Annotated in this window: 89 protein-coding genes, 5 tRNA genes, 2 pseudogenes, 1 riboswitch and 1 other annotated feature (1 of these 98 running past the window's edge); of the genes and pseudogenes, 44 read left to right on the plus strand and 52 right to left on the minus strand. The window is 53.3% G+C overall.

Annotation, left to right across the window (positions count from 1 at the left end):
- The 3 genes from dgcQ to AOY24_RS06220 all read right to left on the minus strand — a co-directional run.
- Positions 1–114 carry the 5' end (the start) of a cellulose biosynthesis regulator diguanylate cyclase DgcQ gene (gene dgcQ, locus AOY24_RS06210; RefSeq protein ID WP_043000279.1) on the minus strand. Its footprint begins 1,581 nt before the window's first position, so only the first 114 of its 1,695 coding nucleotides appear in the window; the start codon lies at positions 112–114; the stop codon falls past the left edge of the window.
- Positions 115–232: 118 nt separating this feature from the next.
- Positions 233–415: a YodC family protein gene (locus AOY24_RS06215; protein ID WP_043000278.1), complete on the minus strand. Its 183-nt coding sequence runs from the start codon at positions 413–415 to the stop codon at positions 233–235.
- A 75-nt stretch (positions 416–490) separates the two neighbouring features.
- A complete protein-coding gene (locus AOY24_RS06220; protein WP_150547135.1) occupies positions 491–1,408 on the minus strand; it encodes a DUF808 domain-containing protein in 918 nt (305 codons plus the stop codon).
- A 171-nt stretch (positions 1,409–1,579) separates the two neighbouring features.
- Between AOY24_RS06220 and yedA the strand changes: the two genes are divergently transcribed.
- Positions 1,580–2,500, plus strand: coding sequence for a drug/metabolite exporter YedA (yedA, locus tag AOY24_RS06225; protein WP_054176317.1), 921 nt, complete (start codon positions 1,580–1,582; stop codon positions 2,498–2,500).
- Here yedA and AOY24_RS06230 read toward each other — a convergent pair.
- The 4 genes from AOY24_RS06230 to drpB are packed head-to-tail and all read right to left on the minus strand — an operon-like array spanning position 2,492 to position 5,444.
- Entirely contained in the window at positions 2,492–2,959 is a 468-nt protein-coding gene (locus AOY24_RS06230; protein ID WP_054176318.1) for a very short patch repair endonuclease, read from the minus strand. The genes yedA and AOY24_RS06230 overlap by 9 nt on opposite strands.
- Positions 2,940–4,373 carry a DNA cytosine methyltransferase gene (locus tag AOY24_RS06235; RefSeq protein WP_044266920.1) on the minus strand — a complete coding sequence of 478 codons (1,434 nt, stop codon included), beginning with the start codon at positions 4,371–4,373 and terminating at the stop codon, positions 2,940–2,942. The genes AOY24_RS06230 and AOY24_RS06235 overlap by 20 nt, the downstream gene beginning before the upstream one ends.
- Before the next feature lie 50 nt (positions 4,374–4,423).
- Positions 4,424–5,122 (minus strand): phosphohydrolase, encoded by a 699-nt coding sequence (locus AOY24_RS06240; RefSeq protein ID WP_054176319.1) that lies wholly within the window; start codon positions 5,120–5,122, stop codon positions 4,424–4,426.
- 52 nt (positions 5,123–5,174) lie between these two features.
- The gene (gene drpB, locus AOY24_RS06245) at positions 5,175–5,444 is read right to left on the minus strand and encodes a cell division protein DrpB (protein ID WP_043000272.1); all 270 of its coding nucleotides are present in this window, start codon (positions 5,442–5,444) and stop codon (positions 5,175–5,177) included.
- Between the two features lie 648 nt (positions 5,445–6,092).
- On the opposite strand from drpB, the gene ompC reads away from it, so the two are divergent.
- Positions 6,093–7,274: a porin OmpC gene (gene ompC / locus AOY24_RS06250; RefSeq protein ID WP_043000271.1), complete on the plus strand. Its 1,182-nt coding sequence runs from the start codon at positions 6,093–6,095 to the stop codon at positions 7,272–7,274.
- Positions 7,275–7,327: 53 nt separating this feature from the next.
- On the opposite strand, the gene AOY24_RS06255 is transcribed toward ompC, so the two are convergent.
- Positions 7,328–7,690, minus strand: a complete 363-nt coding sequence (locus AOY24_RS06255; RefSeq protein ID WP_043000270.1) for a helix-turn-helix domain-containing protein — start codon at positions 7,688–7,690, stop codon at positions 7,328–7,330.
- A gap of 101 nt (positions 7,691–7,791) precedes the next feature.
- Here AOY24_RS06255 and AOY24_RS06260 point away from each other — a divergent pair, with 101 nt between their 5' ends.
- On the plus strand, positions 7,792–8,541 hold the full coding sequence (locus AOY24_RS06260; protein WP_054176320.1) for an SDR family oxidoreductase: 750 nt from the start codon (positions 7,792–7,794) through the stop codon (positions 8,539–8,541).
- Positions 8,542–8,686: 145 nt separating this feature from the next.
- On the opposite strand, the gene AOY24_RS06265 is transcribed toward AOY24_RS06260, so the two are convergent.
- A tRNA-Ser gene (locus AOY24_RS06265) sits at positions 8,687–8,776 on the minus strand.
- 93 nt (positions 8,777–8,869) lie between these two features.
- On the opposite strand from AOY24_RS06265, the gene mtfA reads away from it, so the two are divergent.
- Together mtfA and AOY24_RS06275 are read left to right on the plus strand one after the other, a co-directional pair.
- Positions 8,870–9,667 carry a DgsA anti-repressor MtfA gene (gene mtfA / locus AOY24_RS06270; RefSeq protein ID WP_043000268.1) on the plus strand — a complete coding sequence of 266 codons (798 nt, stop codon included), beginning with the start codon at positions 8,870–8,872 and terminating at the stop codon, positions 9,665–9,667.
- 100 nt (positions 9,668–9,767) lie between these two features.
- Positions 9,768–9,843: transfer RNA gene (locus tag AOY24_RS06275), tRNA-Asn, on the plus strand.
- Positions 9,844–9,879: 36 nt separating this feature from the next.
- Here the strand turns inward: AOY24_RS06275 and cbl are convergent.
- Complete coding sequence (gene cbl / locus AOY24_RS06280; protein ID WP_043001894.1) at positions 9,880–10,830, minus strand: HTH-type transcriptional regulator Cbl; 951 nt, start codon at positions 10,828–10,830, stop codon at positions 9,880–9,882.
- 101 nt (positions 10,831–10,931) lie between these two features.
- Positions 10,932–11,849: a nitrogen assimilation transcriptional regulator NAC gene (gene nac, locus AOY24_RS06285; protein ID WP_044266804.1), complete on the minus strand. Its 918-nt coding sequence runs from the start codon at positions 11,847–11,849 to the stop codon at positions 10,932–10,934.
- Positions 11,850–12,176: 327 nt separating this feature from the next.
- Between nac and AOY24_RS06290 the strand changes: the two genes are divergently transcribed.
- The 3 genes from AOY24_RS06290 (at position 12,177) to AOY24_RS06300 (ending at position 15,347) form a co-directional block, all read left to right on the plus strand.
- Positions 12,177–12,252: transfer RNA gene (locus tag AOY24_RS06290), tRNA-Asn, on the plus strand.
- A gap of 208 nt (positions 12,253–12,460) precedes the next feature.
- A complete protein-coding gene (gene shiA, locus AOY24_RS06295) occupies positions 12,461–13,777 on the plus strand; it encodes a shikimate transporter (protein WP_044257580.1) in 1,317 nt (438 codons plus the stop codon).
- Between the two features lie 115 nt (positions 13,778–13,892).
- Positions 13,893–15,347, plus strand: coding sequence for an AMP nucleosidase (locus tag AOY24_RS06300; protein WP_054176321.1), 1,455 nt, complete (start codon positions 13,893–13,895; stop codon positions 15,345–15,347).
- Positions 15,348–15,401: 54 nt separating this feature from the next.
- Here AOY24_RS06300 and AOY24_RS06305 read toward each other — a convergent pair.
- A tRNA-Asn gene (locus tag AOY24_RS06305) sits at positions 15,402–15,477 on the minus strand.
- Positions 15,478–15,483: 6 nt separating this feature from the next.
- Between AOY24_RS06305 and AOY24_RS25620 the strand changes: the two genes are divergently transcribed.
- The 5 genes and pseudogenes from AOY24_RS25620 to AOY24_RS06325 all read left to right on the plus strand — a co-directional run bounded on the left by AOY24_RS25620 (position 15,484) and on the right by AOY24_RS06325 (position 20,445).
- On the plus strand, positions 15,484–15,636 hold the full coding sequence (locus tag AOY24_RS25620; RefSeq protein ID WP_220132970.1) for a DUF5951 family protein: 153 nt from the start codon (positions 15,484–15,486) through the stop codon (positions 15,634–15,636).
- A gap of 1 nt (position 15,637) precedes the next feature.
- Positions 15,638–17,125, plus strand: a complete 1,488-nt coding sequence (locus AOY24_RS06310) for an EmmdR/YeeO family multidrug/toxin efflux MATE transporter (protein ID WP_044266802.1) — start codon at positions 15,638–15,640, stop codon at positions 17,123–17,125.
- A gap of 99 nt (positions 17,126–17,224) precedes the next feature.
- Positions 17,225–17,300: transfer RNA gene (locus AOY24_RS06315), tRNA-Asn, on the plus strand.
- Between the two features lie 167 nt (positions 17,301–17,467).
- A pseudogene (locus AOY24_RS25340) lies at positions 17,468–18,624 on the plus strand (tyrosine-type recombinase/integrase); the annotation flags it as partial.
- A gap of 1,137 nt (positions 18,625–19,761) precedes the next feature.
- Positions 19,762–20,445: a PIN domain-containing protein gene (locus tag AOY24_RS06325; protein ID WP_051642326.1), complete on the plus strand. Its 684-nt coding sequence runs from the start codon at positions 19,762–19,764 to the stop codon at positions 20,443–20,445.
- Between the two features lie 79 nt (positions 20,446–20,524).
- Here AOY24_RS06325 and AOY24_RS06330 read toward each other — a convergent pair.
- From AOY24_RS06330 to pduF, 24 genes and pseudogenes are all read right to left on the minus strand, one after another.
- A pseudogene (locus tag AOY24_RS06330) lies at positions 20,525–20,965 on the minus strand (hypothetical protein); the annotation flags it as partial.
- Between the two features lie 433 nt (positions 20,966–21,398).
- Positions 21,399–22,331, minus strand: coding sequence for a L,D-transpeptidase (ldtA, locus tag AOY24_RS06335; RefSeq protein WP_090049505.1), 933 nt, complete (start codon positions 22,329–22,331; stop codon positions 21,399–21,401).
- A gap of 119 nt (positions 22,332–22,450) precedes the next feature.
- Positions 22,451–23,515, minus strand: coding sequence for a nicotinate-nucleotide--dimethylbenzimidazole phosphoribosyltransferase (gene cobT, locus AOY24_RS06340; RefSeq protein WP_043000260.1), 1,065 nt, complete (start codon positions 23,513–23,515; stop codon positions 22,451–22,453).
- 25 nt (positions 23,516–23,540) lie between these two features.
- Positions 23,541–24,284, minus strand: coding sequence for an adenosylcobinamide-GDP ribazoletransferase (cobS, locus tag AOY24_RS06345; RefSeq protein ID WP_044257577.1), 744 nt, complete (start codon positions 24,282–24,284; stop codon positions 23,541–23,543).
- Positions 24,281–24,826, minus strand: a complete 546-nt coding sequence (gene cobU / locus AOY24_RS06350; protein ID WP_054176322.1) for a bifunctional adenosylcobinamide kinase/adenosylcobinamide-phosphate guanylyltransferase — start codon at positions 24,824–24,826, stop codon at positions 24,281–24,283. Before cobU ends, cobS begins: the two co-directional genes overlap by 4 nt.
- Positions 24,823–26,343 (minus strand): cobyric acid synthase, encoded by a 1,521-nt coding sequence (locus AOY24_RS06355; protein WP_054176323.1) that lies wholly within the window; start codon positions 26,341–26,343, stop codon positions 24,823–24,825. The genes cobU and AOY24_RS06355 overlap by 4 nt, the downstream gene beginning before the upstream one ends.
- Positions 26,340–27,155: an energy-coupling factor ABC transporter ATP-binding protein gene (locus AOY24_RS06360; protein ID WP_054176324.1), complete on the minus strand. Its 816-nt coding sequence runs from the start codon at positions 27,153–27,155 to the stop codon at positions 26,340–26,342. Before AOY24_RS06360 ends, AOY24_RS06355 begins: the two co-directional genes overlap by 4 nt.
- An 8-nt stretch (positions 27,156–27,163) precedes the next feature.
- Positions 27,164–27,841, minus strand: coding sequence for an energy-coupling factor ABC transporter transmembrane protein (locus AOY24_RS06365; RefSeq protein ID WP_043000255.1), 678 nt, complete (start codon positions 27,839–27,841; stop codon positions 27,164–27,166).
- Entirely contained in the window at positions 27,828–28,109 is a 282-nt protein-coding gene (locus tag AOY24_RS06370) for an energy-coupling factor ABC transporter substrate-binding protein (RefSeq protein WP_043000254.1), read from the minus strand. Before AOY24_RS06370 ends, AOY24_RS06365 begins: the two co-directional genes overlap by 14 nt.
- Position 28,110: 1 nt before the next feature.
- The gene (gene cbiM, locus AOY24_RS06375; RefSeq protein WP_042318216.1) at positions 28,111–28,848 is read right to left on the minus strand and encodes a cobalt ECF transporter S component CbiM; all 738 of its coding nucleotides are present in this window, start codon (positions 28,846–28,848) and stop codon (positions 28,111–28,113) included.
- Positions 28,845–29,558 (minus strand): cobalt-factor II C(20)-methyltransferase, encoded by a 714-nt coding sequence (locus AOY24_RS06380; protein ID WP_043000252.1) that lies wholly within the window; start codon positions 29,556–29,558, stop codon positions 28,845–28,847. Before AOY24_RS06380 ends, cbiM begins: the two co-directional genes overlap by 4 nt.
- Positions 29,555–30,349 carry a sirohydrochlorin cobaltochelatase gene (locus tag AOY24_RS06385; protein WP_043000251.1) on the minus strand — a complete coding sequence of 265 codons (795 nt, stop codon included), beginning with the start codon at positions 30,347–30,349 and terminating at the stop codon, positions 29,555–29,557. Before AOY24_RS06385 ends, AOY24_RS06380 begins: the two co-directional genes overlap by 4 nt.
- Before the next feature lie 11 nt (positions 30,350–30,360).
- Positions 30,361–31,146, minus strand: a complete 786-nt coding sequence (locus tag AOY24_RS06390) for a cobalt-precorrin-6A reductase (RefSeq protein WP_044266784.1) — start codon at positions 31,144–31,146, stop codon at positions 30,361–30,363.
- Positions 31,143–31,868 (minus strand): precorrin-3B C(17)-methyltransferase, encoded by a 726-nt coding sequence (locus AOY24_RS06395; protein WP_042318211.1) that lies wholly within the window; start codon positions 31,866–31,868, stop codon positions 31,143–31,145. Before AOY24_RS06395 ends, AOY24_RS06390 begins: the two co-directional genes overlap by 4 nt.
- Positions 31,868–32,923 carry a cobalt-precorrin 5A hydrolase gene (gene cbiG / locus AOY24_RS06400; protein WP_044326738.1) on the minus strand — a complete coding sequence of 352 codons (1,056 nt, stop codon included), beginning with the start codon at positions 32,921–32,923 and terminating at the stop codon, positions 31,868–31,870. Before cbiG ends, AOY24_RS06395 begins: the two co-directional genes overlap by 1 nt.
- Complete coding sequence (locus tag AOY24_RS06405) at positions 32,904–33,677, minus strand: cobalt-precorrin-4 methyltransferase (RefSeq protein ID WP_043000247.1); 774 nt, start codon at positions 33,675–33,677, stop codon at positions 32,904–32,906. The genes cbiG and AOY24_RS06405 overlap by 20 nt, the downstream gene beginning before the upstream one ends.
- Positions 33,670–34,239, minus strand: a complete 570-nt coding sequence (locus tag AOY24_RS06410) for a decarboxylating cobalt-precorrin-6B (C(15))-methyltransferase (RefSeq protein WP_054176325.1) — start codon at positions 34,237–34,239, stop codon at positions 33,670–33,672. The genes AOY24_RS06405 and AOY24_RS06410 overlap by 8 nt, the downstream gene beginning before the upstream one ends.
- Complete coding sequence (locus tag AOY24_RS06415; protein ID WP_043000245.1) at positions 34,229–34,834, minus strand: cobalt-precorrin-7 (C(5))-methyltransferase; 606 nt, start codon at positions 34,832–34,834, stop codon at positions 34,229–34,231. Before AOY24_RS06415 ends, AOY24_RS06410 begins: the two co-directional genes overlap by 11 nt.
- Entirely contained in the window at positions 34,828–35,967 is a 1,140-nt protein-coding gene (gene cbiD, locus AOY24_RS06420; RefSeq protein WP_043000244.1) for a cobalt-precorrin-5B (C(1))-methyltransferase CbiD, read from the minus strand. Before cbiD ends, AOY24_RS06415 begins: the two co-directional genes overlap by 7 nt.
- On the minus strand, positions 35,964–36,596 hold the full coding sequence (locus AOY24_RS06425; RefSeq protein ID WP_043000243.1) for a cobalt-precorrin-8 methylmutase: 633 nt from the start codon (positions 36,594–36,596) through the stop codon (positions 35,964–35,966). The genes cbiD and AOY24_RS06425 overlap by 4 nt, the downstream gene beginning before the upstream one ends.
- A gap of 12 nt (positions 36,597–36,608) precedes the next feature.
- On the minus strand, positions 36,609–37,568 hold the full coding sequence (gene cbiB, locus AOY24_RS06430; RefSeq protein ID WP_043000242.1) for an adenosylcobinamide-phosphate synthase CbiB: 960 nt from the start codon (positions 37,566–37,568) through the stop codon (positions 36,609–36,611).
- Positions 37,565–38,944 carry a cobyrinate a,c-diamide synthase gene (locus AOY24_RS06435; protein WP_054176326.1) on the minus strand — a complete coding sequence of 460 codons (1,380 nt, stop codon included), beginning with the start codon at positions 38,942–38,944 and terminating at the stop codon, positions 37,565–37,567. The genes cbiB and AOY24_RS06435 overlap by 4 nt, the downstream gene beginning before the upstream one ends.
- 88 nt (positions 38,945–39,032) lie before the next feature.
- Positions 39,033–39,208, minus strand: a riboswitch (cobalamin riboswitch).
- Positions 39,209–39,510: 302 nt separating this feature from the next.
- Complete coding sequence (pocR, locus tag AOY24_RS06440; RefSeq protein WP_043000240.1) at positions 39,511–40,428, minus strand: regulatory protein PocR; 918 nt, start codon at positions 40,426–40,428, stop codon at positions 39,511–39,513.
- A 207-nt stretch (positions 40,429–40,635) separates the two neighbouring features.
- The gene (gene pduF / locus AOY24_RS06445; RefSeq protein ID WP_054176327.1) at positions 40,636–41,445 is read right to left on the minus strand and encodes a propanediol diffusion facilitator PduF; all 810 of its coding nucleotides are present in this window, start codon (positions 41,443–41,445) and stop codon (positions 40,636–40,638) included.
- Positions 41,446–41,966: 521 nt separating this feature from the next.
- Here pduF and pduA point away from each other — a divergent pair.
- From pduA to AOY24_RS06550, 21 genes are all read left to right on the plus strand, one after another.
- Positions 41,967–42,251: a propanediol utilization microcompartment protein PduA gene (gene pduA / locus AOY24_RS06450; RefSeq protein WP_012906330.1), complete on the plus strand. Its 285-nt coding sequence runs from the start codon at positions 41,967–41,969 to the stop codon at positions 42,249–42,251.
- Positions 42,248–43,060, plus strand: a complete 813-nt coding sequence (gene pduB / locus AOY24_RS06455) for a propanediol utilization microcompartment protein PduB (RefSeq protein ID WP_054176328.1) — start codon at positions 42,248–42,250, stop codon at positions 43,058–43,060. The genes pduA and pduB overlap by 4 nt, the downstream gene beginning before the upstream one ends.
- 18 nt (positions 43,061–43,078) lie before the next feature.
- Entirely contained in the window at positions 43,079–44,743 is a 1,665-nt protein-coding gene (pduC, locus tag AOY24_RS06460) for a propanediol dehydratase large subunit PduC (RefSeq protein WP_042318193.1), read from the plus strand.
- A 10-nt stretch (positions 44,744–44,753) separates the two neighbouring features.
- Complete coding sequence (gene pduD / locus AOY24_RS06465) at positions 44,754–45,422, plus strand: propanediol dehydratase medium subunit PduD (protein ID WP_043000237.1); 669 nt, start codon at positions 44,754–44,756, stop codon at positions 45,420–45,422.
- 13 nt (positions 45,423–45,435) lie between these two features.
- A complete protein-coding gene (gene pduE, locus AOY24_RS06470; RefSeq protein WP_043000236.1) occupies positions 45,436–45,957 on the plus strand; it encodes a propanediol dehydratase small subunit PduE in 522 nt (173 codons plus the stop codon).
- A gap of 9 nt (positions 45,958–45,966) precedes the next feature.
- Complete coding sequence (locus tag AOY24_RS06475) at positions 45,967–47,799, plus strand: diol dehydratase reactivase subunit alpha (RefSeq protein WP_054176329.1); 1,833 nt, start codon at positions 45,967–45,969, stop codon at positions 47,797–47,799.
- Positions 47,789–48,139, plus strand: a complete 351-nt coding sequence (locus AOY24_RS06480; RefSeq protein WP_043000234.1) for a glycerol dehydratase reactivase beta/small subunit family protein — start codon at positions 47,789–47,791, stop codon at positions 48,137–48,139. Before AOY24_RS06475 ends, AOY24_RS06480 begins: the two co-directional genes overlap by 11 nt.
- Before the next feature lie 19 nt (positions 48,140–48,158).
- On the plus strand, positions 48,159–48,434 hold the full coding sequence (pduJ, locus tag AOY24_RS06485) for a propanediol utilization microcompartment protein PduJ (RefSeq protein ID WP_042318188.1): 276 nt from the start codon (positions 48,159–48,161) through the stop codon (positions 48,432–48,434).
- Positions 48,435–48,457: 23 nt separating this feature from the next.
- Positions 48,458–48,949 carry a BMC domain-containing protein gene (locus AOY24_RS06490; RefSeq protein ID WP_044257567.1) on the plus strand — a complete coding sequence of 164 codons (492 nt, stop codon included), beginning with the start codon at positions 48,458–48,460 and terminating at the stop codon, positions 48,947–48,949.
- Positions 48,950–48,954: 5 nt separating this feature from the next.
- On the plus strand, positions 48,955–49,587 hold the full coding sequence (locus tag AOY24_RS06495; RefSeq protein WP_043000232.1) for a phosphate propanoyltransferase: 633 nt from the start codon (positions 48,955–48,957) through the stop codon (positions 49,585–49,587).
- Entirely contained in the window at positions 49,584–50,075 is a 492-nt protein-coding gene (gene pduM / locus AOY24_RS06500) for a microcompartment protein PduM (protein WP_054176330.1), read from the plus strand. The genes AOY24_RS06495 and pduM overlap by 4 nt, the downstream gene beginning before the upstream one ends.
- A 3-nt stretch (positions 50,076–50,078) precedes the next feature.
- The gene (pduN, locus tag AOY24_RS06505; protein WP_012906340.1) at positions 50,079–50,354 is read left to right on the plus strand and encodes a propanediol utilization microcompartment protein PduN; all 276 of its coding nucleotides are present in this window, start codon (positions 50,079–50,081) and stop codon (positions 50,352–50,354) included.
- A gap of 9 nt (positions 50,355–50,363) precedes the next feature.
- Positions 50,364–51,371, plus strand: a complete 1,008-nt coding sequence (gene pduO, locus AOY24_RS06510) for a two-domain cob(I)yrinic acid a,c-diamide adenosyltransferase PduO (protein WP_054176331.1) — start codon at positions 50,364–50,366, stop codon at positions 51,369–51,371.
- The gene (pduP, locus tag AOY24_RS06515) at positions 51,368–52,753 is read left to right on the plus strand and encodes a CoA-acylating propionaldehyde dehydrogenase PduP (RefSeq protein WP_044267059.1); all 1,386 of its coding nucleotides are present in this window, start codon (positions 51,368–51,370) and stop codon (positions 52,751–52,753) included. Before pduO ends, pduP begins: the two co-directional genes overlap by 4 nt.
- 10 nt (positions 52,754–52,763) lie before the next feature.
- Positions 52,764–53,876: a 1-propanol dehydrogenase PduQ gene (locus AOY24_RS06520; RefSeq protein WP_054176332.1), complete on the plus strand. Its 1,113-nt coding sequence runs from the start codon at positions 52,764–52,766 to the stop codon at positions 53,874–53,876.
- Positions 53,873–55,228, plus strand: coding sequence for a 4Fe-4S dicluster domain-containing protein (locus tag AOY24_RS06525; protein WP_054176333.1), 1,356 nt, complete (start codon positions 53,873–53,875; stop codon positions 55,226–55,228). The genes AOY24_RS06520 and AOY24_RS06525 overlap by 4 nt, the downstream gene beginning before the upstream one ends.
- A gap of 2 nt (positions 55,229–55,230) precedes the next feature.
- On the plus strand, positions 55,231–55,785 hold the full coding sequence (gene pduT / locus AOY24_RS06530; protein WP_043000226.1) for a propanediol utilization microcompartment protein PduT: 555 nt from the start codon (positions 55,231–55,233) through the stop codon (positions 55,783–55,785).
- On the plus strand, positions 55,785–56,135 hold the full coding sequence (gene pduU / locus AOY24_RS06535; RefSeq protein WP_042318179.1) for a propanediol utilization microcompartment protein PduU: 351 nt from the start codon (positions 55,785–55,787) through the stop codon (positions 56,133–56,135). The genes pduT and pduU overlap by 1 nt, the downstream gene beginning before the upstream one ends.
- A 4-nt stretch (positions 56,136–56,139) precedes the next feature.
- Positions 56,140–56,592 (plus strand): EutP/PduV family microcompartment system protein, encoded by a 453-nt coding sequence (pduV, locus tag AOY24_RS06540; protein ID WP_044257562.1) that lies wholly within the window; start codon positions 56,140–56,142, stop codon positions 56,590–56,592.
- Positions 56,577–57,791: an acetate/propionate family kinase gene (locus AOY24_RS06545; protein ID WP_054176334.1), complete on the plus strand. Its 1,215-nt coding sequence runs from the start codon at positions 56,577–56,579 to the stop codon at positions 57,789–57,791. The genes pduV and AOY24_RS06545 overlap by 16 nt, the downstream gene beginning before the upstream one ends.
- A 91-nt stretch (positions 57,792–57,882) precedes the next feature.
- Positions 57,883–58,749, plus strand: coding sequence for an L-threonine kinase (locus AOY24_RS06550; RefSeq protein ID WP_043000223.1), 867 nt, complete (start codon positions 57,883–57,885; stop codon positions 58,747–58,749).
- A gap of 35 nt (positions 58,750–58,784) precedes the next feature.
- Here the strand turns inward: AOY24_RS06550 and AOY24_RS06555 are convergent, their stop codons facing one another.
- From AOY24_RS06555 to dacD, 4 genes are all read right to left on the minus strand, one after another.
- On the minus strand, positions 58,785–59,120 hold the full coding sequence (locus tag AOY24_RS06555) for a DUF496 family protein (protein ID WP_042318175.1): 336 nt from the start codon (positions 59,118–59,120) through the stop codon (positions 58,785–58,787).
- A gap of 160 nt (positions 59,121–59,280) precedes the next feature.
- Positions 59,281–60,339, minus strand: a complete 1,059-nt coding sequence (locus AOY24_RS06560) for an FUSC family protein (protein WP_044327340.1) — start codon at positions 60,337–60,339, stop codon at positions 59,281–59,283.
- 125 nt (positions 60,340–60,464) lie between these two features.
- Positions 60,465–60,938: a DNA gyrase inhibitor SbmC gene (sbmC, locus tag AOY24_RS06565; RefSeq protein ID WP_043000221.1), complete on the minus strand. Its 474-nt coding sequence runs from the start codon at positions 60,936–60,938 to the stop codon at positions 60,465–60,467.
- A gap of 121 nt (positions 60,939–61,059) precedes the next feature.
- Positions 61,060–62,232: a serine-type D-Ala-D-Ala carboxypeptidase DacD gene (gene dacD / locus AOY24_RS06570; RefSeq protein ID WP_054176335.1), complete on the minus strand. Its 1,173-nt coding sequence runs from the start codon at positions 62,230–62,232 to the stop codon at positions 61,060–61,062.
- A gap of 240 nt (positions 62,233–62,472) precedes the next feature.
- Between dacD and sbcB the strand changes: the two genes are divergently transcribed.
- On the plus strand, positions 62,473–63,897 hold the full coding sequence (gene sbcB, locus AOY24_RS06575) for an exodeoxyribonuclease I (protein ID WP_043000219.1): 1,425 nt from the start codon (positions 62,473–62,475) through the stop codon (positions 63,895–63,897).
- A 35-nt stretch (positions 63,898–63,932) separates the two neighbouring features.
- Here sbcB and tsuB read toward each other — a convergent pair whose 3' ends face one another.
- From tsuB to AOY24_RS06600, 6 genes are all read right to left on the minus strand, one after another.
- Positions 63,933–64,160 carry a thiosulfate utilization sulfurtransferase TsuB/YeeD gene (gene tsuB / locus AOY24_RS06580; RefSeq protein WP_054176336.1) on the minus strand — a complete coding sequence of 76 codons (228 nt, stop codon included), beginning with the start codon at positions 64,158–64,160 and terminating at the stop codon, positions 63,933–63,935.
- Between the two features lie 15 nt (positions 64,161–64,175).
- On the minus strand, positions 64,176–65,234 hold the full coding sequence (gene tsuA / locus AOY24_RS06585) for a thiosulfate utilization transporter TsuA/YeeE (protein WP_054176355.1): 1,059 nt from the start codon (positions 65,232–65,234) through the stop codon (positions 64,176–64,178).
- A gap of 202 nt (positions 65,235–65,436) precedes the next feature.
- Positions 65,437–66,798: an APC family permease gene (locus tag AOY24_RS06590; RefSeq protein WP_044258725.1), complete on the minus strand. Its 1,362-nt coding sequence runs from the start codon at positions 66,796–66,798 to the stop codon at positions 65,437–65,439.
- Positions 66,788–66,850, minus strand: coding sequence for a membrane protein YoeI (yoeI, locus tag AOY24_RS24795; RefSeq protein ID WP_099433339.1), 63 nt, complete (start codon positions 66,848–66,850; stop codon positions 66,788–66,790). The genes AOY24_RS06590 and yoeI overlap by 11 nt, the downstream gene beginning before the upstream one ends.
- A gap of 216 nt (positions 66,851–67,066) precedes the next feature.
- On the minus strand, positions 67,067–67,996 hold the full coding sequence (locus AOY24_RS06595; protein ID WP_054176337.1) for a LysR family transcriptional regulator: 930 nt from the start codon (positions 67,994–67,996) through the stop codon (positions 67,067–67,069).
- A 46-nt stretch (positions 67,997–68,042) separates the two neighbouring features.
- A complete protein-coding gene (locus AOY24_RS06600) occupies positions 68,043–68,867 on the minus strand; it encodes an SDR family oxidoreductase (protein WP_043000216.1) in 825 nt (274 codons plus the stop codon).
- 162 nt (positions 68,868–69,029) lie between these two features.
- Here AOY24_RS06600 and hisL point away from each other — a divergent pair, with 162 nt between their 5' ends.
- The 9 genes from hisL (at position 69,030) to hisIE (ending at position 76,265) form a co-directional block, all read left to right on the plus strand.
- Entirely contained in the window at positions 69,030–69,080 is a 51-nt protein-coding gene (gene hisL, locus AOY24_RS24800) for a his operon leader peptide (RefSeq protein WP_001364200.1), read from the plus strand.
- Positions 69,056–69,179: a sequence feature (His leader region), on the plus strand. It overlaps the preceding gene by 25 nt.
- A gap of 46 nt (positions 69,180–69,225) precedes the next feature.
- Positions 69,226–70,125 carry an ATP phosphoribosyltransferase gene (gene hisG, locus AOY24_RS06605; protein ID WP_043000214.1) on the plus strand — a complete coding sequence of 300 codons (900 nt, stop codon included), beginning with the start codon at positions 69,226–69,228 and terminating at the stop codon, positions 70,123–70,125.
- Between the two features lie 5 nt (positions 70,126–70,130).
- The gene (gene hisD, locus AOY24_RS06610; RefSeq protein WP_054176356.1) at positions 70,131–71,435 is read left to right on the plus strand and encodes a histidinol dehydrogenase; all 1,305 of its coding nucleotides are present in this window, start codon (positions 70,131–70,133) and stop codon (positions 71,433–71,435) included.
- Positions 71,432–72,511, plus strand: a complete 1,080-nt coding sequence (gene hisC, locus AOY24_RS06615; RefSeq protein WP_044267042.1) for a histidinol-phosphate transaminase — start codon at positions 71,432–71,434, stop codon at positions 72,509–72,511. The genes hisD and hisC overlap by 4 nt, the downstream gene beginning before the upstream one ends.
- Positions 72,508–73,575, plus strand: a complete 1,068-nt coding sequence (hisB, locus tag AOY24_RS06620) for a bifunctional histidinol-phosphatase/imidazoleglycerol-phosphate dehydratase HisB (RefSeq protein WP_043000212.1) — start codon at positions 72,508–72,510, stop codon at positions 73,573–73,575. Before hisC ends, hisB begins: the two co-directional genes overlap by 4 nt.
- Positions 73,575–74,165 (plus strand): imidazole glycerol phosphate synthase subunit HisH, encoded by a 591-nt coding sequence (gene hisH / locus AOY24_RS06625; RefSeq protein ID WP_054176338.1) that lies wholly within the window; start codon positions 73,575–73,577, stop codon positions 74,163–74,165. Before hisB ends, hisH begins: the two co-directional genes overlap by 1 nt.
- Entirely contained in the window at positions 74,165–74,902 is a 738-nt protein-coding gene (gene hisA / locus AOY24_RS06630) for a 1-(5-phosphoribosyl)-5-[(5-phosphoribosylamino)methylideneamino]imidazole-4-carboxamide isomerase (RefSeq protein WP_054176339.1), read from the plus strand. Before hisH ends, hisA begins: the two co-directional genes overlap by 1 nt.
- Complete coding sequence (hisF, locus tag AOY24_RS06635) at positions 74,884–75,660, plus strand: imidazole glycerol phosphate synthase subunit HisF (RefSeq protein WP_043000209.1); 777 nt, start codon at positions 74,884–74,886, stop codon at positions 75,658–75,660. Before hisA ends, hisF begins: the two co-directional genes overlap by 19 nt.
- Positions 75,654–76,265 carry a bifunctional phosphoribosyl-AMP cyclohydrolase/phosphoribosyl-ATP diphosphatase HisIE gene (gene hisIE, locus AOY24_RS06640; protein WP_044258716.1) on the plus strand — a complete coding sequence of 204 codons (612 nt, stop codon included), beginning with the start codon at positions 75,654–75,656 and terminating at the stop codon, positions 76,263–76,265. Before hisF ends, hisIE begins: the two co-directional genes overlap by 7 nt.
- 61 nt (positions 76,266–76,326) lie before the next feature.
- Here the strand turns inward: hisIE and wzzB are convergent, their stop codons facing one another.
- From wzzB to AOY24_RS06670, 6 genes are all read right to left on the minus strand, one after another.
- Positions 76,327–77,310 (minus strand): LPS O-antigen chain length determinant protein WzzB, encoded by a 984-nt coding sequence (gene wzzB, locus AOY24_RS06645; protein ID WP_054176357.1) that lies wholly within the window; start codon positions 77,308–77,310, stop codon positions 76,327–76,329.
- Between the two features lie 143 nt (positions 77,311–77,453).
- Positions 77,454–78,620: a UDP-glucose 6-dehydrogenase gene (gene ugd, locus AOY24_RS06650; RefSeq protein ID WP_054176340.1), complete on the minus strand. Its 1,167-nt coding sequence runs from the start codon at positions 78,618–78,620 to the stop codon at positions 77,454–77,456.
- A 236-nt stretch (positions 78,621–78,856) separates the two neighbouring features.
- Positions 78,857–80,263: an NADP-dependent phosphogluconate dehydrogenase gene (gene gndA, locus AOY24_RS06655; RefSeq protein WP_042318138.1), complete on the minus strand. Its 1,407-nt coding sequence runs from the start codon at positions 80,261–80,263 to the stop codon at positions 78,857–78,859.
- A 127-nt stretch (positions 80,264–80,390) separates the two neighbouring features.
- Positions 80,391–81,209 (minus strand): glycosyltransferase, encoded by an 819-nt coding sequence (locus tag AOY24_RS06660; RefSeq protein ID WP_054176341.1) that lies wholly within the window; start codon positions 81,207–81,209, stop codon positions 80,391–80,393.
- A gap of 49 nt (positions 81,210–81,258) precedes the next feature.
- Complete coding sequence (locus AOY24_RS06665) at positions 81,259–82,143, minus strand: glycosyltransferase family 2 protein (RefSeq protein ID WP_054176342.1); 885 nt, start codon at positions 82,141–82,143, stop codon at positions 81,259–81,261.
- Positions 82,131–83,056 (minus strand): hypothetical protein (locus AOY24_RS06670; RefSeq protein ID WP_054176343.1); only part of this gene is annotated, 926 nt, incomplete at its 5' end. The genes AOY24_RS06670 and AOY24_RS06665, both read right to left, overlap by 13 nt.

An 83,056-nucleotide genomic window follows, 5' to 3' on the forward strand; every position in this document is an offset into this window, starting at 1 on the left:
AGTCGAAAAAAACATGACAATCAGAAAGCAGAGATTCACGACGTGGCCAGGGCCGAGTCGCCGCGCCAACGTTTTCAGCCAGCCCCCGTTTTCCATCGTTGCTTCGTGCGGCACTCTGCCCACTCCCTACTCGCTGTTGCTTTCCTAATCCTGGCATAACGCAGTACGTTACGTATTGTTGCCGTCACGCATTTTTTAAGAAAACGCCCGACATCCGCCGGGCGTTTTGTCATCAGGCTTCATCACACCGTCTACAGGTAGCGCCAGCGACGAGTTCATACTCATGGAATGCCTCTCGCTTGACGCCAAACCCATCATACCACCGACACTCCACCATACCGCTGGAATAGCCGGTGACAATCATACGCGGACCGCCCTCTTTCACAGTCACTTCCTCACTGACCAAAAAAACCATGTTACCTCCTGTATCCAGTGAACGTTTTCACCTTAGACGAGGATGTCCGGTTTTGCCTCATTCTGAGGAAGACTTTTAGTGCGCAACCCCGCGCATTCTGGCAACGGCTTTCACCAGCAGCACAACGATGGCACCGATGATAAACCCCAATACCAGATTCAGCAGCGTCGGTAAAATCAACGCCACCACAGCATTTTGCTGCTGGGCAAACTGTTCAATGGCATGATGCAACGGCGCAATACCGTGTACCACAATTCCCCCGCCCACCAGGAACATGGCCAGCGTACCCACCACCGACAGTGATTTCATCAGCCACGGCGCGACAACCAGCAGCCCTTTCCCTAATGTCTGCACCAGCACGCTGGTTTTTTCTGCCAGCCAGTACCCCATATCATCCAGCTTAACGATGAGACCAACCAGGCCATAAACGCCAATGGTCACCACCAGCGCGATGCCTGACAAAACCAGCACCTGGTTGAGCAACGGCGCCTCGGCCACAATCCCGAGCGTAATCGCCACGATCTCTGCTGAAAGAATAAAGTCGGTTCGCACTGCGCCTTTGATTTTATCTTTCTCAAACGCCAGCGGATCCTGCGCCGCCAGCGCTTCCAGCCGCCGCTGTCGCTCAGCCGGATCTTCTTTGTGTTTTCGCGATTCGAAGGTGTGCAGGACTTTCTCCACGCCCTCAAAACAGAGGAAGGCGCCGCCAATCATCAACAACGGCGTAATCGCCCAGGGAATAAAGGCGCTGATGAGCAGCGCCAGCGGCACCAGGATCACTTTGTTAACCAGCGAGCCTTTCGCAACGCTCCAGACCACCGGCAACTCGCGGTTTGCTCTTACCCCCGTCACCTGCTGCGCGTTAAGCGACAGGTCATCCCCCAGTACACCAGCGGTTTTCTTCGCGGCCAGTTTGCCCATCATCGAGATGTCATCCAACAGCGTGGCGATATCATCGAGTAAGGTCAGTAAGCTACTTCCTGCCAAAATTATTCCCTCATTTTTTTATTCTTGAAGCGTTAAGTATGGAGTAAAACACGCGAGGCCGAAACTGGTGTTATTCGTCAACATTTTTTTAACAAGACGCATGAATTATATCGCTCGCCAGCCTGATAGTTTTCGCGTTTACTATGTCGCTTGTTAGCGTTTTTCACGTGAGGGATTATGCGTTTCAGGCAGTTGTTACCGCTTTTCAGCGCGCTGTTCGCGCTGTATATCATCTGGGGTTCCACCTATTTCGTCATCCGTATCGGTGTGGAAAGTTGGCCGCCGCTGATGATGGCTGGCGTGCGCTTTCTCGCCGCCGGGGGACTGTTAACCGCCTTTTTACTACTGCGCGGCCATAAACTGCCGCCGCTTCGTCCTCTGCTTAACGCGGCGCTGATTGGTATTTTACTGCTGGCCGTCGGCAACGGTCTGGTTACCCTGGCGGAGCATCAAAACGTCCCTTCCGGGATCGCGGCGGTCGTGGTGGCGACGGTGCCGCTATTCACTCTGTGCTTTAGCCATTTCTTTGGCATTAAAACCCGCAGGCTCGAATGGCTGGGGATTGCGATTGGGCTGGCGGGGATCGTGATGCTCAACAGCGGTGGTAATCTGAGCGGCAATCCGTGGGGGGCGATATTAATTCTGATCGGTTCGATCAGTTGGGCGTTTGGCTCCGTCTACGGTTCGCGTATTACGCTACCGGTGGGGATGATGGCCGGCGCAATAGAGATGCTCGCCGCCGGGATCGTACTGATGTGTGCCTCACTGCTCAGCGGTGAAAAACTGACCGCGCTGCCGTCGCTGTCAGGCTTGCTGGCGGTCGGCTACCTGGCGTTGTTTGGTTCCATCATTGCCATCAATGCCTATATGTATTTGATCCGTAACGTCAGCCCCGCGCTGGCAACCAGTTATGCCTATGTGAATCCGGTCGTTGCGGTGTTACTGGGGACGGGACTGGGAGGTGAACGTCTGGCGCCGATTGAATGGCTGGCGCTGGGGGTCATTGTCTTTGCGGTCGTTCTGGTCACGTTGGGGAAATACCTTTTCCCGGCCAAACCGATGCCTGACGCGATGGAAAACAAAAAAACGTTACAGTAAATGCATCCCCTGAGTGTCGATCTGCGCGGGCGCGCCGCCGCCGCAGATCCACTCTTCAAGACGTTCTGACAGCGCAGCGTCGCTAAGCTTTTCCCGTCCGCGTAGCGCACATTCCCAGACGATCAGCACCCGCCAGCCCAGTTCCTGTAAATTCTGGATATCGCGGCGATCGCGCGCCACGTTTTTACCAATCTTATCCAGCCAGAAATCGGTGCGCGTCGCGGGCACTTTGAACAGATAACAGTGATGATGGTGCCAGAAACAGCCGTGGGTAAAAATGACGCAGCGATACTCATCCACCACAAAATCAGGACGACCGGGTAGTGAAGCATCCTGAACGCGATAGTCGAGCCCCTGCTCCATCAGCAGCCCAGCCAGTCGTTTTTCGATAGCCGTATCGCGGGTTGCAATGGCCCGCATGTTTTTACTGCGCGTTGCCTTATCGTGAACGTCCGCCATGAGCGCTCTCTTGCTGCCGTAACGCGACCGCCGCATTAATGTTCTCTTCCAGCAATTTCGCCACGGCGGCGAACGCGGGCACGACCACCGAGTTTCCAAACTGGCGATAGGCCTGGGTGTCAGAAACAGGGATACGGAACTGGTATCCCTGCGGCGACTCGAAGCCCATTAGTCGTGCGCACTCTCTCGGCGTCAAGCGACGTGGACGATGCTGTTGATTTTGCGGATCGTCGAAATTCACTTCCCCGGTGGCGAAATCCCAACCGCGGTCGATCAGAATTTCAGCACCATCTTTGTAATAGCGCGCGGAAAGCGTTCGCGTCACGCTATTCGGATTCGCGGGATCGACCATGCCGTAGCCAAAACCGTTACCTTTCGCCTGATGTTTTTTCGCGTAGCGGTAGAGATATTTCCACAGTACAGGCGTCAACACATATTTGGCTTCAACCACTGGTTCCAGTAATTCCGCCAGCGTCGTCCGCCGCGGCGGGTAACGCGTGCTGATGTTACGCAGGGTAAAATCGCGCTTCAGGTTCAGATCGCGACGAAACCCGACCAGCACGATGCGTTCCCGGTGCTGCGGCAAAAAATGTTTGCCGTCGATGATTTTCGGATCGTCCGGGCCATTATCCTCTGCATCGGCAACGTCGTAACCCAGAGCGTCCAGCGTCTGCATAATAATGCGGAACGTTTTGCCCTGATCGTGGCTCTTCAGGTTTTTCACGTTTTCCAGAACAAAAATCGGTGGACGGCGGGCATCGATGATTCGCACAACGTCAAAGAACAGTGTTCCCTGAGTATCGCAGGCAAAACCGTGGGCGCGTCCCAGCGCATTTTTCTTCGACACCCCGGCAAGGGAAAACGGCTGGCACGGAAAGCCTGCCAGCAGAACATCATGTTGCGGCACATGCTGACGAATATGGTCCGCCGCCTGACTGTCGCTGACGCCTTCGCGATGGCTGAGCGTGATGTCGCGAATGTCTTCATTAAAGTGGTGGCTGGCCGGGTCGCAGTAATAGTTAGCTTTATAGGTACGCACCGCATGTTTGTTCCACTCGCTGGTAAACACACACTGCCCGCCTATCGCCTCAAATCCGCGACGGATACCGCCAATACCGGCAAAGAGATCGATAAAGCGGAAGGCATAGTGCGGATGGTGCGCTGGCGGCGTGGGCAACAGGGTACGCAAAAACCCCGACTCTCGTTCGCTTAATCGGTGCCAGGCGGAGGCATTCGCCACTACGCGCTTTAAAATGGCCGGACTCCAGTGGTTCTCGCCGATTCCATTCAGGTGAGCCACCAGCGTTTTAACATCATAAATTTCCAACAATTTCGCCAATAACGCCTGCGCAACGTCTGCATTGCTGTCTGTTGCGGGAACCAGCGAACCTGTTACTGAAAGATTTTGCTGCATATCGTTAACCGACCAAAAAAGAGTGGCGTCAGGTTAACATAAAATTGGCCTCACGAGTGGCTGGGACTAAACGTGCGGATCACCGCCGGATCGACAGATTCGTACTCCCCTTTTAGCTCCGCGCTCAGTTTTGCCATGTAGTTCACCAGGAAGCCGGCATTATGCCGGGCCAGTTCCCGGCCACGCTCGGTTTGCATGGTGTCGGGCAACGCCAGTAATTTGGTCTGGAAGTGATCAAGGGCAAACTGTTTATCGTTGAGCGCTCGCCGCTCGGCGAAGGGGTCTTCGCCATCAAAAAGCGCCACGCCTAACGCGCCGGAAACGGCAAAAACACGCGCCAACCCAATCGCGCCCAGCGCTTCAAGCCTGTCGGCATCCTGAACAATTTTCGCTTCCAGAGTGAGGGGGGCAATATTTGCGCTAAAACTGTGGGCTTCAATCGCATGGCAAACCGAGGCCAGTTGCGACTCGGGGAAAGCGGGAAAATCACGGATGAGGATACGGCGGGTTTCTGCCGCCGCCAGGACCGACGAGCGATAACGATCCGGATGATTTTTGGCAAGGCTGACAATGTCATGAAAATAACACGCGGTCAGCACGACCAGCTCATCGACCGTCTGTCCCTCCATCAACTGTCGGGATGTCGCCCAGACGCGGCGGAAGTGAAAAATATCATGCGCGGCGTCCTGCCGGGTGTGATGATGGCATAGCCATGCTTCAAATTGTGATTGCCAGTGCTGAAGATCCACAGTGCCTCCCGTACGTTAAGAAAGGCTACAGTAGCAAGTTTCTCCGGCAGCTTCACGTTGGCTGACGACGCGGGCGCGTATACCAGGCGATGCCGCCAAGAATCAGCCCCACCAGCCCAAGTACCAGAAACCCCAGCAAAGCCCCCATCCATTTTCCGCTGGTTGAGCCAAGCGAACTTTCAAATCCGGCAACCGGAATTGACTGGATGTGGCTGATCACCCAGGCATAACGAAGCATGGCCCAGACAAAATAGACGCAGAAAGCGTAAAACACCCACAATGCTAGTTTACCGCCCAGACTCCGCGTTGCTTTTTCTTCCATACTGCTCAAAGGAAACTCCATTTTTGTGACGTAACTCGAAAGATTTTTTTTGCTCTTTTTTGTGATTATAGTCACATTTTTCTGTTCTGTGCGTCACAATATAGCCACGAATCATTGATTTTGCAGATGTATTGATCCAGGGCAATTTTAGTTATGTCACAAAACACTCTGTTATTTCCGTTTATTTTCAAAAATATCCAGACTCCTGTTTATTTACTCATATCATAAACAAATAAAACGCCAACCCATCAATCTGGTTTTTGTTTTATATTAATCATGGCACTATAAACGTGTTATTAGCCTTTTTATCATTTAATCATTTTTTTATAACCGGCATTTATGCCGGTTTTTTTTAATTATCACATTCGGCAAATGGGTACGATTGTCATCTGGAAAACATCCAAGTCATCAATATCAAAACAAAAAAGCATAAATACTTGATATTAAACCATAAAGATAATGAATTTGTTTTATATTTATCATACAATATGAATTATAAATACCCACATTGAAACATTTAGAAATATTTAAAATACAATTGTTACATGTTATTTTTAAAATAAAATGAACTCCTGGAATAGTATCCAGACGTGCTCTTCTGGAAAGCAGCACTTATTCATGAAGATTATTATCATAAGGGAATACATAATGAAAAGAAAAGTATTGGCAATGCTCGTTCCAGCATTATTGATTGCTGGCGCAGCCCATTCTGCTGAAGTCTATAATAAAGACGGCAATAAACTGGACCTCTATGGGAAAGTGGATGGACTGCACTACTTCTCAGACAACACTGACAGTGATGGCGACATGTCCTATGTGCGTCTGGGCTTCAAGGGTGAAACCCAGATCATGGATCAACTGACTGGTTACGGTCAGTGGGAATATAACATTAACGCAAGCGGCACCGAAGGTGACAAAGGCGATTCCGCAACGCGTCTGGGCTTCGCGGGTTTAGGTTTCGGTCAGAATGGTACCTTCGACTATGGTCGTAACTACGGTGTGGTTTATGACGTCGAAGCGTGGACTGATATGCTGCCGGAATTTGGTGGTGACTCCTACACCCAGACCGACGTCTATATGCTGGGTCGTACTAACGGCGTAGCCACCTACCGTAACAAAGGCTTTTTTGGTCAGGTTGATGGCCTGAACTTCGCGCTGCAGTATCAGGGCAACAATGAAGGCGCAAGTTTTGGCCAGGAAGGCTCAGGCAATAGCACATATCGTAAACTGGCCCAGGAAAACGGCGACGGTTTCGGTATGTCCACCTCTTATGACTTTGACTTCGGTTTAAGCCTGGGTGCAGCCTATTCTTCATCTGACCGCACGGATGATCAGGTTTCTCGTGGATATGGCGATCGTTCTCGTGCCAACAACTACGCCGGTGGTGAAACAGCTGAAGCCTGGACCATTGGCGCGAAATATGACGCGAACAATATCTATCTGGCCACAATGTATGCCGAAACTCGCAACATGACCTATTACGGCGGCGGTAAAGGTGAAACCAATGGCGGTATTGCCAACCAGACCAAAAACTTTGAAGCGGTTGCACAGTACCAGTTCGATTTCGGTCTGCGCCCTTCTATCGCCTACCTGGTATCTAAAGGGAAGGAACTGGGTGGTCAGGATCATGATGGTGATGGTAACCCACGCTACACCGACAAAGATCTGGTGAAATATGTTGATGTAGGTATGACTTACTACTTCAACAAAAACATGTCCACCTACGTTGATTACAAAATCAACCTGCTGGATAACGATGACCACTTCTATGCAGACAATGGCATCGCGACCGATGACATCGTTGCTGTGGGCTTAGTGTATCAGTTCTAATCGCCAGAATAATTCCAGGCCCGCTTCCGGCGGGCTTTTTTGTGCCTGAAATGTCACTCAGTATTGAGCTTGTCACCATTTTCCCGCATCCAGTCAGCCAGAGGCGCCAGTGCACCATGCATGGTCAATCCCAATGGCGTTATCTGATACTCAACGCGCGGTGGAATTTCCGGATAAACTGTACGTGACACCAGTCCGCGTAACTCAAATAAACGCAGCTGTTTTGTCAGCTCTTTTTGCGTAATGGGGGCTGCAGCCCGCAATAACTCGCCGAAACGCACCGGGGCATTCAGTACGATCAGACGGTATAAAATCGGTATTGCCCACTTTCCGGAGACCAGACTGACGAAGCGAGTCATCGGACAGGGTTGATGCTGAACATTTTTCTCCGTTACACCGTCGGCTGATTCCGCCATAGCACACCTCTTGCCTCTTTAGTATCCATTTGGTACCTGGTTTCCTTTAGATACTAACGTTTCTATAGTGCATTCTCCAGAGACAATTCAGGAGAAGTAAAATGGGTCGCTTAACAGGTAAATATACGCTCATTACAGGCGGGACCAGTGGTATTGGTCTGGCAACTGCGCAGGAGTTTATTGCTGAAGGCGCGCATGTCGCTGTCACAGGGCGCAATCCCGACACGCTCGCTCAAGCCCAACGCATTCTGGGTGACAGCGCATGGGTGATTGCCACCGATGCCGGGGATATTCAGGCACAAAAAGGGCTGGCAGAAACCCTCGCTTCGCGTTGGCCGGGGCTGGATGCCATTTTCGTCAATGCGGGTGACGTCACGCACGGACTGATCGAAGAGTGGGATGAGGCAAAGTGGGACCGCCTGATGCAAATCAATCTAAAGGGGCCTTTCTTTTTGCTGCAGGCACTGCTGCCACTTCTGAGTAATCCCTCTTCCGTGATCCTTTGCGGCTCGGTCAGCGCGCATATTGGTCTGCCAACCAGCAGCGTTTACGCCGCCAGTAAGGCCGGATTATTATCGCTCGCACGCACACTGTCGGCAGAACTCTTACCCCGGGGAATACGCGTTAATGGCTTAAGCCCAGGCCCAGTTTCCACACCCGCGCTCAATAAGCTGGGACTTAGTGAAGAAGCGCAGCGCACGCTGCAAAGTGACATTGCCAGCCTGGTGCCTCTGGGACGCATGGGTACGCCAACGGAACTGGCGAAGGCCGCGCTCTATCTGGCATCTGATGAGTCGGGTTATACCGTAGGTACGGAACTACTGGTAGATGGTGGAACCGGCAATCTGTGATTCCAGGCTTCCTGGCTGTTCGTGATCGTCATTGAAAATGTGACGAACATAATGGCGCTGAAGGGAACTTCGGCGTTATATCTCTGTTCGTTTTACTCAACGGGACGTGCGTCACTGACAACAGGAAGGGTAAGTGCTTGAATAGTGGCGGAGAGAGGGGGATTTGAACCCCCGGTAGAGTTGCCCCTACTCCGGTTTTCGAGACCGGTCCGTTCAGCCGCTCCGGCATCTCTCCGTTTTGATGGTTGCCATCATGCCAGGTAATTTGGCATTTTAACAGACCCTGTCCCTTCAATTTTGTTCAAGTGACGAGTTTGCGAGCAAATCGATGATTAAGTGGCCCTGGAAAGCACAAGACACCGCACAAAATGAGTCTGCTCAGTGGGAGGAAGCCCTTGCAATCCCCCTGCTTGTGACCCTGACCGCGCAAGAACAAGCCAGACTCATTGCGCTGGCAGAGCGATTCCTGCAACAAAAAAGGCTGGTCGCCCTTCAGGGTTTCGAACTCGACTCGCTGAAAAGCGCGCGCATCGCCCTGCTTTTCTGTCTGCCGGTTCTGGAACTGGGTATCGAATGGCTGGATGGCTTCCATGAGGTGCTGATCTACCCTGCGCCCTTTGTCGTCGATGACGAATGGGAAGATGATATTGGTCTGGTCCACAACCAGCGCGTTGTTCAGTCCGGACAAAGCTGGCAGCAAGGACCAATCATCCTGAACTGGCTGGATATTCAGGACTCCTTCGACGCCTCCGGGTTTAACCTGATTATTCATGAAGTTGCCCATAAGCTGGACATGCGTAATGGCGATCGCGCCAGCGGCATCCCGCTGATTCCTCTGCGGGAAGTCGCCAGTTGGGAGCATGACCTGCACGCCGCAATGAACAATATTCAGGATGAAATTGATCTGGTGGGTGAAACGGCATCGAGCATTGATGCCTATGCGGCGAGCGATCCGGCGGAATGTTTTGCGGTCCTGTCAGAATATTTCTTCAGCGCCCCGGAACTCTTTGCGCCACGGTTCCCCGCGCTGTGGCAACGTTTCTGCCAGTTCTATCAGCAGGACCCTCTGCAACGCCTTCGTGATAACGAAGACGATGACCCATTTGACCCTGCGCAGGTTCACTGATCCTCCATTTTGGGGATTAATTAACCACTTGAAAAAGCGTGCTAATTTTACTGTTGACACGCCGTAGCGAGGTCAGTATTATGCGCCTCGTTCAAACGATTCCTCTGTAGTTCAGTCGGTAGAACGGCGGACTGTTAATCCGTATGTCACTGGTTCGAGTCCAGTCAGAGGAGCCAAATTTAAAAAGCCCGCTTTTTAGCGGGCTTTTTGCTTTATATCTGATAATCAATCGCCACGTCATCAGGCTCCATCACCTGCCGCTTGATATCCTCCACGGACAATCCCGCATTACACAGTTCGATAAATCGCCAGACGTAGTTGCGCTGGAGTTGCCCGCGCTTCAGTCCTAGCCAGACAGTATTGGCGTCAAACAGATGCCGGGTATCCAGTCGCGTCAGCGCCCCCTCTTCCTGTTCACCGCTGGACTGTTCCGCCACCAGACCAATCCCCAGTCCTAACGCGACATAGGTTTTAATCACATCGGAATCCTGCGCGCTGAGAACAATATCCGGCAGCAGACCTTTACGTGCAAAAGCTTCATCAATGCGGGAACGCCCGGTGATCCCTTGCCGATAAGTGATCAGCGGCCAGTGGGCAATCGACTCCAGCGTAAGCGGCGAAACCAGGGTCAATGGATGATTATTCGGCACTAACAGGCTGTGATGCCAGCGAAACCAGGGGAAAGCAACCAAAAGAGGATCGTTGCTCAGCCGTTCACTGGCAATACCAATATCCGCCCCGCCATTTTGTAATAACGTCTCTATTTCCTGCGGCGTTCCCTGAATTAATTCCAGACGAACTTCCGGGAATAATTCGCGGAAGGCTTTGATCACCCCCGGCAGACTGTATCGCGCTTGCGTATGCGTCGTGGCGATAGTTAACACGCCCGAGGTGTCATTAGTGAACAAATCCGCCAGTCGGCGTACGTTACTGGCTTCATTTAAAATGCGCTCGGCGATAACCAATAACGCCTTACCTGGCTCGGTCATGCCAAGCAGACGCTTGCCCCGACGGATAAATATCTCGATCCCAAGCTCATCTTCTAACTCGCGAATATGCCGACTCACCCCTGACTGTGAGGTAAAGAGCATATTGGCGACTTCCGTCAGGTTGTAATCCTGACGGGCTGCCTCACGGATAATTTTTAGCTGCTGGAAATTCACTTGTTGCTCCGGATACATCAGACATGCCGCTATTGTTAAAGTCAGATGTCCGGCATAACAAATAATAAAAACCTGCATCTTATTCCGTCATGGAATAACGTCTAGCTGACCAACTGCAACTCGCGGTTATCCAGTGCCGGACTGCTCACCAGCGACATCAGGATCTCTTTCACCGCCTGTGCCTGCGGTGACAAACTCCCTCTTGCTGACATATTCAGCGACAGCGACAGATTCATCGACGGCGAAGTAATGCGCGCCATCCAGCCATTTGCCGCACCACACAGAGAACGCGCGGCGGATTCCGGTAGCACCGTCACGCCCATGCCGCTGGCAATCGCGGCGGTCAGCGTGGCTATCGACTCAATCTCGCCGATGACTTTCGCCGTTAAACGCCGCAGTGAGAAGGCTTCATCAACCCGCAACCGGACTGCGCTGTAGTCACGAGGGAGAAAAAGATTCATCTGTGCAACAGCGGTAAGGTCTACGCTCTGCCCCGGGCAATCGCGGGTACCAACAAGGAAGAGGTCTTCTTTGAGCAGAGGTTGGCTGGTAATGCCTGCCTGTGGAGAACGCTCGTAGAGCACCGCCATATCCAGGTGACCACTCAATAATTTATCGTTCAGTACGGCCCCACTGTTTTCATGCAGATACACCAGTACCTCGGGCAGTTCTGCGCGCACCGCCTGTAGCAGCGGCATGGTGACCGACGACGCAGCAGTGCCCGGTGCAAGACCGATCGACACCTGTCCCGTTAAGGTTTGCCCAACATTACAGACAGCTAACTGCGCCTGTTCACACTGACGAAGGATCGTTCGCGCATGGGTGTAGAGAATTTTTCCCGCTTCAGTCGGCGTCACCCCCCGTTTGGTGCGAATGAGCAATTGCTGATTGAGCTCGCCTTCCAGAGTGGCAACCTGCTGACTCAGCGCGGGCTGTGCGATATGCAATACTTCAGCGGCCTGTGTCAGGCTACCAATATCGACAATTTTCACGAAATATTTCAATCGTCTGAAGTTCATTTTGCCTCCTGTCCGGAATGCCAGAACCCATGCTGGCAGTGATGTCAGGAGAGAATTGCAAGATGCTTGCCAGTTTCGGATAAGAGGAGGAATTGGTGTTAAATCGCCGTAAAATAAGCATTTATGATTGTTATCGGTAATATCGATTCTCGTCAGCGGTTTCCGATCTGCCCCATCCGGGGTAGACACGCACCAGAATGGGGCAAAGCCCACCGGAGACCGAAAGTTCACCGCTTTGCTGGTTTTGTCAGCAAACAGACGCACAATCGCATTTCCCCCTTTGACAACCCCAATCGTCGTCGCTAATATGCGCCTCGTTCACACGATTCCTCTGTAGTTCAGTCGGTAGAACGGCGGACTGTTAATCCGTATGTCACTGGTTCGAGTCCAGTCAGAGGAGCCAAATTTTGAAGAGCCCGCTTTTTAGCGGGCTTTTTGCTTTTTCGGACGCCATATCCGCTTCATTTTCCTGTTCTGCCCTTTGTGGATTAAAAATCGTTTTCTCTTCCTGTCTGTCGCGGTAGTCTCATAACAACCACTTATAGGTTGGCCGCAATGTGTGTGACTCTTATTCCCATACTAATAATAAAATCAGTACAGACAGGATTACTATGGATTCCACCCTCATCTCCACCCCCTCCGTAGAGGAAACCCCATCGCTTAATCGCGCCAGACGTGCCGCGCTGGGCAGCTTTGCCGGTGCCGTCGTCGACTGGTACGATTTTCTGCTTTATGGCATTACCGCCGCACTGGTCTTTAACCGTGAGTTTTTCCCGCAGGTCAGCCCGGCAATGGGTACGCTTGCCGCATTTGCCACCTTTGGTGTCGGTTTCCTGTTCCGTCCGCTGGGCGGCGTGATCTTCGGCCACTTCGGCGATCGCTTAGGCCGTAAGCGGATGCTGATGCTCACCGTCTGGATGATGGGTATTGCCACAGCATTGATTGGCATTCTTCCTTCATTCGCCGCTATTGGTTGGTGGGCGCCGGTACTGTTAGTACTGCTGCGCGCGATTCAGGGATTTGCGGTCGGCGGTGAATGGGGCGGTGCCGCATTACTCTCCGTAGAAAGCGCGCCAGAAAACAAAAAAGCGTTCTATAGCAGCGGTGTACAAGTGGGCTACGGCGTCGGTCTGCTGCTTTCCACAGGTCTTGTGTCATTGATCAGTTATCTGACGACCGACGAGCAGTTCCTGAGCTGGGGCTGGCGTATTCCGTTCCTGTTCAGCATCGTCCTGGTGCTTGGTGCGTTATGGGTGCGAAACGGGATGGAAGAGTCAGCAGAATTTGAACAGCAGAAACAGCAGGCGCCTGAAGAGAAAAAGCGCCTGCCGGTGATGGAAGCGCTCGTACGCCATCCGGGTGCCTTTTTAAAGATTATTGCACTCCGTCTGTGCGAACTGCTGACTATGTACATCGTTACCGCATTCGCCCTGAATTACTCGACGCAAAACCTCGGCCTGCCGCGTGAGCTCTTTCTGAATATCGGCCTGTTGGTCGGTGGGTTAAGCTGCCTGACCATCCCCTGCTTTGCCTGGCTGGCAGACCGCTTTGGCCGTCGGCGCGTCTATATTACCGGTGCGTTGATTGGCACACTAAGCGCATTTCCGTTCTTTATGGCTCTCGAATCACAGTCGATTTTCTGGATTGTGTTCTTCTCGATCATGCTTGCTAACATTGCTCATGACATGGTGGTCTGTGTGCAGCAACCGATGTTCACCGGCATGTTCGGTGCAGGATATCGCTACAGTGGGGCTGGCGTGGGTTATCAGGTTGCCAGCGTGGTGGGCGGCGGATTCACCCCCTTCATCGCCGCGGCGCTGGTTACCTTCTCCGGTGGCGACTGGCACAGCGTGGCTATATACCTGCTGGCAGGCTGCCTGATTTCGGCCGCCACCGCATTGCTGATGAAAGATAAGCAACACGCCTGAGTTCTCTGCGAGGGCCATTCGGCTCTCGCCTTTTCTCTAAAACTCTGACTTTTGTTTCACATTCCGGTGACATACTATCGGGTGAGCAGTACACCTGTAGAACAAGGAGACACAGATGAAGAGTAAGGGCTCCAGCCTGACGCCTGCACAAGCGCTGGAAAAACTTGATGCACTCTACGAGCAGTCGGTTCAGGCGCTACGCAGTGCCATTGGCAAGTACATTGAAACGGGGGAACTTCCCGATTTCACCGCCCGGAGTAAAGGTCTTTTTGTTTATCCATCGCTTTCTGTTACCTGGGATGGCAATGCCACCAATCCCCCGAAAACCCGTGCTTATGGGCGTTTTACTCATGCAGGTTGCTATACCACGACCATCACTCGTCCGGGACTGTTCCGCCCCTATCTGGAAGAACAGCTCACGCTGTTGTATCAGGACTACGACGCGCAGATCACCGTCGAGCCATCACAGCATGAGATCCCCTATCCGTACGTGATTGACGGTTCTGAGCTCACACTTGACCGCTCAATGAGCGCTGGGCTAACCCGCCATTTCCCAACCACCGAACTGGCGCAAATTGGTGATGAAACCGCAGATGGCATCTATCATCCCGTCGAGTATTCTCCCCTGTCGCACTTTGACGCACGACGGGTCGATTTCTCACTCGCCCGGTTACGTCACTATACCGGCACGCCGGTGGAACATTTTCAGCCGTTCGTGTTGTTCACCAACTACACCCGCTATGTGGATGAGTTTGTGCGCTGGGGATGCAGTCAAATTCTCGATCCGGACAGCCCATATATTGCGCTTTCCTGCGCCGGAGGCATCTGGATCACCGCTGAGACGGAAGCGCCCGAAGAAGCCATTTCCGATCTGGCCTGGAAGAAACACCAGATGCCCGCCTGGCATCTGATCACTGCCGACGGTCAGGGGATCACGCTGGTAAATATTGGCGTAGGCCCGTCTAACGCCAAAACAATTTGCGACCATCTGGCGGTTCTGCGCCCTGATGTCTGGTTGATGATTGGTCACTGCGGCGGCCTGCGTGAAAGCCAGGCGATTGGCGATTATGTGCTTGCCCATGCCTATCTGCGAGATGATCAGGTGCTGGATGCGGTACTGCCGCCGGATATCCCGATTCCTAGCATTGCAGAGGTACAGCGCGCCCTGTATGACGCGACGAAGATGGTCAGCGGCATGCCCGGTGAAGAAGTCAAACAGCGTCTGCGTACCGGAACGGTGGTGACCACTTCCGATCGCAACTGGGAATTGCGCTACTCCGCCTCAGCGCTACGTTTTAACCTGAGTCGCGCCGTGGCAATTGATATGGAAAGCGCCACCATCGCCGCACAGGGTTACCGATTCCGAGTGCCCTATGGCACCTTGTTGTGCGTTTCGGATAAACCGCTGCACGGTGAGATCAAACTGCCCGGTCAGGCAAACCGTTTCTACGAGGGGGCCATTTCCGAACACCTGCAGATTGGTATTCGCGCCATTGACCTGCTGCGTGCTGAAGGCGACCGTCTGCACTCCCGCAAACTGCGCACCTTCAACGAGCCACCATTCCGTTAAGAAGAACCAGAGGCAGAAAGCAAAAAGCCCGCTAAAAAGCGGGCTTCTTAAATTTGGCTCCTCTGACTGGACTCGAACCAGTGACATACGGATTAACAGTCCGCCGTTCTACCGACTGAACTACAGAGGAATCGTTGTGGAGGCTTATCTTAGCGGCGAAAAATCTTTTGTCAAACCCCATTTCAGACATGCACGGTTAATTGGCGCTTCTCTCAACAATTTGTTGCAATTGCGGAGATTTAATCGGCAAAAAACTTTGCAGCTTTTCCGTTTCTCCCTCATCATTTGAAATGAGGTTTCAACTTTCTTCTCTAAGGTCCATTTTGAACGTCTCCGCTGCCCTACGTCAGGCCGTCACCCGCACGCCCTGGTATGCCAAACGCAAGAGCTATAAGGTACTTTTCTGGCGCGAAATTACCCCACTTGCTGTGCCTATTTTTCTGGAGAATACCTGCGTTTTGCTGATGGGCGTACTCAGTACGTTTCTGGTCAGTTGGTTGGGTAAAGAAGCGATGGCGGGCGTCGGTCTCGCTGACAGCTTCAACATGGTAATTATGGCTTTTTTTGCCGCTATCGATCTGGGGACGACGGTGGTGGTGGCCTTTAGCCTCGGTAAACGTGACCGCCGACGCGCCCGTGCTGCGGCCCGGCAATCTCTGGTGATTATGACGCTGTTTGCCGTGATCCTGGCGGCGGTGATTCATTACTTTGGCGCGCAGATTATCAATGTAGTGGCAGGCGAAGCGACAGCGGAAGTGAAGGCGCTGGCGCTGACTTACCTGGAATTAACGGTCCTTAGTTATCCTGCCGCAGCGATTGCTCTGATTGGTAGTGGCGCGTTGCGCGGCGCGGGCAATACGAAAATTCCGCTGCTGATAAATGGTGGGATGAATATCCTTAATATCATTATCAGTAGCATCCTGATTTACGGAGTTTTTTCCTGGCAAGGGCTCGGCTTTGTCGGCGCAGGACTGGGCCTGACTATTTCGCGCTATATTGGCGCGGTTGCCATTATCTGGGTGCTGATGATTGGCTTTAACCCGGCGCTGCGCATTCCGCTGAAAAGTTATTTTAAACCGCTGAACTTCGCCATTATCTGGGAAGTGATGGGGATTGGTATCCCGGCCAGCATTGAATCGGTACTGTTCAACGGCGGCAAGTTATTAACGCAGATGTTTGTCGCCGGGATGGGCACCAGCGTCATTGCCGGTAATTTCATCGCATTCTCCATTGCCGCGCTAATTAACCTACCAGGAAACGCGCTGGGGTCGGCATCCACCATTATTACCGGAAGACGTCTTGGAAACGGACAGATTGCCCAGGCAGAGATTCAGTTACGCCACGTGTTCTGGCTTTCCACGATTGGCCTGACCGCCATCGCCTGGCTGAGCGCGCCGTTTGCCGGGCTGATGGCCTCGTTTTACACCCGCGATCAGGAGGTAAAAGACGTGGTTGTCATCCTGATTTGGCTCAACGCGGCGTTTATGCCGATCTGGGCTGCATCCTGGGTTTTACCTTCAGGGTTTAAAGGCGCGCGCGATGCACGTTTTGCCATGTGGGTATCGATGCTGGGAATGTGGGGCTGTCGAGTGGTTGCTGGTTATACGCTGGGGATTGTACTTGGCTGGGGTGTTGTCGGGGTCTGGATGGGAATGTTCTTCGACTGGGCGGTACGTGCAGCGCTGTTTTACTGGCGTATGGTTAGCGGACGTTGGCTATGGAAATACCCGCGCCCGGAACATCAAAAGCTGACAAAATCACCCGTTGCGTCTGAATAAACAACGAAATGAGGAATATTTCGACAAACGATCGCGATGGTGCATTCAGGCTTTGACAACGGCAGTGGGCGTCGCTAATATGCGCCCCGTTCACACGATTCCTCTGTAGTTCAGTCGGTAGAACGGCGGACTGTTAATCCGTATGTCACTGGTTCGAGTCCAGTCAGAGGAGCCAGATTAGGGGAAGCAGACGTTCACTGACGTCTGCTTTCTGCATTTATATCAACTGGTTATCCCCTTCTTCAGGTTCACCCTCGTTCACTAAAAACAACTCGAAGCTATACCCTTTTGCTGGTAAAGCTGGTTCGATTTGCGTTTTACCAGCACGCGGAGGGAACCGTCATGTCACTTACTGATACTAAAGTAAAAATGCCAGACCATGGGAAAAGGTCGTCAAGCTCACTGATGGATTTGGTCTCTACCTTCTCGTGCATCCCAACGGTTCGAAATACTGGCAGTTAGGCTACCGCTTTAATGGCAAACAGAAGGTGCTTTCCATTGGGGTTTACCCTGCTGTATCGCTTGCCGATGCCAGACAACGCCGTGACGAGGCTAAGAGGCTGTTAGCTCAGGGGATTGACCCGAACGCTAAAAAACAGGCTGATAAAAAAGTCCTTCCGGAGAAACGGGATAAAACCCGTTCGTTCCGTGTTGTCGCCAAAAGCTGGTTTACCACCAAAACAAAATGGTCAGAAGATTATGCCGACACCGTATGGAAACGGCTGGAAACCTATGTCTTCCCGGATATTCGTGACAGCAACATTTCAGATCTGGATACGGGTGACCTGCTTGTGCCAGTCAAAAAAGCGGAAACAGTTGGCTACCTTGAAATTGCCATGCGGATTAAACAATACATCACCGCGGTCCTGCGTCATGCTGTCCAGCAAAAGCTTATGCGTCATAATCCCGCCTATGATATGGAAGGCGCTGTTCAGAGTCCGAGACTGAACACAGCCCTGCACTGGAGCTGGAGGAGAGCCCGCTACTGCTTGAACGTATTGATGCCTACAAAGGGTGTGGACTGACTACACTGGCGATTAAACTCAATCTGCTTATCTTCATTCGTTCCAGCGAACTTCGTTTCGCTCGGTGATCGGAAATCGACTTCAACAGTAAGTTATGGGTGATCCCCGAACAGCGGGAAGCGATTGAAAACGTCAAGCACTCGACTCGTGGGGCTAAAATGAAACGTCAGCACTTCGTTCCCCTTTGTAGGCAGGCTCTTAAGATACTGAAAGCGCCAGCTTACCTATGAAGAAGGTAACGATGCCGGATTAATTTCTACTGGATGTTATGACTCATTCAAACCCATGAGTGAAAACACCATCAACAAGGCGCTGCGTAAAATGGGCTATGACGCCGCGCAGGACATCTGCGGTCATGGTTTTCGCACACTGGCATGTAGCGCCTTAATTGAGTCTGGTCTATGGTCAGAAGATGCTGTAGAACTTCAAATGAGCCACAAGGAAAGCAACAGCGTTCGTGCTGCCTATACCCATTATTTGTATTTTATAATTGATTCGTCTCCAGATTATTGCTCCAAGACATCACTATACCGACCGCTGCTATTCTGTAATCGTCAAGTTTGAAACCATGATCTTACACGCATAATGTGATGTGGAAATCATTCTAAATGCGGGTTTGGCTACACCTCCATGTCGTTAACATAGATTTCTAGTTTTATTACGTTGGAATATCATGATATGTGATGAAATCAGTGGAGATCACGCAGATTGTTTTATGATAAATGCTACGCATTAATCTGTTATATTTATACCTTTAATTACCCACTTATCACATTAACTGAAAAAATGGGCAATCTATTATTCATATATTCAAAGTGTTGTTGGAAGAATATCCATAAATCCAGAATTGCCAGTTGAGACACGAAGCACTTTAGTTTCTCCAGCTTTAGTTCTGGTTTCCCGTTCTACTCTTGGTGGATTCAATCCACATAGCCCTGCACCATCTAACGATGCACCTACAATCCAATCCCCTTCATCAAGTTGAAAACTTGCCTTTTCATAAGGATTTAATTTTGCAACAATTTGTCCATTAATAAATATTGAAGCATAGCATCCTGATGCCTAACATACCTTTATCTCTAATTACCACCAAAGTAGAAGGTGCTGCTTGTTGATATTTAAAGACTCTTGATTGCGGTGCTGTTGGAGCATCATATACTGAAACAGGCTGCGTTTGGCATGCTGTAAGAAGAACTGAAGATATCAACGCTAAAGTAATCACTTTAAAATTCATAATAATAAAACCCTTGTTAAATATGTAAAACAACGATAACATCGCATAATTACTTTGACATTCAGAATACAATTAAAATACTAAACATCGAAATCAACTTACCATAATAAATTAATAGAAAAAAGTTTATTCTTATCGATATTTCTCTTAACACTTGATCTCATGTCAATATTTATTCACATAAATGTTCATATCGCCCCATTCATAACTTTTACAAATAAAACACACAATTGAAGGTTACCGATCTCGCTTAACTATTATGTTCACGCATGCTATGATGTTTACACTGATATTGAGTATGCATGTTTGGAAAGAGCATGTCTGATTCGGTTTAACGTTTCATACCAAAAGCTACTGCTAGCCATGGGTGGAGGGATATGAGCAATTTTATTCAGGGAAAAGAAATAACTTATGTGATGGTTGACTATGAAAACGTTCAGCCATCTATTAGTCATTTTATTACACACCCCCAAACACATTTTATTATTTTCGTGGGTCATCAGCAGGACAAGATCCATTACGAAATCGTGTCCATGTTACAATCCATTGGGAATCGAGCTGAATATGTGAAAATTCATGGGACTGGTTCAAATGCACTAGATCTTCACATCGCATTTTTTGTAGGGAAAATAATACAGAATAATTCAATGGCTTCTTTTATCATCATTTCTAATGATAAAGGATACGACCCTTTAATTAGTTATCTCAAAAGCATTGGTACTAAAATTGTACGATATTCTATACAGGACATATCTAAAAATGATAAGCCTTATATAAATTCTGTGCTATCCATGCTATCAGATAGCCATTCCACTGAATCAGCTACGACTGCAATAAAACGTGAAAATCATATCACTCGCGTTATCAATGCACTTTCTGCTATGAAAAATAATAAACCAAAAAATCGCACCGGTCTGGGAGGAGTGGTAAAAAGTACAAGGCGCGATGGAGAAATTAATAAAGATGAGATCGACAAAATAGTTAATGTTTTAATTGATCGTGGCATAGTTAATCCAGATGGTAAGCAATTTACGTATCACCTTGATAAGCGTATAAAATAAGAAGCAAATAATTGCGCAAACATGCCCCAGCTCTGACCTTCTACGGAGCAATAGGGGCATTTAACTATCCAGCATCCTTTTAGTTAGCTTTCCAACCATTACTGGTTTTAACAAGATTTATTGCGCCATGAGCTGGTTCATTCATACCTTTGACACCAGCAAACGCTTTTTTATCCACCCAGCTCGGAACGTCAACCAGCTTCCATGTATACGACACGCGAACTACTTTCTGACCGCCTTGACCCGGTTCCGTCCATTCCTTGTTCTCGTCAACGGCACGACGACCTACACAAGCACCATCTGTTGTGCTCCAGACTTTAGCTTTTACTCCTTCATCTGTGATCCCTAATACGTTCGAATCATAGCCCTGAGCAAAGACCATCATTCCCTGCTCAACAAATCCATCGAGGATCACTGAATTCGTTCCTGTGCCAGTCGAATCAAGCCGTGGCTTGGCAAGACGGATGGGGAAGCTGGTATTATTGTTATCCAGCGAGAAGCTGTATCTGGTCTGCCCGATTCACTCTTTTTGTCTTTCTTTTCCCTAATAATGTTGATGTTCATTACATTGACGTTAACGCATCCGGCAGCATAGAGAAAGGGAATAAAGATGGCTGGCTATCTCAGCATTGGTCATAACGTATTCTTCTGCCCTTACTTATCTTTCCGGGAGGAAACATATCGGGCAATAGCGGTAATCTGTTGAATAAACGAGATAAAATTTGTAGCAGCACAGGAAAATCGTTCAGTGAGGCGTGTTGTCATAACCAATTGATAGTAATTGACTTTATAGTGATACAGCATTAAAAATGCTGGTAAAAATAGACACCATTTTTTGAAAGCCACTAACAGCAGGAGCTACAGATGAAGTTCGAGTCCAGTCAGAGGAGCCAGATTTAAGAAGCCCGCTTTTTAGCGGGCTTTTTGCTTTTCAGAACACCATTCCGGCGTCATTAAATGCGGGTTTGTCCGTGGCTGATGTTGACGGGCATCCCCGAACGGCGTTCGAGCGCTTCGCTGACACGGTTCGTATCCACACCCTCAGCGCTCATAAAGCTACGCATCACAGGTGTGATCGGCAGCGGGACTTTTCTGTCAGATTCATATTCCGCGCGGTTGCGGGACAGTGGTTCATGCACTTCTATCCAGCGGCTACCGTCAGGTTCCGTCGTGGTTTTCACCGGCTGATCGATAATCTGCACGCGGGTGCCGACGGGCACGTTCTGGAAAAGATGTTCGATATCATCATTGCGTAAACGAATGCAGCCCTGGCTCACGCGCAGACCAATGCCGAAATTTGCGTTGGTGCCATGAATAGCGTACAGCTTGCCGATATAGATGGCGTACAGCCCCATCGGGTTATCCGGCCCCGCAGGAACGAAGGCGGGCAGGCTTTCTCCTCTGCTTGCGTATTCACGGCGGGTATTCGCCGTCGGCGTCCAGCTCGGCGCCTCTTGCTTACGCTCGACTCTCGTCACCCAGTTACGCGGCGTTTCTCGTCCTGCCTGGCCAATACCAATCGGGAAAATCTCAACCGTGTTGCTGCCGTTTGGATAGTAGTAAAGACGCATCTCCGCCACGTTCACAACAATGCCCTGACGAACGGTAGCAGGCAGAATGATTTGCTGCGGCACAATCAGCGTTGAACCCGACTTCGGAAGGAACACATCCACATCCGGATTCGCTTCCAGCATATTACTCAGCCCCTGCCCATACTGAGCGGCAAATGCTTCAAGCGGTTGCGTATTCTTGTCGGGAACGGTAATCGTCAGCGGATTTCCAACCAAACGACTTCCTTCAGGTGGCAGTGGATAGCTGACAGCCAGCGCGCTCTGGCTTGCAAGCAGCATAAATAATGAACAAAACAATTTTACACGAGGCAACATTTCCCTTTCCTCAGTCGCGGCAGATGTGGGCAAATTATAGCGTTTTTAAAGGCGATTAACCTCTTCTCTCACGCTGACCAGCAAACTGCGCGGTTTACCGGCCAGGCAAGGTCACTTTATTACGCTTCTTTGCCATCCGGCAGCACGATATTGCTGGCCGCCAGTTCTCCCATGTTGCTGTACATCGCGCAGGCCGCTTCCACAATCGGCATCGCCAGTGCAGCACCGCTCCCCTCCCCCAGGCGCATTCCCATGTTGAGATAAGGTTCGAGCTCCAGGTGCTCCAGCGCAATCCGTGCGCCCTTTTCGGCGGAGAAATGTGATGGGATCAGATACGGTTTGATCTCCGGCGCAATCTGACAGGCGGCCAGCGCAGCGGAATAGGACAGGAAGCCATCCAGCAACACCGGTAAACCGCAGGACGCGGCGCCCAGGATAACTCCCGCCATGCCCACCAGGTCAAATCCACCGACTTTCGCCAACACATCCACTCCATCATGCGGATTGGGCTGGTTGACGGCAATCGCCCGGCGAACCACCTCCACTTTATTGCCTACACGGGAAAGCGGCAGGTTAGCGCCAATTCCCACCACCGCTTCAGCCTCACTGCCTGTCAGGACGCTAACAATCGCCGCAGCAGGCGTGGTATTCGCCATCCCCAACTCGCCAACGCCAAACAGCGTCACGCCGCGCTGCGCCTGTTCGCGTGTGTAGCGAATGACTTCCAGCAGTAGCTCTTCCGCCTGCGTACGGCTCATGGCTGGGCCAGTGGCGATGTTTCCACACCCACGTGCGACGCGCATGTTCACTACGCCGGGGATGAGTTCAGCATCAATCCCCACGTCGATCACATGAACCTTTGCACCGGCATGAGCGGCAAGCACACAAACGCCCGTCGTGCCGCGCGTCATATTTGCCGCCTGAATGGCGGTCACCACTTTAGGCGAAACGGCAACCCCTTCATCCCAGACACCGTGATCGGCGCACATCACCAGTATCGCTTTTTCACCGACACGCGGTACACCGTGTAGACCTGGCATACCGGCCAGCTGTACCGCCAGCGCCTCCAGCCGACCCAGGCTACCGGGCGGTTTAAGCAGGCCATCAATATGCTGTTGCGCGCGTGTCATCGCGCCACGGTCTGGCGGCGGAATTTCGCGGAGTAAAGAGGTTAACGTTTGCATATGCGTTCTCATTGTGTTGGCTGACTCACAGCAGAGCCAGCAGGAATATCAACTCGCCAAGTTCTATTGCCGCACCCAGCGTATCGCCGGTTTGCCCACCCAACGTCCGTTTTAACAGTTGTCCCAGCAGGAAGACAGACACCATCGTCACGACCAGTGCCGCCACCCCCTGCATTCCAGGCAACAGAACCGCCGCCAGAATCGCGGCCAGACCAAGGGTAAAACAGGTTTGCGTCCCGGTGACATGACCGATAAACACGTTGCCTAATCCCTCTTCACGGGCGTAGCGGTGGCGATACATCAACAACACGGCTGTCCCACGCCCAACGGCACAGGCGGCTGCCAGCGCGGCCAGAACAGGAGTGCCGCGTAGCGACAGTTCACTGATCACCAGCACTTTCGCCAGCAAGACAAAAATGAGCGCCAGACCGCCGTGCGTTCCCAGTCGGCTGTCGCGCATAATCTCCAGCATACGTTCGCGGCTGCGGGCGGAGAAAACGCCATCGCAGGTATCAGCCAGACCGTCGAGGTGAAAGCCCCCGGTCATCAGCGCCAGCGCTAACACGGTAAAGAGCGCCGCCAGTGGTGCGCCGCACCAGGGCTGAAAGAGCATAAACACCAGCCCACTCAACGCACCGAGTAGCAGACCGATGAGCGGGAAAGTCACAATACCTCGAGAATACTGATCGAATTCCAGTCCCTGCGACCAGCGACCCGGAACGGGCAAACGCGTAATAAAAGAGAGCATTGCCCAGAACAACTTACTCATTTAATTTTGACTCCAATACCAGATACCACCAGCCAGACCTCATCCGCCGCTGCCGCCAGACGCTGATTCACACGCCCGGCGATATCCCGAAAGTGCCGCGCCAGACGGTTTTCCGGCACGATCCCCATCCCGACTTCGTTGGTCACTAGCACCACCCTGGCCGGACATCGCTGACAGGCCGCGATCAGCGTCTGGATCTCCGCCTCAATCGCCGTTTCCAGCGCGGCGTAATCCCAGCTATCGGGGTCACTGTCGTCGCCCAAAGCAAACAGCAGGTTAGTGACCATGGTGGTGATGCACTCCAGTAGAATTGCTTCATCCGGCGCGTTCTCTGCGCTAATCAATTCATCAAGATGCTGCCAGCGCTCGGCGGTACGCCAGTGCGCTGGACGTCCATCCCGATGATGCTGAATGCGCGCTGCCATCTCGTCATCAAAAATCTGCGATGTCGCGATGTACAGCACCTGCTGGAAATCAGCGATCAGGGCTTCGGCATGACGACTCTTACCGCTGCGGGCGCCGCCAGTGACCAGAATCATCATACTGACTCCCGATGTTGCTGCATGATGGTATAAATTTTCTCAATATCGATGTGTTGCCGCATCGCATCCGCCAGCAGATCAAACTGCTGCGATTTATATTGCGCGTATTGGAAGGTGGGATCCAGGGGAGTCAGCCCCTTACGCACGCGCAGGCCATTGACCAGCGCTCGCGTAAAATCATCACTGTCGAACAAGCCATGCAGATAAGTCCCAAACGCTCGTCCGTCGGCGGTGACGGCACCATCCGCGACGTTTTCGCCGTGCTTCTGCAGTTGCATCACCGACTGGCAATCGCCGTTCAGCGTCGTTTCGCCCATGTGAATTTCATAGCCGCGCACTGGCAACCCGGACGCCGCAGACAACCAGTCCGGCAGTGTCGACGACATCGTCGCCGTTACCTGGGTTGTGGTTTTCCGCTGGGCAAAATGCGTTACCGTATCGAGCAGCCCCAGACCCGGTAGCGTTCCCAGCCCTGACTCGACCTCATCGATAATGGTCTCGCCCAACATCTGGTAGCCACCACAGATCCCGACAATGGGGATGTTTTGTTGGTGCGCCTGCAAAACCGCGTGGGCCATGCCGCTTTCACGTAGCCACACCAGATCGCCGAGCGTATTTTTACTGCCCGGCAGGATCACCAGGTCAACGTCCGCCAGTTCTTGCGGATGACGCACATAGCGCACGCGCACATCGGGCTGCGCGGCCAGCGCGTTAAAATCGGTGAAATTGGAGATATGCGGGATCTGCACCACGGCAATGTTGATGTCGCGTTTTTCCGTGCGCAGGTATTTCCCTTTTTGCAGCGCCACGCCATCTTCATCTTCGAGATCGACATCCAGCCACGGCATCACGCCCAGCACGGGAACGCCGGTCAGGCTTTCAATCTGCTCAATACCGGGATTAAGCAACGCCACATCACCACGAAACTTATTGATGATCACCCCTTTCACCCGCGCACGCTCGTGTTCATGCAGCAGCGCCAGCGTACCGTAGATTGAGGCAAACACCCCGCCGCGATCGATATCGGCGACCAGGATCACCGGGCATTGCGCCATCTCGGCCATCCCCATATTGACGATGTCGCGGTCACGCAGGTTGATCTCCGCCGGACTACCCGCCCCTTCCAGCACCAGTACATCAAACTCCTGCGCCAGACTGGTGTAAACGGAAAGGATCTGCTCGCGCAGACGCGGCTTGTATTCGTGATAGCTGACCGCATCCATATCGGTCGCCACCTGTCCCATCAGCACCACCTGCGCCTTGCGATCGCTGGTCGGTTTCAACAGCACCGGATTCATGCGGACATCTGGCACAATGCCCGCCGCTTCGGCCTGGAAAATCTGCGCGCGGCCCATCTCTTTCCCCTCCGGCGTGATGCCGGAGTTGAGCGCCATATTCTGCGACTTAAACGGTGCGGTCCGCCGACCATCCTGATAAAAAATGCGGCACAGTCCCGCCACCAGAACACTCTTGCCGACGTCAGACGCCGTTCCCTGCAACATAATGGCCTGCGTCATGACGCCTCCTTGATTGCGCGTTGTCGCATACAACGGAAAAATTCATCTTCGGTTTTGCACAGCGGCATACCTAGCTCTGCGTGCAGTTTCACCAACCAGGGTTGCGTTAACCCGGCCTCTTCAATCAGTTCTGTACGGGCAAAAACCTCACCCGGCTCACCGTGCGCCAGCACTTCGCCATGACGTAAAACGTAGACGGCATTGCTGACTTCATAAATCAGATCAATATCATGGCTGGAGATCACCACGTGATTTCCCTGCGTCACAATCCGTTTGATGATGTCGATCATCTGGCTACGTCCTGAAGGATCAAGCCCCGCCGTGGGTTCATCCAGTAACAGGTATTTTGCCCGTAGCACCAGCGCACCGGCGATGGCCACCCGCTTCTTTTGTCCGTGGCTTAAGCACTGAATCGGCTGCTGGCGAAAATGTTGCGCATCTACCAGGGTGAGCGCCTCGTCGACTCGTCGGGCAATTTCTCCCTCCTCCACGCCAAGATTGCGCAGGCTGAAGGCGATATCGCTGTCAATATCGGTGTAGAAAATTTGCTGATCGGGATCCTGAAATACCGTTGCCACCTGCTGGCGCAAGGCCAGCAGGCCGCGCTTGCTGTAGTCCAGCGGTTTTCCCTGCCACAATACCGCGCCCTGTTGCGGTCGCAGTAATCCGCTCAGATTCATAAATAGGGTGGATTTCCCACAGCCGTTGGCTCCCACCAGTCCGGTGACGGCATGCTGTGAAAAATCCAGCGTCAGCCCTTTAAGTACCTGCGCATCCTGATAACGAAACCAGAGTTCGGTGGTGGCAAGCATGCTTTTCCTTACAGGTGAAAATCGCCCTGATACAATTTGATATCTAACGTCGCCGCCATTTGCTGATAGCGAATCAGCACCCGGGTAAACAAAACGCCCACCAGCATCGCCAGCGAGCGATAGCCAATCGGCAGACTACGATAGCCAAAACGCAGCGTCTGCGCGCGATGAATCGCCATCGCTTCATCTAACAGAATAAAAATAAAGCGCCAGGTCAGCAGGATCTGTTCCGTCAGCAGACGCGGTATCCGCGCCCGTTTGAGCAGTAAAATCAGCTGCGGAAACGGCAGGTTAAGCACCAGCCAGAACGTGGCGGCCAGCGCGGCCAGACTCCGCCAGAACGTCTCGTTCGCGGTGTGCAGCCCAGACGCCGTGACCCCCAGCCAGTAACTGCCAAGCGGAAAACTGACCAACAGCGTTTGTGGGTCGCGGCTGACGCTGAACAGAATCGTCACCACCCCCACCACCAGAAAACCAAACGGCAGCGCCATCCAGCGACACCAACGGCGCAGGGAGATGCGCAGCAGCCAGCAGGTCAGCCCGGCAATCAGCGCCAGCTCGATACCCTGCCCCCAGGCGGGCAGGGTAAACGCCAGAGTCATCAGCAGCAGCCAGAACAGGAACTTACGCTCTGGTGCGACGTGAAACCAGCGGCTCTGATAGCTCAGTCGATCAAGCCCGGTCATCACGGCGTTGTCTGCCTTTGGTGTAGCCCAGAATATAGAAAATCACCGCCGCGCCAAGCGAGCCTTGCAACGTAAACAACAGGCTTTCAATTTCTCCGCTCGCCGGTTCATACAGCGGCTGGAACCACGGCTCATAATGCGGAGCAACCACCTGAATCTGGCTTTCCGCTTCACCGTCCGAGCCACCGTATTCACCACCGTGATTGATAAAGAACGGCAACACGACCAAAGCAATCACCATGGCTAACAATATCAGCGTCTTTTTCATGTTAATGTCCTTGCGCGGTTATCAGTTGCCGTTTCGTCAGCTGGTCGTAGATCATCACGGTCAGCAAGCCTTCGGCGATAGCAATCGGGATCTGCGTCAGGCAGAAAATCCCCATAAACTTGACGACAGACCCTGTCGCACCCGCTTCGGGATCCGGGAAGGCCACGCCAAGCTGTACAGATGTCACAAAGTAAGTCACCAGATCCGCCAGCATGGCGCAGAGGAAGACGCCAACATCACGACGGATCCCGGCGCGACAGGCCATCTTCCACACCATATAGCCGACAACCGGGCCAATCACCGCCATCGACATGCCGTTAGCGCCCAGGGTGGTCAAGCCACCGTGCGCCAGCAGCAGCGCCTGGAACAGCAGTACGATAGCGCCGAGAACCGCCACCACGCCCGGACCAAACAGGATCACCGCCAGCCCGACGCCTGTCGGATGTGAGCAGCTACCGGTAACCGACGGGATCTTCAGTGCCGACAGCACAAAAATAAACGCCCCGCACAGCGCCAGTAGCACTTTCTGATGGCTGTCATCCATCACGATATGTCGCAGGCGCACCAGTCCGTACCACAGGCACGGTAAAAACAGCAACCACCAGGCCAGCGCCCACATCGGCGGTAAAAATCCCTCCATGATGTGCATGGCGAACGCCTGCTCCGGCACAATCATCAGCAATAGCGCCGCAGCCAGACCACTGAATGACAGCTGTTTCAGCTGTTGTTCGAGTTTCATTCTGCATACTCCCACTGTTTGTTGACCAGGATGGTCGAGAAATAAGGCAACGGCTGATCGTCGCTGACCTCGTTGAGATGCCGCCAGCACTGCTCTCCAGGGAGCGTGGCCTCGGACATCATCAGTGCACAATCCAGTAATCCGGCCTGATCCAGCAGCGCTTTAATCCGCGCAAAGCGACCATAGACCTTCATCAGTACCAGACTGTCGTGTTGACGTAGCGCCTGGGCGATCTCCGCTTCCGGTGCGGTACAGGAGATCACCGCCAGCGACTGCTGTTCCATCGCCAGCGGCGTTTTGGATCGGGCGGCAATGGCGGCAAACGACGTCACGCCAGGCACGATCTCCAGCCAGTCAGGACACCCGATGCGCTGTAGTAAAAAGACCCAGGTGCTGAACAACATGGCGTCACCCAGGGTGATAAATCCCACCTGTTTGCCTGCCTCCACTTCCTTAACCAACGCTGCGGTCACTTCATCCCAGACCGCCTCTTTTTCCGCGCTGTCTGCGCTCATGGGGAAATGGCAGCAACGAATTTCTGTGTTCGTGCCGATGTACTCCCGCACGATGGAAAGCGCGAGGCTGTCGCCACCCTTACGTCCCGCCGGGGCATAGAGAATATCCAGTGAACCCAGAATACGTGAGGCGCGAACGGTAATCAGATCGGCTGCTCCCGGGCCGGTGCTCAGGGCGTACAGTTTGCCGCTCATGCCGCTTCCTCCATCGCCACGCTCAGCGCTTGTTGCAAATGCGCGACGAACATCGCCCGCACCGCCGGATTTTCGCCAAGACCGCTCAGCCACGGCGTTGCCGTGATCCCCGCCGCCGTAAACAGCGTTTTCCACGAATCATCGTCGTCCGAAGCCATATCATTGATGGCGTGATCCCCTGCCACCAGCATCAGCGGCATCAGATGGACGGCTTTGACCCCCTCTTTGCTCAGGCTCTCAATCAGAATATCGACTTCCGGATAGCTCTCCACCGCGCCGACGCGCGCCGGGAAGCCCTGCGCCATCATCATGTGGTCGAGGCAGGCATAAGCGGCAAACGCGTGATGGCTGGCGCCGTGGCCCATGAATACCACTTTCTCATTGGCGGCGGGGACAGGCATCTGCTGTTTCAGGGCGAGCATTAACTGCGCGTAATCGTCATGGCTGCTCAACAGCGGCACGCCCAGCGTCAGGCGGGCAAACAGCGGACGCAGAGTCTGCACTTCACGGACAATTTTTTCATATTCGTCGCCGTTAATGATGTGCAGCGACTGAATCGCCACATCCTGATATCCCTGATCAGCAAGCTTTTGCAGCGCCTGCAGCGGGGTATCTATCTCAATACCATCACGCTGTTTGAGCTTGCGAATAATCATTCCAGAGGTAAAGGCACGGAACAGGGTGCGGTCAGGACAGCTGGCGGCCAGATCGCGCTCGCAGGCCACAATGTTCTTCTCGCAGGTATCGTGATAGCTGGTGCCAAAGCTAACCACCAGAAGCGCTTTTTTCATTTTCTGATTCCTTAAGCAGCGGCCAGCCAGCGCGCCAAACGTTGCGCAAATGCGGCCTGACTTTCCAGTAACTCATCTCCCGTCACCAGCGGCGCCGGGCGGGTAATCACGATGCAGGGAATACCTGCATCCAGACAGGGTTGAACCTTTTCCTGATAACCGCCCTCTGCGCCAGAAGCCTTGGTTATCACGACGTCAGCCTGACACTGACGATAAAACGCAGCGTTAAATTCAGCGCTGAACGGCCCGCACAGCGCGAACGTCTCGCCTACGCCAAAGCCCAGATCGGCGCACTGTTGAATCACCTCGGGGACGGGCAACACGCGGGCGAGCAGCGTTTTTTCCGGTAAACCTGTGCGCCATATCGCCAGATCTTTACTCCCGGTAGTCAGCAGTACGCGCTCGCCAAAACGTCGTGCAACGTCACACGCCTCGGCAATGCTCTGTACAGTGAAGAGCAGCGGATGCGTCAGTTCACTAAGCTGTTCCGGGCGCTGGTAGCGGCTCAGCAGCACGCCAGCCCGTTCGCAGGCGCACAGAATATTGCGGCTCACCACTTCGGCATACGGGTGCGAAGCATCGATCACCCATCGCGTTCCGTTCTCCTTCAGCCAGTTCACCATTTCATCCTGCTCGAGCCGACCACAGCGCACCTGCCCCTTGATATCGCCAGCCAGTTGTTTCCCGGTCGGCGTCGCCACCGACAGGGTGTAGGCCACATTAGCGGCATCCAGTTGCTGGCACAGCGCACGGGCATCGCTGGTGCCGCCCATGACCAGAACCTCACCAAAACTCACAGCACGTAACCTCGTGGCGTGATCATCAGACCGTCCTGCACATAAGTCGCTTTGTTACCGACGATCACCAGACTGGTCATATCCACCGGTTCAAAATCCATCTCGCCCAGCGTAGTCAGCCATTTCTCCTGCTTTTTACGCCCGGCGGATTTCACCACTCCCACCGGCGTTTGCCCGCTTTTACTGGCGGAAAGCAGTTCAAATGCGCGCGCCAGATGTCCCTCACGGCCCCGGCTGCGCGGGTTGTAGAAGCAGATGACGAAGTCCGCTTCTCCGGCGGCGATAATACGTTTTTCGATAACCGGCCACGGCGTAAGTAAATCGCTTAAACTGATGTGACAAAAATCGTGCATCAGCGGTGCGCCGAGCAGCGACGCCGCCGCGATACTGGCAGTCATCCCCGGGATCAGGCGCACTTCAACGTCCAGTTTCTGTTTGCTGACCAGCTCCAGCACCAGCCCCGCCATGCCGTAAATACCGGCGTCACCGCTGCTGATCAGCGCCACGTTGTGTCCGGCCTGCGCCAGTTCAATCGCCGCATGGCAGCGCTCGATCTCTTTGCACATGCCGGTTTTGATCACCTGCTTGTCACCGGTAAACGCTTTGACGAGGTGAGTGTAGGTTTTGTAACCCACAATAATTTCTGCCGCCTGCAGGGCCTCAACGGCTTCCATGGTCATCATGGCCTGTGAGCCGGGGCCGATTCCGATTACGGTTAACATCAGTGTGAAACTCCCAAAGTGATAGTGACGCCCTGCTCACGCAAGGTTTCGCCGGTCAATTGCCCATGACTCAGCAGCCATGCTGCCGGACCCGAGACGCTTCCGACGCCGACCGTCTGGCGAACAAACGGCGAAGCCGGAAAGTGATGTTCATGCTCACGCAGCGCGTCAGCGGTAAAGGTTTCAAACGGCACACGCCAGCAGGAGGCAAGTTGGATCAGCCCCTCTTCGTCTTTCTTGAGCGACACGCTGCCGATGGCTTTCAGCGCCAGCGGATCAAAGCGCTGCGCTTCAAGCTGACGCGCCAGCAGCGCAGCCAGTAGTGGGAACGGCGTATCGCGACGACAGCCAATGCCAGCGACCACCCGTTGTGGCACCAGTTTCCAGTGTTGAACCGGAATATCCGGCAATTCGTTACGTAACGTGACGCACACCAGCGCATCCAGTTCAGGCAACTGCTGGAGATCGGTAACGGTAATGAACCCACGGCGATCGCAGTGGCGGACGTCTTCATCCAGTTCTTCATCCCACCACAGTCCCACGCGCTGGTTGCTCACCAGCATCTGATTCACCGCTTTTACTGCGGTGCGAAAGTCGGTCATACGGGCGTTGAGCTGAAACGCGAGGGTGTCCAGTGCCGCCATCTCATTGACATCGGTGGCAGTGGTAATCACCGGATCGGCGCCCAGCATGCCGGCGAGATAACGGGTCAGCGCGTTCGCGCCGCCCGCATGGCCGGAAAGCAGGCTGATCACATGCTGGCCGCGCTCGTCGATCACCACCACCGCCGGATCGCTGAACTTGTCATTCACCAGCGGGGCCAGCACGCGCACCGCGATGCCGGTCGCCCCGATAAAAATCAGCGCGGAATAGTTCGAAAACGCGTCGCGCGCGGCGTGGGCGAACCCGCCGTCGAACGGTAAGAAACCGTCCTCCAGCAATTTTTCACTGGTAAAACAGGTCAGCGGTAACATCGCTGCCAGCCGTTTAGCCAGCATTACACCGCCGGGCGTCAGGCAAAACAGCGCGATTGATTCAGGCTTTACGGTATTCATGGCTAAAGTCCGCGGCATAGAGTCTGGAGTAGTGATACTCATCTCCGAGGAAATTCCCGACCAGGATGAGCGCCGTTTTGCGGATCCCGGCGTCGCGCACTTTATCGGCGATATCCGCCAGCGTGCCACGCACAGTTTGACTTTCCGGCCAGGTCGCTTTGTAGATCACGGCCACCGGTGTGGTCGCCGGGTAACCGCCCTCAATCAACCGTTCCGCAACCCGGTTGATACGCTGGACGGAGAGATAAATTGCCATTGAGGTCTGGTGGCTGGCGAACGATTCCAGTTGTTCACGTTCTGGCACCGGCGTGCGACCTTCGAGTCGCGTAATAATCAGGCTTTGCGAGACTTCCGGCACGGTGTACTCAACCCCCAGCTCCGCCGCCGCGCCGAGGAAAGCGCTGACCCCCGGCACCACCTGCCAGGGGATACCACGTTTGGTCAGCTCTTCCCCCTGTTCGCGCACCGAGCCATACAGCGACACGTCGCCGGTTTGCAGGCGCACTACCGTTTTTCCGGCCTTCACCCCCTCTTCCATCAGGGTGAGGATTTGCTCAAGGTGCAGTTCCGCACTGTCGTGGCACTCCGCGCCCTCCGGGCAATACTCCAGCAGTTCGGTGTTGATCAGCGATCCGGCGTAAATCACCACCTGCGCCTGTTGCAACAGCCGGTAACCCTTAAGCGTAATCAGCTCCCGATCACCCGGACCTGCGCCGACAAACCACACACAACGGGGATCAAATGTCTCAGACATGGCGTTCTTCCTTCTGGCAGGCGATGACAAAAACGGGATTGTTCGGTTTGAAATAGTGACCCGCGCCCAGCGTGGTCAGCGACGAAATCTGCATTTGCAGGCAGTCCACGTCCTGCACACCGCGCTGTTGCAGATGTGCCAGCGCGGTGTTGAGGTTTTCCTGTAGGATGAAGGTCATCACCAGGCGTCCGCCAGCGTGCAACTGGCGCATAGACCAGTCGATCAGTTCTGTAAGATGTCCCCCACTGCCACCCATAAAGACGGCATCGGCTTTCTCGGTCATCATCATTGGCGCTTCACCCGGCAGAATATCGATATTCGCGCAGGCGAAATGCTGACGGTTTTCGTCGAGTAAACGCAGCGCCGCCGGATTGCGCTCAATAGCCGTAATGTGTAGCGACGGAAACTGTAGCGCGGCTTCGATGGACACACTGCCGGTTCCGGCCCCGATATCAATCAGGTGACTGGCCCGGTGCAGTTCAAGTTTTGCGAGAGCGAGCGCACGTACCGCTTCTTTGGTCATCGGCACCTTCTCACCGCGCAGGAAAAGCTCATCTTTCATCAAGGATCACCACTGCATTCATCTCATATTCGGCATGGACCTCGCTGACGCGCAGCCAGTGGATCCGTTCGTTTTCCATCGCCAGGTTTTCACCAATCACCATCCAGCGATCGCCCTTTCCTCGTGCAACCAGTTGTGCAGCAATGTCACGCGGCCCGCACTGACCGTCGGTGACCATTGCCACCTTGTTATGCTGCGCCAGCGTATCGAAACAGACGCTGCGCCCGTGGCTACTGGTGAGCCACATGTCATTCATGTCGATTCCCGACTGCGCGCACAGATACTGCACCGCGCTGATACCTGGAATGATGCGTACCTGCGCAACGCCAAAATGCGCCACCATCCGCGTACCGATGCCGTAAAACAGCGGATCGCCAGAAGCCAGAACCACCACCCGCTTATCCTGATGCGCCGCAATCCATGCCAGCAGTTCGGGAATGTTGGCGCCCAGCGCAAACTGCTCGCCGCGAAAGTCCGGGAACTGCTGCAAATGGCGCTTACCGCCGACCAGCACATCGGCCTCATCAACCGCCGCGCGCGCCGCCGGCGTCATCAGGTGCAGACCGGCTGGCCCCATCCCCACGACCGTCAGCATTGCATCTCCCGGGCGATAGCGTCGACGGGGCGGTTGCTACCCAGAACCTGGTTATCAAACGAAAACATGATCGCGTCGCAGGTCGGCGGGGTTTTGGTAAAGCGCAGCATCTGCATCACGCGCTGACAGATGCGTTCAGCAAGATGGTTGTAGAGGTGCTGAAAGCCGAACGCGTCGATGTGCTCCATTGCCGCTTCAGTGGTGTCGCAATCGCTTACCAGCGTCAGCAACTCCCGCGGCGCGCCGAGCAGCGCCAGATGCGCCACCAGCGTTTCCATTCGCGCATCGGCTATGTGGCTGTGGGTATGGAAGATCCCGGCAGCAATTTTGATCAATTTCCCAGGATGACCGACGAGCACGACCTGGCGAAATCCCAGCCGCACCGCCTCTTCAATCATGTAGCCGACAAAGTTGCTCATGGTGACCACCACGTTGGTATCGATGCCCATCTGTTCGCGGACGAAACGCTCACCATGATTACCCGGCACCAGAACTACCCGCTCCAGTCCGGCGGCACGTTTGATTTCCAGCTCCAGCGATAACGACCGCTTCCAGCTCTCTTCGGACATGGGGGTCACAATACCGGTGGTGCCAATAATGGAAATTCCGCCAAGAATACCGAGACGCGAGTTGTAGGTTTTTTGCGCTCGTTCTTCGCCTTCCGGGGCAAATATTTCGATTTCCGCCCCGCGTACCGGGCCTATCGCCTCACGCACGGCGGACTCAATGGTGTGACGCGGGGTGCGATTAATTGCCGCGCTGCCGACAGGCAGACCAATCCCCTTGCGGGTGACGGTGCCGACGCCTTCGCCCCCGGACAGGACAATTTCACCGCTGTCATTCAGCGTGACGCGGGCGAAAATCAACATCCCGTGGGTGGCGTCGACATCATCGCCACCATCTTTACGGATCGCGGCAATGGCCTGCTGTCCTTCAATGTGTGGAGATTCCACGTTCAGACACAGAGTGACGCCGGAAGGTGTGACAATCGATACCTGATGGATCAGATGCTGACGCAACACCATCAGCGCGGCGACTTTTGCCGCCGCCGTGGCGCACGATCCAGTGGTATAACCTTTGCGCAGCGCTTTGCCGTTATGCCAGACGGGCGCGTCGAAAGACTGATCGCTCATCGCGCCCCCTGCATGTAATACAGCATGGCGTTCACGATCGCCGCCGCAACGTTACTGCCGCCTTTGCGTCCGAGGGCGGCAATGGCGGGCAACTGGCTGTGCGTCAGCGCCTCTTTGGATTCCGCCGCGCCGACAAATCCCACCGGCACGCCGACGACGCCGCTTACCGCTACATCTTTTTCCAACAGGCGAAACAGCGCAGTGGGCGCGTTGCCAAAGACAAACACTTTTTCGCCTTCTTCCGTCACGGCAATGTCGACAGCCGCCATTGAACGAGTGATACCCTGCGCTTTCGCTTGCGCTACCACGCGCGGATCGCTGATATAGCAGCGACACTCGCCCCCCGTCTTCGCCAGCAGGGTTTTATTGATCCCCGACAGCGCCATGGTGGTGTCGGTATAGATAACCGATGGGCGACTTAGCGCTGCACAAAGTTGTTCCAGCGCATCATCCGAAAACCAGAGAATATCCAGCCAGTCGAAGTCAGCGGTGGTATGAATCACCCGTTTGATGATGGCTTCATGTAGCGGACTGGCAAACTGGTACTCCGGGCGCGTTTCATGAATGATCTCGCCAATGATGTCAAAACTTTTGGCTTCAATCGCCTGGGGTTGCTGGATGTATTGCATTGTCATTTATCCTCAGGCCACACCCACTACCAGCCAGCGCGTCACAAGGAACAGCACCAGAGCCAGCGTTGAGGCAACCCACATCAGTCGAATCGTTTGGGAAATGTCATCTATGGAAATAGTGCGCTGCGCGTCGCCGATCCACGGTTTTTCAACGCGCTCGCCAAAGTAATCATTCGGGCCGCCCAGTCGAATGCCCAACGCACCGGCAACGGAAGCCTCCGCCCAGGCACAGTTCGGGCTGCTGTGGTTATAGCGATCCCGCCAGCCCACACAGAGCGCCCGGGCGCCGTCACGACGGCACAACACCGCTGCCGCGCTCAGCAGCAGCCAGCTCAGCCGTGCAGGAATGTAGTTCGCGACGTCGTCCAGGCGAGCGCTGACCATGCCAATCGCCCGGTATTTTTCGTGTTTATAACCCACCATGGAATCCAGGGTATTCACCGCTTTGTAGGCCATCGCCATCGGCGCGCCGCCAATTAAAAGGAAGAACAGCGGCGCGATAATGCCGTCAACCGTATTCTCCGCCACGGTTTCCACGACCGCCCGGTTGATCTGTTCTGGCTGAAGTTGCGATGTGTCGCGCCCCACAATCCACGAGAGCTTTTCGCGGCTTTGTGCAAGGTTACCTTCGCGCAGCGGGCGCTCAACCTCTTGCGCCGCCGTTGCCAGACAGCGCCCCGCCAGCACGGTGAAAATCATCCAGACTTCAACGACCCAACCGAGCCATGGATGAATCCACGCCGCCAGGTGTAACACGCCCCAGGCAACCGCCCACGTCAAGCCGACAACCACCAGCCACATCACCCCACCACCAATGCGTAACGCCCGGTCGCTGTGGCAGTAGCGGCGAATAATCCGCTGCACGGCAGTGATCAGATTGCCTATCCAGCGCACCGGATGCGGCCAGTCTGGTGGGTCGCCAATCACGACATCGAGAAGCCAGGCCACACACCATGCCAGTAGCGTCATAACGCCTCCCGCGCGGCATTCAGCCAGTGATTAAGCATTAATGGACGCTGAGCAAAGTGAACGTGCAGGTAGCTGGCGAAGGTGTTGCCCGTTCGCCAGCCACCGGACCACGCCTGCACCGTCTGACCGTCACGGACTTTACGGCAAGCCAGCACAGCGGGGGTTTCAGGGGAAAAATCGGAGTAATGGAATTCATGACCGCGCAGCACATCGCCTTCCGCGGCCAGCAGCGTGGGCTGCAAAGCCTGCGCTTCACAATAGCCAAAGCGGGTTAGCCGTTTACCCATTTTGCTGCGACCGGGAAGGATATCGGCCATGCGATGCTCAACCCCGTCGGCATCTTCCAGCAGGCTGCCGAGGTACATTAATCCGCCGCATTCGGCATAAATGGCGACACCGCGCTGATGCGCCTCGCGCAGGCTTGTCAGCATAGTAGTATTGGCCGCCAGCGCGGACGCGTGCAGTTCCGGATAACCGCCGCCCAGCCAGACCATTTGACAATCGGGTAATTCGCGATCGTGGAGCGGGCTGAAGCGCACAATGTTGACGCCGGTACGCGCCAGCAGCGCCACGTTATCGGGATAATAAAAATTAAAGGCCTCATCATCAGCCATCGCCAGCGTCAGTCCTTCTCCGGCGTTGGGCGCAGGACGTTCAGGCCATTCGCCTGGCGGCAATGCCTGAAGGTGGCTTAACGCCAGCAACCGATCGATATCCAGTGTACTTTCCAGCCGGGCGGCGAAATCCTGCCACGATTGTTGATTGACGACGGACTCACGCGCGGTCACCAATCCCAGATGCCGTTCGGGTAGCGCGACGCCGTCAACGCGCGGGACGTAACCCAGCACCGGCACAGCGCAGTAGTGCTCGATAGCGGTTTTCAGCAACTGGAAATGGGACTCACTGTTGACGCGGTTAACGATGACGCCGGCAATGTTCAGCGTCGGGTCGAAATGCTGGAAGCCCATCACCGTGGCGGCAATGGAAGTAGAAACGGCTTTCCCGTCAACCAGCAGAATGACCGGACAGCCCAACTGCTTGGCCATCGCGGCGGTACTGCAATAATCAGGATCTGTACCGTAACCGTCGTACAGCCCCATAACCCCTTCGATCACTGCAATATCTGCATCCTGCATCTGTTCGCGGAACAGCGCATTAAGCACCGGCTCGGGGAGCATGAAACTGTCGAGATTACGGGAGGCGGTACCGCTGATGGCCGTATGCCAGGCGGTATCCAGGTAATCAGGGCCGACTTTGCAGGGCTGGACGCGTAAACCACGTTGTTTCATCACGTTCAGCAAGCTCAGCGTCACTGTGGTTTTACCACAGCCGCTACCGGTACCTGCCAGAACAAACGCGTACTGCTTTGCCGCCATGACCCTGATCCTGTTCAGGGTGGTAGGGATGTACTGACACCCAGTCTTCCGACTGTACGCATCTGAGCAACCCACTTCCCACCGAAGTTGTTGGTAGTATCCGACAGGCTGGTCTTCTGGCTTAGCGTCGTCCTCGCCCGTCCTTCCCAATCTTGCGATCAGTGGTCTTCACGGGGTTGTCAGCATCACAGCAGCGGGGGCTGCGGGGGATTTTCACCCCCTTCCCAGACACAAATGTGTCAAACCTGTCGGCTTAAATGATGAACAGAATGAATTCTCCTCATCACAACAATACTTTTCGTTACTTATTCGTTACGCATTTTTTATCAACAAAAAACGCCGCAATAAAACGATTCTGAATGAAATGTCGTGCAAGAGAATAATGAAACCTCTTAACAATGACACTGTATCTCATCACAGAAATAAAAACTGGTGAAGTTTATTCCGTTAAGAGCGATATTTTATTGCGCTATGACAATTTATTGCTGTACTAAAAACACTTAACCATTATAAATGACCGGATTACGCGGGAATATCAAAAATCGGCAATAGCAAAATATTGCTATTTATGCCGATTCAGCAGGCAAGTTTTCATTTATTTTTTGCCGATAGGCCTGCGGCGTAACCTGATAAGTCTGACGGAACACTTTGCAAAAATAGCTGGTTTGCGAAAAACCTAAATTGCGGGCAATACTGGCAATGCTCCAGTCACTGTGACAAAGCAGCTCTCTGGCACTGGCCATGCGCTGTTGATTGACCCACGCGTTAAAACCAATGCCCTGATATTTTTTGAACAGTTTGCTGAAGTAGTACGGGCTCAGGTAAACATGCGAGGCCACATCTTCAAGGCGAAGATCGTCTGACAAGTGGGCATCAATATAGCGCAACGCCTTTTTCATTTTGCTGTCATGAGGGCTGGCGGCGCGGGTCGGGCGTGAAGGCTCAGCAGGTTGCGTGCTGTCTTTGATCACCACGAAATTGAGTTGCTTCTTGAGGCAGTTTTCAACAATGAGTTTGAGCAGATCCGCCGAGGCCATCACGCGAGAATAGTCCATTTCCGGGACATTACTGAACTCATTGAGCAGTTCAGGATCGGCCTGCCAGCGATCGTCAACCTTCATGATATCGAGCAGATCGGCGCCATCATCGTTACGTAAACGCACCTGGCCGCACAGAACGAATCCAACAAGATGGCCTGCGATCACGAGAGGAATAGAGAAATCAGTAAGCCCGGCATGGCAGCGATAGATACAGGGTTGATCCGATTTTGACGCTTCCAGTCCCCCACAGCGATCGCTCATACGACACCGGGTACTGTGTTGCGGATGCTGACGCATCAGTTGGCAAAAAGGTGTGAAATTAAACAGCTCAGAAATCTCATCACCGTGAATATTGACAACCACAACAGCCAGGCTGGTCGCTTGCGCAAAATCCTGTGCGATTTTATTAATGAGTTCTGAGTTCAGGGTGCTCGCAGAAATCATGATAAAATCCCTCAGTTAATCCATTGTTATAATGAAAACATAAATTTTACATTTACTTCTTATCATCCCCATCCTTGTATGTAAATGACAGAAAGTACAAGGGACAATAACAAAAGTCTCCCTGGGTGGGGAGACTTTTTAGTCAGTTCGTGAAAGCAGATCACGAAAAAGAAATTAAAGACGTGATATTAGCCACGCCAGCCAAAATTACGCGTCCGTCTCTTCGATTTTACACGTATTACAGGGCAAATTTTTACCGATAAGGTACTTATAGATAGCCGCGCCCGCACACGCACCAATCAATGGCGCAATAATCGGCACAATAAAGTACGGAATATCGCGTCCACCAGTCATCGCAATATCTCCCCAACCTGCCATCCAGGCGAACAGCTTAGGACCAAAATCACGCGCCGGGTTCATGGCAAAGCCGGTTAACGGGCCTGTGGACGCACCAATTACCGCCACCAGAATACCGATCAGCAGTGGCGCCAGTGCCCCTTTAGGCACACCGTTACCATCGTCGGTCAGCGCCATAATCAGCCCCATCAGGATTGAGGTGATGACGATTTCGACCCCTGCCGCCTGCCACACGCTTAGCGCAGCCGCCGGATAGGTACTGAAAATACTGGCCAGATAGAGGCTATCTGCGCTGCCGCGAACCATGTTGTGGGCAGTTTCATACTCAATAAATAAATTGCCGTAAAGCAGATAAGCCAGCACCGCACCGCCAAACGCTCCCGCGACCTGCGCGATGATGTAAGGCAGAACTTTGCGTCCCGGGAAGCAGGCAAATAACCAGAGTGCGACTGTGATGGCCGGGTTCAGATGCGCTCCGGAAATTCCCGCCGTCAGATAAACCGCAAGCGAAATACCCAGACCCCAAATAATACAAATTTCCCAGAGACCCAGACTGGCGCCTGCGACTTTCAGTGCGCTAAGGCAGCCGATACCAAAAAACAAAAACAATCCGGTACCCAAAAACTCGGCAATGCATTGCGCTTTCAGTGAATCATTCATTGTGACACCTTCTTAGAAGCGTTCGTGTCCTTACCAGCGGACCCTTGCTGGTCGTAGAGTACAACGGCACTACTATAGGAAGAGGCCGCTGAAAATTGTTGGCAAACTGCGCATTCTCAGACCTGGAAAAATCGTGTTGTTATAGCAATTTCTTGCCATCTATTTATTCAAAGGCAGCGTGTAGAGTGCCTGAATGTAATTAACCAGGACGATTCGTGATAGCAAAAATTGGTTATTTGAAGATTTTCCTTTTCCAATCAATGTCACAAATTGGATTTTCCGCATAGCAAATTAAATTAACCCTGTCACCCTCCAAAATGTAAATATGGAATAGCAAAAGCCAAAATATCACATTAATAAAAAATAATAAAACCAATAAAAACAAATAGATAAAATACAACAAAGCAAGTTTGTCACATTCACAGCCCACTAATTTTTCACCCAGACTTTCAAGTCAGCCATTCTTTTTCCTCGCTTCTTTTTATAGTCATGAATATCGGGACAACCCAGGCGAGGTCTTTATGCAACAAGAAGCATTAGGAATGGTAGAAACCAAAGGCTTAACTGCAGCCATAGAGGCCGCAGATGCAATGGTGAAGTCAGCCAATGTCATGTTGGTCGGCTACGAAAAAATTGGCTCAGGGCTGGTAACCGTCATCGTTCGCGGTGATGTCGGTGCCGTAAAAGCGGCGACCGATGCTGGCGCTGCTGCTGCGCGCAACGTGGGAGAAGTGAAAGCCGTACACGTGATTCCACGCCCTCATACCGATGTTGAAAAAATCTTACCGAAGGGAATTAACCCATGAGCAGCAATGAACTGGTTGAACAGATCATGGCGCAGGTCATTGCCCGTGTGGCAACGCCTGATCAAGCGGGTATCCCTGATAAAACCCATCCAAAACGAGAGACGGCTATGGCAGAGAAGAGCTGCAGTTTAACGGAATTTGTTGGCACCGCGATTGGCGACACCATAGGTCTGGTGATTGCAAACGTAGACAGTGCCCTGTTGGAAGCAATGAAGCTTGAGAAGCGCTATCGCTCCATTGGCATCCTGGGCGCGCGTACCGGCGCGGGTCCGCACATTATGGCGGCAGACGAAGCGGTCAAAGCCACCAATACCGAAGTGGTAAGCATTGAACTCCCTCGCGATACCAAAGGCGGCGCGGGTCACGGTTCTCTCATTATTATCGGCGGTAACGACGTTTCCGACGTTAAGCGCGGAATTGAAGTGGCGCTGAAAGAACTCGATCGCACCTTTGGTGATGTGTATGGCAACGAAGCCGGACACATCGAACTGCAGTACACCGCTCGCGCCAGTTACGCGCTGGAAAAAGCGTTTGGTGCGCCGGTTGGCCGTGCCTGCGGCGTGATTGTGGGTGCTCCGGCTTCCGTCGGCGTGTTAATGGCAGATACTGCCCTGAAAGCCGCGAACGTTGAAGTTGTGGCCTACAGCTCTCCGGCACATGGCACCAGCTTCAGTAACGAAGCGATCCTGGTGATCTCCGGCGATTCTGGCGCAGTGCGTCAGGCGGTTATCTCAGCGCGAGAAATCGGTAAAACCGTTCTTGCGACCCTCGGTGCTGAACCGAAAAACGATCGCCCGTCCTATATCTGAACTCCGTGAGGCTCATTCATGAGATCGAAAAGATTTGAAGCACTGGCGAAACGCCCTGTCAATCAGGACGGATTCGTTAAGGAGTGGATCGAAGAAGGCTTCATTGCGATGGAAAGCCCGAACGATCCCAAGCCGTCGATTAAAATCGTTAACGGCGCCGTCACCGAACTCGATGGCAAATCGGTCAGCCAGTTTGACCTGATTGACCACTTCATTGCCCGTTACGGCATCAACCTGGCACGCGCAGAAGAAGTGATGGCGATGGACTCCGTAAAACTCGCTAACATGCTGTGCGATCCTAACGTAAAACGTCGCGACATTGTGCCACTGACCACGGCGATGACCCCGGCAAAAATTGTCGAAGTGGTTTCGCACATGAACGTGGTTGAGATGATGATGGCGATGCAAAAGATGCGCGCGCGTCGCACGCCATCCCAACAGGCACACGTCACCAACGTCAAAGATAACCCGGTACAGATTGCAGCCGACGCCGCAGAAGGTGCATGGCGCGGATTTGATGAGCAGGAGACCACAGTAGCTGTGGCGCGTTATGCCCCGTTCAACGCCATTGCGCTGCTCGTCGGTTCCCAGGTGGGCCGCCCCGGCGTGTTAACCCAGTGTTCACTGGAAGAGGCAACCGAACTGAAGCTCGGTATGCTGGGACACACCTGCTACGCCGAAACCATTTCCGTCTACGGTACCGAACCGGTCTTTACTGACGGCGACGACACGCCGTGGTCAAAAGGTTTCCTCGCCTCTTCTTACGCTTCGCGTGGGTTGAAAATGCGCTTCACTTCCGGTTCAGGTTCTGAAGTACAGATGGGTTATGCCGAGGGCAAATCCATGCTGTATCTCGAAGCGCGCTGCATTTACATCACCAAAGCGGCAGGCGTACAGGGTCTGCAAAACGGCTCCGTAAGCTGCATCGGCGTTCCGTCCGCAGTGCCATCAGGAATTCGTGCGGTACTGGCAGAAAACCTGATCTGTTCCTCGCTGGATCTGGAATGCGCCTCCAGTAACGACCAGACCTTTACCCACTCCGATATGCGTCGTACCGCGCGTCTGCTGATGCAGTTCCTGCCGGGGACAGACTTTATCTCTTCCGGTTATTCCGCCGTGCCGAACTACGACAACATGTTCGCGGGCTCCAACGAAGATGCGGAAGACTTTGATGACTACAACGTTATCCAGCGCGACCTGAAAGTGGACGGTGGTCTGCGTCCGGTACGTGAAGAAGACGTTATCGCCATTCGTAACAAAGCAGCGCGCGCTCTGCAGGCGGTTTTCGCTGGCATGGGGCTGCCGCCCATTACGGATGAAGAAGTTGAAGCCGCAACCTACGCCCACGGTTCGAAAGATATGCCTGAACGTAACATCGTTGAGGACATCAAGTTTGCGCAGGAAATCATCAATAAGAACCGCAACGGTCTGGAAGTGGTGAAAGCGCTGGCTCAGGGCGGCTTTACCGATGTCGCGCAGGACATGCTCAACATCCAGAAGGCCAAGTTAACCGGGGACTATCTGCATACCTCCGCCATCATCGTCGGCGATGGACAAGTGCTCTCTGCCGTCAATGACGTCAACGATTATGCCGGTCCGGCAACAGGTTATCGCCTGCAAGGCGAACGCTGGGAAGAAATTAAAAACATCCCTGGCGCACTTGATCCCAACGAGCTTGGCTAAGGGGTGAACAATGGAAATTAATGAAAAATTGCTGCGCCAGATTATCGAAGACGTGCTGTCCGAAATGCAGACCAGCGATAAGCCCGTCTCATTTCGTGCACCGGGAACGTCAACCGCGCCTGCTGCACCGGCCGGTGACAGTTTCCTGACGGAAATTGGCGAGGCGAAACAGGGCACACAACAGGACGAAGTGATTATTGCGGTCGGCCCGGCGTTTGGTCTCTCTCAGACCGTTAACATCGTCGGTCTGCCGCATAAAAACATTCTGCGCGAAGTGATTGCCGGGATTGAAGAGGAAGGTATTAAAGCGCGTGTAATTCGCTGCTTTAAATCATCCGACGTGGCCTTCGTTGCCGTTGAGGGTAACCGTCTGAGTGGTTCCGGCATCTCTATCGGCATCCAGTCAAAAGGCACGACGGTCATCCATCAACAGGGACTGCCGCCGCTGTCCAACCTGGAGCTGTTCCCGCAGGCTCCGCTGCTGACGCTGGAAACCTATCGCCAGATTGGTAAAAACGCCGCGCGTTATGCCAAGCGTGAATCACCGCAGCCGGTCCCGACGCTGAACGACCAGATGGCGCGCCCGAAATATCAGGCTAAATCCGCCATCTTGCACATTAAAGAGACGAAGTACGTCGTGACGGGCAAAAACCCGCAGGAACTGCGCGTGGCGCTTTAATAAGGATCCCTTTATGAATACCGATGCAATTGAATCGATGGTTCGGGATGTGTTGAGCCGCATGAACAGCCTGCAGGGCGACACATCTGCCCCGGCAGCAGCTTCGGGCACTACGACCCAGACCGCCAAAGTGACCGACTATCCGCTCGCCAGTAAGCACCCTGAGTGGGTTAAAACGGCCACCAACAAAACGCTGGATGAGTTCACCCTCGAAAACGTTCTGAGCAACAAAGTGACCGCGCAGGATATGCGTATCACACCGGAAACGCTGCGCATTCAGGCGGCTATTGCCAAAGATGCCGGACGTGACCGCCTGGCGATGAACTTTGAGCGCGCCGCAGAACTGACGGCGGTGCCGGACGATCGCATTCTCGAGATCTATAACGCCCTGCGTCCTTATCGTTCAACGAAAGAAGAACTGCTCGCGATCGCGGACGATCTTGAAAACCGCTATCAGGCCAAAATCTGCGCCGCGTTTGTTCGTGAAGCGGCGGTGTTGTACGTCGAGCGTAAGAAGCTGAAAGGCGACGACTAAGGAAAGGTCATGAGATATATAGCTGGCATTGATATCGGCAACTCATCCACAGAAGTCGCGCTGGCGACGCTGGATGACACTGGCGCGCTCACCATTACCGGTAGCGCGCTGGCAGAAACCACCGGGATAAAAGGCACATTGCGTAATGTGTTTGGGATTCAGGAGGCGCTTACGCTTGCGGCTAACCGTGCAGGCATCAATGTCAGCGATATCTCGCTTATCCGTATCAACGAAGCCACCCCGGTGATTGGTGATGTCGCGATGGAAACCATCACGGAAACCATCATCACCGAATCCACCATGATCGGTCATAACCCGAAAACACCGGGCGGCGTCGGTCTGGGGGTGGGGATCACTATCACGCCGGAAGAGTTACTCACCCGACCGGCGGATACCCCGTTAATTCTGGTGGTGTCATCTGCTTTCGATTTCGCTGATGTCGCCACCATGATTAATGCCTCTGTCCGTGCCGGTTACCAGTTAACCGGTGTCATTTTGCAACAGGACGATGGCGTTCTGGTCAGTAACCGACTGGAAAAACCCCTGCCCATCGTTGACGAAGTGCTGTACATCGACCGTATCCCGCTCGGAATGCTGGCCGCCATTGAGGTCGCCGTGCCCGGTAAAGTCATCGAAACGCTGTCAAATCCTTATGGCATCGCGACGGTGTTTAATCTCAATGCGGACGAGACCAAAAACATTGTCCCGATGGCGCGAGCGCTGATTGGCAACCGTTCCGCCGTGGTGGTGAAAACCCCGTCAGGCGATGTTAAAGCGCGCGCCATTCCTGCCGGAAACATTGAACTGCAGTCCCAAGGGCGCACGCTACGCGTTGATGTCGCGGCAGGCGCCGATGCCATTATGAAAGCAGTTGGCGAATGCCCGAAACTGGACAACGTTACCGGTGAAGCGGGCACCAATATTGGCGGTATGCTGGAACACGTTCGCCAGACAATGGCTGAACTGACCAATAAACCAAGCAACGAAATTTTTATCCAGGATTTACTGGCCGTAGATACCTCCGTTCCGGTCAGTGTCACCGGTGGACTGGCCGGTGAGTTTTCTCTTGAGCAGGCTGTCGGTATCGCCTCGATGGTGAAATCAGACCGTCTGCAGATGGCAATGATCGCCAGCGAAATCAAAGAAAAGCTGAACGTGGATGTACAGGTTGGCGGTGCAGAAGCCGAAGCGGCAATTCTGGGCGCGCTCACCACGCCAGGTACCACGCGTCCGCTGGCGATTCTGGACTTAGGTGCGGGCTCGACCGACGCCTCCATTATCAATCCCAAAGGCGAAATTATCGCCACCCACCTCGCCGGGGCTGGCGACATGGTTACCATGATCATCGCCCGGGAGCTGGGACTTGATGACCGCTATCTGGCGGAAGAGATCAAAAAGCATCCGTTAGCCAAAGTCGAAAGCCTTTTCCATCTGCGCCACGAAGACGGTAGCGTTCAATTCTTCCCGACGCCACTTCCCCCTGCGGTGTTTGCCCGCGTCTGTGTGGTCAAGCCGGATGAACTGGTGCCCCTGCCCGGCGATCTCGCGCTGGAGAAAGTTCGCGCCATTCGCCGCAGCGCCAAAGAGCGCGTGTTTGTCACCAACGCCCTGCGCGCACTGCGACAGGTTAGCCCGACGGGCAATATCCGCGATATTCCGTTTGTCGTTCTGGTCGGTGGCTCCTCGCTGGACTTTGAAGTGCCGCAACTGGTGACGGACGCCCTGGCGCATTATCGCCTGGTGGCCGGACGCGGAAACATTCGCGGCACCGAAGGCCCGCGAAACGCGGTTGCGACGGGGCTCATCCTCTCCTGGCATAAGGAGTTTGCCCATGGACAGTAGCGTCACCACGCCTGCCATTGTGATTTCGACCATCGGCGACTGCCTTTCAGTCTGGAAAGAGGTGCTGCTCGGCATTGAAGAAGAAGGCATTCCGTTTGTGATCCAAAACCAGGCGGCGGGAGAAGTCGTTCAGAGCGCATGGCAGGCGGCCCGCCAGTCTCCGCTGCTGGTCGGCATCGCCTGCAATGAAGAAACCCTGGTCGTGCACTACAAGAATTTACCCACTTCAGCGCCGCTTTTTACGCTGACGTATCGCCAAAACAGCCTTGACCGGCGAAGTACTGGAAACAACGCGGCAAGGTTAGTCAAAGGGATCCCCTTCCGGGATCTCAATGCTTAATCCACAGGAGAATTGCAGTATGAATAACGCACTGGGTCTGGTTGAAACAAAAGGGTTGGTCGGCGCGATTGAAGCCGCAGATGCCATGGTGAAATCCGCCAACGTGCAACTGGTCGGTTACGAAAAAATCGGCTCCGGCCTGGTGACCGTCATGGTTCGCGGTGACGTCGGCGCCGTTAAAGCCGCCGTTGATGCAGGCTGTGCGGCAGCAAGCGTCGTGGGTGAGGTGAAATCCAGCCACGTTATCCCGCGTCCGCACAGCGACGTTGAGGCTATTTTACCGAAATCGGCCTGAGCATTATCGAAAAGGAGCACAGCGTGAAGCAATCACTGGGATTACTCGAAGTTAGTGGTCTGGCATTAGCCATCTGTTGCGCAGATGCCATGGCGAAAGCGGCTTCCATCACGCTGGTTGGCCTTGAAAAAACCAACGGTTCAGGCTGGACGGTGATCAAGATCACCGGTGATGTGGCATCAGTACAGTCTGCCATTATCACCGGTGCTCATCTCGCTGAACAGCAAGATGGCCTGGTCGCGCATAAAGTGATCGCCAGACCTGGCGAGGGCATTCTTTCTCGCGCGATGGCTGCCACTCCGGCACCTGTGCCTGCACCCGCAACGGTGTCTGCACCGGAATCCGTGCCAGCCCCCATCGAAGAACCTGAAACTGAAGTCGTTGTAGAAGAGTCAGCACCGGAAGCGGCGCCTGAAGACGGGATCATCAGCTGCAATTTGTGTCTGGACCCGGCCTGTAAGCGCCAGAAAGGCGAACCCCGGTCGCTCTGCCTGCATTCAGGTAAACGAGGTTAAGCGTAATGGATAAGCAACTTCTGGAAACGACGGTCAGCAAAGTGCTGAATGAATTACGGGATCGCCCCATTCCACTGGGCGTTTCCAACCGTCATATCCACCTTAACGCTGAGGATTATGCCCGTCTATTTCCGGGACATCCTATTAGTGAGAAAAAAGGGCTTCTGCAACCGGGACAGTATGCGGCTGAGCAAACCGTCACGTTAGTGGGACCAAAAGGTCAACTGAAAAATGTCCGCCTGCTGGGGCCGCTGCGTAGCACCAGCCAGGTGGAGATTTCGCGCACAGATGCCAGAACGCTGGGCATCGCCGCGCCGTTGCGGATGTCCGGAAATCTCAAAGGTACGCCGGGTATTCGCCTCGTGAGTCCCTTTGGCGAACTCGAACTCACCTCCGGGGTGATCGTCGCCCAGCGCCACATTCACATGTCGCCGCTGGATGCGCTGATCCTGCGCGTTGCTCACGGCGATAGCGTCAGTGTCGCTATTGAGGGCACCGATCGTCGGCTGATCTTCGATAACGTTGCGGTACGCGTTTCCCCCGACATGCGTCTGGAGATGCATATTGATACGGACGAGGCCAATGCCGCCGGGGCAGATGATCCCAATGCTTTCGTCACACTGGTGACTGAGCGATGAACGGCGATCTGTTGCAGCGAATCGTCGAGGAGGTGGTCTCCCGCCTGCAACGTCGTGCGCAAAGCACCGTCACGCTGAGCGTCGCGCAACTGCGGGAAACACCGTCCCGCGCCCTGTTTTCTCAGTATGCCTCTGTGCATATTTTACAGGTCGATCTGCCCCTGCTGGAGCAGATCGCCAACAACGATTCGTCACATGCCGCTGCCGTCATGATCCATGAGGCGCTGGCATTTGGCCTGCGGGTGCAACTCTCAATGCAACGTCGGTTACTGCCCGCCGTGCCGGTAAAAAAACTGGCCCGACTGCCGCTGATTCTCTGTGATGAACAGGGGCAGCCTATCATGCTGCACCCCACCCGACTGTTAAGTTATGCCGATGTTGCCCCGTTACCTGCAGGGTTGCTGGTGCTGCATCGCAAATGTGTTGTTACCGCGCTGGCTCGCGAGACCGCGAGCTCGCGCCACATCCAATTGATGAAGCAGGAGTGAACCATGCATCTGGCACGTGTTACAGGCGCGGTGGTATCCACGCAAAAATCGCCCTCGTTGGTCGGAAAAAAACTTCTGCTGGTACGCCGCGTGAGTGCCGACGGTGAATTACCGGCGAACCCAACGGCAGGTGATGAAGTCGCCGTTGACTCCGTCGGCGCAGGCGTTGGCGAACTGGTGCTCCTGAGTAGTGGCTCCAGCGCCAGACATGTTTTTTCCGGGCCGAATGAGGCCATCGATCTGGCCGTTGTCGGCATTGTCGACACGCTTTCTCGGTAAGGGGGAGTTATGGCGATTTATACCCGCACAGGTGATGCAGGCACAACCGCGCTCTTTACCGGACAGCGCGTCAGTAAAACGCACCCCCGCGTGGAAGCGTATGGCACGCTCGATGAGCTTAACGCCGCGCTGAGCCTGTGCGTCTGCGCCACCCATAGCGCGCAGCATCGCGCGCTGCTGGAGGCCATTCAGCTACAAATTTTCTGGTTCAGCGCTGAACTTGCCAGCGAAAGCGAGCAGCCGTCTGCGGATCAGCGCTATATCAGCTCTGAGGAAATTGCCGCACTGGAAGCGGCTATCGACACCGCGATGGGACGCGTTGCCCCCTTGCGCAGTTTCATTTTGCCTGGCCGTTGCGAAGCCGCAAGCCGCCTGCATTTTGCCCGCACTCTGGCGCGCCGGGCCGAACGCCGTCTGGTGGAACTCGCGGCCGAGGTCACCGTCAGGCATGTGCTTATGCGCTATATCAACCGCCTGTCAGACTGCTTGTATGCACTGGCGCGCGCGGAAGATCACGACGCCCATCAGGACACCATTATCCGGGAAGTGACGAAGCGCTATCTGGCAGCGGGTCACGCCCCTGTCAAAAAGGAATCTGCGATGTCGCTCTCCTTTGGCGATCTTCACCAGTTAACACGCGCCGCCGTCGAGCGAGCGCAAGTCTTAAACGTCCCGGTGGTCATCAGCATTGTTGATGCTAACGGCACCGAAGCCGTCACCTGGCGGATGCCGGATGCCCTGCTGGTCAGCAGTGAACTGGCACCGAAAAAAGCCTGGACTGCGGTGGCGATGAAAACCGCGACGCACGAACTTGCGTCAGTAGTTCAGCCCGGCGCGCCGCTATACGGGCTGGAAAGTCATATGCAGGGAAAAGTCGTCACTTTTGGCGGCGGCTACGCGCTATGGCGTGATGGATTGCTTATTGGGGGTCTTGGTATCAGCGGTGGAAGCGTTGAACAGGACATGGACATTGCACAGGCTGCCATTGCGGCAATAAACGTGAGAACACATCAATGAATACGACCGAACTGGAAACCCTCATCCGCACTATTTTGAGCGAGCAACTGGCTCCCGCAAAAACTGAAATCAAAGGGAACGGCATCTTTCAGTCTGTTGGTGAAGCTGTCGATGCTGCCCACCAGGCGTTCTTGCGTTATCAGCAATCACCATTAAAAACGCGCAGCGCCATTATTAGCGCTATCCGGGAAGAGCTGGCGCCACAACTGGCTACGCTGGCGGCAGAGAGCGCTGCGGAAACCGGAATGGGTAACAAAGAGGACAAATTCCTCAAAAACAAAGCGGCGCTGGACAATACGCCGGGTATTGAAGATCTGACCACCACGGCACTCACTGGCGACGGCGGCATGGTGCTGTTTGAGTATTCGCCGTTCGGCGTGATTGGTTCCGTTGCGCCCAGCACTAACCCGACAGAAACCATTATTAACAACAGCATCAGCATGCTGGCGGCGGGCAACAGCGTCTATTTCAGCCCGCATCCGGGTGCTAAGGCCGTGTCACTGAAACTTATCGCCATGATTGAAGATATTGCGTTTCGTCGCTGCGGCATTCGCAATCTGGTGGTGACCGTTGCCGAACCGACGTTTGAAGCCACCCAGCAGATGATGGCGCACCCGAAAATTGCCGTGCTGGCGATTACCGGCGGTCCGGGCATTGTGGCAATGGGTATGAAGAGCGGAAAAAAAGTGATTGGTGCAGGCGCGGGGAATCCTCCTTGCATCGTCGATGAGACGGCCGATCTGGTGAAAGCGGCGGAAGATATTATCAACGGCGCGTCATTTGACTACAACCTGCCGTGCATCGCGGAAAAAAGCCTGATAGTGGTGGAATCCGTCGCTGAACAACTGATTCAGCAGATGCAAAGTTTCGGCGCGCTGTTGTTGAGTCCAGCCGAGACAGAGAAGCTGCGTGCAACCTGTCTGCCAGAGGGGGTAGCCAATAAAAAACTGGTGGGTAAAAGCCCTTGCGCTATGCTTGAAGCCGCCGGTATTCCGCTCCCGGCAAAAGCGCCGCGCCTGCTGATTGGCGTCGTCAGCGCCGACGACAGTTGGGTAACCAGCGAGCAGTTAATGCCGATGCTGCCCGTGGTGAAGGTGAAAGATTTTGACGCCGCGTTGTCGCTGGCGCTGAAAGTGGAAGAAGGATTACACCACACCGCCATTATGCATTCGCAGAATGTCTCTCGCCTGAACCTTGCGGCGCGGACTCTGCAGACCTCCATTTTCGTTAAAAACGGCCCCTCCTATGCGGGGATTGGCGTCGGCGGCGAAGGTTTTACCACCTTCACCATCGCCACGCCGACGGGTGAAGGGACAACGTCGGCACGCACGTTTGCCCGCTCCCGTCGCTGTGTGCTGACTAACGGTTTCTCAATCCGCTAATGAGGTTGTGATGAATACTTTTTCACTACAAACCCGTTTGTACAGCGGCCCTGGAAGCCTGAAAGTGCTTGGCCGCTTTACGGACAAGCACATCTGGATTATCTGCGATGGTTTTCTCGCCCGTTCGCCGCTGATTGATACGCTTCGCGAGGCGATACCGGCAGATAACCGGATCAGCATCTTCAGTGAGATTACGCCCGACCCCACTATCGGAACCGTCGTTCAGGGGATTGCACAAATGCAGTCCCTGCGCCCCGACGTGGTGATTGGTTTCGGCGGCGGCTCCGCGCTGGATGCCGCGAAAGCCATTGTCTGGTTCAGTCGTCAATTTGATATTGATATTGAAACCTGTGTGGCGATCCCAACCACCAGCGGAACCGGATCGGAAGTGACCAGCGCCTGCGTGATAAGCGATCCGGAGAAAGGCATTAAATATCCGCTGTTCAATAACGCGCTCTACCCGGACATGGCGATCCTTGATCCGATGCTGGTCGTCAGCGTCCCACCCGCCATTACCGCCAATACCGGAATGGATGTGTTGACGCACGCGCTGGAAGCCTATGTGTCCACGCGCGCCAGTGACTTTACCGACGCACTCGCGGAAAAAGCCGCTCAGATAGTCTTTCAGTATCTGCCTGTCGCGGTTCGTAAAGGCGACTGCCTCGCTACACGCGGCAAAATGCACAACGCCTCTACGCTGGCAGGGATGGCCTTTAGCCAGGCTGGACTGGGGCTGAACCACGCCATCGCCCACCAGTTAGGCGGTCAGTTCCATTTGCCACACGGTCTGGCGAATGCCCTGCTGCTGGCGTCGGTGATCCGCTTCAACGCGCACGATCCGCGAGCGGCTAAACGTTACGCCCGGTTCGCGAAGGCCTGTCATTTATGTGCTGACAGCGCCAATGAAACGGCGAGCGTGAACGCGCTGGTGCAGCACATCGAGCAACTGAAAAAAGCGTGTGCTATCCCAACCCTTGCCGTGGCGCTTAAAGAACAAAAACAGAACTGGTCAACGCGCATTCCGGCAATGGTTCAAGCCGCGCTGGCAGACGTGACGCTGAAAACCAACCCCAGAGCGGCGGATGTCGGGGCCATTCAGGAACTGCTTGAGGAATTGTTATGAATACCGCCCTGAATGATAAACCAGACGTCCTGGATGGGCCGACGCTCGTTGAACGCGTTCGTGCGGCAGGCATTGTGGGGGCTGGTGGTGCCGGTTTTCCGACGTATGTCAAACTCCAGGCTCAGGTGGAAATTTTTCTCGTCAATGCAGCCGAATGCGAGCCGATGCTGAAAGTCGATCAGCAACTCATGGCGCAGCAGGCAGCGCGTCTGATTCGCGGCGTACAGTATGCAATGAAGGCCACCGGCGCCTGCGAAGGGATCATCGCCCTGAAAGAGAAGTACCAGCCAGCGATTACCGCCCTGACGCCGCTTTTACCTCCGGCGATCAGACTGCACATTCTGCCTGATGTTTATCCGGCAGGCGATGAAGTACTGACCATCTGGATGGCGACGGGTCGCCGCGTTCCCCCCGCTGCGCTGCCGGTCAGCGTGGGCGTGGTGGTCAATAACGTACAAACCGTACTGAATATCGCCCGCGCGGTCGAACAGCACTATCCGGTGACGCGCCGCACGCTCACTATCAACGGCGCCGTTGCTCGTCCACAGACCGTGACCGTCCCCATCGGTATGTCCTTACGCGACGTGCTGGAGATGGCTGGCGGCGCGACCATCGACGATCCCGGGTTTATCAACGGCGGACCGATGATGGGAAGCCTGGTGACGTCACTGGACGCGCCGGTCACGAAAACCACCGGCGGACTGCTGGTTTTGCCGAAAACACATCCACTGATTCAGCGACGTATGCAGGATGAGCGCACCGTGCTGTCGGTGGCGAGAACAGTCTGTGAACAGTGTCGCCTGTGTACCGATCTCTGCCCGAGGCATCTCATCGGTCACGAGCTCTCTCCGCATCTGCTGGTGCGCGCAGTCAATTTCCATCAGGCCGCCACGCCACAGCTGTTGCTCAGCGCCCTCACCTGTTCTGAATGTAACGTCTGTGAAAGTGTGGCCTGCCCGGTAGGTATTTCACCTATGCGGATTAACCGGATGCTGAAGCGCGAGCTACGTGCACAGAATCAGCGCTACGAGGGGCCGCTCAACCCGGCCGATGAGATGGCGAAATACCGTCTGGTGCCGGTAAAACGACTCATCGCCAAACTGGGGCTGACACCGTGGTATCGGGACGCGCCGTTAGTCGACAGCGAGCCCGTAGTTGAGAGAACGACGCTGCTGTTGCGCCAGCACATCGGCGCCAGCGCGGTGCCCTGCGTTCAGAAAGGCGAGCGTGTCGCGCGTGGTCAGTGCGTCGCTGAAATTCCGCAAGGTGCGCTCGGCGCGCCTGTTCACGCCAGTATTGACGGCATTGTCTGTGAGGTAACAGATCAGGCCATCATCGTTGTAAGAGGTTAACCATGTCTCAGGCCATAGGTATTTTAGAACTCACCAGCATTGCCAAAGGGATGGAAGCAGGCGATGCCATGCTGAAAAGCGCCAATGTGGATCTGCTGGTCAGCAAAACCATTTGTCCGGGTAAGTTTTTGCTCATGCTGGGCGGCGACGTCGGCGCAGTACAACAGGCGATCGAGACCGGAAATGCGCTCGCTGGCGAGATGTTGGTCGACAGTCTGGTGTTACCCAATATTCATGCCAGCGTGCTTCCCGCGATTAGCGGACTGAACAGCGTGGACAAACGTCAGGCGGTGGGGATTGTTGAAACCTGGAGCGTAGCAGCCTGTATCAGCGCGGCTGACCGGGCGGTGAAGGCGTCCAACGTTACGCTCGTGCGCGTTCATATGGCGTTCGGTATCGGAGGCAAATGCTACATGGTGGTCGCGGGTGATGTCTCCGATGTCAACAACGCGGTCGCGGTTGCCAGTGAGAGCGCGGGTGAAAAAGGCCTGCTGGTTTATCGTTCAGTGATCCCTCGCCCGCACGAAGCGATGTGGCGTCAGATGGTGGAGGGATGATGGAAAGGCAACCGACCACGGATCGCATGATCCAGGAGTACGTACCCGGCAAACAGGTCACGCTGGCGCATCTGATTGCGAATCCCGGCAAAGACCTGTTCAAGAAGCTGGGGTTGCAGGACAGCGTCTCGGCGATTGGCATTCTCACCATCACGCCAAGTGAAGCATCCATTATTGCCTGCGACATCGCGACGAAATCCGGTGCGGTCGAGATTGGCTTTCTTGACCGTTTCACCGGTGCGGTGGTGTTAACCGGCGACGTCTCGGCGGTGGAATACGCCCTCAAACAGGTTACGCGCACGCTCGGCGAAATGATGCGCTTTACAACCTGTTCCATCACGCGGACATAGCGTAATGCAGCGCATGATGTTAATTGGCCCCAGCCAGTGCGGTAAGACCTCGCTGACGCAGTGTCTGCGCGGCGAGGCTCTCGCGTATCAGAAAACGCAGGCGATTGTCTGGTCTGCCGAAACCATCGACACGCCTGGCGAATATCTGGAAAACCGCTGTCTTTACAGCGCGCTGCTGGCGAGTGCCTGCGAGGCGGATGTCATTGCGCTCGTGCTCAATAGCGATGCGCAGTGGTCACCTTTTTCCCCCGGTTTTACGGCACCAATGAACAGACCGGCGTTCGGCGTTGTGACCAAATCAGATTTAGCGGACCCGCAGAAAATTGCGCAGGTCACAGGTTGGCTGGAACAGGCTGGCGCAGAACGTGTGTTCGTGACCAGCGCCGTCAACCATTCCGGACTCGATGAACTGTTTGCCTTTCTGAACCAAAAGGAATCTTCATGTCTCACAAAATAATGGCGATCAACGCGGGCAGCTCGTCCCTTAAATTTCAGTTACTGGACATGCCGCAGGGTGATTTGCTGTGTCAGGGGCTGATTGAACGTATCGGCCTGCCGGATGCCCGGATCACCCTGAAAGCGCAGGATCAAAAATGGCAGCAAACCACCCCGGTTGCCGATCATCGCGAGGCGGTGACCCTGCTTCTCGAAATGCTGATTAGCCACGGCATTATTACCAGCCTGCAGGACATCGAGGGGGTCGGCCATCGTGTAGCGCATGGCGGGGAATCGTTTAAAGATTCTGCGCGCGTGACCGATGAATCACTGGCGGAAATTGAACGCCTTGCCGAACTGGCGCCCTTGCACAACCCGGTTAACCTGCTCGGCATCAACGTATTTCGCCAGTTGCTGCCCGACGTGCCTTCGGTTGCTGTGTTTGATACCGCATTTCATCAAACGCTGGAAGAGCCATCCTATCTCTATCCGCTTCCGTGGCGGTATTACGCAGAGTTTGGCATCCGTCGCTACGGTTTTCATGGGACCAGCCATAAGTACGTCAGCGCGACGCTCGCCGAAAAACTTGGCGTCCCGCTTAGCGCGCTGCGGGTCGTGTGTTGCCATCTGGGCAATGGCAGCAGTATTTGCGCGATTAAAGGCGGTAAGTCGGTTAATACTTCGATGGGCTTCACCCCACAGTCCGGCGTGATGATGGGTACCCGCAGCGGGGATATCGACCCGTCCATCTTGCCATGGGTTGCGCAACGTGAAGGCAAAACGCCACAGCAACTTAACCACCTGTTGAACAATGAATCCGGGCTGCTTGGCGTTTCAGGCGTCTCGCATGATTATCGTGACGTTGAGCAGGCTGCTGACGGCGGAAATCCCCGCGCCGCGCTCGCCCTGTCACTGTTTGCAGAGCGTATTCGCGCCACGATTGGCAGCTATATCATGCAAATGGGTGGTCTGGATGCGCTGGTGTTTACCGGAGGTATCGGGGAAAACTCAGCGCGCGCCAGAGCGGCAATCTGCCAGAATCTGCACTTCCTGGGTCTGATCGTAGACGAAGAGAAGAATCAGCGGAATGCGACCTTTATTCAGGCGGAAAACGCCATGGTTAAAGTGGCGGTCATCAACACCAACGAAGAGCTGATGATAGCCCAGGATGTGATGCGGATTGCTCTCGCAGAATCAGAAAGTATCGCCGTGTCGGCCTGAGTTCGCGCCGCGCAAATTGCGGCAAATCATGGTAATAGCGCAATCGCCATGACACTATGCGCCGAGGATTGCAGATCAGAAAGGTGATAACGTGGCTGTTGCGCAGTGCCCCGCGTCGTGCGGTGAACTTATTCAGGGCTGGATAATGGGCAGCGAGAAACTGGTCTCCTGCCCGGTTGACTGGTACAGCACCGTCGAGGTCAGCACCGGTTCCCCTCTGGCGGATGAGCGCCCTCTTTCGCGGGCTATGGTCAACCGACTTCTTGAACACTGGGACTACCCTGCCCACCTGAGTCAGGATATCCGTGTTTCGATCCATTCAACTATCCCGATTGCCAAAGGCATGGCCAGCAGTACGGCGGATATTGCCGCAACCGCTGTCGCCACCGCGCAGCATCTGGGCCATCAGCTGGATGAGTCCACCCTCGCGCAACTATGCGTCTCGCTGGAACCGACGGACAGCACCGTTTTTCAGCAACTGACGCTGTTTGACCACAACGACGCATCGACGCAAATCCCCTGCGATGCTCAACCGGCGCTGGATCTTCTCGTACTGGAGAGTCCGCAAACTTTACGCACCGCGGATTATCATCGCATTCCCCGGCAGGCGGGTTTACATGCGGGCGCACCGGCGCTGAAGCGGGCATGGGAAAAAGTACAGGAAGCCTGTGCGGAGCAAAATCCTTATCGTATGGGAGAAGCGGCGACGCTGAGCGCTATTGCCAGCCAGATGCTGTTGCCAAAACCGGATTTCGACGCGCTATTGTCGCTGGTTGAAGAGTGTGGTTTATACGGCGTGAACGTGGCGCACAGCGGCAGCGTCGTCGGACTGATGCTCGACAGACAGCGACACGATGTTGATTACGTTAAGTGGTTACTGGCAAGGAACAGACTGACTGAGCACTGGCCGGAACAGCATTTATTGCGAATGGTCAGCGGTGGCGTAAAACGACAGTGAGGATCGCCTGACGGATCCTCACTGCTGGCAAAACGTTACTCCGCTTTCGCGTCGCCGTTTTTCATTTCACCCATCGCCTTCAGCTTTTTGGAGATGTCGCGACGTTCTTTGGATATCTCTGCATTTTTGATGATGTAGTCATCAACGCGATCTTCATAGTCGCTTTTCATGCTGGCGATGATGCCCTGAATAGCTTCAACACTCATCCCCGGCTTGATGTAATCGCTCAGGTTGTCCAGCAGCAGAACACGTTTCTGGTTGTCACGGATCTTTTTCTCAACGTCCTGGATTTCACGCTGCAGTTTGTTTTTACGACGGAACAGACGGACAAATTCCAGCACGTCCTGGAAAGATGGCTTGGTAGTTTCCATTTTTACACCCCTGATAATGTGAGAGTCGGATTCGTTTAAACGATAGGGCTAACATTACTTTTCGCAGCCGCAAATGACAATGGCTTCATTCTGGTTTCCATCATACCCTTATTCCTTGCTGAATCGAAGCAGCCAGGGCAGCATTCCCCTTACCTGCTTTTTATTTGCGCAGTGCGCGACAGATAAGATGCGACAGCAGCTCCAGTTGACGGGCGGTTTCCAGGCTTAGCCAGACATAGCCATGAATCGGCGTTTCAGCCACATGATGTTCATCGTGCTGACGGATCAGCGTGCGCAATTCGTTAACGGTCTCGTTCAGTTTTTCGCTGTTGGCGAGAATCGGCTGCGGATTACCTTCGAACAAGGCATGGGCAATCGTCAACAGCGCCTGTTGGGTCATTTGCTGCGTTTCCCGCAGCGTATGGGCATTGAGCATGACGAAATGGCTTTCACGGGTCGCCCACAGGGCATTGATCTGCAATTCGAGCATGCAAACCAGATTACGATTGACGGTCTGAATGGCTTCAAAAATAGATTTCTGGATGCGCGTCTCTTTGCTCGCCGGCGTAATAAGTCCGCGCATTTTTACCACGTCACCTAATAGCTGTTGCAGATGTTTATCCAGACGGGGACGTTCTAACAGATTAGGCGACAGCGCGGCCTGATACACCCGGTTATAGGCCGTCACGCAGTGCGCCAGTTGGATGCGCCAGTGAATGAAGGCGCGCTGCGGCCAGATTCCGGTGAACAGCATGGCGAGGAGCGCCCCCAGAATGACATCGCCGCCGCGCCAGAGTGCGGTCTCCATATCGCCAGCGGGCGCACCCACGACGACAGCAAGCGTGATGCCAATCAAGAGCGCCTGATACGGTTTTTTTCCTAACGCGAGCCATCCACACAGGAACATAGCTGCCGCACACCAGAGCAGCATCAGTGGCAATGAGAATAGCTCAAGACGCAGCGCCACCAGACCCAGCACCGATCCGAGGATCGTACCACCAATCCGCTCCCAGGCACGGGGAACCACGTTTCCCCAGAACGAGATCGGCCCCATAATCACCACCAGCGTAATCAAGGGCCATGTCCCTTCCGGAATGTTAAATAAACGAACAAGCAAAAAAGTCAGGATGAAGGCCAGCGCGATGCGAATACCATGCACAATGCGGTAATGGCGATACAGGCGGATTTCAAATGGACTCAGTGACTTGTCGGCACGCACTCATGCACTCCGTCAGGAAAAAGCAAAAAATGATTGTACCTGTTTTTACGCGCAGAAGTTCACTGTGGCGGACAGGACATCTCGCTAAGCGTAGTCGCTCCGCGCCGGTCCGCCTGGTTTTAGGCTTACTTCGTGGCAGGTTGCACCGCGATATACATCTCGATATCCCAGTAACCGTCTTCGCAACCGTTATTCAGATAGACTTCAAAGCAGGGTTTGCATGCCATTTCATATGCCTTGTCCTGCATCAGGCTATTGAAGAACTGATACCACGGCGTGGCAAAATCATTATTATCGACGCGTGCAACTGCCGTCGCATATTGACCGCCGTCGATTTCGCTGAGCGTCACGCCTTCGCTGTTTTCCGGTATGACAAAATCAGCAGGCACGGAAACGACCGTACTACAGCGCAGTTTTTCGGCGGGCACTTCATCCGGATTGTCGAAGTAAACGGCGATCCACTCCTGCGCCACAACCTGCTTGCCATCGACCCACATCATCAACTGGTCAAAGCCTTGTTTCACCGTTTGCTCCCACGGTCCCACCAGGTGGAAACCTGCAACGGTGCGCTTATCAGCGTTTCTGATCTCGTAATTCATGTTGCCTCCATCGTTACACTGTATTTATATACAGCATAACGAAGACTAAACCGCCGTCACAAGCACTTTGTGGTTATTATGTGAGCGGAACCGAACTCCTGCCAGTCTCTGTCAGTACGATTCAGACTTTGTGATGGAAATAATCACTCAGACGGGAGAAGACGCCTCCCTTACCGATGGCTTCCAGCGTGACCAGAGGCCAGTGAGCGACCAGTTTGTCGCGGTCGTAGAGTTCGATTTCCCCGACCCGTTGATGGGCGGCAAGCGGCGCTTCCAGTTCCTTCTTATCCAGGATGTACTTCGCTTTGATGTGCGGGATTTCCGCCTTTGGCAGCGCCATCCAGAAATCGTGTTCGGTACCTAACGCGATTTTCTCTTTATCACCGTACCAGATACGCTCTGTTCCGACCTGCTTACCGCTGCGCAGGATTTGCACCGTGTCGAAATTTTGTTGTCCCCAGTGCAGCAGTTTACGTGCCTGCTCCTCACGCCCTTTTGGGCTATTCGCGCCCATCACCACGGCAATCAGTCGGCGCTGACAGTCCACCGCAGAAGCAATCAAATTGAACCCCGCGCCTGAGGTGTGCCCGGTTTTCAGGCCATCAACGTTCATGGTTTTATCCCACAGCAGTCCGTTACGGTTTTGCTGGGTAATACCGTTCCAGGTGAGGCTTTTCTCACTGTACATGTGATAAAACGTCGGCTCACCATGAATGATTGCCCGGGACAACACCGCCAGATCGTAAGCTGAACTGTGCTGACCAGGGGCATCCAGTCCGTGCACCGTCTCAAAATGGGTGTCCCGCAAATTGAGCTTCTTGACGTAATTGTTCATCATCGCGACAAACTGCGGTTGCCCACCAGCGATGTAATCTGCCAGCGCTACGCAGGCGTCGTTACCGGAATCAACAATCAACCCACGGCTTAAATCGCGCACGGACACCCGGTCCCCTTCTTTGAGGAACATCAATGAGGATCCGGCGAACACCGGGTTGTCCTTCGCCCACGCGTCGCGTCCCACGGTGACAATGTCGTCCGGGGTAATGCGCTGGCTGTCAATGGCGCGGTCAACCACGTAACCGGTCATCAGCTTGGTCAGGCTGGCAGGATTGCGCTGTTGATGTTCATTACCCGCCGTGAGAATTTGCCCCGTGGTGTAATCCATAAGCACCCATGAACCGGCTTCAATGCCAGGTGGCGGTGGCGCAAAGTCAGCCGTACCGGCAGCAAGTGCAGAAGAGAGATGCATCGCGAGTAAAGAAGCGGTAATAAACAGACGGGGTTTCAACAGCATGTCCTCAGACGTTTCAAAAGAGCCGTCCTTTTTACGGAAATTCTGATAAACGAACAGGGAATAATTGCAAGAAAATGTGACTTATCGCACATTGATCCCTGTTTGATTGATCCGTTGCACCTTATCTCCAGCCGCTTTCTGTCTTTCTTCTCTGTGAGTCAGGCTGATTACCACGCCGAATTTTGGTACTCTGTGCAGTCCAGGCAGCGCGCAACCAGAAGTCACGGAACCCACTTATTTATGAATGACGGCAAGCAACAACCCACCTTTCTCTTCCACGATTACGAAACCTTTGGCATTCATCCGGCGCTCGACAGACCTGCGCAATTTGCCGCTCTGCGTACCGATAGCGAATTCAACATCATCGGTGAACCTGAGGTTTTTTACTGCAAACCGGCGGATGACTATTTGCCCCAGCCGGGCGCGGTGATGGTCACCGGAATCACCCCGCAGGAAGCGCGAGAGAAAGGTGATAATGAAGCTGCGTTTGCCGCGCGGATCCACGCCCTGTTTACGGTGCCGAAGACCTGCATTATTGGCTACAACAACGTGCGCTTCGACGACGAGGTTACGCGCAACGTGCTGTACCGTAACTTCTACGATCCCTACGCCTGGAGCTGGCAGCATGATAATTCGCGCTGGGATCTGCTGGACGTGATGCGCGCTTGCTACGCCCTGCGCCCGGAAGGCATCAACTGGCCGGAAAATGACGACGGCCTCCCCAGCTTTCGCCTGGAGCATCTGACGAAAGCAAACGGTATTGAGCACAGCAACGCGCACGATGCGATGGCGGATGTCTATGCCACCATTGCGATGGCGCAACTGGTGAAGTCACGGCAGCCACGTCTGTTTGAGTATCTCTATACGCACCGCAATAAGCACAAGCTGGCCGCGCTGATTGACGTGCCGCAAATGAAACCGCTGGTGCATGTTTCCGGCATGTTTGGCGCATGGCGCGGCAACACCAGTTGGGTTGCACCGCTGGCCTGGCATCCGGATAACCGTAATGCGGTGATCATGGTCGACCTGGCCGGTGATATTTCGCCGTTGCTGGAGCTGGACAGCGACACCCTGCGCGAACGTCTGTACACCGCCAAAGCCGATCTGGGCGATACCGCCGCCGTGCCGCTGAAGCTGGTGCACATCAACAAATGCCCGGTGCTGGCGCAGGCGAACACGCTGCGCCCGGAAGATGCCGACCGTCTGGGGATTAATCGCCAGCACTGTCTCGATAATCTGAAAGTCCTGCGTGAAAATCCGCAGGTGCGTGACAAAGTGGTCGCCATCTTTGCCGAAGCCGAGCCGTTCACGCCGTCTGACAACGTCGATGCCCAGCTTTATAATGGTTTCTTTAGCGATGCTGACCGTGCGGCAATGAAAATTGTGCTGGAAACCGACCCACAAAACCTGCCGGCGCTGGACATCACCTTTGTCGATCCACGTATTGAGAAACTGCTGTTCAACTATCGGGCGCGTAATTTCCCCGGCACGCTGGATGAAGCGGAGCAACAGCGCTGGCTGGAGCACCGTCGTCAGGTCTTTACGCCGGAATATTTGCAGCGCTACGCCGACGAGTTGCAGATGTTGTATCAGGAATATGCGGATGATAAAGAGAAGCAGGTACTGCTGAAGGCACTGTGGCAGTACGCTGAAGAGATCGTCTGAGAATCGCCCTCCGCGCCACGGCGGAGGGCCTGTTATCACGCTTTCTGGACGGTGATGCTCCAGGCGGCATCGCCAACCTGCTGATAATCTGTAATCGCATGCCCTTCTTCAGCAGCCCACTGTGGGATCGCTTCTGTCGCCTGTGTGCAGTCAAACTCAATTACCAGTTCGTCACCGCTCACCATTTCAGCCAGCGCGGCTTTTGCTTCAATCAGTGGGAACGGGCAAACCTGTGTGACCACGTCCAGTTTTTTAATCGCCATCATTAATCCTTACGCTTAATTTGCCGCAGCGGTTGCCAGACGGGCTTTACGCTGCGGTCGAACAAACACAATCCATGACGCGGTCCAGACGCCAAGGATCATAAATACCAGGCCAATCCAGCCCTGCCAGGTCATCATCGCCGTCATCACCAGACCGTTACCGATAGAGCAACCACCGGCAATACTGGCGCCAAATCCCATCAGGATCCCGCCGAAGCCGCTGCGCAGCGTGGTTGCCGCATCGGCAGCCCGCACGCGGAATTCACGACTGGCTTTCGCCGCGATGAACGAACCAAGGAAAATCCCCAACACCAGGAAAACGCCCCAGTTAAGGAATTTGCTGTCTCCCGCCACCAGGAACTGCAGAATGTTAGCCGTCGGCGAGGTGATCCCGAGCCCAAACATACGCCCGGTAGCTTCACTCAGCGGCCAGGCCAGCAGCGCGATAAGACCAATCAGTACCGCCGTCACGAACGGATGCCAGCGTTTTTCAAACAAAATATGTGCAAGCCCGGTACGACGCGGCGGCAAAGAGGCGACGTTCAGCTTTGGCTTTTTCAGTTCTTTACTGACTACCCAGAGCGTCACCACCAGCAGAACGGCGATCAGCGGCCAGACGGAAAGGTTCAGCGTGTCAGCAATGGAGTTGTGCTCCGTGCTGTACGTTTTTAACGTCTGGTTTAAACCGCTGGCATGGGGCGAACGCATTACCGCGCTCATCACCATGTAGGTCGCCAGTGCTATCCAGCTGCCGATCAGCCCCTCACCCGCACGATACCAGGTTCCGGTGGCACATCCGCCCGCATAGACAATTCCAATCCCGAAGATATAACCGCCAACAACGGTACCGAGCCACGGGAACGCGCCCGCATCGTAACGAATCACTCCCGCCTGAATCAGCGCAAAGGCACCGACACTCTGCACGGAAATCGCAATCAGCAGCGCATAAAACATACGGTTGTTTTTAGCGATATACATGTCGCGGAAACCGCCGGTCAGGCAGAATCGACCACGTTGCATCACAAAGCCCAACAGCGCGCCGCTGATAACCCCGCTTAAAATCATTGAAAACATAAATTCATTAGCCTGAAGAATATCAATCAGGAAATTATTCCTGAGCATGCGGCCGGGAACCAATAACGAAATTCTCTAATTTAGAACTAATGGTTATGAATAATGACGGGAAATAAACCAGCGACATAAAAAAAGCCGGAGTGGTTAACTCCGGCTTCCTGCCCGGTGTCGCTTCGCTTACCGGGTCTACAAACCTTATGAATTACTGGGCGATATCTTCGTACTGCGGAACCGGGTTGCGGAAACTTTTGGTCACGCAGGCCAGATACACCAGACCAATACCGGCCCAGATCAGCCCCAGAACCATAGAGCTCTCTTCCAGGTTGATCCACAGCGCCCCAACAGTCAGCGCGCCACATACCGGCAGCACCAGATAGTTGAAGTGGTCTTTCAGCGTCTTGTTGCGTTTTTCGCGGATCCAGAACTGTGAAATCACAGACAGGTTCACGAAGGTAAACGCCACCAGCGCACCGAAGTTGATCAGCGCCGTCGCCGTCACCAGGTCAAATTTAATCGCCATCAGCGCAATTGCCCCCACCAGCAGCACGTTCCATGCCGGGGTACGCCACTTCGGATGAATGTAACCAAAGAAGCGCGTCGGGAATACGCCGTCACGGCCCATCACGTACATCAGACGAGAGACGCCTGCGTGTGCCGCCATACCGGACGCCAGAACGGTCACGCTGGAGAAAATCAGCACGCCCCACTGGAAGGTTTTACCCGCCACATACAGCATGATTTCAGGCTGAGAGGCATCTGGATCCTTAAAGCGAGAGATATCCGGGAAGTACAGTTGCAGGAAGTAAGAGGCACCGATGAATACCAGGCCGCCAATCAGCGCCGTCAGGAAGATAGCCTTCGGGATCACGCGCTCTGCATCTTTGGTCTCTTCAGACAGCGAAGAGATACCGTCAAAGCCCAGGAACGAGAAGCACAGAATCGTTGCTCCGGTAATCATTGGCACGACGTGCGCACCTTCCGACCAGAACGGACGCGTGCTGGTCAGCGTACCAGCGCCTTCACCGTTCGAAACGCCGTAGATGATCAGGCCAACAATCACCGCCACAATGCCCATCTGCAGGATCACAATCAGGGTATTGAAGTTTGCCACGGTCTTGATGCTGCGCAGGTTGGAGATGGTCATAAAGGCCACCAGCGCGACAACAAAGATCCACGACGGTACGGACGGCACCAGCGCTTCAAAATAAATTTTTGCCAACAGGATGTTGATCATCGGCATGAACAGGTAGTCCAGCAGAGATGACCAACCAACCATAAAGCCGACGGTCGGACTAATGGATTTCTGGGCGTAGGTATACGCTGAGCCAGCGGACGGGAAACGGCGAACCAGTTTACCGTAGCTCAACGCAGTAAAAAGAATAGCGACCAGCGCAAAGGCATACGCCGTTGCAACGTGACCGTCAGTGAGGCCTGAAACGATACCAAACGTATCGAACAGCGTCATTGGCTGCATATAGGCAAGGCCCATCATGACAACCGGAATCAGCGTAAGCGTTTTACGCAATTCCACGCGAGAGGTTTTTGGAGTAGCGTTATGCGACATGGTCATTCCCCTTTACGGCGAATGCCGTCGCGTAAGCAAAAAATTGCCCCATCTTCTGGATTCCTCAGCGACAACAACTGTCGGTTTTTAGTAAATATCTATCCGGTACGAAGCCCGGCCTCTTTGTATGAATGATTGGTTTGATGCAAAAAAATAACCGACGCGTATTAAAACGTCGGTTAATGTCATTTTTTGCAAGCGGCGCATTGTGCACTAAAATGAGGCGAAAAGACAAGAGAATGAGTAGCTTGTCGCGAACTATTTTTTCTTAAATGTTTGATTTTTCGCTATCGTCTTTTTTATAGATCCCCACAATAGCACTATTTGCTAAAATCGCGTCCCGCCACCAGGCGCTGGCGAGCCCCGCCGTCTGCTCATTCCACCCCATCCATACTGGTTCAAAGAGAATTTGCGCCGCCACTTTTTTCTCGATCAGCGCCCCACTTTCCAGGAAGCGCTGCGCCAGATAACGCGGAAGATAACCGCATCCCAGACCGCTGATTTGCAGTTCCAGTTTGGTTTTAAAATCGAAGACGGTGATGGCCTCTTGATCGTCAAGCAGTTGCGTCGCCGTTGCAGCAGCGAGAGGCGAACTGTCGCCGACCACAATCGCGCGATAGCGTTTGATGGTACTGCGGCTCAGCGGCTCGGCTTCTTCAGCCAGCGGATGGTGTGGCGCAACGGCGAAAATCTGTTCCAGCTCACCCAGGCGCGCAACGCTAAAGTCGCTGGATGAAGGAGGTTCATGCATCGCGCCAACAATAATATCCGCCCTGCCCTGGATCAGCGCATCCCACGATCCCCCCAACACGCCGTTAATGAATTTCAGGCGCGTGACGCTGTGGTGCTGATAAAAGGATTCAATCAGGGGGGCGAGCAGGGAAAAAGGAAAGGTATCGTCCACGCCGATCACCAGTTCATTTTCCCAGCCTTCGTGGAGTTTTATCGCCTGCTTTTCCAGTTCCCGCACGGTATGCAGAACTTCTCGCCCTTTCTCTAACAGCATTTGCCCCGTGCGCGTGAACCGGGCGCGATGGCCACTGCGATCGAGGATCTGAATGTTGAGGTCGCTTTCCAGACGATGGACGGTATAGCTGAGAGCTGACGGCGTCTTATACAGTTTGGCGGACGCCGCCGCGAAGCTGCCCTCTTTCTCAAGGGCATCAAGGATGATGAGCACGTCCAGCAGTGGTTTCATACACGCCCCCTTGCGTTGTATGGCGACTAACTGCTGGCGGTATGCATTACTCCAACGGCATCACCAGCGGATCGGGATACTGGTATTCAAACCCAAGCTCATTACAAATCCGGCTGCCATCGATAATTTTACCTTTACCGTTATCCGCTGAATCGCGGAACTGCGGCGGCTCCATTCCCAACAGACGCGCCATCTGCGGATAAAACACATTGCGTGCAGGATGCGAAGGCGCACATATATTATAGATGTGTCCCCCTTTCGGTGCCTGTAACAGCAGCGTAATGGCGGCAATCACATCTTCCAGATGCACCAGATTGACGCCGTGTTCGCCGTCAGGCGCGGTTTTGCCCGCGAAGAAGCGACCTGGATGACGCCCCGGCCCTACCAACCCGGCCAGTCGCAAGATATCAACCGAGGTACCCGGTAAATTATGCAGCCAGTCTTCCAGCTCTTTTAACACACGGCCGCTGGCGGTGACCGGATTGCGCGGGGTTCCCTCTTTTACCGTCCCCTGGACATCACCATAGACGGAGGTCGAACTGGTAAAGATAATGCGCGGAATACGATACGCCAGCGCGCTGTCCACCAGCTCCTGCATCGCCTGCAAATAGAAGTCCTCTCCCGGACCGCTGCGTCGAGCCGGTAAGGTAATCACCAGGGCATCGACATCCATCAGCGCATCCAGATCGTCTGTTTCACACACCAATTCAGGCTCGAGCCGTAGCGGATATCCTTCGATCCCGCTCATTCTGGCCGCTTCCACGCCATCCTGGGTGGTTTTGCTCCCCGTCACCTGCCAGCCTCTGGCAGCGAGCGACATCGCCAGCGGCATGCCTAACCATCCTAAACCGACAACTGCGACCTTTTTCATCCGTTTTCTCCTGACTCCAGCACTATGTCTATAAGGCTACGCCAGCGCTTTAAGACTGACAATTCATACTATAAATAGGAATTAAAAAAAGCGCTTGCTTTAAGACGTTAAAGTGGTTTAGGTTAAAAGGCATCACATGAATAAGCATTCATCGAGAATTTTATGACACGCGTTCAATTTAAACATCACCATCATCACCATCATCCTGACTAGTCTTTCAGGCGATGTGTGCTGGGAGACATTCAGATCTTCCAGTGGTGCATGAACGCATGAGAAAGCCCCCGGAAGATCATCTTCCGGGGGCTTTTTTTTGGCGCGAAATTCAGACAGGTTCAGACAGGATAAAGAGGAAAAGAGAATGTTAGACAACAGCCGTTTACGCATAGCTATTCAGAAATCAGGTCGTTTGAGCGATGACTCACGCGAATTACTCGCCCGCTGTGGGATTAAAATTAATTTACACACTCAGCGCCTGATTGCGATGGCAGAGAATATGCCAATTGATATTCTGCGTGTGCGTGACGACGATATCCCCGGTCTGGTGATGGACGGCGTGGTTGACCTGGGCATCATCGGTGAGAACGTTCTGGAAGAAGAACTGCTGAACCGCCGCGCCCAGGGTGAAGATCCTCGCTACTTTACGCTGCGTCGTCTCGACTTTGGAGGTTGCCGCCTTTCCCTGGCAACGCCAGTGGATGAAGCCTGGGATGGCCCCGCCGCGCTGGATGGCAAGCGCATCGCCACCTCTTATCCGCACCTGCTCAAACGTTATCTCGACCAGAAAGGCGTCTCTTTTAAATCCTGCTTGCTGAACGGTTCTGTGGAAGTGGCTCCGCGCGCGGGCCTCGCCGATGCCATCTGCGATCTGGTCTCGACCGGCGCGACCCTGGAAGCCAACGGGCTGCGCGAAGTCGAAGTGATTTACCGTTCTAAAGCCTGTCTGATCCAGCGTGACGGTGAGATGACCGACGCCAAGCAGCAACTGGTCGATAAGCTGCTGACCCGTATTCAGGGCGTTATCCAGGCTCGCGAATCGAAATACATCATGATGCACGCGCCAAGCGAGCGTCTGGAAGAGGTCATCGCGCTGCTGCCAGGCGCCGAACGCCCAACTATTCTGCCGCTGGCTGGCGATCAGCAACGCGTGGCGATGCACATGGTCAGCAGCGAAACCCTGTTCTGGGAGACGATGGAAAAACTGAAAGCGCTCGGCGCCAGCTCGATTCTGGTGCTGCCAATTGAGAAGATGATGGAGTGATGGCCATGAGCTTTAGCACAATCATTAACTGGAACGCCTGTTCCCCTGAGCAGCAGCGTGAATTACTGACGCGCCCGGCGATTTCCGCGTCTGACAGCATCACCCGCACCGTAAGCGAGATTCTGGATAACGTCAAAACCCGTGGTGATGACGCCCTGCGCGAGTACAGCGCGAAGTTTGATAAAACCGAGGTTGCGGCGCTGAAGGTGACCACAGCAGAGATAGCCGCCGCCAGCGCACGACTGAGCGACGATCTCAAACAGGCGATGGCTGTCGCGGTGCAAAACATTGAAACCTTCCACAACGCGCAACAATTACCGATCGTTGATGTGGAAACCCAGCCAGGCGTCCGCTGCCAGCAGGTGACGCGTCCGGTGGCGTCCGTCGGTTTGTATATTCCCGGCGGATCCGCCCCGCTCTTTTCTACCGTGCTGATGCTCGCCACCCCGGCACGTATTGCGGGCTGTAAGAAGGTGGTGCTGTGTTCCCCGCCGCCGATTGCCGATGAAATTCTCTACGCGGCGCAGCTGTGCGGTGTGCAGGAAGTCTTTAATGTTGGCGGTGCGCAGGCCATTGCCGCGCTGGCGTTTGGCAGCGAATCCGTGCCGAAAGTAGACAAAATTTTTGGCCCTGGAAACGCATTTGTGACCGAAGCGAAGCGTCAGGTGAGCCAGCGTCTTGACGGTGCGGCGATTGATATGCCAGCCGGACCGTCCGAAGTGCTGGTAATTGCCGACAGCGGCGCCACGCCGGATTTCGTCGCCTCCGATCTGCTTTCGCAAGCGGAACACGGTCCGGATTCCCAGGTCATTCTGCTGACCCCGGATGCCGACATCGCCCGTCGCGTTGCCGAAGCCGTTGAACGTCAACTGGCTGAACTCCCGCGCGCAGAAACGGCGCGTCAGGCGCTCAGCGCCAGTCGATTAATCGTGACGAAAGATCTGGCGCAGTGTATTGCCATCTCTAACCTCTATGGACCTGAGCACCTGATTATTCAAACCCGTCATGCCCGCGAGCTGGTTGATGACATCACCAGTGCCGGTTCGGTGTTCCTCGGCGACTGGTCGCCGGAGTCAGCGGGTGATTACGCCTCCGGGACTAACCACGTCCTGCCGACCTACGGCTATACCGCCACCTGTTCCAGCCTCGGGCTTGCGGATTTTCAGAAGCGCATGACGGTTCAGGAACTGTCGAAAGCGGGATTCTCCGCGCTGGCTTCAACCATCGAGACACTGGCGGCGGCGGAACGCCTGACCGCTCACAAAAATGCCGTCACCCTGCGCGTTAACGCCCTGAAGGAGCAAGCATGAGCACTGAAAACACGTTCAGCGTCACCGACTTAGCCCGTGAAAACGTCCGCAATCTGACGCCGTATCAATCTGCTCGTCGTCTGGGCGGCAACGGCGACGTCTGGCTCAATGCCAACGAATTCCCGACAGCGGTTGAATATCAACTCACCCGGCAAACGTTGAATCGTTACCCGGAATGCCAGCCGAAAGCGGTGATTGAAAATTATGCGCAGTACGCCGGAGTTAAACCGGAGCAGGTACTGGTCAGTCGTGGCGCAGATGAAGGCATTGAGCTGCTTATTCGCGCCTTCTGCGAACCGGGGAAAGACGCGATTCTCTTCTGCCCGCCCACCTATGGGATGTATAGCGTCAGCGCCGAAACCATTGGCGTCGAATGCCGTACCGTACCGGCGCTCGCCGACTGGCAACTGGATATGCAGGCCATTTCTGACAATCTGGATGGCGTGAAGGTGGTTTACGTGTGCAGTCCCAATAACCCCACCGGACAATTGATTAACCCGCAGGATCTGCGCACGCTGCTGGAACTGACGCGCGACAAAGCCATTGTGGTCGCCGACGAGGCCTATATCGAGTTTTGCCCGCAGGCAACGCTGGCGGGTTGGCTTTCTGAGTATCCTAACCTCGTCATTCTGCGCACGCTGTCCAAGGCGTTTGCCCTCGCTGGTCTGCGCTGCGGCTTTACGCTGGCGAATGAGGAGGTGATTAACCTGTTGTTGAAAGTGATCGCGCCCTACCCGCTTTCTACCCCTGTTGCCGACATTGCCGAACAAGCGCTGAGCCCGCAAGGCGTCAATGCTATGCGCGAACGCGTGGCGCAGATCCTGCTTGAGCGTCAGTACCTGGTGAAGGCGCTTAAAGAGATTGCCTGTGTTGAACAGGTTTTTGACTCCGAAACCAACTACATTCTGGCGCGCTTTACCGCCTCCAGTAGCGTATTTAAATCTTTGTGGGATCAGGGCATTATCTTACGAGACCAGAACAAGCAACCTTCTTTAAGCGGCTGTCTGCGTATTACTGTTGGTACCCGTGAAGAAAGCCAGCGCGTCATTGACGCTTTACGTGCGGAGCAAGTATGAGCCAGAAGTATCTCTTTATCGATCGTGATGGAACCCTGATTTCCGAACCGCCGAGCGATTTCCAGGTGGATCGCTTTGACAAACTCGCCTTCGAGCCCGACGTAGTGCCGGTGCTGCTGAAGCTGCAAAACGCGGGCTTTAAGCTGGTGATGATCACTAATCAGGACGGTCTGGGAACGCAAAGCTTCCCGCAAGCCGATTTCGACGGCCCGCATAATCTGATGATGCAAATCCTGACCTCTCAGGGCGTGCAGTTTGATGAAGTGCTGATCTGCCCACACTTGCCTGCAGATGAGTGCGACTGCCGTAAGCCGAAAGTGAAGCTGGTCGAACGCTATCTCGCTGAGCAGGCGATGGACAGCGCCAACAGCTACGTGATTGGCGATCGCGCTACCGATATCCAGTTGGCTGAAAACATGGGGATTACCGGGCTCCGTTACCATCGCGAGACGCTGAACTGGACGGCAATCGGCGAGCAACTGACGAAACGCGATCGCTACGCCCACGTTGAGCGCGTCACCAAAGAGACGCAGATTGACGTTAAAGTGTGGCTGGACCGTGAAGGCGGCAGCAAAATTAACACCGGCGTCGGCTTCTTCGACCATATGCTCGATCAAATTGCGACACACGGCGGGTTCCGCATGGAGATTACCGTCAAAGGCGATCTTTACATCGACGATCACCACACCGTGGAAGACACCGGTCTGGCGCTGGGCGAAGCGTTAAAACTGGCGCTCGGTGATAAGCGCGGTATCAACCGTTTTGGCTTTGTGCTGCCGATGGACGAATGCCTGGCGCGCTGTGCGCTGGATATCTCCGGGCGTCCGCACCTCGAATACCGTGCCGAGTTCACCTATCAGCGCGTCGGCGATCTGAGTACCGAGATGATCGAACACTTCTTCCGATCACTCTCCTACACCATGGGCGTGACGCTGCATCTGAAAACGAAAGGTAAAAACGACCATCATCGCGTGGAGAGTCTGTTCAAAGCTTTCGGCCGTACCCTGCGCCAGGCCATTCGCGTTGAGGGTGATACCCTTCCCTCCTCCAAAGGAGTGCTGTGATGAACGTGGTGATCCTCGACACCGGCTGCGCCAACCTGAACTCGGTGAAATCCGCAGTCGCGCGTCACAGTTATGATCCGGTGGTCAGCCGCGACCCGGACGTGGTGTTAATGGCCGATAAACTTTTTCTCCCCGGCGTCGGTACGGCACAGGCGGCAATGGACCAGTTACGCGAGCGCGAACTGATCGAGCTGATAAAAGCTTGCACGCAGCCAGTGCTGGGCATTTGCCTCGGAATGCAAATTCTGGGACGGCGAAGTGAGGAGACGAACGGCGTCGACCTGCTGGGCATCGTCGAGCAGGACGTACCGAAGATGACCGATTTCGGTTTACCGCTGCCGCATATGGGCTGGAACCGCGTCTACCCGCAGGCAGGCAACCGGTTATTCCAGGGCATTGAAGACGGCGCGTATTTCTATTTTGTGCACAGCTATGCCATGCCGGTCAATCCGTGGACCATCGCCCAATGCCACTACGGCGAACCGTTCACCGCCGCCGTACAAAAAGATAACTTCTTTGGCGTGCAGTTCCACCCGGAGCGTTCGGGTGCCGCTGGCGCACAGTTGCTGAAAAACTTTCTGGAGATGTGATGATTATTCCGGCTTTAGATTTGATCGACGGCACCGTCGTGCGTCTCCATCAGGGCGATTATGCACAGCAGCGCGATTATGGCACCGACCCACTACCGCGTTTACAGGATTACGCAGCGCAGGGTGCCGAGGTGTTACACCTGGTTGACTTAACCGGCGCGAAAGATCCGGCGAAACGACAGATCCCGCTGATAAAAACCCTGGTAGCTGGCGTGAACGTACCAGTCCAGGTCGGCGGCGGCGTACGTACTGAAGACGACGTTGCGGCCCTGCTGGCAGCGGGTGTCGCTCGTGTGGTGGTTGGCTCCACGGCGGTAAAGTCGCCAGACATGGTGAAAGGCTGGTTCGTGCGTTTTGGCGCTGATGCCCTGGTGTTGGCGCTCGACGTACGCATAGATGTGCAAGGAAACAAACAGGTGGCGGTGAGCGGCTGGCAGGAAAACTCCGGCGTTTCGCTCGAAGAACTGGTCGAAACCTATCTGCCAGTGGGCCTGAAACATGTGCTCTGTACGGATATTTCTCGCGATGGCACGCTGGCGGGCTCGAATGTCTCCTTGTATGAAGAAGTCTGTGCAAAATACCCGCAAATTGCCTTTCAATCCTCCGGTGGCATTGGCGACATCAATGACGTTGCGGCCCTGCGCGGAACCGGCGTGCGCGGCGTGATCGTCGGGCGTGCGCTGCTGGAAGGCAAATTCACCGTTAAGGAGGCGATCCAATGCTGGCAAAACGTATAATCCCTTGCCTCGACGTTCGCGATGGTCAGGTCGTGAAAGGCGTGCAGTTCCGTAATCACGAAATCATCGGCGACATCGTCCCGCTGGCGAAACGCTACGCCGATGAAGGTGCCGATGAACTGGTATTTTACGATATTACCGCGTCCAGCGATGGTCGTGTGGTCGATAAAAGCTGGGTTTCGCGCGTCGCGGAAGTGATCGACATTCCTTTCTGCGTGGCGGGCGGGATCAAGTCGGTTGACGACGCGGCCAAAATTCTCTCGTTTGGTGCAGACAAAATCTCCATCAATTCGCCAGCCCTAGCTGACCCGACGCTGATTACCCGTCTGGCAGATCGCTTTGGCGTACAGTGTATTGTGGTGGGTATTGATACCTGGTACGACGCTGAAACCGGTAAGTACCATGTCAATCAGTATACCGGCGACGAAAGCCGCACCCGCGTTACCACCTGGGAAACTCTTGACTGGGTACAGGAAGTGCAAAAGCGCGGTGCCGGAGAAATCGTCCTCAACATGATGAACCAGGACGGCGTGCGTAACGGTTACGACCTCGAACAGTTGAAAAAGGTACGTGACGTTTGCCGCGTACCGCTGATCGCGTCCGGCGGTGCGGGAACCATGGAACACTTCCTCGAGGCTTTCCGCGATGCCGATGTCGATGGCGCGCTTGCCGCCTCCGTCTTCCACAAACAGATAATCAATATTGGTGAATTAAAAGCGTACCTGGCAACGCAGGGCGTGGAGATCAGGATATGTTAACAGAGCAACAACGCAGCCAACTGGACTGGGAAAAGACCGACGGACTGATGCCCGCCGTCGTACAGCACGCGGTGTCCGGTGAAGTGTTGATGCTGGGCTATATGAACCCAGACGCGCTGGATAAAACCCTTGCAACCGGCAAAGTCACCTTTTTCTCACGCACCAAACAGCGTCTGTGGACCAAAGGCGAGACGTCAGGCAACTTTCTGAACGTGGTCAGCATTGCGCCAGACTGTGATAACGATACCCTGCTGGTGCTGGTGAATCCTGTCGGACCCACCTGCCACAAAGGCACCAGTAGCTGCTTCGGCGAGACCAGTCATCAGTGGTTGTTCTTGTATCAACTTGAACAGCTACTCGCTGAACGCAAAACAGCCGACCCGGCAAGTTCCTATACCGCGAAACTGTATGCCAGCGGCACCAAGCGCATCGCACAAAAAGTGGGTGAAGAAGGTGTCGAAACCGCGCTGGCAGCCACGGTACATGACAAATTCGAACTGACCAACGAAGCATCGGATTTGATGTATCACCTGTTGGTCCTGCTACAGGATCAGGATCTCGACCTGACGACGGTCATTGAGAACCTGCGCAAGCGCCATCAGTGATCGTAAGGCGTAAAAAAACCGGACCAGTTCAACTGGCCCGGTTTTTCTTGAGGGGGTAATATTACTGCGCTTTGGGTTTGTAGTTACGCAGCGCGTTACGCCCCAGCACCACGCCGGCACCAATCATTCCACCGAGCAGTGTCGCCAGTATTAGAGTGATCGCTTTTTTCGGGCTATCGCGACGAATCGGCAACGTCGGCTTCATCACGTAGCGATAGGCATGAATACTGTCAGGCTGCACTTTCAGTGCCTTAACCGCTAACAGATTCTGACGGGTCTGGTAGTAGTTATCCGAAAACGTTAACGGGCGGGTCGCTTCGTTATTCACCATCGATGAAAGCGCATCGCTACCCAACATAAACATGGTGTCAGGAGAAACTTGATCGGTTAGTTGAATCTTAGGAAGTTTTATATTTGCCTGCTTTGCAACGGACAGAGCCTGGTTGATCTGTGCAATATTGAGTGCTTTTTGTTCTCTTGCGATCTTTTCCTGCGCTTCAAGTGAATGCTCTAAATCAGAGATGCGGGTTTTAATGCTCATCGCAAGGTCAGTATTAATTTCTTTGGAGACCGCTTCATCAACCTGTTGAATGTACTGCGCCAGCGTTTTTTGCGCGGATTCAGCCGAGGTTGCCTGATAGGAAACTTTCAATGGAAGAGGCTGGCCTTTTACAGACGGGTCGATGGTCAGCTTCTCTGGTTCTTCCTGATTATCGAGCGTTTCAGAAAGGGCGGAAAATGCCGAGTTAAAACGCCCAATAGCACTGGACTGAACGTCGTTCACTTTTGGCGCATCCTGACCGTAAAGGATACTCATGGCATTGGTATACGTTGCCAACTGGCCAGCGTCAGGTTGAGTAATAATCGCCGTTGAGGTCCATTTTTCTTTCGCCACCGCCAGGTAACCCACGGCCAGAGCGATAGCCACAATAATGCAGATGATTATTGTCACTTTACCGCGCCAAATCTGAATCACTAAGTCAATCAAATCAATCTGTTCCGGTTCGTTGCTGCGCCCGGATAGGTTGTTATTTTCCACTGTCATCATTGCCCTAAACAAGAAAGCTCTAAACTCGCCACAGTTTATCGGGAAACGTAATTTATGCCATAGGAAATTTGGTAGGATTGCGAAAATTCTGGTAGGTCTTTAACCCATTATCAGGGACTCCCTTCCCCTCAGTTGACTAATCAATCACTGCCAAAAAGATCGCGGGTATAGACTTTTTCGGACACATCTTTGAGCTCTTCAGCCATGCGGTTCGAGATAATGACGTCAGCCTGTAGTTTAAACTGCGTCAGGTCACGTTCGATTCGCGAGTTGAAAAACGTCTTGTCCTGCATTACGGGTTCATATATCACCACTTCCACACCTTTAGCTTTAATGCGCTTCATGATCCCCTGAATGGAGGATGCGCGAAAGTTATCCGAGCCGCTTTTCATGATCAGACGATAGATTCCCACCACTTTTGGTTTTCTGGCGAGAATGGCATCAGCGATAAAGTCTTTACGGGTGCGGTTGGCTTCAACGATTGCGGAAATAATGTTATTCGGGACTGACTGATAATTAGCCAGAAGCTGCTTGGTATCCTTTGGCAGGCAATAACCGCCGTAACCAAATGAGGGATTGTTGTAGTGATTTCCAATACGCGGATCCAGACAAACCCCCTCGATGATCTGGCGGGTATTTAAACCTAAACTTTCAGCGTAGCTATCGAGTTCGTTAAAATAGGCCACGCGCATCGCCAGATAGGTGTTAGCAAAAAGCTTGATCGCTTCTGCTTCAGTAGAATCCGTAAACAGCGTAGGAATATCTTGCTTCACCGCCCCTTCCTGAAGCAAAGCGGCAAACCGCTCTGCCCGTTCAGAGCGCTCGCCGATGACAATACGCGACGGATATAAGTTGTCATAGAGCGCCTTACCTTCACGCAAAAATTCAGGGGAAAAAATAATATTTTGCGTTTTAAATTTCTTACCCATCGCAGCGGTAAACCCAACCGGGACGGTAGACTTAATTATCATTACCGCATTTGGATTAATCGCTATCACATCCTGAATGACAGACTCGACGCTTGAAGTATTGAAGTAATTGGTCTTCGGATCATAATCGGTCGGCGTCGCAATAATAACATAATCTGCGTTTCGATAAGCGTCATGCTTATCCAGTGTGGCTTTGAAATTAATTTTCTCCGACGTCAGGAACTGCTGAATTTCTTTGTCGACAATCGGAGATATCCGATCATTCAACATTTCAACACGAGAGGGGATGATGTCTAACGCAACCACATCATGATGCTGTGCGATTAGCAGACCGTTGGACAGCCCGACATATCCGGTACCGGAGATGGTGATTTTCATTGCATACTCTCAGAATTAACTTAATTAGACATCATGATGTATTCACATCCTGACACGTTATTATTGTTTTAGCGTCTGAGCGAATAATGTGTCAACGAAGCCTAATACAATTAGGATTATCTTTATCATCCTAAAGGGACAATATTAAGTTAATATTAAGCGATGAAGATTATGCAATAAGAATCAGGATAAAAAAAAGCCCGGTCTTTAGACCGGGCTTCTGACAGACAATGTATTTAATCCATCCATTCGGTATGGAAAACGCCTTCTTTATCAGTACGCTTATAGGTATGCGCACCGAAGTAATCACGTTGTGCCTGGATCAGGTTAGCTGGCAGTACTTCAGCACGATAGCTGTCATAGTAGGCAACGGCCGCAGAGAAGGTCGGTACCGGGATGCCATTCTGAACAGCGTAGGCAACAACATCACGCAGCGCCTGCTGATATTCATCAGCGATGTTCTTGAAGTACGGATCTAACAGCAGATTGGCAATGCCTGCATTCTTCGCGTAGGCGTCCGTGATCTTCTGCAGGAACTGCGCACGAATAATGCAACCTGCACGGAAAATCTTCGCAATTTCACCGTAATTCAGATCCCAGTTGTACTCATCGGACGCCGCACGCAGTTGAGAGAAGCCCTGCGCATAGGAAACGATTTTACCAAGGTACAGCGCACGACGAACTTTCTCAATAAACTCAACTTTATCACCTGCAGGTTGCGCTTTCGGACCGGTCAGGACCTTAGAAGCCGCAACACGCTGGTCTTTCAGCGAGGAGATGTAACGCGCAAAAACGGATTCAGTGATCAAAGATAGCGGTTCGCCGAGATCCAGAGAACTTTGGCTTGTCCACTTACCGGTACCTTTGTTTGCCGCTTCGTCCAGAATGACATCAACGAGGTATTTACCCTCTTCATCTTTTTTGGTGAAGATGTCTTTAGTGATGTCAATCAGGTAGCTGCTAAGCTCGCCGTTGTTCCATTCCGTAAAGGTGCTGGCCAGCTCTTCATTAGAGAGATTCAGGCCGCCTTTCAGCAGAGAATAGGCTTCAGCGATGAGCTGCATATCGCCATATTCGATACCGTTGTGAACCATTTTCACGTAATGGCCTGCGCCATCAGCACCGATATAGGTCACGCAAGGCTCGCCATCTTCAGCGACTGCAGCGATCTTCGTCAGAATCGGAGCCACCAGTTCGTAGGCTTCTTTCTGCCCACCCGGCATGATAGACGGCCCTTTCAGCGCACCTTCCTCACCACCGGAAACACCGGTGCCGATGAAGTTGAAACCTTCAGCAGAAAGTTCACGGTTACGACGAATGGTGTCCTGGAAGAAAGTATTACCACCATCAATGATGATATCGCCTTTATCCAGATACGGTTTCAGAGAATCAATGGCAGCATCGGTACCCGCGCCTGCTTTCACCATTAACAGGATACGACGAGGCGTTTCGAGGGATTCAACAAACTCTTTCACCGTGTAATAAGGCACCAGTTTCTTGCCCGGGTTCTCGGCAATCACTTCTTCAGTCTTTTCACGGGAGCGGTTGAACACGGAGACGGTATAACCACGGCTCTCGATGTTGAGCGCCAGGTTGCGCCCCATCACTGCCATGCCGACGACGCCGATCTGTTGCTTGGACATTACATACTCCTGTCAGGTTTGGTCACCACGCGACGTATGCGTGGCTTGAATGTGCCAAAGATGGTAACTCAGAAGATGAAAAAAGGTAAGATATAAAGGGAAGCAAAAAGCTTTATACCACCTTACATTATGAGTCAGATCTTCTGAGCGCATTATAAATAGCTGATAGCATTTGGAGAGGTAAAATTCGAGAAAAGATCCTTAATGCTGATATTATCAAAGTTTGAGTTTTTTTCTCTGGAATACATTTAAACTTCAAACTAGCTAGTTGAAATTCACTTTTAACATAGGACCACCCCCTTCTTCTTTCGATCATTTTATCACCGGCACGTACGAGCACAAGTGTATCACTTAAATTATGACAGATAGCGCTACAAGCTATACATCTCAGCCAGAGATTATAGTCTTCCATATATAAGTGATGATGATATCCTCCGACATCCAAAATGAAACTCTTATTAAACATTACTGTCATATGATTGAAAGGGTTTCGCTTTACTGAATAATCAACGATCTCGTCATTTGAAATGCAAGAAAATCTTCGACCTATTTTTTTATCAAGATTTTCACTATATTCCTCAATTGCGCCACCAAGAATTATAGTACCAGCATTCTCTTCAAAATATTTTATTTGCTTTTCGAAACGTTCAGGTACACAAACATCATCGGTATCCATGCGAGCAATTAAATTATTTCTCGCATGTTTAAGCCCTATATTGAGAGCCTTCCCTAACCCAACATTTTTTTTTAGTGGTATAGTTATAATAGGTAACAGTTGAATCCATTTATTTATTACTGCCTGTAATTCATTAGAAATGCCACCATCAATCACTAGTATTATTTCGTCAGCCTGACATGTTTGCATAGCTAAACTATTGAGAGACTCATCTAAATATCGTGGATTTTCCCTATAATACACGGACATTAAGACAGTAAATTTAATCATCAATTGCTGCTCCAAATTGGGCAATGAAAAGATATTGAAATAAAACTAACTAGTACATTTTATCGATTATCCCCTTATCTTTCCTTAACCCCGAAACAATGCCCTTAATCATGTAATAGCGCCTAATTTTGGAATCTTTTTCATTAAGGGAGAAAATAATAAAGCGAAGGACCATGCCCACAAGGCACCTAACTTTCCAATATAACGGTACATAAGACCTTCGGCTAAGCAGTAAAATATTTCTGAATTGGTAGTACAATCTTACAGGCGATCCAATTTTATAAGTAACTCCTAGAAACTTACCTCGTCCATCTCCTAGGCGATGTCTCATTACTGCATTTTCAATAATAGCTATTGTAAAGCCATACTTTCCAGCTCTCCAGCACCACTCATGGTCGACTCCATCAATAAATAAATCATCGTCCATCATACCTATTTTACTTAGGGCATCCATGTTAATTAACTTGCCTGATGCAATTATTTGTTTTGTTATGGAAAAATTATTTGAGATGGCCTTATCACGCTGTATACGTGGTTTCATTTTCTTATCTTCAAATAAATCGAATGGTCTTGGTCCTACAGCCGCTATTTTGTAACCACTACGAGATAGCTCATGAAATCCATTAATAAGTTTTCCCACCAGTTCACTTTCTATTTCAGAATCTTGATCAAGAAGCAATGCAAATCGTGAGAAATTCTTTTGTACTATTTGCAACCCTACATTTTGCGCAGTCGCAATACCTTGATTGCTACCAAGGTATTCGATCATAACGTTTTTAATATTTTTTAAATCGTCTAAGCTATTCAGTGAACCATTATCTACAATTATGATCTCTTTTATAAAAGAAGATGCCAATAGATTAGTCACATTAGACTTTAACACATCAACATTAGGATTATAAGTGATGATTATTGCTGATGTTAAACTCTGCATAATTTCGCCCCCTCTTGGGCTTGACGAGATACTGAACTTAAATTTACCATAATAAAAATAACAATTAGATGATTAGTATCGAGCATATAAGGATTAACTAATGCATAAGTTATGTATAACAAATAAATAACTCTCAACTCATTTATCTGAATAAATTTAATTGTCAAATAAATATTAACCCCGATCAATAGCAAAAATAATAAAACTCCTATTTGATTGAGAAAGTATACTGCCTGAAGTTCATAGTATATATAGTCAGAATAATCTCGAACTACTGTTTGCGTATCAACTACATTTCCTAATCCGCGCCCAAACAATCCTGTTCCTACATTATAAAATAAATCATCAATAAGAACTTTGAACTGATCAAATCTAGTTCCCATAGAGGAAAAACTAGCACCTTGGAATTTTAGCTCATATGCTTTGATGAAATAATCGAACCCAGAAAAATAAATAAATAGTACTGCAGCTGCTAGAATAACAACAATTTTAAGTATTAATTGATCATAGCTCTTGATTCTATTAAGGAAAAAATAAATGAATGTATGAATGATGAGGACAATGTAAAATGCAAGGTTACCGCAGAATATGACCGAAATTAGAAAGACTAACATTGCCAAGACATATTTTTTTTCCTTAGTAAACTTGTACAAATAAAACGTAATCATGTATGCAAAAAGAAGTAGTGCGTTACCTTTTATTTGTATTTTATAAAAAAAACCATTATATGTGTAAATATCTCCATACTGGTTCATGACAAAATAATTTCTTATTTCTGAGTAATCAGTAAACCTATAGTTCTGAAACATATATACTTCAAGGAGTATCACAACAATGGCTTGGATGAGAGCGAAGAATAAGAATATTTTAATAAATTTAAAAGAATCTAAACTACAATAATAACTGACAATTA

The sequence above is a fragment of the Citrobacter sp. CtB7.12 genome (assembly GCF_001297795.1).
GTDB classification, from domain to species: Bacteria; Pseudomonadota; Gammaproteobacteria; order Enterobacterales; family Enterobacteriaceae; genus Citrobacter_A; species Citrobacter_A amalonaticus.

What these genes read in the sequence shown, in the direction of transcription:
- AOY24_RS06215 (WP_043000278.1), bottom strand. Translation starts at nt 415, where the DNA reads ATGGTTTTTTTGGTCAGTGAGGAAGTGACTGTGAAAGAGGGCGGTCCG.
- yedA (WP_054176317.1), top strand. Translation starts at nt 1,580, where the DNA reads ATGCGTTTCAGGCAGTTGTTACCGCTTTTCAGCGCGCTGTTCGCGCTG.
- AOY24_RS06230 (WP_054176318.1), bottom strand. Translation starts at nt 2,959, where the DNA reads ATGGCGGACGTTCACGATAAGGCAACGCGCAGTAAAAACATGCGGGCC.
- AOY24_RS06235 (WP_044266920.1), bottom strand. Translation starts at nt 4,373, where the DNA reads ATGCAGCAAAATCTTTCAGTAACAGGTTCGCTGGTTCCCGCAACAGAC.
- drpB (WP_043000272.1), bottom strand. Translation starts at nt 5,444, where the DNA reads ATGGAAGAAAAAGCAACGCGGAGTCTGGGCGGTAAACTAGCATTGTGG.
- ompC (WP_043000271.1), top strand. Translation starts at nt 6,093, where the DNA reads ATGAAAAGAAAAGTATTGGCAATGCTCGTTCCAGCATTATTGATTGCT.
- AOY24_RS06255 (WP_043000270.1), bottom strand. Translation starts at nt 7,690, where the DNA reads ATGGCGGAATCAGCCGACGGTGTAACGGAGAAAAATGTTCAGCATCAA.
- AOY24_RS06260 (WP_054176320.1), top strand. Translation starts at nt 7,792, where the DNA reads ATGGGTCGCTTAACAGGTAAATATACGCTCATTACAGGCGGGACCAGT.
- mtfA (WP_043000268.1), top strand. Translation starts at nt 8,870, where the DNA reads ATGATTAAGTGGCCCTGGAAAGCACAAGACACCGCACAAAATGAGTCT.
- nac (WP_044266804.1), bottom strand. Translation starts at nt 11,849, where the DNA reads ATGAACTTCAGACGATTGAAATATTTCGTGAAAATTGTCGATATTGGT.
- shiA (WP_044257580.1), top strand. Translation starts at nt 12,461, where the DNA reads ATGGATTCCACCCTCATCTCCACCCCCTCCGTAGAGGAAACCCCATCG.
- AOY24_RS06300 (WP_054176321.1), top strand. Translation starts at nt 13,893, where the DNA reads ATGAAGAGTAAGGGCTCCAGCCTGACGCCTGCACAAGCGCTGGAAAAA.
- AOY24_RS06310 (WP_044266802.1), top strand. Translation starts at nt 15,638, where the DNA reads ATGAGGTTTCAACTTTCTTCTCTAAGGTCCATTTTGAACGTCTCCGCT.
- AOY24_RS06325 (WP_051642326.1), top strand. Translation starts at nt 19,762, where the DNA reads ATGAGCAATTTTATTCAGGGAAAAGAAATAACTTATGTGATGGTTGAC.
- ldtA (WP_090049505.1), bottom strand. Translation starts at nt 22,331, where the DNA reads ATGTTGCCTCGTGTAAAATTGTTTTGTTCATTATTTATGCTGCTTGCA.
- cobT (WP_043000260.1), bottom strand. Translation starts at nt 23,515, where the DNA reads ATGCAAACGTTAACCTCTTTACTCCGCGAAATTCCGCCGCCAGACCGT.
- cobS (WP_044257577.1), bottom strand. Translation starts at nt 24,284, where the DNA reads ATGAGTAAGTTGTTCTGGGCAATGCTCTCTTTTATTACGCGTTTGCCC.
- cobU (WP_054176322.1), bottom strand. Translation starts at nt 24,826, where the DNA reads ATGATGATTCTGGTCACTGGCGGCGCCCGCAGCGGTAAGAGTCGTCAT.
- AOY24_RS06355 (WP_054176323.1), bottom strand. Translation starts at nt 26,343, where the DNA reads ATGACGCAGGCCATTATGTTGCAGGGAACGGCGTCTGACGTCGGCAAG.
- AOY24_RS06360 (WP_054176324.1), bottom strand. Translation starts at nt 27,155, where the DNA reads ATGCTTGCCACCACCGAACTCTGGTTTCGTTATCAGGATGCGCAGGTA.
- AOY24_RS06365 (WP_043000255.1), bottom strand. Translation starts at nt 27,841, where the DNA reads ATGACCGGGCTTGATCGACTGAGCTATCAGAGCCGCTGGTTTCACGTC.
- AOY24_RS06370 (WP_043000254.1), bottom strand. Translation starts at nt 28,109, where the DNA reads ATGAAAAAGACGCTGATATTGTTAGCCATGGTGATTGCTTTGGTCGTG.
- cbiM (WP_042318216.1), bottom strand. Translation starts at nt 28,848, where the DNA reads ATGAAACTCGAACAACAGCTGAAACAGCTGTCATTCAGTGGTCTGGCT.
- AOY24_RS06380 (WP_043000252.1), bottom strand. Translation starts at nt 29,558, where the DNA reads ATGAGCGGCAAACTGTACGCCCTGAGCACCGGCCCGGGAGCAGCCGAT.
- AOY24_RS06385 (WP_043000251.1), bottom strand. Translation starts at nt 30,349, where the DNA reads ATGAAAAAAGCGCTTCTGGTGGTTAGCTTTGGCACCAGCTATCACGAT.
- AOY24_RS06395 (WP_042318211.1), bottom strand. Translation starts at nt 31,868, where the DNA reads ATGTTAACCGTAATCGGAATCGGCCCCGGCTCACAGGCCATGATGACC.
- cbiG (WP_044326738.1), bottom strand. Translation starts at nt 32,923, where the DNA reads ATGAATACCGTAAAGCCTGAATCAATCGCGCTGTTTTGCCTGACGCCC.
- AOY24_RS06405 (WP_043000247.1), bottom strand. Translation starts at nt 33,677, where the DNA reads ATGTCTGAGACATTTGATCCCCGTTGTGTGTGGTTTGTCGGCGCAGGT.
- AOY24_RS06410 (WP_054176325.1), bottom strand. Translation starts at nt 34,239, where the DNA reads ATGAAAGATGAGCTTTTCCTGCGCGGTGAGAAGGTGCCGATGACCAAA.
- AOY24_RS06415 (WP_043000245.1), bottom strand. Translation starts at nt 34,834, where the DNA reads ATGCTGACGGTCGTGGGGATGGGGCCAGCCGGTCTGCACCTGATGACG.
- cbiD (WP_043000244.1), bottom strand. Translation starts at nt 35,967, where the DNA reads ATGAGCGATCAGTCTTTCGACGCGCCCGTCTGGCATAACGGCAAAGCG.
- AOY24_RS06425 (WP_043000243.1), bottom strand. Translation starts at nt 36,596, where the DNA reads ATGCAATACATCCAGCAACCCCAGGCGATTGAAGCCAAAAGTTTTGAC.
- cbiB (WP_043000242.1), bottom strand. Translation starts at nt 37,568, where the DNA reads ATGACGCTACTGGCATGGTGTGTGGCCTGGCTTCTCGATGTCGTGATT.
- AOY24_RS06435 (WP_054176326.1), bottom strand. Translation starts at nt 38,944, where the DNA reads ATGGCGGCAAAGCAGTACGCGTTTGTTCTGGCAGGTACCGGTAGCGGC.
- pocR (WP_043000240.1), bottom strand. Translation starts at nt 40,428, where the DNA reads ATGATTTCTGCGAGCACCCTGAACTCAGAACTCATTAATAAAATCGCA.
- pduF (WP_054176327.1), bottom strand. Translation starts at nt 41,445, where the DNA reads ATGAATGATTCACTGAAAGCGCAATGCATTGCCGAGTTTTTGGGTACC.
- pduA (WP_012906330.1), top strand. Translation starts at nt 41,967, where the DNA reads ATGCAACAAGAAGCATTAGGAATGGTAGAAACCAAAGGCTTAACTGCA.
- pduB (WP_054176328.1), top strand. Translation starts at nt 42,248, where the DNA reads ATGAGCAGCAATGAACTGGTTGAACAGATCATGGCGCAGGTCATTGCC.
- pduC (WP_042318193.1), top strand. Translation starts at nt 43,079, where the DNA reads ATGAGATCGAAAAGATTTGAAGCACTGGCGAAACGCCCTGTCAATCAG.
- pduD (WP_043000237.1), top strand. Translation starts at nt 44,754, where the DNA reads ATGGAAATTAATGAAAAATTGCTGCGCCAGATTATCGAAGACGTGCTG.
- pduE (WP_043000236.1), top strand. Translation starts at nt 45,436, where the DNA reads ATGAATACCGATGCAATTGAATCGATGGTTCGGGATGTGTTGAGCCGC.
- AOY24_RS06475 (WP_054176329.1), top strand. Translation starts at nt 45,967, where the DNA reads ATGAGATATATAGCTGGCATTGATATCGGCAACTCATCCACAGAAGTC.
- AOY24_RS06480 (WP_043000234.1), top strand. Translation starts at nt 47,789, where the DNA reads ATGGACAGTAGCGTCACCACGCCTGCCATTGTGATTTCGACCATCGGC.
- pduJ (WP_042318188.1), top strand. Translation starts at nt 48,159, where the DNA reads ATGAATAACGCACTGGGTCTGGTTGAAACAAAAGGGTTGGTCGGCGCG.
- AOY24_RS06495 (WP_043000232.1), top strand. Translation starts at nt 48,955, where the DNA reads ATGGATAAGCAACTTCTGGAAACGACGGTCAGCAAAGTGCTGAATGAA.
- pduM (WP_054176330.1), top strand. Translation starts at nt 49,584, where the DNA reads ATGAACGGCGATCTGTTGCAGCGAATCGTCGAGGAGGTGGTCTCCCGC.
- pduN (WP_012906340.1), top strand. Translation starts at nt 50,079, where the DNA reads ATGCATCTGGCACGTGTTACAGGCGCGGTGGTATCCACGCAAAAATCG.
- pduO (WP_054176331.1), top strand. Translation starts at nt 50,364, where the DNA reads ATGGCGATTTATACCCGCACAGGTGATGCAGGCACAACCGCGCTCTTT.
- pduP (WP_044267059.1), top strand. Translation starts at nt 51,368, where the DNA reads ATGAATACGACCGAACTGGAAACCCTCATCCGCACTATTTTGAGCGAG.
- AOY24_RS06520 (WP_054176332.1), top strand. Translation starts at nt 52,764, where the DNA reads ATGAATACTTTTTCACTACAAACCCGTTTGTACAGCGGCCCTGGAAGC.
- AOY24_RS06525 (WP_054176333.1), top strand. Translation starts at nt 53,873, where the DNA reads ATGAATACCGCCCTGAATGATAAACCAGACGTCCTGGATGGGCCGACG.
- pduT (WP_043000226.1), top strand. Translation starts at nt 55,231, where the DNA reads ATGTCTCAGGCCATAGGTATTTTAGAACTCACCAGCATTGCCAAAGGG.
- pduU (WP_042318179.1), top strand. Translation starts at nt 55,785, where the DNA reads ATGGAAAGGCAACCGACCACGGATCGCATGATCCAGGAGTACGTACCC.
- pduV (WP_044257562.1), top strand. Translation starts at nt 56,140, where the DNA reads ATGCAGCGCATGATGTTAATTGGCCCCAGCCAGTGCGGTAAGACCTCG.
- AOY24_RS06545 (WP_054176334.1), top strand. Translation starts at nt 56,577, where the DNA reads ATGTCTCACAAAATAATGGCGATCAACGCGGGCAGCTCGTCCCTTAAA.
- AOY24_RS06555 (WP_042318175.1), bottom strand. Translation starts at nt 59,120, where the DNA reads ATGGAAACTACCAAGCCATCTTTCCAGGACGTGCTGGAATTTGTCCGT.
- sbmC (WP_043000221.1), bottom strand. Translation starts at nt 60,938, where the DNA reads ATGAATTACGAGATCAGAAACGCTGATAAGCGCACCGTTGCAGGTTTC.
- dacD (WP_054176335.1), bottom strand. Translation starts at nt 62,232, where the DNA reads ATGCTGTTGAAACCCCGTCTGTTTATTACCGCTTCTTTACTCGCGATG.
- sbcB (WP_043000219.1), top strand. Translation starts at nt 62,473, where the DNA reads ATGAATGACGGCAAGCAACAACCCACCTTTCTCTTCCACGATTACGAA.
- tsuB (WP_054176336.1), bottom strand. Translation starts at nt 64,160, where the DNA reads ATGGCGATTAAAAAACTGGACGTGGTCACACAGGTTTGCCCGTTCCCA.
- tsuA (WP_054176355.1), bottom strand. Translation starts at nt 65,234, where the DNA reads ATGTTTTCAATGATTTTAAGCGGGGTTATCAGCGGCGCGCTGTTGGGC.
- AOY24_RS06590 (WP_044258725.1), bottom strand. Translation starts at nt 66,798, where the DNA reads ATGTCGCATAACGCTACTCCAAAAACCTCTCGCGTGGAATTGCGTAAA.
- AOY24_RS06595 (WP_054176337.1), bottom strand. Translation starts at nt 67,996, where the DNA reads ATGAAACCACTGCTGGACGTGCTCATCATCCTTGATGCCCTTGAGAAA.
- AOY24_RS06600 (WP_043000216.1), bottom strand. Translation starts at nt 68,867, where the DNA reads ATGAAAAAGGTCGCAGTTGTCGGTTTAGGATGGTTAGGCATGCCGCTG.
- hisG (WP_043000214.1), top strand. Translation starts at nt 69,226, where the DNA reads ATGTTAGACAACAGCCGTTTACGCATAGCTATTCAGAAATCAGGTCGT.
- hisD (WP_054176356.1), top strand. Translation starts at nt 70,131, where the DNA reads ATGAGCTTTAGCACAATCATTAACTGGAACGCCTGTTCCCCTGAGCAG.
- hisC (WP_044267042.1), top strand. Translation starts at nt 71,432, where the DNA reads ATGAGCACTGAAAACACGTTCAGCGTCACCGACTTAGCCCGTGAAAAC.
- hisB (WP_043000212.1), top strand. Translation starts at nt 72,508, where the DNA reads ATGAGCCAGAAGTATCTCTTTATCGATCGTGATGGAACCCTGATTTCC.
- hisH (WP_054176338.1), top strand. Translation starts at nt 73,575, where the DNA reads ATGAACGTGGTGATCCTCGACACCGGCTGCGCCAACCTGAACTCGGTG.
- hisA (WP_054176339.1), top strand. Translation starts at nt 74,165, where the DNA reads ATGATTATTCCGGCTTTAGATTTGATCGACGGCACCGTCGTGCGTCTC.
- hisF (WP_043000209.1), top strand. Translation starts at nt 74,884, where the DNA reads ATGCTGGCAAAACGTATAATCCCTTGCCTCGACGTTCGCGATGGTCAG.
- hisIE (WP_044258716.1), top strand. Translation starts at nt 75,654, where the DNA reads ATGTTAACAGAGCAACAACGCAGCCAACTGGACTGGGAAAAGACCGAC.
- wzzB (WP_054176357.1), bottom strand. Translation starts at nt 77,310, where the DNA reads ATGACAGTGGAAAATAACAACCTATCCGGGCGCAGCAACGAACCGGAA.
- ugd (WP_054176340.1), bottom strand. Translation starts at nt 78,620, where the DNA reads ATGAAAATCACCATCTCCGGTACCGGATATGTCGGGCTGTCCAACGGT.
- gndA (WP_042318138.1), bottom strand. Translation starts at nt 80,263, where the DNA reads ATGTCCAAGCAACAGATCGGCGTCGTCGGCATGGCAGTGATGGGGCGC.
- AOY24_RS06660 (WP_054176341.1), bottom strand. Translation starts at nt 81,209, where the DNA reads ATGATTAAATTTACTGTCTTAATGTCCGTGTATTATAGGGAAAATCCA.
- AOY24_RS06665 (WP_054176342.1), bottom strand. Translation starts at nt 82,143, where the DNA reads ATGCAGAGTTTAACATCAGCAATAATCATCACTTATAATCCTAATGTT.